This is a genomic window from Balneolaceae bacterium (genome assembly GCA_034521495.1).
GTDB lineage: Bacteria > Bacteroidota > Rhodothermia > Balneolales > Balneolaceae > Rhodohalobacter.
In genome coordinates, this window is sequence record JAXHMK010000010.1 from 576,713 (window position 1) to 692,055 (window position 115,343).

Consider the following 115,343-nt stretch of genomic DNA (forward strand, 5'->3'; position numbering starts at 1 on the left):
ACAGGAGACAACCGGCCGGTACAAAAGCCTTTCTGTTTATCGTCTTACAGGTTGGAAAGCATGGGGAAGTACTATCTTTTGCACCATTCCCGTATTGGTGGGATTTTTATTTCCTACGTTGATTCTTACCGATATGATGATTGCCAATTTCGATGTAGCTGTCGATTCAAGATTCCTCGAATTTAGCTTTAATACGGTTTTGGTTGCTCTCATTGCCGGATTTGTAGCACTGGCCGTTGCTTTAGTTATGGCTTACGGCGCACGTCTCAACCCGAATCTACTCACAAGAACAGCTACACGTATCGGTTCTATGGGATATGCCATACCCGGTTCTGTCATTGCTGTCGGTATTCTTATTCCGTTTGGATGGGTTGATAATACTCTCGATAGCTGGATGCGTGATACATTTGGCCTTTCTACGGGCCTTTTGCTGAGCGGAACGATCTTTGCCCTGATCTTCGCTTACGTCGTTCGGTTTCTCGCTGTTGCTTACAATACAGTTGAGGCGAGTCTTGGAAAGATTACCCCAAGTATGGATGAAGCTGCGGAGGGAATGGGGTACGGATTCGGAAAAATTCTCCGGAAAATTCACATGCCTATCATGTCAGGCAGCTTATTTGCGGCTATCATGTTGGTAATTGTTGATGTCATTAAAGAACTGCCTGCCACAATTATCGTCCGTCCGTTTAATTTTGATACACTTGCTGTGCAGGTATACAGATTGGCATCAGATGAAAGGCTCGCCGAATCTTCCGGTGCAGCACTGGCAATTATTTTAGTCGGGCTGGTACCCGTATTTATCCTGAGCCGCTCGATTGCGAAGACCCGGAAATCAGAAGAGAAAGAGTAGTCGTAGAATTCACCGTATGAGTAAAATTGCTTTAACTGGCTAACTGCTAAGTCCACTCATCCAATTAATTAAGATAGACATGGTATTTTTGGAGCCATTAATCGATTTTAAAATAGCAATAACATCTTTGCCATAACTTAACTTCTTACAGGCAATAAAAATACCATGTCTTGGGACTGGGATAGAGACACTGCTGAGACATGGTATTTTTTCGAATACCTAATAAGTTTTGTTGTTGCACAAATTATTGTATTAACAGCACATATTTTGCAAGCACGAAAAATACCATGTCTTATATGGATTAATTACTGCCAGCCGGCTCTGTCCATTACCCGTATAGCTATTGGGTTGTTGTTGCCATATGCAGCTACATTTATTCCATCGGTATCAAACTCTCCAAATTGATCGAGCACATCTGGTAGTTCCATCCCTTCTAAAACCGGAAATTCGTTATTTGCAATTGCATAGTATTGCTGTGCTTCTTCTGTAGCCAGGTATTCGATAAATCGAATAGCATTTGTTTCGTTAGGTGAATTTGCAGCCAGTCCTGCACCGCTAATATTCACGTGAGCACCGCCATGTTCTTCAGGAGGGAAATAGATTGCCACTTTTGAGGCCACCTCCTGGTCTTCTTCAGTATCAGATTGCATCAAACGAGCCAGGTAGTAGTGATTTGCTATTGCTACATCACAAATCCCTGCCGCCGCTGCACGTATTTGATCGGTATCTCCGCCCTGGGGAGATCGGGCAAAATTGTTTACAAAATTGGTCGCCCACTCTTCCGTGGCTTCTTCACCATGCCGTTCAATCAGAGAGGCTACAAGTGATTGATTATAGATATTATTGGATGATCGAATACAAATGCGTCCTTCCCACTGTTCATCTGCAAGTTCCCAATATCCTTCAAGATCTGCGGTATCAACAGCTTCTGTATTGTAAACAATACCTCTTACACGATTCGAAAGACCTACCCAGTACCCCTCAGGGTCTCGCATTTCTGAATCGATATTCTCACTCAAATAGTCTGATTCGAACGGTTGAAGTACACCCGCATCTTTCGCTCGCCATAAACGGCCGGCATCAACTGTAATTACAACATCAGCAGGGCTGTTAATGCCCTCGTTATTTATACGTTCGATAAGTTCGTCACTTGAACCTTCAATTAAGTTTACTTCAATACCGGTTTGTTCGGTAAAGTTATCATATAAATGCTGATCTGTGTCGTAATGTCTTGCTGAGTAGATGTTTACAACTTCACTTTCCGAGCAGGAAACCAGGAAAAAGAATCCTAAAAAGATGGTTAAAATAGTTTTGTTAGCCATAGTCTGTTTTTGTACTGAATTAATTTGGATTAATTCTAAATAATATAAGACTTACCCATTCCTTATTGCAAGCTTGAATTACATCCATATTAAATATCCAGGTAGTTTTCCAGATAGCTGTATTTTGGAGTGAGTTTACCGAGGTGAACAACCACTGCATTTTTAATCGGTGCAGGAAGAGACAGATCTTCGAATGAAACAGAAAAATCGGTCTCAGCCATTTTTTTGATATAAGGTTTTAAAGCTTCACTAAAGTGGATGGACGCTTCTCTGGGAAGTTCGCTCGGAAGAATATCCACGGCCATCACCGCCAGGCCGCTGCCTTCAAAACCCATTTCGTAACTGTCCTCAAGAGGATCATAAACAAAAACCGGATCTTCTATAGCCGTAGCCGTTTCCGTGCATTCCACCGAACCGTTAATATCGCAGGTAATGTCTCCTATTACTGCTAAATTCAGTATTCCCTCCCGATCCATTTTTGATAGCCACTCTTTTGTAATAAGCCTTGGATAGTTTTCATCCCAATAAATTCCATTTACAAGTACATTTATATTTGGCAAATAGTCTTCAATTGCTGAACTGTAGAGATCTGGAAAATTGATGTAATGCTGAAGATCAAACGGACGATCTTTCTCCGGTACCATATAGTCTTCAACCAATAAATTCACTTTTATGATCTCCTGGTTCCGGTCATAATCGCCATCTTTCAGCTCATCTGCTGATATATAGGGACCCGGGAGAAGGTCCAGAATTTCCATCGCCCCATTTGAAACATTGCCATCACCGGTTACTGCAATTACCAGTGGTTTCATCTCTTCAGGCAGTCCATGAACGTTTATCTTTTCAGCAACATCCTTAATACTTGTTCTGGCTTCATCGAGCGAGTCATATTGATATGTTTGTTTTAAGTTGGCAAGCGGTGAGTGGACCCCGCGTTCTTTGTAGCGCTGCCCCGTTGCCCATAGCGTGTTGATCATACCGGCAAGGCCCGCATAGCGGCCAAAAAAGATCAGTCGTTGTCCATCCTGATCTTCAATTTTTTCATAGTCGATAAGGGTAGCTCCACTGTTGATGATATTTCTAAGCATCGGCATGTTGTAGGGCTGGCCTTTAATCACATGAGAGAAAAATAGATAGGCTTTGTTCTTCTCGAAGTAATCCTCAGGCATCTCCTTCACACCAAATATCAGATCAGCTTCCGTTAAATTTTCTCTGATTTCCGCTCCCGCTTCTTTGTATTCCTGATCAGAAAATACCCGTTTCTCTGACTGCTCAACAGAAATTGAGATACCCCTGCTAATCAGTTCGCTAACATGCTCCGGGATAATTGGAGTTCTGCGTTCAAATTTATACTTGTTCTCGTGTCTGATTCCAATATGGTTCATAGATATTACAATTTGGTTTTATGATTCAGTGGATCTGTCATGTTACTTTCAAAATCCATTTCCATCAGCCACTCCCCTACTTTCATTTTCAGTGTCATATTGTACAATACAAAAGCCAGCAGCGGCGCAAATTTAAATGCTATCAGCAGCAGATTATCGTTCGGGAAAAACAGAAGAGGTACAGATGAGAACCCCATCAGAATTAAAAACCCGTATATCCAACCCTTCTTATCATATTTATACAAAACTATCATCATATAGAGCGAGAATGGAATGGCAATCATAATTAAGAGGATGGACATCAGCCAGACAAGATTCATATAAAAAAAGAAGACAATACTAAATATCAACACACCATAACCTATCCTTTCGCTGCTTAATAGGTCATATAGTTGTGAAAGTGTTAGATATTCCCTTCCAATCATAGTAAAAGATTTAACTAAGCATTGATTACTCTTCTCTGCTCATCCGGAATCATCTCTTCAATAGTGCTTAAAAGATACGAGTGTATCTCAGCGTTACCGGTCACAATTCGCTGACCAAACGCCCATCGGTCCCCTCCATTCCAATCGGTTATAACACCGCCTGCTTCTTTAATGATGAGAGCTGCAGCTGCAAGATCCCAAATATGAAGTGAATATTCATAAAATCCATCGAATCGGCCGCAAGCCACACAACAAAGATCATATGCAGCAGAACCTGGCCGGCGTATTCCCTGAAGTTCTTCCATCAGCTTTCGGAATAGTTTTAAATAGGGATCAACCAGCGAAAGATCATTATAAGGAAACCCTGTGCCTACAAATGCTTTTTTGTGATTGCTCTTTGTGGAAACATGAATCTTCTCCCCATTCAGCCAGGCTCCTTTTCCGGCAATTGCTGTAAACTCTTCATCACGATTGACTTCAATCACAATTCCAACTTTTGGAGCCTTCTTTTCCCAGAGCGCAACAGATACACAGTAGATTGGAAAACCGTGTGCAAAGTTAGTGGTTCCGTCAATCGGATCTATGATCCATGTTCGTGAATCGCTTAAATGATCTTCCGCAGCGGATTCCTCGGCCAGAATCTCATCATCGGGAAAATACTGTTTGATTATCTCGATGATCGCTTTTTCAGTAGCAATATCTGCATCTGTAATCAGATCATGAAATCCTTTTTGTTCAATATTAATCCCCTTTTCTTTATACGCCCTGATGGTACGAACACCCTCTCTTGCTGCCTGTTTTGCAACGTCAAGATCTGAAATCATATCTGCTATTTTATTGTATTAGATGATAAATGGATATGAAATATATCGTTGTTTTATCAAAACCTTAAAAATAAATAATCGAGGCTTTGCAGAAGCAATCATTTGTTTTCCACTTCACCGACGGTTCCTATCGAGTGGACAAAAGGTTAGAGTAGAAAAAGAAGATCCTTCCTCATCTCGTCAGAAAAAGCTGACGGAATTCATCAGATAGACATTGTTTCAAGTTCAGTCGATTGTAAAAAACTTCGTCAAAGATCGCCTGTTTACTTTTTTGACTCCCTTTCTATCTTGCTTTTCATATGATATTCAAAACTCTTCTTTGCCTCTACTTTTCCGCCTTTTATGAATTCGGGATCATCAAAAAGATCGTCAGCAGATGTTTTTTTGATGCGCGTAATCTCTTTTTGAAGTTTGCTCAGCATCCTCACCAACTTCTCTTTCTCCTCCGTTGAAGCCTGTCCGATAATACGGGATATCTCATCTTTCCTTCTTTCACAGTACGATAAACGCAACGGTTTCATGGCAGATTTTGCTGAAAGAATCGGGTTTCTGTCTTTTCGGTATTCGCTTCCCGTCCGTTTTGCAAATTTCTCACTGATGGAATGCCGGTCCACCACGATATCTCCCAACAAAGACGGGTACGGATTTTCCCGGTTCATATAATGCTCAACACTAATCTCCTCTTCATTTACGTGCCGCTCTATGATATCACTAAAGAATCCACGTATTTGCTCATCTTCAAAATGATCTTCCCCAATATTGTGCCCGATAAAACGCCGCATATTCTCCCCGAATTGAAGTAAAAGACGGATGATCTCCAACTCGTAATGGGCACGTTTTCTATTGCTTACTTCTTTTTGTTGATTGGGTGATTGACCCGATTGTTCATCCTGCACCGGCACGGAAGATTCTGTATCTCTTTGCCTGGAAAAGTCCTCCCTCCTCTTTTTAAATCGTCTCTGTTTTTTTCGTTCATTGAGAATCATATCAAGCTGCTGGAACAGTTCCCGGTCCGATCCTTTTCGATACATCTGTGTTTTTTGATGCAGGTGCTGAACGTAAACCTGCCGGTCCAGCTCCCCGGGAATTCGGGCTATACTATCCAATATCTGTTTGATGACGGAAGAGCGATCTCCGGGACTTTCCATCCGCCCGGCATTTTCCGCTTTGTGAATGGTGAATGTGATGAAATCTTCCGCGTTTTTCTTTTTGAAATCCAGGAAAGATTCTTTTCCATACTGCTTCACAAACGAATCGGGATCTTCGCCCTCAGGTAGTTCCATTAGGTTGACCTCCATCCCCTGCTCCAGTGCGATATTCATTCCGCGTTCCATCGCAGTTTGGCCGGCGGTATCCGCATCATAAATCATCACAATTCGGTTTCCGTACCGCTGAAGAATTTTGATCTGCCCGGCCGTTAGAGAAGTTCCGCTCGATGCCACCACATTTTTGATTCCTTTCTGATGCATCGTGATCACATCCGTGTACCCCTCAACCAGGATTACCTCCTCCTCTTTACGAATCTCGTTCTTCGCAAAATTGACGCCATACACCACTTCACTCTTGTTGTAAACAATCGTCTGCGAGGAGTTGATATACTTCGCTGTTTTCTTGTTCTCATTCAGAATTCGCCCGGCAAAGGCGATCAGTTTGCCCGATGGATTAAAGATCGGAAACATCAATCGGTCACGAAATGAATCAAAATAACCGTCGTCTCGATTGCTGGGTTTGATCAGATCGGCTTCCAGCAAATATTCCTCTTTGATCCCCTCTTCTTGAGCCTCTTTCAACAGTGCAGATCCGCTTGGCGAAAATCCCAGCCCAAAATTCTTCCAGATTTTTGTGGGATAACCGCGGCTTTCGAGATAGGATCGCGCTTTTTCTGCCTCAGGAGATTCAAGCAACTGGCGATGATAAAACAATCCGGCAAACTTCAGAGCATGCAGAACACCTTCCCGCTTTTTGGTCGCTTCGCTATCCTCATCGGAGTGGTCATCGGGGATATCAATTCCATATCGTTCGGCAAGTGTTCGGAGTGATTCCGGAAATCCGATTCCCTCCATCTCCATCACAAAGTTAAAGACGTCACCACTTTCACCGCATCCAAAACATTTGTAGATCCCAAGACGAGGTGTTACATGAAATGAAGGCGTATTCTCATCATGAAACGGACAAAGCCCTACAAATCCGCTGCCCGATTTCTTGAGCTTCACATAATCGCCGACCACATCCACGATGTCCGCCGCCGCACGAATTTCCTCTTTTTTATCGTCTGTTATCATAGGGAAATGATAGGGAAAAATGGAGCGTTGATAAAGTACTTTGCCTCATTTTCATTCAAAAGCTTTTGTATGCGGAATGAGGAATGTGGTTTGCGGAGGGTGGAGTGTGGGGTGAGGAAAAACTCCCCATTCCCCAAACCGCATTCCGCACTCCACTCAGAAAAGGCAAGAAACTACGATCAACCATAAACACAGAAACGAGCCCTCACACTTTGGCAATGATTCCCAATGATGGTATATTCAAACCGAATCAATAAAACCAGAAAATAAACGAAATTAACCTGTTTCATGAGTGTATTAGTTGGTAATGAAACCCGCCTGATTGTACAAGGCTTTACCGGCAGCGAGGGAACGTTCCATGCCGGCCAGATGATTGAATACGGAACGAATGTAGTTGGCGGTGTAACGCCCGGAAAAGGCGGACAAACCCATCTCGAGAAACCCGTTTTTAACACCGTTTCCGAAGCTGTAACCCAAGAGGAAGCGAACACGTCTGTTATTTTTGTACCGCCTCCATTTGCGGGCGATGCCATTATCGAATCCGCGCTTGCCGGAATTAAAGTGATTATCTGTATTACGGAGGGAATTCCCGTGCAGGATATGGTGAAAGCGAAACAGGTTTGCAAGAATCACGGGGCCACATTGGTTGGGCCGAACTGCCCCGGCGTGATTACGCCCGGCGAGGCAAAAGTTGGCATTATGCCCGGCATGATTTTTACACCCGGAAATGTTGGGTTGATCTCACGTTCCGGAACGCTTACCTATGAAGCGGTAGACCAGTTGACCAAAGCCGGACTCGGACAAAGTACAGCAATCGGAATTGGCGGTGACCCTGTCATCGGAACCACCCACACCGATGCCGTAAAACTGTTCCAGGACGATCCCGATACCGAAGCGATTGTGCTGATTGGCGAGATTGGCGGATCTGCCGAGGAAGAAGCCGCAGCTTATATTAAAGAGAATGTGGACAAACCGGTTGTAGCCTTTATTGCCGGAAGCACCGCCCCTCCCGGGCGACGAATGGGCCACGCAGGCGCCATCATCTCCGGCGGAAAAGGAACAGCCGCAGATAAGAAACAAGCCCTGAAAGATGCCGGCGTAACCGTCTCCGAAAGCCCCGCCGAAATTGGCGTTACACTGAAAGAGTTATTGGGATAGAATTCCTGATTCGATTGAATTTCAAAAGCCATCCGGGTTTGTTCCTGGATGGCTTTTTTTGTTTGATATAAAATATTTGAATTGCTTAAAAAATGAGTCTTTCAACAATGTTCAATAAATATTTATCTGAATCACATATCTGAACATTTTAGCCTAAAATCCTTGATTTTCTGATCTAAAGCCAATCGTTGAGTTGTTTATCGAAAAGAAGTAAGTTCATCAAGAATATATTAGGCATATTAACTTTAATAAGAATGAAATAATGCCATGAAAATCCTTCTACAATCTAATGATAAAAAGTTTATAGACGATGTTAATTCAAGCTTAAAAGAAGACATGCTGACAGCAACTTGTTCAAGTATGTTGATTATCAAATTGAAAAATCTGAACAAAATAGTAATCATTTTTACGAGGGTGATCCCATATCTATATCAATGATTATTATCGCACTTGTAAGTGGAGGAGGGGCGTTGGCAGTTTCAGTAGGTAAGGATGGTTTCATCACTCGCCTAGCAAATGTACTTGATACATATATTAAGCGTGGTTTAGAAGTAACCGTTGAAAAACAAGATGGAGAAATAATTCACTTGAAGGGATCTGCTAAGCATGTTGAGTCTATTTTGAAAGATATATTCCTCAAGGAGAACGATCAATGCGAGAGGCAAGATGCTTCTCTGTTTATGAACAAGATCATTCGACGCTGAGCGCCGATTCCTCGCGATGTAAAAAGGATCTCATCAGAATCAGTGCAGTTCCTCAGTCTTGCCAAAGTGTGGATTTCAAGTATCAACAGTAGCTAATCCTGCTCATCATGAAGTAAAGGAAAAACTTTGGAATTCTCTTCATAGTTTGACTCGTAAAGACCATGCCCTAATTTACTTCTCTGGACGTGGACGACGCAATAACCAACGCCGTCTTCAGCTTTGCACTCGTGATACCTGATCCCGAAAAACTTGTTGTAACGTCTGCCTCATTTTAGTGAGTTGCTAAGCGTAATAAGAGAAATCGATATTGGATCCGTCTTATTTATTCTGGATTGCTGTTTCAGCGGTGCAGCAGGACGAACGATATTTTATAAAGGAAGGGCGAATATTCTTGAACAACATGAAGAAACTATCAGTTCAGGTCGCGGACTTTCGGTTTTGTGTTCTTCAGATGCTCCTGTCTGAAATTGCAGCCGCCTCTCCAGACATGGAGATGAGCATTTTTTCATCTTGTTTCTTGAAAGCATGTCAAAAATTAGAAAGTGAACGTAGTGGCTGGATTACAGCTGCTAATATATATGAAGAACTGAAAGGAGAAATAACTACACATAAACCACAATTATTAGGTGAAAATCCACTCTTTCCAATACTCAAGGGCAATAATGGTCTTGAAAGTAAAATCTGCCCAAAAAGTGAAGCCACGTATAAAAATTTATGATGGTAATTACCCTCTTTTTTACAGTTTACTTGTAATGCCTAAATTTCGAGCGTGGCTCATTCTGCTAGGAAAACAAGTCCCACCTAAGACTGCTGAAAAAGTTACTAATGGGGTATACGCATTATATAATCCTGATGAAGCATATAAGTCAAAAATCGATGCTGCCAGAGAAGATATACTATCATCAAATAGTATTCTAAATTCAAACAGCGAGATATACTTAATAGCAACCTCGTATTACTGTACCCTATTGCTATTGATACTGGCAACATACAAGCGTTTTTGTGGAACTGATCGAAAATACATATTAAAAAATTGCTTGAATATTCAATCTGGCCATTTTCTGATGATTGAAGGTGAACACCTTCCACTATTAGCTATTGATGACGAGACGCAAAATTTGTTCATCTATGCTCAACCAAGACTATACTGAAAGAGGCATTTGGTGTTCTCGACAACTACCTCCTACGAATACGCGTAAAGAAACTTTTGATTGTCAAAGAAGATACTTTTGTGAGGAATTCAAAATATGTTGTCCGCTAGAAAAGTTTAGCAATAGATTGTTAAACTCTGCTGCGTCTGGTTCAAATAAAGAGGAAGCCCATATAGCTTTTGTTACTGATACTGATATACATGAACATTTTCGAGGTATCAATTTTTACCGAACGAAGTGAACTTCCTACAATGAGTGAAAGCCTTCAAAGATGCACGTCTCCAAAAACAAAGAAAAGATTTAGGAGATGGCGGCCCGTATGTACCTATTGCATGGACGAAAAATATATTGTTGTCAGAGCACAATTTCGAGAACATATCGAGTACCTTGTAAAAAGTGCAATTCGGAAGAAAATAAATCGTGGATGGCATTCCTTGATATAGAAGATAATATCCCATAATTGTGATTATGCCTAACCAGCGCTTCAAGGGTGACACAGCCTCGCCGTTGGTTTTGGTTCTCGCCCAGTCAATGGTCAAACTGGTAGACTTTCAATAATTTTTTACGCTAAACTCTGTGCACCTTAAGCGCAAGGCCGTTATAGCACAAGAAATCAGACTTCCCAATTGGCTTTCAAATCTTATTAAATTAACTTTAAAAACGAAATGGTAGATTTCAGAAAAAGACAACTGGGAAAAAACAAGAAGAGAATAAAATTGATCCATTTGAAATATATGATTCATTAGATAGGAGAAGTGTTACAGGGCCATTAAGACCTATACAAGAAACTATTTTGAGAGAATGGCATGAAGAAAAAAGGGATGTAGACGATTTAGTTATTAAACTTCACACTGGTTCAGGAAAAACACTTATTGGATTATTAATACTCCAATCTCAATTAAATAAAAATTCAAAACCATGTTACTTTTATGTTTTGCCCCAACATTTATTCAACTAATCGAGTCTGTTTAGAAGCAATAAATTTTGGCATTCCTTATTGCATAATCGGTGAGGATAAATGAACTCCGAAATGATTTTATTGAGGGTAAAATAAAAAAATCCTTACCACTTATACCGACAAAAGTTATTCAATGGTAAGACGAAATTTGGATTAGATAATAATTATGTCGCATGCGATAGTATTATTTTAGATGACTCTCATGCGTGTATTGATGCTATAAGAAGTGCGTTTACCATAACTATAAATCGAGATCATTTCATTATTTGAAAAATTTCGCCAATTATTTGAGGATGACTTAAAGAGCATAGGACAAGGAGCATATTTGGAAATAATAGACGGAGAGTACGAATCTCAACTCCCAGCGCCTTATTGGAGCTTTCAAGATAAAAAAGATGAAGTGCTTCAATTACTGTCCAAATATAAAGAAGAAAGAGAAATCCTATTTACTTGGCCTCTAATTGAAGATTCATTGCATAATCGACAATTACATATCTGAGGATATCAACTTGAAACTTCTCCATATCATTTGCCAATTGAAAGGTTTGGTACTTTTCATCATGCAAATCATAGAGTTTTAATGTCAGCTACAACACAAGATGATTCATTCTTCATTAAAGGATTGGCATTCTCAAAAAATTCTGTACTCAATCCACTTGAAGATCCTAAACGATTATGGTCAGGTGAAAAAATGCTACTCATACCTTCTTTAATTAGTGAAGAGCTTGATAGAAACTTAATTATCACAAAATTGGCTAAAGAAAATGAAAATTTGAAATTTGGCAGAGTAGCAATTACACCCAGTTTTCCATTATCCTCACAGTATGAAGCACTTGGAATGCCGCTAAGCCCGGTGATATTTTTGAAAAATTACAACATTTAACACAAGGGAATTAGAAACACTCTGTTTTGGTTAGATATATGAACTGGCTAGATTTACCAGATGAAAATTGTCGAATTTTAATAATTGATGAAAACCTTATTTAAATTCACTATTGAGACAAATATGAAGAAAGTTGTCGTTTAAAAATAGCGACATGATTACATTGAACTGCTCAAAGTTGAACAAGGTTTAGGAAGAAGTGTTAGAGGGGAAAATATTACTGTGGCGACTTTAATTGATGATCTAATTCGATTTATAAGGAGTTCAAAAACAAATAAATACTTTTCTGATCAAACAAAAAAGCAAATTGATATAGGTTTAGAGATTGCTGAATTAGCAACTGATGACTTGGATGAGGAAGATCCTTTAAAATGATAAGCTCTTTTATTAAACCAAGCCATTATTAAAAGAGATTCAGGATGGAAAGCATTTTATAGTGAAAAAATGAATGAGCTAAAACCTTCTACGAAAGATTATAATATTTATGACATACTTGAAAAAGAAAGAATAGCAGAGGAATATTTATATGTCAGAAATTCAGAAAAATCTGCGGAATTGTTTCAAGATATTGTCTATAAAGAATGTACAAAAGCCATGAAAAGGATGGGGATTTACAACAGATGGCAAGAGCAACTATACTCCAAGTAAATCTGATTCAAATAGTATTTTTTTAAAAAGCGCTTTTGAAAGAAATCATCAATTGCTAAAACCAAAGGAAGGAGTCAGCTACAAAAAAGTTGAATTCATTGATCAAAATAGAATTCTAAATATTAAAAAATGGATTCAACAATTCGAATCATACTCTGATTTAATGATTGCAGTAAATGGTTTATTTGCAGATTTAAGTTTTGGCATGCCTGCTGAGAAATTTGAATCCGCGCTTAAAGAACTTGGAATGGCTCTTGGTTTAATCAGTGAAATACCCTACAAGAAAAAGAAAACAGGACCTGATAACCTTTGTGTGGTACAAATAATAGATATATAATTTTTGAATGTAAAGTGAGGTGGATTCGAAGATAACCAGATTTTAAATCAGAAGCCGCTCAAATGGAATACTCATGCTGCATGGTTTAAGGATATCTACGGCAATGTTTCTGTAACGCGAATTTTAGTCATACCAACCAAAGAATTATCAGCTCTCGCAAATTTTACACATGAAGTTGTAATCATGAGAAAAAATAAACTTCGATCGCTCCAGTCAAATGTCACTTCTTTGAATAATTCAAGAAATATGAATTAAAGAATCAGCGAAAAAGAAATCGATACGAAGTTTGCATTACATCATTTACAAATGAAGGATCTTGAAGAAAGATATACAGAACCATACTACAAAAAAAGGTAGAAGAAACATCTGTGAGTTTGTGCTATAACCGCCAGACCGTTATAGCTACTTTTGAAATTCTAAATATATTTAACAAAAATTTTTACTATAAAACTTGAAGAAATGGGAATTGGGAAAACAGCAAAAGAAGAACATCTTAACTCTCAGCCGCAGCCGCAGAAAAATATGATGAGATCTATGAAGCTTCAAATTTTGCGACTTGGTAGTTACATGAAGTATGAATTAGATGTCTTAAAAAAATATTCCAATGAACTGAAAATAAATAGTATCGCTTTAGATTTAGGTTGTGGAACGGGTCGCGATAGCTTTTTTCTTTCTAAACATTTCGAGCAGGTGTATGGGTACGAATTTTCTCTGATGATTTTAAATGCTAATAAAAATAAAATCAAACATAATGTTGGAAATGTTTCTTTTAGAGGTATTAGATATAGAGGATCGAGAGCTACCTTGGAAAAAAAGTTCTATACCATTCATTAATACAGCATTTGGAATGGGTAGCTTTATAGAACATATTGAACAGTTATTTAGAGAAATTAGACGGGTATTAATACCCGGAGGTATAACTGTGCTATCTTTTTATAATTCTGATGCTCTAGTAAACCAACTAAATTTAGAATGGAAGCCTGCATTAGCAGCAAGAGTTGTCTAGAATGAAGTATTGTTTAGAAGTTGAATTTGAAGATAAAAAGTTTAGAATAGCAGCGAAGGCATATACCCCAACAGAAGCAAAAAAAGGTTAGTCAAAGTTTTGGAGAACATAACCTTTTAGAAATAACTACATTTCCAACTTTGTCAGCTCTTTTTCCTCAAAGTTTGTTTAATAATGAAAAGGCTAGAGAGTTATGTACTAATGTTGATAAGCTTTTATCCACTAACTTAGATGTTGCTGCTGGACCTTATATTGTTGCAGTATGTAAAAAAGGTGGAAAAACTAAGATTAACAATAAGCTAAAAGGATATGCAAATGTATTGTCTTTATTAAATAAACATAACATAAATACCACAACCAGAATAAAAGAACATAAGCCGGTAAAGACAATGGCAGATGTTAAAGAAGTTTTAGATGTAGATGTAAGTTCAATGGTAAAATCTGTATTGGTTATGACAAAAAACAATTCCAACAAAAGCGATTTAAGTCATTTATATGAAAAATTATTTTTAATAGGCGTGCCTGCTAACAGAAAAGTAGATTTTGGAAGGGTCTCTACAATTTTAGATGTTTCTCGGAATAAACTTAAAATGGCAAATCAAATACAAGTTGAGGAAATAACAGGATTTCAAGTTGGAAGTATACCTCCATTTGAGATTCACCTAAGAAATGTACCCCGTCTACTTCTTGATACATCCTTTTTAGAATTAAATGAGATATGGTGTGGAACTGGTAAATCGACAGATAATCACTAAGATTAACCCTTGAAGAATTGAAAGCATTAAGTAATCCTACTTTTAATGAGGTTTCTAAACCCGGTGAGTAATGGTGAAAGTCATTAAAGATAGTTTTGAATATATACAAATAATAACTTCTCAAGATATTAAAACTGGTGAAGTTTATTGTCTTAACTTTTTACCTAGCGCCCTATTTCCAAAGGATACTATAAACTACTTTTACCACAAAAAAGATTATATAGATCAGCATAATAAAGCTTCGGAAAGATTGTGGACTCATGGTAAAAAGCAAATAAAAAAAATTGAGCAAGATGAAATTACAATTGGGGTAGAACTAAAATCTTTACAAACGTTTATTTCTAAAGGTATTGTTCATGAAGCATCTCCCAATTTTGAAGTTTCACTTTCAATACGTATTGAGGCAATTGATCAAATAATTAATAACATTAAAAATTTTTTCTTTATACCAGAACCTATTCCTTACACCTTTAGTATTAGTCCGCCCGAGATACAATTATTTCGGATGTAGCCAAGAGACACTGCTTCACAACTTATACAAGGAATTCAAATAATTGATGACCAAGCTTATAAAGATTTTGAAATGGAATTTGAGCGACTAAAGAATATTAGTAATAGCAAAATTAATAAAAAAGAACTAGTTGATAAATTAAATGATGCAAAAACAAAATTATCAAGTGGTTTTAAGGCTGTATTGGAAATCATATAGGTAAACAGTGCTATAATTACGGTTTCAATCGCTGACGTACTTGACCGCTGTTTGCCAGTTTCAGAATTCGGGGTCTTGTAGAAATTCAAAGATTTTTAAAACCATTACCAGATTATAAGGCCAAGCCGGTTAAACCGTAGACCGCTGGATCCCTCCCTCTCCTGCTTTTCAGAATTCTTAACTCAATGAATTGCTTTCAACCACGTTTTTATTCAAGTTAAGTTATAATTACTAATAAACGACATAACGAGGAAAAGACCTTACTTGAAGAGCTTTCTCAGCTCAATAAAAGCGAAAAGTTGATTTTGGTTGAAGCTTTGTGGGATTCAATTGCTTCAGACCCATCGGAAGTCGAAGTTCCTGAGCATCACAAAGCAATTATTGAAGAACGGCTTAAAACGCTTGAGCAGGATAAACAATCGGGATCAAGCTGGGAAGAAGTCCGTCAAAAATATTTATAAACCACTGTGCCAGTATCATTAATACTTACCGAAAAGGCACAAGAAGATTTGGATGATGCCTTCCAATGGTATGAAGAACAAGAGCCGGGATTAGGCAAAGAGTTCATTCGATGTATAGATGCTAAAATTGCAGAACTAAACCGTCATCCACTTCATCATCAGGTTGTTCAAAGCGACCGGGTTCGACGTGCACTTGTCAACAGATTTCCCTTTTCTATTTATTTTGTAAATGAAGATGAGCTGATCACCTTTTTTGCTATTCTTCATCAAAGAAAAAGTCCTGAGTTTTGGAAGTCGAAAATATAGCCCTGGAAATTTAACAAGCGTTTCTCCCAAGGAGTCCTTTGGACAACCGGATTTTGCCGCTCACAGTTGGCAATAAAAATTTTCAGTTTTGCGGTCAGAGTCTTGCTTTTTGACACACTTCAGTCGCTGAAAGTGGCAAAAGCGGCTTGATCGCCAAACCGTTAACCGATAATGTTTCAAGGAATTAGCTATGACGAATTACATAAGAAAAAAAGGTACTCGTGAATCTTTAGAGGTAACTGCAGGTCAGGGAACGACCATGCAGGTTCTCATCAGTTCCGAAGAAGCACCGAACTTCGCTTGTAGAAAATTTGTGATGGCTCCTCATGGAGGAATGCCAAAACACACAAATCTTGTAGAACATGAGCAATATGTCCTCAGAGGTTCTGCCACCGTAGAGATAGGAGATGATGTATATGAAGTGTCTGAGGGTGATTCTGTTTATATCCCAAGTCAGGTCCCGCACTCATATAAAGCCGGAAACGATGGTTTTGAGTTTATTTGCGTTGTTCCAAACAAAGAAGATAAAATTGAAATCGTGGAATAGATATCTAAGCGTTTCAGAAATTGCAGGCCTCGATGTTGCTTTACTGACCAAACACGAAGTATAAACTGGTTTTTATCGGAGCTAACTCAGGAATTGTACAGGGAAAACCCGAGTATGAACCAGTGGTTTTGATATTTGACATGAGACCTCAGACTTCTTTACGAACTATAACTCCCCTCTATTTGGTTGTGGGAGGAAATGAGTTTATCCAACCACAGGTGTGTCTAAGGGTTCAAGTCTAAAGTTTAAGGTCAATTCAAACCTGAAACATTGAACTTTAAACTGAAGTTCGCTTCGGGTTGACTTAATTATCTTATCTCTTTCCAAATCACTTTCTTATATTATTTGGTGAATGAAATAACTATTTTTTTATGGCAAATGTAGAGGAAATCAAAAAAAAAGTCCGCCCCGTATTGAAAAAGTATGGAATTCAAAAAGCGGGCATATTTGGATCTGTCGCTCGTGGAGATGCGAATGCAAAGGATATAGATTTGCTTGTAAAGATTGATCAAAAAATTAGCTTATTGGATTTTATTGGAATCCAGCAAGAGTTAGAAGACGAGCTTGATATGAACGTAGATCTTGTTGAGTATGATTCACTAAAGCCTGCCCTTAAAGAGGATATTCTTAAAGATGAAGTGCCGGTTCTATGAGCAAACGCAAACCGGACGTTTATCTGCAAGATATTTTAGAAAGTATCGGCCAAATTGAAGAATATCTCGATGATATAACAGAAAACGAATTTTATCAAAATTCAGAAAAACAAGATGCTGTCTTACGACGCCTTGAAATTATTGGCGAAGCAGTCAAACACATTTCTGATGACATTCGTGATAAACATGATAAGGTCCCTTGGCGAAAAATAGCCGGAATGAGAGACATTATTATCCACGAATATTTTGGGGTTACCCTGAGCATGATTTGGGTCGTTGCCCGGCGAGATCTTCCGCGTCTAAAATCAAAAATTCAAGATATCATCAATAATCAAAACACGAACTCGTGATCTCTAAAACATATCTGCCACTCCTCGCTCTCTCCCTCCTATTGTGTATCTCGTGTACAACCACTACTGAACAACAAGAAACCGTTTTCACGTTAGAAGGCAAACTGCATAATGCCGACCAGGAGACAATCCGTCTATTCCAGGCCACGGGCCTGAACGCAAATGAGTTTGATGTTGTGGATACGCTGTCCGTACATGCAGACAGTACGTTTTCAGCATCCTACAGCCTTGAGCCCCATTTTTACCAGTTACGAATTAACGATTCTCTGGATGTACCGATTGTTGCGGATTCCAGTCAGAATATCGCGATTACAGTTTCTTCTGTTGGGGAGTACGACGTAACCGGCTCGCCAGACACGGAACTTTTTGAGGAGTATGAGGAATATCGAACGAATATTTTGGAAGAGATCGTCTATCCGATTAGAGGTCAGTTAAACGATTTGCGGGACCAGAACAACCCGGATGATGCCCAGCGAATTGAGGAACTTGGGGCACAAGTTTTACGAGCGGAAGCCACCTATCGCGATACGCTGATCCATGCGGTGCGGGAGATGGGAACATCGATCGCCATCTACCCAACCATGGTCCGCTGGAACGGCGATAAACATATCGACTACTATGAAGAGCTGGCGGCAGATTTCTCAGAAGAGCATGAAGGTCTTGAAGTGGCAGAACTGGTATCGGAGAAAGTCAGGATATTGAAACAGGTGTCCATCGGAGGTAAAGTCTCTGAGATTACGGCTCCGAATCCCGAAGGCGTAGAGAAGTCGCTTTATAATAATCTCGGTACCTACACCCTTATCGACTTTTTTGGAAGCTGGTGCGGCCCCTGCCGATCCGAAAGCGATCATTTGAACAGAATGTACAATCAGTACAATGATCAAGGCTTTGAGATCTTTGGATTTGGCGTGGAGTTTGACAGACAAAGCTGGCTCCGTGCGCTTGACCAGGATAACCGGACCTGGACCAACGTTTCTACTGTCAGTGGCTATGAGGGTGAAATTACGAAAGAATATGCCATCACCTCCCTCCCAAAAAACTTCCTCGTGGATGAGAATGGAATCATCATTGCAAAAGATCTTCACGGCGAGGAACTGGAAGAGAAACTGGCTGAGTTGTTTTCGGAAATCTGAAACTACAACCAGTGTGATGATTAACCCAGATGTGAATCCCTGTCCCCATGTCATAATCCCGCCGAGATCGTTTTTTCTCTTATCCAGAAGTGCTAAGATGTAGATGACAATCGCCGGAATAGCGAAAAGATTGGTCATGGTAGCATGCTGGCCAATGTTTTCACCATGCCATCCCATCAATCGCTCGAATACCATCCATAAAAGAGTAATAATTGTAAAATTCAGCCCCCATTTAATCTCCGTTGTATAATTATTCATAAGCTCCCGCCATTTGTGAAAGTTTTACAGAAAATGTAGTACAGGCGAAGAAATAATCCTATAGAAAAGTCTAAACGGTGTTGGATGGAGTATTACAGCAGAGAAAAAGGCACAAGCGGGACGCTTGCGCCATCACATAAAGGAATACTAAAGAAAAAATCGGTTTAAAGTTTAAAGACCAAAATTTAAGGTTAACCTTAAACCTTAAACTTTAGACACTGAATGGCACCGTAACCAGTAAAAGGCTGATTCACCAATCATCAACTTCCAAAGTACAACCAAAGCTTAGATGCTGTACCCATCCGGTATCACCTCTCCTTTCTGGATGATCACGATACCGTCAACAACGGAGTGTTTTTCATATTCGCCATCTTCGAGATGATTTCCACCGGTGATTTTTACATCGTTACCGATTCTTACATTTTTATCGATGATAGCGCGGCTGATAAAACACCTCTGGCCAATTCCCATTAACGGCCGGTTATCGGATTGATAATCCATATCTTCCCGGGTGGCAAATGTGTCATTCCCCATCACAATGGAGTTCTCAATCGTTGTTCCTTTACCAATACGTGCCCGAATACCAATAACTGAGTTTTCAATTCGGCTGGCTTCAATAATACATCCTTCGGCAATTAATACTCGCTCAAGATTTGTACCTGTCAATTTTGATGCAGGCAGGTAACGAGCGCGGGTATAGATAACCTGGTCGTTATCATATAAATTAAATTCAGGGAGTGTTTTTGCAAGATCCAGGTTAGCCTCAAAAAAGGAACTAATTGTACCAATATCTGTCCAGTATCCGTCAAATGAGTAGCTGGATACTTTACTGCCCTCTTCAATAGCTTTTGGAATAATCTCTTTTCCAAAATCAGTGGCATCCGGATTTTCATCAAACAGGCGAAGCATGATATCTTTACTAAATACATAAATTCCCATTGATGCCAGGTACACCCTGCCCTGTTGCTGCATCTCCGGGGATGTTTCTGATGACCATTGGCTAAGTTCATCAGATGAGGGTTTCTCCACAAAGCTTTCAATCAGTCCCTCTTCATTGGTTTTCATAATACCAAAACCGGTCGCTTCATCAGCAGTAACGGGTAATGTGGCAATCGTTACATCAGAATTCTCCTCCTCATGAACATTCAGCAATTTACGATAGTCCATTTGATAAAGCTGGTCACCAGATAACACCAGAACCTGGTCATAATCATAATTGGACAAGTGATGCAACGACTGTCGAACAGCATCTGCCGTACCCTGGAACCAATTCGTACTTTTCGGAGTCTGCTCGGCGGCCAAAATATCTACAAATCCGTGCGAAAAAAGGTCAAAATTGTAGGTATTCTTAATATGCCTGTTCAGTGAAGCAGAATTAAACTGTGTGAGAACATATATCTTTCGAATCCATGAGTTCAGGCAGTTAGAGATGGGAATATCCACCAGCCGGTATTTTCCGGCAATAGGAACCGCCGGTTTACTTCTGTGGCGAGTTAACGGATCCAGGCGCGTACCTCTGCCGCCCCCTAAAATAATTGCAATTGTTTTGTCTTCCATGCTCATAATTCTACGATTTCATTGATTGATACATTGAGATATAATTTTCAGCAGCTTTCGTCCAGGAAAAATCCAGGTTCATCACATATCTTCTTTTGTTAGCAAATAACCGTTTTTTTGAAAATAAATCCACTGCTCTTTCAACAGCTTCAACAGCTTCTTGTAATTTAAAGTCCTCAAACACAAATCCATAACCATCCTCTTCATTTACATCTTTCACTGTATCTGCAAGTCCGCCGGTTTTTCGAACAACCGGAATGGTGCCATACCTCATACTATAAAGCTGATTGAGACCACAGGGTTCCACTCGCGATGGCATCAGTAAAAAATCACTGCCAGCATAAATCAGGTGAGCCAATCCTTCGTTGTATTCCAAACGGGAATCGAAATAGCCGGTATATTTATTTTCAAGATTTTCAAATATAGAGTGTAGATGGGGCTCTCCTGTGCCAAGCACAATAAAGTTAGCTTCCACTCCATTTTCATGGCTCTTTTCTATAATGTCAGGCAGCAGATCGGCCCCTTTTTCACGTACTAATCTTCCAATAAATGAAAAAAGTGGATTTTCGGGATTCAGGTTAAACTCTTCGCACAGTTTCTCTTTATTTTTTGATTTGCCCACTTTGTAATTTCTAAGAGAGTAGTGTTCCTCGAGATACGTATCTGTTGAGGGATCCCAAACTTCCGTATCTATCCCGTTCAGAATACCAAGAGTTTTAGCACTTTCCGCTTTTAGCAGATATTCCAGGCCGTGGCAAAATTCCTGTAGCTCATCCATATAACCCTCTGATACTGTGGATACCTTCCAGGCTGTTTTGATTCCGGCAGCTAATGAATTTAGCTTGTCATCCCAATCAAGCAAGCCAATTTTAAAGTGATCAAAATCAGGAAGGAGCTGAGCATTTTCTATACTGTACTGCCCCTGGTATTCTCCGTTATGAATGGTAAGCACGGTTGGCACCCCTTTTAAATCTTCATAGCGATAACTCTGGGTCATCATAAAAGGAATCAGTGCGGAATGGTGATCGTGGCAATGGACAATATCCGGTACTTCTTCCTGGCGGTTGATCCAGTCTAATGCTGCAATTTGAAAACTAAAAAAACGCTCTTTTTCATCCCAGTAAGCATGACCCGACCACGGATCCAAATACACTCCGGGACGATCAAAACGGCCGGGAATGTCAATCAGAAAAAGATCAAATCCTAAATCTGGTTGTATTAGTTTGCTGATTCTGTATGAAAACGTCGCCTTTCCAAAAGGTGCCCGGTCTTCATATAACAACTCTGTTTCGGCATCTTCCATCCAGGCATTGTAGTAGTGAGGCATAATAACCGATGCATGATGCCCGGCCTGGTTTAAATATTTTGGGAGTGCTCCAACTACATCCCCTAAGCCACCGGCTTTTGCCACCGGGTAACACTCGGCAGAAATGTGAATGATATTCATATATGTTTATAAATCTTAAGGTAACAGCACAACTGTATTTTCTACTCAGAAGAAATAAAAAGATCGAACCACCTGCAACGATGTTTATTATTTGATAACATAAAATGCATAAATCTTTTGAATTTTTTTAGTGCCAAAGCAAAATTGCCAACATATAATCGTCATCATAATTTTTTTTGCAGTTCGATCTTCAAAGAGGAGGACTTACCCCATTTTTATGAATTAACCTTGTTGCACCTGCTTTGTTCTTTTGTCTTGATACAAAAGAACGAAAAATCAAGGCTGTGAATACTTGGCGGCGGACACGAGTTCACCGTGGAATCCTTTCAATGGTCCATATCGCTCAAAAACTTTAAAATTCGCTACTCACCGGTATGAAAGGATTCTTCTCACGGTTCAATCGTTGTCCTTTTACCCGCCAACTATTCAAGGCCAACCTATACCAATTAAGTTTCCACTTATAAAATTATACAAACTATTAATATTATTTTATTTATAGATTATGAAGTATGAATTTTAGGGTAACTCCACTCAAAGAGCAGTTAATTGTGTTGCAAGTATCCTCACGGAAGCTCAATCCGTGCGTTTTACTTACTTCATTTATATCAGAAAGAAATTTCTCATCTCAATACCCTTTTAATAAATGCAGAATCTTACTATTGTAACTCCCTCATTGATCAAGATTCAGAATCATTACCTAAAAACACTCAAATAATAAGATGGCTACGATAGAGGTAGATAATTTATGTAAAACATTCGGCAAAACGGTTGCTGTGGATCATGTTTCATTTGAAGCTCATGAAGGGCGAATTTTTGGCCTTTTGGGACCAAATGGGGCGGGAAAAACCACAACGATTCGAATGATCAACTACATTATTCCGCAAGATTCAGGTGGTATTATCATCAAGGGATTAAAAGTGAGTCCAAAGACACAGAAACTGATTGGTTATATGCCTGAAGAGCGCGGACTTTATAAAAAAATGAAAGTTGGTGAGCAGTTGATGTACCTGGCTCAACTGAAAGGATTGGATGCCTCCACCGCTAAAAAAAAGATACGCTATTGGCTGGAACGGTTTGATGCAAGCGACTGGCATTCCAAGGTGGTGGGCGAGCTTTCTAAGGGAATGAGCCAAAAGATTCAGTTCATCGCAACGATTGTCCACGATCCGGAAATTTATATTTTTGATGAACCTTTCAGCGGCCTCGATCCCATCAACAGCGAACTGCTCAAAGAGATTATTATTGAACTCAGAGAAAAGGGAAAAACGATTCTCTTTTCCACCCACCGGATGGAACAGGTGGAACAGATGTGCGATGATATCTGTCTGTTTAACAACGGAAAAGTGGTCATGACCGGTAATCTGAGAAAAATCAAAAAAGAGTTTGGAAAAAACACCGTTTTGCTGGAATTCCAGGGGGATAGCACCTTCCTGGATGAATTGGATGATGTACGAATCAACAACCGATCTACCAATTTTGCCGAAATTCGAATCCTGAATGGCTCAAGTCATCAGGAAATATTGAGAAAAGCGATGGAGCGTGCTGAGATCCATAAATTTCAACTCGTAGAACCTTCACTCAATGAAATTTTTATCTCTACAGTAGGCGAAGACAACATCAAAAATAAAGAGGCATTACAAGCATGAGTTGGCGACAAGTTTATTTAGTACTTCGGCGTGAGTATATAACCCGCATTAAAAGCAAAGGATTTATTGCAGCAACCATCTTAGTCCCCGTTGGATTTGTAGCTTTGTTCGGGATTGGCATCCTCATTTCTGTCTGGGATAGTGATCTCTCCTTTGAGATCGGTGTGATTGACCAAACAGAGATCCTGGCTCCGTCACTTGTGGAGATGAACCCCGAACGATACACTAATTATTCAAGCCTGCCTGAAGATTCATTGCGAACACTCGTTCAACAGGAGCAAATTACCGGGTATATGATTCTCGACGAGGAGCATATAACTACAGACAAACCTCTCGACTTGATTTACAGCGGAAGTGGCGGTATTCAATTGTTAAACTCCATTCAGTCCGACATGCGCGAGGTGATTCGCGAGGAACGACTCAAAAGAGCTGACGTTTCAGAGGATATTCAAGATATTTTTGAAACCAGTGTTTCTTTAAATTCCCGGCGATTAACAGCCGAAGGTGAAGAGGAAGAAGACGACACGGCATTTTTTACAGTTGTGGGTATGGCGATGGGTTTTATCATCTTCTTTGCCATTTTTGGATATGGCGGTTATATCATGCGTGGGGTCATTGAAGAGAAAACCAACCGTATTGTGGAAGTGATTACCTCTTCTGTAAAACCGATTGAACTGCTGTCCGGCAAGATGGCTGGTGTAGGCGCGCTTGCTATTACCCAATTTGGAATTTGGCTTATAGCACTGTTTGGATTAACGAGTATCGCAGGCCCGATTGCAGCTACTATGATGAGCGATCAATCTGCGCAAATGGAACAAGCAATGGGTGCGGCTGAACAAGCTGAAATACCCGCTTTTATGGATATTCCAACCATCGAAACATCGTTAATTGTTTACTTTATCCTGTTCTTCCTGTTGGGATATCTTCTCTATAGCTCGCTTTTTGCTGCCATTGGATCAGCTGCCGATTCCGAAACCGATACACAGCAGTTGATGATGCCGGTGACGATCCCGATTATGCTGGCCTACTTTATCATGTTTCATGCCTGGAGAAGCCCGGATAGCACATTATCTGTTTTAAGTTCCCTTTTCCCATTCTTCTCTCCTATTGTGATGATTACCCGGATTGCCATTACGGAAGTCCCGTTTTGGCAGATTGGATTAGCAATGCTGTTGATGGTCCTTACGTTTATCGGAACGATGTGGCTCAGTGCCAAGATCTATAAAGTGGGTATCCTCAGCTATGGCGGAACGGCCAGTTTTAAGGATATTGCGAAGTGGATCAGGCAATGATGCAGGATTTATGATACAGGTTCCAGAAATCTCAAATCTCAAATCTCAAATCTCAAATCTCAAATCTCAAATAAGCTGTAGATTTTTACCTGTCCAAAATCCAATCAAATCACTGATAATCCTGCAGCACTCTTCTCACTCTTTCATCATACTCTTCCATTAAGAATTGTTCTGCGAGATCGTCTCTTGATCCTGCATTCACAAACTCAAGGGCTGAGGCGGCTATATACCGAATTCCGGGATGTATATCTGAAAGAAGATCAGGTAATCTCTCCTCCCAGTTTGCAGATGATCTGTCGTATTCCAAAACAAGATCAAGAGCTTCTTTTCGAACTTCATACGGAAACTGTTCAGCGGTAAATGTTGAGGCCATCTCAACTGCAGACTCTGTTTCACCCTTTTCTGCCAATAACTGAAGTATAGAAGGTACTTGATCCAAAACCGGTTCACGAGATATTAGATTTCCAGCAATAGTATTAAAACGGCCGGCATCTGTTACTTCTGCAAGAGAGCGAATTGCTGCTCCTTGAATTTTAGGACTGCCCGGTTGAAGAATAATATTCTGAAGACGACTGATGATCTGCTCATTGCCCGGGAAATCAGCCAGTGCTTCTACAGCAGCTAAACGAACCGCAGAATGTCGTTGAGAGGAAGAATAATCCAGGAATCGCTGATCCATCCCAGACGCACCGGATGTTAATACGGATAAAGATCGAACAATTTCTGCATAAACTTGTGGATTAGATTCAACCCGAAGTATATCATCCAGAGCCAGCTGAAGATCTGGGTTGTCGGTATAATTAGCGAGTCCTTTTGCTGCTTCAACCCGTTGTTCTGGATCGGTATCGTTACGCAATTGATTAATCCAGAACATGAACGGTTTTTCAACATTCAAATAGATATCATCCCGATTTTCAATACTCAATTTTAAATTTTCAATCCCCGGTGAAACACTTATAACTGAACTTTCTGTTTCTCCAGTAAAGGTAACCTCATGTTGATCTGACCCTCGAAATGTGATCTCTTCCACTGAAACCGTTACCAACTCATCAATCATTTGATTGACTGCTTCGAAATTGATCTGAACGGTATTATCCGTCTCGTTCCATTCCACTTCAGCCGTGTATTTAACAGTGTCTTTCTCCTCAATCTCAAATTCTCCAAGCTCAAATCCATTAAAAAACGGCTGACCTGATTCATTATATATTATTTCAGATAATTCCTTCCAGCCCAATATATTGCGCCCATTTTCTAAAATATTATTCAAAGATGTCTGGAGGGATGCTTTGAATCTCGGTAGCTCGTTTGAAGAGAAAAAATACTCCCATCTTGAATAGTTATGAAGTGAAAACACATCATAAGGGGACTGGTCATCCATCTCCACATTGAGTTCAAATTCAAATAACTGATTTGCAAGGACTGCATGAGCGGAATGAATGGCATCGGCATCACTCCACTGCTCTTCTCGAATTTGTGTACCAATCCACTGACTCAGTACACCTCTCTGAATTTGTTGGATCATATCTCCATGATCTCTGTACACAAATACAATACCAGCGGCATACGATTTTGTCTCCCAAAAGTCGTTATCTAAAACAACAATAGTCAGATCCCGATATGGATATGATGCGTTTATCTTATTCCTTACAGCTTGAATGGTAGTTGCAGCCAGTTCCTCAAAATTGGTTTCTGAAGATAGATCTGATTCAGAATAAACCCTCACCTGTATTGGGCCTTGGCTGCCTTCTTGACGAGCTCTGTTTACAGATGTTGATGATTGTTCCGATATCTCACCAAGCACCCATCCCAAAGATGTGGCAGGAATAGGAGTATCAGATCTATAGGTTGTCCGTTCCTCTTCTACACTTACAACCTCTGACTCTGCTCTTTGGCCATTTGCCACCAAAGTTTGTCCTGATGGATGTGTGACACGCAACTCCGTTGTAAATTGAACTCTTGGATGGTCAATCACCGGAAGCCAGTGCCGGGTAGATTTAGGAAGTTGAGAAGTCCAGGTTGTTCGGTTTACGTTTCTCAGAACCCCAAACCTGGGATTTGCCTTATACTGAATCCTGATATTCAAAACCGATTCCTCTGCAAAAACCTCATTGAGATAGATAACAAGGCTATCATTCAGTGCTGTAAATTCTCTTTCAGTGTCATTCACTGAAACACCCAGAATATTCAGCCGGCTCGCATCAAAAACCAGTGTATCGGGATCATCAATATTTACTGTCGCACGATAGAGCAGATCTCCCTCAATGGCACCAAACTCATCAATATGAATATCGGCGTTTAGGTGCTGCAGTGTAATATCCATTTTCGGATATTTTTGATAATCCCAATTTTGTGAGTGAGCGAGATTTGACACCCCCATGACAAAGAGAAATGTAAAAAGCAGTATTCGTTTATTCATATCAGGACAGTTCATCAAAAAATGGAATAATTTGTTTTGCTAACGTTTTATTGGTTGAAATAGCATTTCCGGTTTCAATCGTTTTTTGGCCGAATACATCTGTAAAAGAACCGCCAGCTTCAGTTATTACGGGTAATAAAGCGGCCGCATCCCAGATACTTAAAATCGGGTCGATCATGATATCAGCACGCCCTGCAGCAACCATCATATGCCCGTAGGCATCTCCCCAGGTACGATGGATCCTGGTGGAGCTCAATAAAGATTCAAGAGGTTTTTGAAATCCATGTTCCTTGTAGGTCGTAACATCCGTACTCAAAAATGTGGCTTTTGAGAGATCTTTACACTCTCTAACCTCTATCTCAGAACCATTCAAAGTAGATCCCAAACCCGTTGCTGCAGATGCCATCTCATCCAACGCCGGTGCGTAAATCACTCCAACTTCAGGCTTACCTTTTACCAAAATACCAATAAGCGTTGTGTAGAAGGGAATACCGTGAATGAACGACTGTGTTCCGTCAATAGGGTCCAGCACCCACACCACATCGGCATCTTCATTTTCTGTACCAAACTCCTCCCCGATAATGCCATGATCCGGGTAATGGCTATTGATCAATTCACGAATCACTTTTTCGGCGTTACGGTCGGCATTGGTTACCGGGGTATCGTCAGATTTGAATTCAAGGTCGAACGATTTTTTAAAGTAGTTGAGTGTTGATTTACCACCAGCTTCGGCAAATTCAACCGCAGCATCTTGTAATTCTTTTAGTGATATTTTCATATGGGATTAACCCTTCAGATGTTTATTTTTCTGACTTTTTGAATACAATTGAAAGTACTAAAAATCTTATTTCCAGAATTTTAAAGATACGATTTCCATGACCGAATTACAGATTATCAAGCATATTTCCTCAACACTTTCTCTTTCCGAGAAGCAGGTAAAAACTACAGCTAACTTAATTGATGAGGGATCTACCATTCCATTTTTAGCCAGATACAGAAAAGAGGCTACCGGTGGATTGGATGAAGAACAACTCCGCTCCGTCCGCGATATGCTTGAATTTCACCGAACACTCGAGGATCGTAAGAAAACGGTTTTGAAAGCTATAAAAGATCAGGACAAACTCACGCCTGAACTTGAGGAAAAAATCAAAGCGTGCAAAGAACTTCAGACACTCGAAGATCTTTACCTGCCATATAAGAAGAAGCGAAAAACCAAAGGCGATATGGCGAAGGAGAAAGGCCTTGAGCCGTTGGCTGAGCTCGTTTGGAATCAGGAAATTGAGAATGGTAATCCGCTTGAATATGCTCGTGAGTACATCAGTGAAGAAAATGAGATTCCGGATGCAGATACTGCTTTAACAACTTCACTGGATATTGTTGCCGAATGGATCAACGAATCGGTGGATGTACGTGATACACTTCGTGCAATTATGAGAAAACATGGAGTGATCACATCAAAGAAAAATCCGGCTGTTAAAGAGCGGACCAATTTTGAGGATTACTATGAATTCAACAATCGTGTGCAGTACATCAAACCGCATCAGACACTGGCGCTAAATCGCGGTGAGCGCGAAAACGTGCTTTTTGTAAATGTGGAGTTGAACACCGATCGGACACTGGATAACCTTGATGATGTGGTGATTAAAAATGATCTCTCCATTTTTACTCCCTATTTGCAGGATGCTGTTGAAGATGCCTACAAACGGCTTTTGTTTCCATCACTTGAACGGGAACTTCGAAATGAACTTACCGACAAAGCCGACGAACACGCCATTCAGACCTTCGCCACCAATCTCAAAAATCTGTTGATGCAGCCACCACTAAAGGACCAGGTAGTAATGGGAATTGACCCGGCCTACCGAACCGGTTGTAAAGTGGCCATTGTGAATGAAACAGGTCAGTATTTGGAGGGCTCAACGATCTATCCAACTCCTCCGCAGGAAAAAATCGAAGAGAGTGCAGGGGTTATAAACCGGTACATCAACAAGCATAACGTAACACTTATAGCTATCGGAAATGGCACAGGCAGCCGGGAAACTGAAAAATTTATCGCCGATTTGATTCAAGAGCGTAAAGAGAAAAATCCGGATGAGGAATTGAACTACCTGATCATCAGCGAGGCGGGAGCTTCGGTTTATTCCGCTTCAAAAATTGCCAGGGAAGAATTTCCAGAACTGGATGCCGCACAGCGCGGTAATATTTCGATTGCACGACGGGTTCAGGATCCGCTGGCAGAGTTGGTAAAAATTGATCCGAAATCTATTGGAGTTGGATTGTATCAACATGACATCAACCAAACCGCACTCTCCAAAAAACTGGATGATGTGGTGGAAAGCTGTGTGAATGATGTGGGTGTGAATTTGAATACAGCAAGTTCGGAGCTTCTTACACACATTTCCGGATTGAGCAGAAATGTGGCCAAAAACATTGTTACGTATCGAGAGAAAAAAGGCCGTATTGGGAATCGGGAAGAGATTAAATCCATTTCCGGTGTCGGGGACTTTCGATTTCAGCAGTCAGCCGGGTTCCTAAGAATTCCTGAAGGCAAACACCCGCTTGATAATACCGCCATCCATCCCGAAAGCTATGAAGCCACTGAAAAGCTCTGTAACCTGTTTGGAATTAACATAGATAATCTCTCGAAAGAGAAGAAGAAAATTGAATCGGCCTTATCAGGTATCAACAAAAAACAAGTGGCAGAACAGGTTGGAGTTGGCATTCCTACTCTTGAACTCATCATCGAAAATCTCCAAAAACCGGGACGTGATCCTCGCGAATCTCTGCCAAAACCGTTGCTGCGGTCGGATATCCTGAAAATGGAAGACCTCTCCCCCGGCATGAAACTGGAAGGTACGGTTCGAAATGTAGTAGACTTCGGCGCATTCGTAGATATCGGCGTAAAACAAGATGGACTCCTTCACATCTCAAAAATGGCAAAAGAGAAGCGCGTGGATGATCCCCATGATGTCGTTGCGGTTGGAGATATCATTAATGTAGAGATTACCAATATTGATCTGGAGCGCGGTCGGATTGGCTTGGCTTTGGTGTGAGCCGTTTAGTCATCGTCTCTTAGTCATCGAATGACATTATGTGCTTAAAGTTTGGAAAGTTTCAATAAAACTCATCCGATGACTGCTTAGGAAATCGAATCGGAAACAGGTTTTTTTTTGAATGGAATTTTTGAAAAGGAAAGATCCTCCAAATCTATCTTTTTACTTGCATTATCAATATCGATTCCAACAATATTTCCTTCGCCATCATAATCAATTATAATACCTTCTGATACTTCCTCGCTTGTTACGCTGGTTTTTGATGATAGATCGATATAAAGTGAATCTGTTTGGGGGTAGTAGTTAAATTTCATGGCGTGAACCTCCTGTCAGGAAATGCATTATGAATGGTTACTTTATCTTCCAAGGTAATAACGCGTAAATATCTATTGTTAAGGTCTTCAATTCTTTTCCAAAAACGAAATCGATTATCCTCCTGTTTCTCAACTTTCTCAGGATTTTCAATCGCTTCAATACACCAATTCTTTTTGATATAAGGTCTTTTTCTGATTACTTCGTTCTCAAAATATTTTGTGTATTTGTAATCTGTCATTGATTTAAACCAAACTTCTCTCAAATATATTCCCAGATATTCTAAAAAATAGATTTATTCATTGCAATAAAAATCATATAAAACTTCCATAAGATATTTCCCTAAAGTCTTTTATTTTATAGGCTTAAAATCATTTTAAACTTGAAATCGAAGTAACAACTTGTCACAGAATCAAAATAAAATCGACAAAGCCATCTCATCCATTTCGTTCAAAGTCGATGAAAAGCATCTGCATTCTCTCAAAGACCAACTCATTCTCATCAAAACCGGCGGCAACGCATTAAAAGATGAGGAGACAAAAAACGAAATTGTCTCTCAGATCTCCATTCTCAGTCAGCTTGGCGCAAAGGTAGTCGTGGTGCACGGCGGTGGAATTGAAATCAAACAACTTTTGGATGATGTTGGTATGGTATCGGAATTCGTTGGAGGGCATCGAAAAACGGATGCCAAAGCGATGGGCTATGTAGAGATGGCTCTCAGCGGAATGGTGAACAAAGAACTGGTTGGACTGCTGAATGCCAGAGATGTTCGGGCGGTCGGAATTTCCGGACGCGATGCATCGATGGTCCGTGCCAAAAAACGATTCCATATTGTTGAAACAGACGGAGTCGAAGAAAAACATGATTTGGGCTTTGTTGGCGATGTGGATAAAATCGACACAAAATTGATAAAAACCCTGGTTGATGCGGATTATATCCCGGTCCTCTCCCCTGTGTCATCCGGCGAAAACGGTGAGAGTTATAACATCAATGCAGATATGTTTGCTGGTCATATGGCAGGCGCATTGAATGCAGAGAAATTTATGGCACTCACGAATATCGATGGATTACTGGAAGATATTGACGATCCCGATTCGATCATCTCTGAGCTTACCCCTTCCGAAGCTCGAAACCTATTTGGCTCAGTCATACAAGGTGGGATGATTCCAAAAATTGAAGCCAGCCTCATTGCATTGGAGGAAGGAGTAGATTCATCGCACATAATTAACGGTACGAAAAAGGAACATTTATTACGTATCTTATTGACTGATGAAAGACTTGGAACTGAGATCAAAAACTAAGATTTTCAAAACCTTAATTAGTCCTCGGATGAGTGGTTGCTGAGACATTGTATTTTTCTTTCTGTTATAAGATTTCTTGAAGTAAATAACATTCGATTTCCGCCGTGATCCAATAATCACAAGAAAAAATACAATGTCTTAGGCCTAATGACTTCCAAAAGAAACTATCAAACAAATTCAATTTTTATAACATCATGCCCACAAATATAACCGGAAAAGTTTTTAAAACGGTAAAAAGCATTTTCGGAAAGGAACCAGCTCAAAAAAAAGCAGAAAAGTATCATTTTGATCTCTATGGGCGCTATCCCATTGCATTGGTTAAGGGAAAAGGTTCAAAAGTTTGGGATGATGAACGCAATGAATATATCGATGCACTTGCCGGTATAGCCGTAAATAGCCTGGGGCATTCTCATCCAAAGATTGTAAAAGCAATTCAGAAACAGGCTGAAAAACTGATTCACGTTTCAAACTTCTATTATAACGGTCCGCAGAGCGATCTCGCTGAAATGCTGGTAAAGCTTTCGGGTTTGGATAAAGCGTTCTTCTGCAACAGTGGAGCTGAAGCGGTTGAAGGTTCCATCAAACTTGCCAGGCGGTACTCATACAAAAAAGGCAAGACCGGGACGATTATCAGTATGAAAAACTCCTTCCATGGGCGAACCCTTGGAACTATTGCGATGGGCAAAGAGAAATACCAGGAAGGTTATAGCCCCATCCCTCCCGGGTTTAAACATATCCATGTGAATGATGTTGAGGAACTTGAGAATTCAGTGGATGAAGAAACGGTTGCAATCATTATTGAACCGATACAGGGAGAGGGTGGAATTGTTGAGGCAACACCTGAATATCTAAAAACTGCCCGGAAACTTTGTAATCAATATGAAATACCTTTGATTTTTGATGAGGTTCAGTGCGGTATTGCGCGAACAGGAAAAATGTTTGCTCACGAGCATTATGGCATCAAACCAGATATTATGCCATTGGCTAAAGCACTTGGTTCCGGTTTCCCAATTGGAGCAGTTGTAGCGAAAGAAGAATTTGCCAATGCGTTTGATCACGGCAGCCACGGTACTACATTTGGAGGAAATCCGCTCGCTTGTGCCGCAGCCGTTGAAACACTGAAAGTAATTCTCGATGAAGATATTTGCGAAAAAGCCAGGGTTCGGGGAGATTATCTCAGAACACGCCTTGCTGATCACGCAAGTCATTGGAATGCTATAAGAGACGTTCGCGGCAAAGGGTTGATGGTTGGCGTAGAGTTGGCTTTTGAAGGCGGTGATGTTGTCAAGGAGATGCTCAAAAGAGGTGTCCTCTCCAATTGCGCCTCCGGAGATGTCATTCGGCTGGTGCCTCCGCTTATCATCACTAAAGAAGAGCTGGACACAGTTGTAGATGTACTCGTAGAATCGATTAAAGAAGTAGAAAAAAAGAATGCCAAAGTATAAAGTAGGAATTGTCGGAGCGACCGGTTATACCGGTTCTGAGTTAGTAAGACTCCTCGTACAGCACCCGGATGTAACCCTGGATTTTGTAACCAGTGAGAGCTATACCGGAAGTAAAATCACGGAAATTCATCCTCATCTTCAGGACCTCGTTGATATAACTTTGATTTCGATCGATGATGTTGCTGAGTATGAACCCGATCTTGTTTTCCTGGCACTTCCTCATGGCGTGTCGATGAATTTTGTAAAAGATCATGGTTTGGATGAATTTATCATTATTGACCTTTCCGGTGATTTTCGATTTTCATCACAAAGTGTTTATGAGGAGTGGTATAAAAAAGATCATATATCTGCAGAATATATGGAGCAATCTGTATATGGACTTCCTGAACTGTTTCGTGACAAAATACGGAATGCCCGTCTTGTTGCTAACCCGGGATGTTATCCCACTTCTGCGATATTAGCTCTTGCGCCTCTGATTAAGCATGGATATATCAATCCCTCCTCCATAGTTGTAGACTCAAAATCGGGTGTAACCGGGGCAGGAGCAAAACCCAAAGAAGGTTTACATTTTCCAGATGTGTTTGGAAATTTTTCAGCCTATTCGTTGGTAAACCACCGGCACACTCCCGAAATTGAAAATACACTTCTGGATTACAGCGGATACTCAACTGAAGTTCTATTTACTCCTCATCTGTTGCCCATTGACCGCGGAATTTTAACCACCACCTACAGCACGCCAAAAAAGGAAGTAAATACGGAATTGGTAGAAGAGCTTTTTCATTCCGTATATGAGAAGGAACATTTTGTGAGAGTTTTCGACTCTCCACCCTCTTTAAAAAATATTCGTGGATCCAACTATTGCGATATCCATGCCGCGTATGATGAGCGTACACATAAAATCATTACAATTTCCACCATAGATAATCTTGTAAAAGGTGCGGCCGGTCAAGCTGTACAGAATATGAATATTGTTTTTGGGCTGATCGAATCAACGGGATTGAAACATATACCACTAAACCCATAAAGCTATTTGATCCTTATTTCTGCAATAAAGCTGCGGATAAAATTTTTTGATGAAATTAAATGGATTTTTTTCTTATCATAGAACAAGCTAATGCGAAACAATCCATTCAACATATTATCAACTGCCAATGGTTCGGGAATTCAACTCCTCAACCCTTTTCCACCGGTACGTATAGCTCCTCCCGGCAGGCGGGTCTGAACACTTCTCATGTAGAGAAGGCATGCACTGCCCTCTCTTCACTTCGCTTACCAATCAATCGCTTTCTCAAAATAATTTTCATACAATAGAACTATGTTAAATAATCTTACACACGTACGCGGAATTACCTGCTGGGGAGCCCACATGGGGATCAAATCGAAACGAAGAGATATCGCTCTGATCTATTCAAAAGTACCGGCATCAGCTGCAGCTGTATTCACCCGAAATGTAGTAGCTGCAGAACCGATTAAACTGAGTCGGCAGCATATCAAAGATGGGATGGCACAGGCTTTTATCATAAACTCCGGTAACGCGAACGCATGCACCGGAAAAGAGGGCTGGAAAGGTGCTGTTGCAATGGCCGAAAGTACCGCCAAAGAATTGAAAATCTCAAAAGAAGCTGTTCTCGTGGCTTCCACCGGTTTAATTGGCGAACCCTTCCCTACCGAAAAAGTGGTGAAGGGTATCAAAGAATGTGTGAAAAAATTGTCAGACCGTGTGATTGCCGGATCTCTCACTGCCAATGCTATTCTTACAACAGATACATTTGCAAAAGAGGGATTTACCTCTTTTTCCGTGGATGGCAAAGAGATCAACATGGCCGGAATTGCCAAAGGCAGCGGAATGATTCATCCCGATATGGGGACTATGCTTGGCTTTATTGTATGTGATATTGCCATTAGCTCTGAACTTCTGGATGAGGCACTCCGTACCGCCGTTGATAAATCCTTCAATATGATTACGGTGGATGGAGATACATCCACAAATGACATGGTTTCGATCATGTGTAATGGCGAGGCTGGAAACGAAAAGATCACTGAAAAAGATGCGAACTACGATCTGTTTCTTGCCAACCTGGAACAACTTTGTACTCACCTTGCTAAACTGATTATTTCAGACGGCGAAGGTTCTACAAAACTGATTGAATATCACACCGAAGGAGCTAAAACCGAGAAAGAAGCCCGCCAAGTCGTGCGCACGGTCTCCAACTCCAATCTTGTGAAAACAGCCATCTTTGGATCCGACCCCAACTGGGGACGAATCATTGCTGCAGCCGGCAGATCAGGTGTAGATTTCGATCCTGAAAAAGTGGATCTGTATATCGGTGCCGAGATTAACAAAATGGAACAGGTTGTAAAAGAGGGACAACCGATTGACGGAGTTCGAAAAAAACTCAAAAAGGTGATGAACGAATCGACCATAATTATCATGATCGACCTGAACCAGGGTGATGCAAAAGCCACCGGCTGGGGATCTGACTTCTCGTACGAGTATGTGAGAATTAATGCGGAATATACGACGTAATTGAATCTCGCCTGGCGATTGTTTTTTCGGCGAATCCTCCAGGTAGTAGGTAATGAGGGGAACAAGCAGGACGCTTGCGCCATTCATGCAAAGATACGCACGAGCGTCTCGCTCGTGCTATCAATATCGCCCGCTGATAGTTTTTAATGGCGGCGATGTTTCTGGCCCTGCCACCAGATTCTCGGCTGCCGGGGGAGTGGTTTTTTTCATGCCGAATCCGACTCTTTTTATCCAGAAATTCTGCAGCAAAAAAAAGCAACAATTCAAAACCCGATCTACATCAATCATATTGTTTTGACTGAATGGGTTTGGGTGTTAACTCGATCATATAAGATTGGAAAAACACAGATCGTCAGAGAACTTGAAATTTTACTCGACAGTAAAGAGATCGAACTTGAAGATAAAGAAACTCTGAGAGTTGCCGTTAACGAATTTGCTCAATCTAATGCCGATTTTTCTGATTGCCTCATCAGTGCTAAAAATCAAAACTCATCTAAAGATCCGACTTTTACCTTCGACAAAGAAGCATCCAAATTAACAGGAATGCAATTATTGGAATAGCGCCCAGACTGAAATTTTTAAAGTACACTTGCTGGTTCAAGTTTTATACTTGGCCCGATAATCAGCAAACGAACGGCAAACACGCACAAGTTTCAAACTTGCGCGAGTGGGTATACGACATAAAGTAGAACGGGTCGCTGACCCGTTTAAAACTAGCTTTAGTTTCTGGGGCACAAGCGGGACGCTTGCGCCATTCATGCAAAGATAGCGCGAGCGTCTCGCTCGTGCTACCAATATCGCCCGCTGATAGTTTTTAAGAGCGGCGAAACTTTTGGCTCTGCTACCAGATTCGGCGAGCCTTTTTTACGAATACTCTTCAACGGCTTTCAATACTTTTTTCAGATCTTCATCATCCACCTGGAAGTGGAATGTTGCCCGGATTGTTTTTGGCCCGAATGGTACGAGGCCAATTCCAGAATTGGAAAATTTTTCAAGGGCATCTTTTGCAGTTCCGTCTACAACATCAAACAGAACGATATTTGTATCTACGGTTGAGAGATCGATTTTAAACGCAGAATTATTTGAAATAACCTGTGCAAACTCCTTGGCTCGTTTGTGGTCATCATCCAAAAGAGGCCAGTGATTCTCAACGGCAAAATCAGCAGCCTCTGCTAACAGACCAATCTGCCGCATCCCTCCTCCCCACATTTTCCGTAATCGTCGCGCTTTTTTGATACGCTTTGTACTCGAAAGCATCATCGAACCGACCGGAGCTCCCAACCCTTTGCTAAAACAGATTGAAATGGTATCTGCAATTGTACCAAAAAATTTCGGCTCTATCCCCGAAGCAGTCATTGCATTCCATATTCTTGCACCATCAAGATGAACGAACAGATCATGCTTATCAGCACTTGTACGAATGTCTGTTAACTCTTCTTCTGTATAATAAGCGCCTCCGCCTTTGTTTGTCGTGTTTTCAATTGCAACGACTTTGGTGTGAGGATCCCAATCATTTTTGGGTCGTATTGCTGCTTCAATCAACTCGGGTCTGAGTTTTCCGCGATTGCCTTTTAACGGTCGTAATTGAATGGAAGAAAGATGAGCTGCAGCCCCGGATTCGTAATTAAATACATGACCCGTTTCATCAATAATCACTTCGTCTCCCGGTTCTGTAAGCACATGAAGACAGAGCTGATTACTCATTGTACCGCTCGGTACAAATAACCCTGCTCCCATTCCAAAGAGATCGGCCATTTTTTGTTGAAATTTGTTGACCGTAGGATCTGCTTCAAACACATCATCCCCAACCTCAGCCTGGGTCATCGCTTCCAGCATTTCGGGAGTCGGGCGTGTTATGGTATCACTTCGTAAATCTATCATTCTTTTGGAATTTTGTGTTCTGAATTTCTTCTCCTCTTGAGAGGGGAAAGCCTGAATGCGTTTAGCATGAAGGCGCGGAGTGTGTTAGCGTGATTTCAATGTTACAGTGAACACACCCCTGATGGTTTCGCTCATCGCTCAACCACCTGTCCCCTCTCAAGATGGGAGTTTCAATCTTAATCATGCTTAAAAAATCCTTCGCCTGTTTTATCTCCAAGCTTACCGGCATCTACCATTTTCACCAACAGTGGACACGGACGATATTTCGGGTCTTTAAATCCATCATACAACACATTTAAAATATCCAGGCATACATCCAATCCAATAAAATCGGCCAGCCTCAGTGGACCCATCGGGTGTGCCATGCCAAGTTTCATAACCTGGTCAATATCTTCAGGTCCGGCAACACCTTCATGCACACAAAAAATAGCTTCGTTGATCATCGGCATGAGTACACGGTTCGACACAAACCCCGGTGAATCCTCAGCTGAAACGGGAGCTTTACCAAGCTTTGCAGCCAGATCCATTACGGATTGAGTAGTATCTTCACTGGTCTCCAATCCATTTATCACTTCTACCAACTTCATTACCGGTACGGGATTAAAAAAATGCATGCCGATAAATTTATCCGGTCGTTTGGTTTCTGCCGCCAATTTTGTAATAGAAATAGATGATGTATTTGAAGCCAATATTGCATGTTTTGGAGCATTTTCATCAACCTTCTGAAATACCTTTTTTTTGAGTTCAAACTGTTCCGGAATTGCTTCCACCACGAGATCGGCTTTCAAAACACCTTCAACCGTATTAAGTGTTGAATGTATTCCCTGAAGGGTGGTTTTTTTATCATCATTAGAAATTTTCTGTTTGGAAAGCATTCTATCCAGATTTTTCTCAATGGTATTCAACGCTTTATCAAGAAATTTCTGCTGGGTATCAATCAGTGTAACGTCAAATCCATTCATTGCAAATACCTGGGCAATACCATTTCCCATCGTTCCACCGCCTATTACTGATACATTTTTAACGTCACTCATCTCAGCTCCAATTTTTCAAATGTTTATCATACCTTTCGGTTGTGAGAGTATGTATTTTGTGATGAATTTTCAATTTTACACGTAAGTTATTTTTTAGAAAGAAAATCGTTCATGAGATTCATTTTAAAACTGCTGATTTTTTTAGGAATTCTATTTGTCGGGATCGCAGTTCTTTCCGTTTACTGGACGTTCTACTCTCCGTTACCTGATTATACCTCCAATGTACAACTTGACGGACTTGAACAACAAGCCGAAGTCCACTGGGATACCTATGCTGTTCCATATATTTATGCTGAGAGTGAGGACGATCTTTATTACACAATTGGATACCTGCATGCACAGGAGCGGTTATGGCAGATGACTCTCTCTCAAATAGCTGCTGAGGGACGATTTGCTGAATTTCTCGGAGAAGACCTTGTTGAGTATGATATCCATCAGCGAACACTTGGGTTTTGGGAAACCGCAAAACGTATTGAGGCCGAAGCTCCCGATTCTCTAATCCATTTCCTGGAACGGTATTCCGCCGGTGTAAATGAGTTCGTACGCCAAAATAAAGAAAATTTACCCGTTGAATTTACCCTGCTTGATGTTAAACCGATTGAATGGACCCCTACCCACTCTATTGCTCTTTCCCGATTGATGGCGTGGGATCAAAATATCCATTGGTGGAGTGAATTGACATATGCATATCTCGCTGAGCAGATGGATTCATACAATTTTCAGCAACTTATCCCGGTGTATGATGACCGGTATCCAACCACTCTCTCTGAGGCAGAATCTGCCGAATTAGCCTCAGCCACCATGCCTTTTTTAGAAACGGAGATGGAATTTCGGGGACTTCTACAAAAGAAGGGGACTCAATTTGGAAGTAATGCCTGGGCTGTAAATGGAACAAAAACAAATTCGGGCTTGCCCATTCTTGCAGGAGATCCACACATGGGGCTCAGTATTCCGGGGTTTTGGTATGAAGTGTCTTATCATACACCAAACCACCAAATTTCGGGAGCTACTATTCCCGGTTCTCCTTTTGTTGTACTGGGACAAAATTTAAACCTGGCGTGGTCTATGACAAATATTATGTCTGACGACACCGATTTTTTCTCTGAACAGATCAACCCTAATAACTCTAACCAATATGTGGTTGACAGTGTCACCGATTCGGTAACTTCTTACCAGGAGTTCAGCAAACGAACAGAAATCATTACTGTTAAAGACGCCGACGATGAATTGCATGTTGTTCGGAGTACAAATCACGGTCCTGTTATTTCTGATATTCACCCCGATTCAACCCTGGGAGATAAAATAATCAGTTTAAACTGGATGGGGCATGAAGTCAGCCAGGAACTCTGGGCTGTTTACAAAATGAATCACGCTGAATCTATGGCACAGTTTCAAGATGCCGTTGAGATGTTTGATACACCCGGAATGAACTTTATTTATGCGGATATTGAAAATAATATTGCAATTTTTACAGGTGCTAATTTACCTGTCCGCGATTACAATCCGTTGATGTTCAGGCGAGGCTGGGACCCCTCCTATGATTGGCAATCAACGATCCCATTTGATGAGCTTCCTCATAAAATTAATCCGGAGGAGGGATTTGTGGCTCATGCCAACAATAAGATGCATACTGACAGCTATCCCTATTACATCTCTACATTCTGGGAACCACCGTCAAGAATACTGAGAATTAATCAGTTCCTGGAGTCAAGTGACAGTCTGACTATAAAATCTATGGAATCAATGCAATATGATGTGTATTCAGAACAGGCTCGGGAGATTACCGAAATGATCCTCCCGATTTTGCGAAGCGGTGAAAATGCTGATGACCTGGAAACAGCTCTCTCCTACCTGGAAAATTGGAATTTTGAATATACTGCCTCTTCAACTGCTGCTTCAATTTTTGATCTATTTTTTATCAACTTATCCAGGAATATTTTAGTGGATGATATAGGAGAAGAGATGTTTGAAAATCTGGCCCGTCTCGAACATCTGCCGGTCATGATAATTTCAGAGATGCTGCGCAATAACAGTATATTTTTTGATGATCGAAATACAACTCAAACGGAGGCTCTTGAAAAGATTGTACAGGAAAGTATGGCACAAACCCTACAGCAATTAAATGAGGAATTTGGCTCCGAGCCGTTTGAATGGCGTTGGGAAAATGTACTGGATTTTACACTACGGCCACCTCTGCTTGGAGAAGCAAGCCAAAGACCCGATGCACCTGCGATTCTAAAAATGATAGTCGACAATCTATTCAGTAAAGGTCCCTACACCGTTCGGGGAAATTCTATGTCAATCAATAAAGCTCAATATAGATGGGAATTCCCATTTAAAATGCATTTGGGACCCTCCATCCGAAGAATCATCGATTTTTCTTCACCCGGCAGATCGCAAACTGTTTTACCTACGGGGCAATCCGGTAATCCGCTGTCTGCTAATTATGGAGATCAAACCAATCTCTGGCTCGAGGGCCGCTACCGATTTATCTATCAAGATAGTACCTTCTTTAATGAAAACAGCTATCAAACCATGACGCTAACGCCGAATTAAAACACACTTAGATCAGATTCACAACATGAAACCCCTATTCAATATTTTTCCAATGATGTCGAAATATCGCTCACTTTTCTTACTACTTGTGATTTTATCTGCTTTTGCCATCTATACTATTAATGCTCAGATCACAAGCTCAGCGGTTATTACAGAAGATCAGACTCTTCAATCGCAATCGTCAGAATCGGTCATTGATATTGAATCTCTGTTATCTGAAATGTCTCTTGATGAGAAAATTGGACAACTGTTTATGGTTCGGGCGTACGGTCAATTTTCTAACAATCGTGATTTGGATTACCTTCGGTTAAAAGAGCTGATAACGGATTATCATGTGGGGGGAGTCGTTTTTTTCCAGGGTGATGTGTACGGCCAGGCAGTCAGAAATAATGAGTTACAGCAGCTTGCTACGTACCCATTATGGATTGCACAGGATATGGAATTTGGTGCCGCCATGCGTATTGATGGTACAACCCGGTTCACGCCGGCAATGGGTGTAGCTGCTACCGGTAATCCCTACAATGCATTTCTAAAGGGAAAAATTACAGCTATTGAGGCAAAAGCCGTTGGTGTTCACCAGGTCTATGCTCCGGTTCTGGATGTAAATAATAATCCAAATAACCCGGTGATTAATGTACGCTCTTACTCTGCTGACCCACAGATGGTGGCCCAATATGGTGAGGAATTTATGAAAGGTGTACAGAGTGAAGGGCTGATCTCAACGGGGAAACACTTTCCCGGCCACGGCGACACTGAAACAGACTCTCACCTTGCTCTTCCTACAATCACACACAATTATGCAAGACTTGATTCTGTGGAGCTTGTTCCCTTTCGTCAATCCATCAACAACGGAATGCAGAGTGTAATGAGTGCACACATCTCATTCCCGAATATCAGTGAGAATGAGGGGCTGCCGGGAACACTGGATCCCTCCATCTTGAACAAAATTCTTATAGATAGTCTCTCTTTTAATGGATTGATTGTAACCGATGGATTGGAGATGCAGGGAATCTCAGCTCATTACTCTCCAGGCGAAGCTGTGATTCGAGCGTTACAGGCAGGTGCCGATCAAATGCTGGTGAGCACCGATGAAAAAGCAGCCATCAACGAGATCAAAAAAGCTGTTGAATCCGGTAAATTATCTGAAGAACGAATTGACTACTCTGTCCGTAAAATCCTTCAGTTGAAAGCTGAAAACGGTGTATTTACTGATCGTACTGTAGATATAGAATCACTCAATTACAAGATAAATACTCCCCAGTTTAAAAATGCAGCTGATCGAATCGCCAGAGAATCGGTCACTGTTTTGAAAAACAATGATATCCTTCCGGTTCGGCAGATTGATTACCCAAATGTGTTGGTTGTTGGCATCTCGGATGGAGAAGAACATTCATCGGCAGGCACATTAACTCGCGAAATCAGAAAATATCACGAGAACATTCAATATCACTCACTTGACTCAAGAACAAGTTCGGAGGAAGTTCAGGAATTAATGAAGGATGCTGAACAAGCCGACCTGATTATTCTCGGGTCATTTATCCGGGTTCGATCTTACCAGGCGTTGCAAATGCCGGAAGAGTATAATCGTATTCTCCATCAACTCTCCGGATTCAACAAACCTGAAATTTTACTCTCCTTCGGAAATCCATATATCGTAGAGAATTTTCCTGAGTCTGATGTCCATTTAATGGCATGGTCCGCTGCAAGTGATCAGGTTCGTGAAACAGTTCCATCTATCTTTGGAGGAGCCGATATACAGGGAAAATTTCCGGGTGTAGTTCCCGGCATGTACCAAATTGGCGATGGAATTGAAATACCACAATCTGTCGTTCGATATGACGATCCAATTGCTGTTAATATGTCTGTCGATTCACTGATGCAGGTAGATAAAATTATGCAAAGTGCTATTAACGATTCTGTTTTCCCGGGAGGTGTTGTAGGTGTGATGCGGAACGGTGCGCTCGTCTGGCAGCAAGAGTATGGTTATCATGATTACTCCAAGACCAAAGCGGTTCGGGAAAATGGTGTTTACGACATGGCTTCCATCACTAAAATTATGGCTACAACAACCGCCATGATGAAATTGGTAGATGAAGGAAAAGTTTCTTTGGACGATCCCATTTCGAAATTTATTCCTGAATTTAATGAAGGCAAGAAAAAAGAGATCACTATCCGGCAATTTCTGTTACACACATCGGGGTTGCCGGCTTATCGAATTTATGTTGATGAGTTACGAACACGCAGAGAAATTATTGAGGCTGTCCGAAATGAGCCTCTAATCAACGAACCCGGTGAGGAGTATGTGTACAGTGATTTAGGTTTTATTTTGCTCGCTGAAATTGTTGAAGTGGTATCCGGGAAACGGCTCGATCAATATGTGCATGATGAATTCTATAACCCGATGGGCATGACATCGACTACATTTAATCCTGAAAATATTGGGTATACACTCACAAATAGAATTCCACCCACAGAGATCGACACGGTGTACAATCGTGGGCTTGTTCATAAAAAAGTGCACGATGAACGCGCATATTTTATGGATGGTGTTTCGGGCCACGCCGGGTTATTCTCGTCCGTACAGGATATCGCTAAATACTTCTTTATGCTTCTGAATGACGGGTATTATGGAGGTCACCAGTATCTCTCTCCAGAAATTATCGAATTATTTACAAGTCATCAGTCGCCCATTAACCAGCGCGGACTGGGATTTGACCGAAAAAGCGAGGGCTTCAGTACAGCCGGAACGCTGACAAGTGAAAATAGTTTTGGACATACAGGATTCACCGGAACAAGTTTTTGGGTTGATCCGGACAGGAACATTGCAATTGTAATTCTTACAAATCGAACGTATCCCAACCGAAGTTATGGCAGCAAGATCAGCCAAATTCGCGCACAGGTTGCGGATGCCGTTATGAAAAGTATCAACTATTGAAAGATTTTAAATTCGATATATCATTAAGGAGTTATACTCCCTATTCAAAGAATCAGGAACATTGTTTTATCCAGGGAAAATCCGGAATGATCTATCCGGGTGTACGGATTGATAATATTTCATTTCCCCTCACGATACCCGCTATCCAGGCGGCAGTTTGTAGTTGCCTTGGCAACGGAGACAAACCTGTGGGAATTATCAATAATAACCGTGATCAGGACATCTCAGAGTTTTGGGTCCGTGTATTCAAACTCAAGAAACTTGACAAAATTCCGGAACATTCAACTCTGTATGATCCATTGGTTGAAGAGGTGGATCATGTAACCCACTTTTTAAAAGATTTATGTGATATGAGTGTTTCGGAATATTCAGGATTTCCTGTTACGGCCTTGTTGAAGACAGAATCTGGATTCATTCCCGGGGTTAATATTGAATTTGAAGAATGGAGCTTAGGGCTCTGTGCGGAACGGGTTGCTCTCTCAAGAGCTATTGCGGCCGGATATGAAGACTTTCATGAAATGCATATTTACGCTCCAAAAAGTGAGTTTATAAGTCCTTGTGGTGCCTGCCGCCAAGTACTTTTCGAATTAATGCCCGATCAGTTCGTTGAGCTTCATCATGATGAAGAATCAAAATCCAGACATTTAGTATCCCACCTTTTACCAAACGGTTTTACAACAAATTCACTATAGAAATATTACAGAAATGGATTTTTTAGCAGTTCTCGATTACGATCATCTCGACAATGGCGTCTTTTTAACTTCGTTCGCAAAATCACTTGCTAAGAAAAATAGTCGTGGCCTTATTATTCACGGGGACAGCGAACACACAGAACGCATTATACAAACGGGTGTAATGAGAAATGAAGCCAAAATTCGAGCAATTAAAGAGTTAAATCACAGATTAGTTGCTCTTTTTGCAGATGAAGGAGTTTCAACCATAGCGTTGAACGGATTCCAAAAACAACTTTTGACTTATGATGGCTCAACAGTAGAAATCGATAAAAATCAGATAGACAAACTTCCCGAGCATCCAATGGTTTTAATCTCAAATCTTGCAATAGATACGCGTACTGGCCGGCATGCAACTATTCCCCTTACAGAAATGGCAACAGCGCTCTCCGATACATTTAAGATTGATGAGATAACGATTTTTAGCATGGATGAATCATCTGATTTTATCAAGCAGGATTTTCCGGATAAATTAAACATTAGTAATGCTGATAAATCATTTATAGAAAAGCATATACCGGAAAAGCTGAGAAATTTGTCCACAACTGTACAGGTAAAAACTGGATCCAGCTTTTAATTTATTTTTTGAATGAAGTACTCTTTTCACAAAAAATTGCAATTAATGAAAAATAACGCCCTTTTTATTTGCCAGTTAAACTCTTCTTCAATAGTTTGTGTTAATTCACGTACGTTAAAACATAAACTAACCCAAAGGTGTTACTTATGAGTAGAAAAGAAGAACTAAATCAATTAATTACCGACTTAGAGGAAGATATTGATAAGTTTTACGAAAAAGGAAATAAAGCCGCCGGAACAAGAGCCAGAAAGAAATTACAAGAGATTAAGAAAAAATCTCAGGAAATCCGTTTGGAAATTCAGGACATGAAAAATTCTGGTAAAGTATAACTTCCATCCAAGATTTTATTTAATAGCCGCTGATTTCAGCGGCTATTTTTTTGGAGAAAATATTTCTCAAATTTTCCTTGACATCTGAATTCAGAAGGTCTTATATTTGGTACTTCTGATGAAACAATAAAACAGTTTCAAAGAAAAAATTCTTCGGTAGCTCAGTAGCAGAGCAACCGGCTGTTATCCCGACAGTGGTCGGGACGTAGGTTCGAATTCGAGCTTACATTTTTACACAATTTATTGTTATTCCTCGGTAGCTCAGTGGCAGAGCAATCGGCTGTTAACCGATCGGTCGTAGGTTCGAATCCTACCCGGGGAGCCAAATTATAGGTCTTAAATGCTCAAATGTGTTTAAGACCTTTTTTATTTTTATGGACTATTTCCTTTACATCCTTCAATCAGAAATTAAAGAAACTTACTACATCGGTAGTTCTGATAACCCGCAACGAAGACTTCCCTATCACAACGCGGAAAGTAAAGGATATACACAACGATACCGTCCATGGAAATTGGTCTATACTCATCCTTTTGATACCAAACAAAAAGCCCTTAAAGCCGAACAGATTGTAAAAAAATGGAAGAGTAAGAAGATGATTCGATTGTTAATAGACGGGAAAATCAGTATTCATGATTATTTGGAGTAGCCCAGAGCAATCGGCTGTTACCCCGACAGCTGTCGTGGTGTAGATTCGATACCCGCGGATTCTTCATAATCTATTTATAATCAACAGGTTATATGGGGTTTGTTATTTTAAGAGGAGAAGTCAATGACACACTTTTCCTACTCTATTTGGAGAGGCCTTCATTCATTCTATCAATACATTCAAAATTCTCCGTCATATCTTCCATAACCTAAATTCATCGATAGTTTTTAATTTATAAGGATTGTTAGACTTCATTTTTATCAACAAATAGTCAATCTTTGAATTAACGAAACTATCCTGCCCCTACTTTCTGTTTAAATAGCTGATAGACAATTATTTAACAGCAATATTCAACTATTAAGCAACATATTTTGAGCGACAATCATCAGAAAAAGCCAGTAAAAAATCAGTCATCTGATTCAGATCAACAAGAGGAATCAAAACCGGATAAAAAGAAAATAAAGGGGAAAAAACCGGGTAATTATTCTTCATGGATGAATGTTCTTTTATGGGTTCTCTTCTTTGCTTTCATATTCACATGGATTCAATCGCCGGGTGGCGGAATATTCTCACAGACGAGTGAAGTCAGTTACAGTGAATTTCGTGACCAACTTCAGGCAGGAAATGTAGAGAGTATACATGTTCAGGGAGAACAGATCCGTGGACAGCTGAAGGAATCCCAAATTTTGGAAACAACTCAGAATGATACCACAAAGTATGAATCGTTTATTACCTATTTGCCCTCTTTTGGGGATGACAGGTTATTTGAAATCCTTGAAGAGCAAAATGTAGCTGTCTCCTCAGAACCGGCCTCTGATTTTAGTTGGTGGACCGTTCTATTTTTCGTCCTTCCTGTTCTCATCTTTATATACCTTGGCTTTATGTTTTATCAGCGATTCAGAGCGCAGGGTCGCGGAATTTTTAACATTGGTAAAAGTAAAGCGAAACTTCAAGAACCAGATAAACAAGACACTACTTTTGACGATGTAGCTGGATTGGATAACACCAAAAAAGAGCTTGAAGAGGTCATTCAGTTTTTAAAAAATCCAAAACAATTTGAAGATATTGGAGCCAAACTACCCAAAGGCTTACTGATGGTTGGCCCACCCGGCACAGGTAAAACTCTGCTTGCAAGAGCGGTTGCCGGAGAGGCAGAAGTTCCTTTCTATTCAATCAGCGGCTCGGATTTCATGGAAATGTTTGTGGGTGTGGGTGCAAAACGAATTCGGGATATGTTTAAAAAAGCTAAAGAGAAATCACCAAGTATCATATTTATAGATGAGCTTGATTCGATTGGCCGACGCCGGGGTGCCGGGGTTGGTGGCGGACATGATGAACGTGAACAAACATTGAATCAGCTTCTTTCTGAATTGGATGGTTTTGAGCCTACCGAGAATGTTGTTGTAATGGCAGCAACAAACCGGCCGGATATTCTCGATAAAGCATTGTTGAGGCCTGGCCGATTCGACAGGCGAATTACAGTAGATATGCCAAATCAACAAGCCAGGGTAAAAATCCTTGAGATTCATGCTAAAAATAAACCCCTTGCAGATGATGTAGATCTGGAACGAATTGCAAAAAGTACCCCCGGATTTAGTGGTGCAGACCTCGAAAATCTATTGAATGAAGCTTCTCTCTACGCCGGCAGAGCTAAACGAAAAGAGATAAAAATGTCTGATATTGATAAGGCCAGAGATAAAGTAATGATGGGCCTTGAACGCGAAGGAGTTCAAATTGATGATGAGGAGAAGAAATTACTGGCTTATCACGAAGCAGGGCATGCTCTTGTAGCCGCCGTACTTCCCTACTCTGATCCAATTCATAAGGTTTCGATCATCCCCAGAGGAAAAGCGATGGGAGTCACACAACAGTTTCCTGAAAAAGAAAAATATATCTACAGAAGAGAGTACCTGCTCGACAGGCTTGCAGTTATCATGGGTGGCCGGGCCGCGGAAGAGCTGGTATTCCAGACATCCACCAGTGGTGCTCAAGACGATTTAAAGCAAGTTTCAAAACTTTCCAGGAGAATGGTCCTTCAATGGGGAATGAGTGATCGATTTCAGCATATCTCTTTAGGCAGTGATGAAGAAGAGGTTTTTCTTGGAAGAGATATGAGCCGGCAGCGTGAATACAGCGACTCAACAGCAAGAGAAGTTGACAAAGAGGTTCAAAAAATTACGAATGAAGCGTTTGAGCGTGCCATCAATACGCTCAAAGAAAATCGTAACATACTCGAACAAGTGGCCGAACTACTTCTTGAAAAAGAGGAGATTTCCGGTGAAGAGGTCGATAAATTACTCGACAACAATAAAAGTGAATCTGAGAATGAAAATAATAATTGATTCTGCTTCGACTGAAGAACTTTATGAGAGAAAGCTTTTACTTCGCCTGCCCTACGTAGCTTTAGCGAAGTTGCACCTTGTTTTTTGATGCATAATCCGGTTTAACTCCACAACCTGTTGTTTAAAACGGAGATACCATAAAAACCGGAGGCAATCAACAGTACGATTTGAAATCCAAAAGACATCGATAACATGACTGCCATTGGGGCTGCTACCACCGATGCAAACCCGTTGATACCCCAAGCCCACGGCACAAGCTCAGGCGATCGATTTTCCAGCACTCCAATTCCGGAAACAAACATCCAGCCTAACATAAATGTGAGTGGAAATAACAGTACTAATGTGACGATAAACCGTATCAGGAGAGAGTAATCCACAAAAACAGATAGGAACGGATCAAGAAATAAAAGGAAAAGAATCACGATTCCAATGATCGATAAACCTGATATACGAATCCGTGAAAGGGATTTCCAGGGTAACTTTTTTTGGATACTGCTGCCAATACCGGAAAATATCAATATCGCCGTCATTACCACTGCAACACTGTAGATGGGATCGCCCATAAAATTAGAGAACCGCTGTATAAATACCATTTCCAGGAACATAAAACCAAAGCCGATCGCACAAAAGAAAATGAATGCAGGAAGTTTATTTTCAAGTTTTGTTAACCGTTGCCTCAAAAAGAATAATGGAACTAAAATGAGAAGAAATGCTATCAACGTTACTTCAAAAAATGTAACGATAAGTACCACATATCCAAGTTCCAGTCGCTGAAACCATTGGTCACCATAAACCTCCATGATGCGATCTATCGACGACCATTTAAAAAAATCGTGAAAATAGGGTTGATTGTCGGAAGGCGGTCGCACATCATACATCCATGAGCTGTAAAAAGCTTCCTCTTGTCCTCCCAAAATCTGTTTAGCAGCGTGATGAAAGTAAGAGTAGTCCTCCCCTTCCGGTCCGCTGACTGTATTCATCTGTTTGAGTGTATCGGATTGAATACCCGGATAATGTTCAACATCCATCAATTGATTTTTACCGGCGTTCAGATATTGTTGTAACCTCTCATCATCAATGGGATCTTTTGTGAGAATTGTATTCATGGCCAGGTAGTTACGCGCCTGTAACAGATATCTCCCCGGGTTTTTAATTCCTGAGTTCTTCAACGCTTCATGAAATAGCCCAAACAGTTTGATGTTATCCCTCGGCGGCGACTGAATTCCCCTTGTGATGGTTACCATTCCTTCTTCCGTCAGATCTTCTAATGCATCTGAAATTCCTTCGGTCGTTAACAGAAAATTTTCATTTAGAGATTGAAGTCCATGAGTTCCCGTAGCCATCGACTCTCCGGTGACTAACTGAATGATATCATATTTTTCCTGATTTCGTTTCAGAAAGAGCCGGGGGTTTATGTCAACAATGTCTACCTCGGGTTGAAGGAAAACATGTCCGTTTAAGCCGGCCAATTCGTTTGTCATCAAATCTATGATCTGAGGATTATTCTGTACTACAGTGATCTTTTTTGCTCCAAATTGTTTCGCCAGCCAAATATTGTTTCCTGTTGTTTCCCCGAGTAAAAGTACCTTGGGATTTTTAACAAGCCGATAGGGAACAGACTGGGGAGTAGAAGTCATAATAGTTGTTTCTTCCAAACGATCTACCTTAAAAATTCCTCCGGATGATTCTCCATCGAGTAACAGAGACAACTGTGGAGGAGGTAATGCTGTTGATTGCAAACCTGAAAACAAGGTCTGATGAATCTTATCCGACTCATAGATATCAATTTGTGCTCGGGGACCAAATTGGGTTAAAATTTTTTGAGCATCTCCCTGCTCTCTCAGTTGCTCCATGTGATAGTACGTTTTGTACTGATCTACTTTAGTATCAGGCTGATAAAAAGTTGTGGCGATGCCAATTCCCACACTAAAAAGGATGGCAATGACACCCATCAACCATTTATTTTTAAAAAAGTGGTCCCAATCTGATAATACGTGAGATATAACTGCTAATGAGGCAACAATCGTAATTTTTACCGGCAACTGATACGCCGGAAACTGGAACATAAACCAGAGCGCAAGTAGTGCCCCCACTCCACTTCCAAATAGGTTAAATCCATAAATAATTGGTGCGTTCTCCTTGAAATAACTGAGATAAAAGCCTACAACAACAGCCCCCAGGAAAAAAGGAATAAAAATGAACAGGTTATACAACAGCAACCACCCCTGTTGTTTACTGCTGTAGAGTACATACTGAATGTCTATGGGAATAGATTCTGCTGCCAGGTACGAAGAAGGAATACTTAGCAGAAAAAGTATGATGAAAAAGAGAGACCAATCAGAGAAATTTTTGGCCATTCTTTCATATACAAATGTCAAAAATGTTCCGCTGACTCCAAAACCGAGCAAAGCCGTGCTGATTACCAAATATGTAAAATGGTAATAACTGCTTACAGAGAGTGCCCGCATCAACAGAAGCTGTAGTGCTATCAATACAATTGACACCAAAAAGATCGTCAGCAGATGAAATCCAGTCGTCTTTTTAGTCATCTCAATAATATCCCTATTAAAGTGATTCAAGAATCATATCTTGAATTTTAGGCCTAAACCAACTTTAGTTCTGCGCTTCTCCGGTCATCGGCACAAACCGGACAGCCATGAGGCTTTCGGTTTTAATCTCCCCTGACTCTGATTTTGTAACTTTCATCAACGTTTGTGTTTGATAGGGACTGCCAACCGGTATTACAATTGTACCATTGGCTTTCAGCTGTTGCACTAAAGGAGATGGCACATGGCCGGCGGCTGCAGTTACAATAATCGCATCAAAAGGAGCATATTCTTCCCAGCCATAATAGCCATCTGCATTTTTTACCTCAATATTCGTATAGCCCAACTCATTCAGATCTTGTCTTGCACGATTGCCAAGTGCTTCAATAATCTCAATCGAATAAACATTTGGGGTGATATGAGACAGTACTGCTGCCTGGTATCCACTTCCCGTACCGATTTCTAATACTTTATCGCCATGATTCAAATCCAGGATTTGAGACATAAATGCCACAATATATGGCTGCGATATTGTTTGTCCATGGCCAATTGGAAGCGGACTGTCATTGTATGCACGGCCCCGGTTTTGCTCAGGAACTAAAAGATGCCGCGGTACCTCTCGCATCGCTTGTAATACCCTTTCATCAGAAATATCTCTGGGTGTTAACTGATTCTCCACCATTTCATTTCGGTCATCCTGACGCTCAGAAAAGGATGGAGGCGTCCAGCTATCAGACTGTGAAAAAAGTATTTCCGGAGCAGTAAAAAATAATAGAAGAATTAAAATATACCTGGTATTCATAACTCTCGATTTATTTTATGATTATAAATTATGCAATTAATATCTCTCAACTGTAATGATCTACCTCGGGGCAGAGCCCATGAGGTATCAACTTATAATCCAAATTTTTTTAACAATATATGCTCTTATTATGAAGTGTCCCCCTTCAAAGGGGGCAATGGGGGATGATCATTTATGCTTCAGAACCAACATAAGATCAATTAAAGACTCAGGTAGTCATCCCCCAGCTCACTCCGTTCGCTTCCCCCTTCAAAAGGGGGACTTTTATCTTTTTCCGACCCAGAGGCCCGGGAAATTAAACCTCTTAGGATTAAATAAACAGACCTCAGGTTAAATTTGTTTATTTGATTTTCAATTCTAATTATCGTTTAAAAAGTCGATATATAGTGATTATCGTTATATAGGACTATATTTTTGGGTACTTAAACGGTTCACAAAAGTCTCAGCGTATTCATCAGGAAATGAATCATTACCAGAAGGCTTTGTAAAACCGTGATTATCAGTCAATCTGAACTCGATTCAGATTCTCCATTCGTCTTTATAGCCAGTATCTGGAGATCCTGAATCCCCCGGAGGGATCCCGAGGAAAGTTCAGGATGACGGTCAGAGTTTTGCAAAGCCTTCTACCAGGTTTTGTAAAACATTCTTCAATAAAAATATAATAACATCAGGGATTTTCAGTGATCGTTTAATTGAGCAAAACAAAAAAAGCCCTGGCAAATCTTATTTACCAGGGCTTTAAAGCATCCGTTAATATTATTTATGAACAAGCAGAATTCACAAAGTTTGTGTAGCATCTTCGTTCTTCCCCTTCTTCATCAAGCCAGCCGGAATCTGTTTCTTCATTCCAATAGACTTCTACGGTAGGTTCTCCTGCCTGTGCATAAACAAGATTGTTTTCAACACCTGTTTTTACATAATTCACAGATGCAGCCACCTGACCTTCTTGAAATAGATCCAGGTTAAGCTCATATTCATTTTCAGCTTCAATATCCCAGGTGTAGGTGTATGCAGGACTACCGGGATTTTCAGGATTGTATCCATTCCACTCACCGGTTGATTGGTCATTCGCTGTAAAACCATCCAGGAATAAGAAATCTTCTACCACCTGTTCGTCTAATTCTCCGTCATATATCACTTGCCAGTTTGTTCGATCTCCTGACTGAGAAGCAATGACTGAGATCGTTGCATCAATACCAAATTGCGGAAAATCATCAGCGAAATTAATATTCCAAACGCAATCTCCACCATCTGCCTCTGGCTCAATATTAAGGCCTGGAGCTACAGTCAAAAAGTTGGCAATTAATGCTGCATTTCCGCCAAATGACAAAAGGCTGCTTCCTGATAAAGCAATACTCTTTACTTGTTGATATACAAAATGTTCTTCGTCATTGGGTATGTCTTGATTATTAAAGTACTCAACGGCTATTGTAGCAGGTGCTAATTCCGAGGGTAAAGCAAGTGAATTGCAAGTATCGACTTCATCTTCAGAAGAGCTCGTATTGTCGCTACAACCTGTTACTCCTATTACTAACCACAACGCTAAGAAGGTTGTTAGCAGGATATTGTATCTATTTTTCATTGTTTTTTAATTTTGTTTTGAGGTTTAACTATAACGTGTGAATTTTATAATCTGCAAACAAATTATTTTTGAATTTATTCCTTGACTAATACTGGCACAATTAGAAAATGGTTAGCACTAATTTTGGTACCTGTTTAGCGACCTGACAGCGTGGACCGATGCTTTTCCGGGGCTCCTGTCAGCGTCGAAGGGAATTGCCGTTCTGCCGTTCGTTCGGAACGCTGACAGATCCGGTTGGTGCTGACAGGTTGTTTGATTCGACCCGTTAAACAGGTACTTTAATTGATTAAAATTTGCCAATTTAATTCTATTGTTACGTTCAAATTTCATGTAGTGCCGCTAAAATTTTTCGCGTTTATCTTTCAACTCTCTGTATAACATCTCTCTTGCTCGAAATATATGGGCTTTAACGGTTCCAAGCGGCAAATCCAGTTGATCTGCAATTTCCTGGTAACTCAACTCCTGTAGATGCCTCATCTCTATGACTCTTCGATATTTTTCAGGCAGGTTGTTAATAGCATTGTGAATAATCTCTTTTCTTTCTTTACGAATGATGCTTCGGTCCGTCTCCGCATCATCGCTGATCTGGATCTCCATCTCACCTTCCCTGGTTTTCACAGGGTCGTTAATAGATGTTGTTTTCAGTTTTTTCTTCCGAAGATAATCAATAGTGTGATTCGTAGTAATTCTGTAAAGCCAGGTTGAAAAAGCATAATCCGTATTGTACGAGTTCAGGTTCTTGAACGCTTTCATAAAAGCTTCCTGAACAAGATCTTCAACCTGTTCATGATTTCGTACCATTTTAAGAACATGGAAATAAAGAGGCTTCTGGTATTTATCCATCAATTCTTTGTAGGCATCCTGATCTCCTTCAATAGCTCGTTTAACAAATTTATCATCCTCCAGGCTGCTGGAAGACGCATTTTCTCTGACAGTATCTTTATCTGCAGATTTTTCAGAACTGCTCATTTAATCACTAATTTTTTAGTACCGTTTGACCCTGTACTATTCAGGACTTTGAAATTCATCGAATTTATTCCAATCCGCTCCAATATAATTTAAATAGAGACGCAATTCGCACTGAAAGTCCCGTTTTGCTCAGGATGCTTAAATAGTTGGCAAATTTTTAATACTAACCTAAAGGAAATATATAATGAAAGATCGAAAAAAATTTACTTAAACCTCAAAATATTGTAACCTTGTTTCTAAACCAAATTCATCTGAACAATGAAAAATCAAAAACTTCTTTTCTTATTGATTCTGTTGTCTCTTGGAATCGCATCCATCTGTTCAGCCCAAGAAACGGATCGAAACATCATGCTGGAAGCCGGAATTGGGTATGGTTCTCAAATTGAAACCCTTGGATTTAAAGGGGGTGCTGTTTATCAAATCAATGACCAGATCAGGGGCACTGTTGATGGTATTTACTATTTATCAGGTGAAGATTCCAATGGCCTTGAGTTCAACTGGCTGGAATTTAATGTAAACGGACATTATCTGTTTGTGAAGCAGCAGAACTCTAAATTTTACCTGTTAAGTGGTTTAAATTTCGCCACACTATTCTCTGATCATTCAAATATTCGATTACCCGGTGGAGATGCAACGGATACTGTTTATGTTGGTTTAAATATCGGAACCGGTGCAGAATTCTCATTAGGTTCGGTAAATGCTTTTCTTGAAGGTAAATATGCGCTCAGTTCAGCCCATCAATTGGTACTGACCACTGGATTGAGAATACCATTGTGATTTTACATTAAATAGTTAAATTAAAGCTGAAAATCCCAAATAGTTTTTTAAATAATTCACTGAAAAGTTAACTTGTCATCACAAAACAAACTGACTTGTGTCTGCTGCTTTCAATAATTTAGCTTCGTGCAAAAATTATCAAAGAGAATGACACATTTTATATTTGTATTTCGCATATTCACATAAATTGCAGAGTTTGTATCTCAAAACATTTTAAATAACAACTAATCTCAAACAAAAAAACATTAGATAAAATGAAAAAACTACTCACAGTCGGTATTTTAGTAATTGGGTTGGTATTCTTATCAAACACCAATCTACATGCACAGTCTTTTCAGAAAGGTGACTTCGTAATCGATGCAGGAATAGGGTTAGGAAATACATATTCATACGGCGGTATTGGAACTGGATTAGGTCTTGGCATACCTTTTGGTGCCGGTGCTGAGTATGGTATTGTTGATCTTGAAACTGGGTCAATTGGTGTTGGCGGAAGTGTTGGTTATTCCGCTGGAGATGTAATTGACATATTATATATTGGTGCTAAAGGCAGTTACCATTTTAATGAGCTGTTAGAGCTTGAAGATGAAAAAATTGATCTATACGGTGGCGTAACTCTTCTTTATAGAAATATTAGTTGGGATTATGATGGTTTTGGATTCAGCGTACCCGGAGATTCTGGAATAGTTCCTGGCTTTCATATTGGTGGCAGATATTATTTTGCAGACAATATTGGCGGCTATGCAGAATTAGGAAATAACTGGGCTTGGTTAAATCTTGGTGTTGTTTTTAAACTATAAAACCAGTTGAATTTTATTAAACCCTGACCCAGCTAAACTGAGTCAGGGTTTTTAATTTTGTATGAGACAATCAACATGTATAATTCGCATGGTAAAATATAAACTGAAATCAATAAACGGACTTATGAAATCAAAAATTATAGTACTCGCCGGGATCATGTCAATGATGATGAGTTTATTCATTGCATGTGGTGGTAACGACTCAAATCCTCTTGGAGGATGTAACGGTCTTAGTTATGCTGAGGCTTTTCAAGGTGACAAGTATCAAGATCTTGTAGATGCTTCAACTAATTTCAGTGAACAGCAAACTCTTCAAAGTTGTGAAGTTTATAAAAGTGAACTTCAAGAATGGTTCAATCTTTTAGCGGGTTTAAGTTCGAACTGTATTGCTGTACCCGAACAGCAATATCAAGAATCACTGGCTGAAGCTCAAGAAGATATTGATGAGATCGATTGTTCTCAGTACGAAGAAAATTGACAATATCATCATTTTTTTCACATTAAGTAATTTTATGGTCCCTGAACTGTATGAATTGATACGTTTCAGGGATATTTTTTATTGGATTTACTTATCAAGATCCCATGCCGTATTCCACCCGTTGAAGTGATAATTGAGTCTTTTCCACACCAATCCATCGCCTCCCTGAGAATTAGAATTCCAGCCAGTACAACCTCTCCCCTGCCTTTTAAAAATCGAGGATATTTTTCCTCCGTTTCCTGCCAGGTTTTATTTGAAAATTCATCAATAAATCGTTCAACCGAAGATCTCTTCAGATGATATCCATTCAGTCTATCTACTTTGTAATCCTTTAAATCCAAATCAATTGCAGCAATAGCAGTAACGGTTCCGGCCACGCCAATCAGATCGAACTCCCCGTCAGGTTTGTTTTGATCTTTCAATAGACGTCGAATTTCAAATACTGCTTTTAAAATTTGTTCCTGATTTGGCGGATTATTATCAAAAAAACGCTCCGTGAACCGAACACTCCCCATATTCATAGAAACCGCATTCTTTAATTCCAATCCATTACCGAACGCCAATTCCGTACTACCGCCGCCAATATCCAGAATAAGATTTGATTTATTCGTTCGATCTGTCAATACAGATAAAGCTCCCTTGTAGGTTATTTCAGCTTCTTCTGATCCGCTTAAAATTTGAATACTCCAACCTGTTTTTTGCTTGACCAACTTTTGAAATTCCATGCGGTTGGATGCATCACGAACGGCACTTGTTGCCGTAACGATAGTATTATCGGCAATATCCGGATAGTTGTCTTCTAAGAAAGTTTTGAACTCAAGGAGATAATCTAAGACTCGTTGAATACTCTTCGGGTGCAGATTTTTTTCCTTATCAACCCCTTTTCCCAGCCTGGGTATACGTTGTTTTTCTACCAGTGGAAAAATATTTCCTTTTTCTATTTCAGCAACTAATAACAACACTGTATTGGTACCAATATCAATGGAGGCTGAGATCATTTTTGTAGTTTTCGAATTTGAATTAAAATCCACTCCTCTTCTCGTTCCAAATCCGTTATTTCAACGGATAATTCTGAAAGTGCATCGCGCATTGAATCCTCATCTGTGTGAAGGAGTCCGGACAAGCAAATAATCCCTCCCTTTTTTGTGTGATTAACGAGAGATGAAATCATATCGAGCAGTACATTTCGATTGATGTTCGCAAGGATCAAATCAAAAACTTCATGTTCATCAACAGTCTCAATACCGCCAAAGCGAATTTCTACTGACTGATCCACATTGTTTAGCAGTATATTTTCGAATGCATTATCACGGCTCCATGAATCTATATCAAATCCAACGGCTTTTTGGGCCCCCATCTTGATCGCTGCGATTGCAAGAATACCGGTTCCTGTACCGGCATCAAGAACAGTTTTTCCTTTTAAATTCAACTTTTGAATTTGTTGAAGCATCAAGCGGGTGGTAGTATGATAACCCGTACCGAATGACATCTTTGGGTCGATCTCCAGAACTGTTTCATCATCTCCCGGCCTTTCGGTTGACCACGTTGGCTTTACCAGGAATTTACCGATTCGCTGTGGCTGAATAGTCTGTTCCCAGGTTTCATTCCAGTTTTGCTCGGGTATATCCTCGAACTCCATGAATGAATCTCCTGAGTAGGCGGTAATCAGTTGTTCAAGATATTCACGGTTTGAGTCGTTAAATCGCTTTTTTTCGATATAAGCAACCAGTTTATCATCGAACTGTTCAAATCCGTAGAAATCGAGATCCATCAGTTCTGCGATGAATAATTCATGCAGATCCGGGTTCAATTCAAATTCTACTTTCAGGTAATTCATTGTGGAATTCGGTTATAAATCAGTTCAAGTAAAACATCCCCAACAGCCTGGAGAACTTCTTTGTCGATGATATCAATATCGTCATTTTGCGTGTGCCAATAAGATGGAAACTCAACCTCGCCTGATGGAGATATCTTGTGATGAATAATATTGATCATCGGGATACCTGTAAGGCGTTCAACAATATAGTGATCGTCTGCCACTCTGCTGCCGACTTGATCTAAAAATAGATCTTCGTAACCAAATTCCTGACCAATCGCCCAAACTTCATTCACCAGGTTTGGCGCAAATTCCATGGAATATCCCTCTTTGGGGAATTGAGCATTTTGTCCGCCCACCATATCCAAAAGAATTCCAAATCGAGGACTGTATCCCGAAACGGGCGGGTTATTCCCCCAGTGCCTTGAACCGAGAAAGTAGTTCGCCAGATCTGAAGTTTCGCCATAATCTTCGCCATCAAACAGAATAATATCCACGCCAATTGGCGGCTCATTCTGGGCAAAAACGTGAGCCAGTTCCATCAAGACGGCAACGCCGCTTGCCCCATCATCTGCCCCGGGAACCGGACGTGTTTTACTGAGCGAATCGGCCTCTTCCTCTGAACGGGGTCTTGAATCCCAGTGTGCAGCCAACAAAATTCGGTCTTGCTTTTCCGTTCCAAACGAAGCGAGAATATTGTATAACTGTAGTGAATCACCATAAACTTCAGTCTCAAAAGATTGAACAAATACAGATTGCTGACCTGCCGTTTCCAAAAAATGATTCCTGAGATATTGAACCGCTTTTCGATGAGCATCTGAATTTGGAACTCTTGGGCCAAATTCCAACTGTTCTTCGATGTATTGGTAGGCTTGATCAGAAGAGAACTCAGGAACCGCTCTTCCCTGTTCCTGGAATTCAAGACCTGGTTCGGAAGTACATCCGATTAAAATCAGAAATGCGACTATCACCAAATATTTAAAATTCATGTAGAATCAGGAATATGTAGAAATGAAATGGATGCTTCTTCGGCTGTAAAATGTTTTTTTCCACAAAGTGATGCCTTTGGCGCGCCTGCCGAATCCTTACTCGCTCCAGTTTGCCCCGCAAGGGATCTCTTCGAGGCAACTTGTGCGAAATATTTTAAGGTACAAGTTACAAACTTGCACCAGTTCTGAGCCAAGGGTAGAGTTTGTTGCCAGAGAATTCGCCAGCCGAAAAAACCAATCGGCAGGCGATACCTTTTTTATTCCGGCCGGGCAACAATTCTTGCCGATGATTGATGAACCGGGAAAACAATCGTATCCATAATATTTACATGCGGAGGACGATTGGCAACAAAGTGAATTATTTCAGCAATATCCCGACCGGTTAATGGCGTCATATCTTTATAGACTTTTTGTGCTTGTTCTTCATCACCATGGAATCGAACTTCACTGAATTCAGTATCAACAAGTCCGGGTGAAACGGCGCTCACACGAATATTAGTCCCCGTTAAATCCATTTTGGCTGCTTCAGTGATCGCTTTTACAGCATGTTTAGTACCGCAGTATACCGATCCTCCGGGGTACGCTTCGTGCCCCGCTATAGATCCAATGTTAATGATATGCCCCTTATCCCGCTCTTTCATACGTTCTGAGACAAATCGGGTCATCGACAGAAGTCCTTTTACATTCGTATCGATCATGGCGTCCCAGTCGTCGAAATCCGCTTCATCAATCGAGTCTTTTCCAGAGGCCAGCCCGGCATTATTCAATAAAATGTCGATAGGATGGTCAATTGCATCCACACATGCTTTGCAGGCATCCCGGTCACGCACATCAAAAGAGAATATCTCTACCTCAATATCGTGCTGTGACTGAAGATTTTTTTGAATTGATTTTAATCTCTCCTCGCGTCTGCCGGTAATGATCAGGTTTGTACCGGATTCAGCGAACAGTTCAGCCGAGGCTTTTCCAATTCCGGATGTGGCTCCGGTAATCAAAATCCATTTGTCTTTGAGGCGGTTCATAAACCTTAGGTTTGAAGAGACTCAAATTGTTTGGCTGCTCTCAAAATATCCACTTCACGGAAGGTGTTGCCCATAAATTGTACACCATACGGAAGACCGTTAGAGTGAGTACCCGCCGGAACGCTGATACCACAAATCCCTGCAAGGTTAGCTGATATGGTATAAACATCATTCAGATACATCTGGAGCGGATCATCCTGGTTTTCACCCAGTTTAAAAGCAGTTGTTGGAGCGGTCGGAGAAACGATCACATCAACTTTATTGAATGCATCCAGAAAATCCTGTTTGATTAACCGGCGTACTTTTTGAGCCTTTCCGTAATAAGCATCGTAATAACCGGCACTGAGAACATAAGTTCCCAAGATAATTCGTCGTTTTACTTCAGTTCCAAATCCTTCTGTCCTGGATTTTTTATAAAGACGAATTAATGGAGAATCTATATCAGCTGCATTCAAAACAGAAGATGATTCAGCCGCTTTTTTCAACTCTTTTCGTTCCCTTGCAAGCTCTTCTTCAATTTTATCGAAATCAGCTCGGTGGCCATATCGAATACCGTCATAACGGGCCAGGTTGCTGGATGCCTCGGCAGTTGCTAAAATATAGTAAGTAGCAATGCCATACTTCATATGCGGAAGAGTAACAGGCACCAGTTCTGCACCATTATTTTCCAGATCACTGAGTTTGGCCTCAATTCCCTCGCGGATCTCATCATCAAGACCATCACCAAAATATTCTTTGGGAACACCAATTTTCAACTTGCCTGATGATTCCTCAATCGCTTTGGAATAATTTTCTACCGGTTTATCTGATGAGGAGTTATCCATCGGATCGTCACCCGCCAAATGTTCCAACATTATAGCAGCGTTGGTAACATTTCTGGCAAACGGCCCTATGCAATCGAATGAGGAGGCATAAGCAACAAGTCCATATCTTGACACACGGCTGTAAGTTGGCTTCAGCCCAACCACACCACAGTACGAAGCAGGTTGACGTATCGAACCGCCGGTATCTGAGCCTAAAGAAGTATCACACATGTTTGCAGCTACCGCAGCAGCACTGCCACCGCTGGAACCTCCGACTACATAGTCTGTATTTGCCGGATTCTTCGATGGGCCATAGATGGAATTCTCTGTCGATGAACCCATCGCAAATTCATCCATATTGGTCCGCCCGATCAGAATAGCGTCTTCCTTTTTTAGCTTTTTGATGGCCGTTGCATCATATACACTTTCAAAGTTGTGCAGAATGTGGCTGGCACAAGTAACCTTCTTGCCTTTTTCGCAGATTACATCCTTCACGCCCACTACCATTCCGGCCAATTTTCCGGCCGTTCCGGCATTTATCTTTTTTTGAACGTCAGACGCTTGTTTCCGAACATCTTCATCATCAACGAAAACAAAGGCGTTTACCTCAGAATTAGATTCCTTAATGGTTTCCAGATATTCATCACAAATATCGGTAACCTTTCGTTTACCTGATTGTAGTTGCTCTTGAACGGAGAGCAGATTTTTCATCGAAAAATATTATTTTTTTTCTGCTTTTTCTGTTTCTTGTTCTTCGTATTTGGTGGATTTGGAGACATCATCCTTACCTTTGTCGATCTCTTTTTTGATATCGTCAGAGGCTTTTCGGAATTCGTTGATTCCCTGACCAATACCACGTGCTAGTTCAGGAATACGCTTTGCACCAAAAAGAAGTAAGATCACAAGAACAATGATCACCATTTCAAAACCGCCTGGCATACTCATACAATAATCCTTATTTATTTGAATTGTTATTAAATGACATGCGTTAAGATAAAAAATATTTACCAACCGTATACAGATGTGAGAGAAAAAATGTTATAACTTTATTCGGAAATTATTTGCATTTCTTCTCCACAACTGTTTTATAGATATTCGAAAGATATTTATAACAACAGACTAAGACTAAAATATTTATTATGATTTGGACAGTAGAATTAGCTGCAGCACTTGACGAAGCACCTTTTCCAGCAACGAGAGAAGAGTTAATTGAATGGGCTGAAAGGAACGGACTTCCTAAGCAGGCTATTAATAATCTCTATGAACTCGATGAAATTGAAGAAGGTGAAGAAACTATTTATGAAGATATCGAAGATATCTGGCCCGATTACATTCGTAAAGAAGATTTCTTTCATGGTGAAGAAGACGAAGGTTTTGACTACGATGATGTTTAATTCCGGGGTTTCTGTATTCAATTTCCTGCATTTCTAAACGTTCATGTGGAGAAAGAACTATTTACACTTTATTAATCTGATTGTGTGAGAACTTACATACCGCTCTTTCTTTGCCTGCCATTGCTCATGCTGTTGCCGTTTTCGGCAGCTTCACAAAATAATGGACAGCAGAATCAATCCACTACTGATGATCAGGAAAACCAGGTCGTGCGCATTGTTCGGTTTACAGGAAACAATCATGTATCCAATACCGCACTGCAAACACTTGTAAGAACCCGCAATAACAGGGAATTTTTAGGAATACCAAGGTTTACTCCCTGGTATTATATTCATCAGCTATTTGGCGTGGGTGAAGCTCCCGCCCTGTTAGACAGAGAAGTTGTAGGAAATGACATCAATCGAATAGAGGTTTATTACGAAAATCTTGGTTTTTTTGATGTGAGCGTCGATACAACAATCGTTGAATACAGGGAGAACCGGTATGAAGTTTCTTTTATTATCGATGAAGGACCGGGATCTGATATTCGTAATGTCTCCTATACAGGTTTACCCGATTTCCGGAACGAAGAGATCTCGAATCAATTCTATGAGCAGAGCACATTTGCCGAGAAACGGTTGAATGATTCTACCTTTGTCTACAAAGAGCCTTATCGTGCACAGCTGCTTCGGGTAGAACAAACCCGGATTATCGAATTTTTAAAAAACCACGGGTACGCCTCTTCCCAGCGAGATTCTGTTAGGGCGTTGGTAAAAGAAGATGAGCAGGATCCGCAACAGCTTGATGTTTTGTTTACCATCAGGCCGGGTGATCTGTACAGATTTGGCAATGTTCACATCAATCTGTCCGGACCAGACGAGCAAGATCAGTTTGATGATTCCACAACAGTTCAGGGACCACCCTACACAACCAACGGGTTTACCATCTCTATGAAAAAACAAAATTCTGCTCAATCCAAATTCAGTGTATTGACAGAGCAGATACGATTTACTCCGGGAGACAGGTTTGATCAATCCGCATATCTTCAATCCATAAATTCTTTCCAAAACCTGGGAAATATAATTATCGATCGCTTCGGGTTGAGTGAAGACAGCTCCCTCCCCGATTATTCAAAAAATGATATACCCGTCTATTTCGATCTTCAAACACTCCCCCGGCACTCTCTGCGAATGGAATTTTTTGGAATGAGACGTTATGGATTTGGAACAGGTGTGGGAGCAAATTACAGTAATAATAATCTTTTTGGCCGATCAGAGAATTTGACGCTTGGAATCAATACAAATTTTGAGTTTGTAACTTCAAATACACTCAATGAAATTGCTCCGCGGGACAGCCTTGGCAGACGAAATACTACCGGGGCTGAAATATTTGAGAATTATGAAATACGAGCAGAATATTCCGTACCCAGGCTCAATTTCCCCTTCGGTTTCATGACTGACTACCCATTCATCGAAAGTGCAAGGACCCGATATTCACTGACCTACAGTCAATCCAATCAGCTTTATTTTGATATTAATTCAGATGTTCGTTTTAACCTGAGATATGAATTCAGGCATTCATCGCGTTTAACCAGCTACCTTGATCTGCTTGAACTGGACATTGTGGATACAACCCCCTCCTCGCAATTTCGTCAAAACCTTATAAACGAATTTGGCCAGGGCTCTTTCGAACTTCTCAGAATTCAACAAGATTTTGAGCCTCAATTTTCGTCTGTTATCAGGTACACACTTCGAAACCAAAATACTGACCTAATCCAGCGAGATTATGGATATTTTAGTGAATACTCCGTTGCACTCGCCGGTAATATACCTTACTCTATTGACCGGTTTTTGGTAACACCGGGAACCATTGAGGGATCACTCCCTTCCCCATTTGGAATTTCGTCTAATGCCCTCTCCTACAGCCGTTATATAAAACTTACGGCCGATTATCGGCGATATGTACCGCTTTCACCCAATACGGTCTTTGCTTTCAGAGGATTTGCAGGGATTGCCCAGCCTTATGGGGGCAGTGAATCAATTCCTCTCAACCGTCGGTTTTTTGCAGGGGGCAGTAATGATATTCGAGGCTGGAATCCTTTTCGGCTGGGACCCGGCGGCATCAGTCCTGATGAGGTTACCATTCCCGGTGGTGAAATTAAACTGGCTCTCTTTAAAGAGTTCAGACATGTTATTTTAAGTAATGTTTTGGGTGCAAATTGGCTTGTTGCCTGGCATACAGATGCAGGTAATGTATGGTATGGGCCTGAAAACACATTCAGAAGTGAAGAAAATGTAGAACTGCTGAATGACGGAAAATTTTTCTTAGATTCCTTTTATAAACAGGTTGCTGTCGGTTCCGGATTTGGCATTCGGTTCGATTGGGAATATCTCGTTGCACGCTTTGATTTTACATTCAGAATTCACGATTTAGAAGAAGGCTGGTTTAACAATCGCACTGCTTATTTTAGTTTTGGAATCGGCCACTCATTTTAAAATTATACCGGTATGTTTAATAAAAATAACTTTAAAAAAATCCGGAACCAGGGAAGTATTGTATTTAAGTCACAACTGCTTCAAGACTTAAATCCATTTGAACGGTATGAACTTCTGCAGCTTTGCCATCGCAGAAAGTTTAATGAAGGCGAATACGTCTATCACCAAAACGATCCGGGTGCAGGAGTATACTTTATTGAAAAAGGGTCAGTTAGACTGGTTGTTTCTAAATCTGTTGATGATGATGAAAGTGAAAAATTTACAGTTGATTTATCAGCCCCATCTGAACTTGGTATTATGTCCATAGGCTACGAAATACCGCGAATGGCAACCGCTCAATGCCTGACAGACAGCATCTTGCTCGGTTTTTTTAAACCCGATTTTGAAACCTTAAAAAAGAGAAATCCGGAATCAGCTGTAAAATTCCTGGAAGCTGTTACCAATCAAACCATGAAACGTTTTGAACGAAGTATGCATCAGCTCAAAAAAAGCACTGATTTGGAAACTGCTTTTTCAATTATGTTCCGGGAATACCAGGAATCTGAATAAAAAGAATTATTAGAATGGCATTAAAGAAGGGGCAGGTTGTTGATTTAACCATCGAATCGACAGCATTTAAAGGTAAAGGAATTGCTAAACACGACGGAATAGCCGTATTTGTGCCCGGAACAGCACCGGGTGACCTGGTTAAGGCCCGAATCGTCAAAAGAAAAAAGAGTTACAGGGAGGCAAAAGTACTTGAAATTAAAAAGCCCTCTCCTGTTCGCGTTAAACCTGTTTGCGGGCACGCCGATACATGTGGCGGATGCACCTGGCAGCACATTCCCTACAAAAAACAACTTGAATACAAAGAACAGCACGTTCGTGATCATATTGAGCGAATCGCAGAATTAGACCCCGGCATTGTTGAAACAATTATTGGATGTGATGATGCCCTGTATTATCGCAACAAAATGGAGTATAGTTTTGGAACACGGAGGTGGCTGACAGATGAGGAGATCCGGGCAGACAAATTTATTGATGATTCCGGTTTTTCAGCAGGATTACATGCACCGGGCCGATATGATAAAATTCTCAATCTCAAGGAGTGCCATCTTCAGCATCCAATCTCTTACAAACTCCTGGATTTTGTTCGGTCATACTGTAAAGAAAACAACATCCCCGCATTTGATACACACAAAAAAACCGGATTCATGCGGCATCTTGTGATCCGATCATCTCATCATACAGACGATTTGATGGTGAATCTTGTGACGTTTAAAGATGAACCGGAGATCCTCAATCCGCTGTGTCATGCCCTGCTGAAAAATTTTCCGGAGATCACCACAATCATCAATAACATTAATGATCAGCCAAACCCAACGGCTGTGGGCCGGTATGAAAAAGTACTCCACGGGCCGGGCTACATTGTGGATAAAATTGGTGAACATACATTTAAAATTGACGCAAATGCATTTTTCCAAACCAATACAGCACAGGCAGAAAAACTCTATTCGGTGGCAAAAGATTTTGCAGATTTAAAACCCGGCATAAAACTCTTTGATCTCTATTGCGGCGTCGGAACCCTTACACTTTTTATGGCAGATAATGTTGATAAAGCTGTGGGAATTGAGTTGGTAGAGGTGGCTATAGAAAATGCAAAACAGAACGCTTTAGAAAATTCTGTAGATAATGTGGAATTTGTACTGGGCGACATGAAAGACACGTTCAACGAGCTATTCCTCGAAAATCATGGACGGCCTGAATGCATTATCACAGATCCGCCCCGTTCCGGTATGCACCCCGATGTGGTTCAGCAACTTTCCGATTTGGCTGTGAACACACTTGTGTATGTGAGCTGTAATCCATCCACAATGGCCCGGGATTTGAAAGAGCTAAAAAATGTGTACAACATCGAACGAGTACAGCCGGTAGATATGTTTCCACAAACATATCACATAGAAGCCGTTGCCAAATTGACGAAGAAATAAGTCTTAGTAAAAAATCTCCCATTCAGGGGAGACATGATTTTTCAAATGTTCTTGAAAAATCAAGAGGGGTGTTTACGTTAATCTGTTTCTGATTACTCATACTTTTACTCGTTCCGAAGGTCCTCCTTCGGAACGCTACTCACGGAAGCTCTGCTTCCATTCTTTGAAATCCTAATGAAATTTGAAACGATTCCCTATAATCTGAAGCCGGAGCTTCTAAACTGCCATTCCGAAGCCGGAGCTTCGGAATGAGTAAATATCTGAAAAACGAATATGCCCAAAAAAGCAACCATAATCGGTGCCGGTATCGGTGGATTGGCCGCAGCATCCCTCCTGGCCAAAAAGGGATATGATGTGACTGTATTTGAAAGAAACTCCACACCGGGCGGAAAGATGCAACAGGTTGAAGTAAATGGATATCGATTTGATACGGGCCCGAGTCTATTAACAATGCCCTTCATCCTCGAAAAACTCTTTAAATCGTGCGATGAAAATCTGGACGACTATCTGAAATTCACCGAACTGGAACCTCTTTGCAGGTATTTCTATCGAGATGGAACTGTATTCGACAATTTTTCTAATGCGGATAGAACCATCCAGCAAATAAAAAACTTTGCTCCTGAAGATGCAGATTCATATCAAGAATTTCTGAATTATTCTGAAAATTTATATCAAAAAACGGCGGATGCGTTTCTTTTTAATCCTCTCTATGATCTGAATGATCTCAAAAACCTGAATTTCAAAGACTTTCTCGGAATTGATGCATTTTCAACCGTCTCAAAAAAAGTTAATGAATATTTCTCTTCATCATACCTCAGAAAATTTTTCAAACGGTTTACAACCTATAACGGCTCCTCCCCTTTTAAGGCTCCTGCTACCCTCAATGTTATTCCCCATGTAGAACTGAATCAGGGCGGATATTATGTGGATGGCGGATTGTACAAAATTGCAGAGTCACTGCATCAGTTAGCGAAGAAAATGGGTGCTGATTTTCGCTTTAATTCTTCCGTAAAGAGAATCAATATTGCAGGTAAATCGGTTCGGTCAGTTGAGTTACAGGACGGATCAATTCACAAAACAGATCTTCTATTTTCAAACGCCGATGCTACTGAAACCATTTTAAATTTACTACCGGACGACAGCATCTCACGCCGGCGAAAAGCAAAACAAAAAGCGATTGAACCTTCATGTTCAGGATTTGTTCTTCTCCTTGGGTGTAATAAACAATGGGATCAACTAAAGCATCATAACATCTTCTTTTCTGATGATTATGAGAAGGAGTTTGAGGATATTTTTGAAAATAAAAAGATGCCTGAAGATCCGACAATCTACATCGCAAATACCTCTTATTCTGATTCCGGTCATGCCCCTGAGGGTAGTTCAAACTTATTTATTCTTATTAATTCACCGTATGTAGATGGTCAGAATTGGGAAACAATCAAAAAGAATTACAGCTCTTTTTTGATTCGCGAATTGGAAGAGAGAGGGTTAATCGGCTTAGAGGATTCGATTAAAGTGGAGAAAGTGATCACTCCGAAGGATTTCTATGAAAAGTTTCTTTCAAATAAAGGCAGTATTTACGGAACATCATCAAACAATCGAATGGCGGCATTTCTTCGCCCACGGAATAAGGAAAGATCATTGAAAAACCTGTTTATGATTGGCGGAAGTACACATCCCGGAGGTGGAATTCCATTGGTGATTCAATCTGCCTTTAACGCTGTTGAATTGCTTTTACGTGAGGTATAACAAGAAACTTGAACGCAAAGAAGCAGACAACTCATCGAATGAATTTGACCAACTCGATAAACGGACTTCACGGGATGACCCCAAGGAACATTGAAAAAAATCTTACAGAAGCACTTTTATTCATGATGCAATGTATTTATTTAACTCTATATAGTCACTCCTTAAGGACCATTATAAGTTATTGATAAACATTAGTTTAAGAAGGATATATTGTTAAAAAAGCGTATCTTGTTTTGCAAGAAAACCTGCATTTTCCTTCAAAAACCTTGCAATTTATGATAGGAACTCTCCCTTGCCAAAACCAACGCGATGTCTTTCTGCCGCTACTGGCAGACTTCATTGATATGGATCACGATCTGGTGAGACTGGCCCACAAAATAGACTGGAATCTTTTTGAGACTGAGTTCGCCTGCTTGTATTCCGATACCGGTGCCCCGGCCGAGCCGATCCGGCAGATGGTGGGATTTTTGATCTTAAAACGACTCTACAATCTTGGTGACGAAACCCTGGCAGCCGCCTGGGTGATGAATCCCTACATGCAGTATTTCTGCGGGCAGGCTCATTTCCAGCACACCTTCCCCTGTGATCCGAGTGATTTGGTTCACTTTCGGGGGCGGATAGGCACCGAAGGGCTGGAACTGATTTTTGCCCATTCGGTTCAGCTTCACGGCAACCCCGCCCGGTGTACTATCGCCACCTCCGATACGACCGTACAGGAAAACAACACCACCTTTCCCACCGACGCCAAACTGGCCAAAAAAGTGATAGACCAGTGCAATCGCATTGTCAACCGTGAAGGGCTGCCCCAACGCCAGTCCTACGTGCGGGTGAGCAAGCAGTTGGTGCGGGAGGCCTACTTTGGCCATCATCCCCGGCGGGCCAAAAAGGCCAAAAAAGCCCGCCGGAAGCTGCGAACCATTGCAGGGCGATTGCTTCGGGAGCTGGAGCGGAACCTGCCCGAGGGGTGCCAGCAGGACTATCAGGAGTTTATGGAGGTGGGCTGGCAGGCGATTACCCAACAGCGCGCCGATAAAGACAAGATTTACAGCCTGCATAAACCCTTCACCGCGTGTATCGCCAAGGGCAAGGCTCACAAGAAATATGAATTTGGCAACAAAGTAGGGATCATCGTCCACCCGACTCGCCGACTCGTATTGTCGGTGGCGGCCTACGAAGGCAATCCGAACGATTCGAAAACCATTGCCCCGCTGCTGGAGACCATGGACCGGCTGGAGTTGGAAAAACCTGTTGAGGTCATTTTTGACCGGGGAGGCCGAGGGGCGAAGATCATCGATCCGGTCATCGTCACCACCCCGGACCCGCCGGGTAAATCAACCGATGAGAACCATAAACGGCGGATGCGACGCAGATTTCGTAAGCGAGCCGGGATTGAACCGATTATCGGACACCTGAAAAGTGATCATCGTATGGGACAGAACTATCTGCATGGCTCCGATTCACCCTATAAGAATGCTCTGCTGGCAGCGGCGGGGTGGAATTTGAAAAAATGGATGGAGCAGAGCCGTAAAAAAATAAAAAAAGCCTTGTTTCGGTGGGGCTTTCAGTGGCTTTTTACAACCTCAATCTCCCTGAATCCAAGTTCTTAAGGATCGACTATATATAAACCACTTACACACATAGGTTAAAAAATCGAAAAACAGTTTGGTTTGTTGCAAGGCAGAGAATATATTATAATGCTTTGGTATCCAAGTAGGTGCTAATTGGATTCGATCTCAAAGTAATGGTGAGTTGGAATAGTTAAGACAACTTGTAAACATAATTTGTAACCAAGCTAAAAGTAGTGATTACGTTATGGTTCGTTAATCTGAATATAATTTAGGTTCTCCACCAAAAAAAGATATCAATTCAAGGCAACCTGCAGCCAATTATAATGTGAAATCATATCCAGCTGGATTTTTTGCATTTTCTTCTCGAACAGAAGACAAGAAAGCAGGTCGAACTGAGTATAGATTATAATTTGCAACTGAAGATTTCCGCTTTTTTCAACTTAGATGCGGGGGAATTGACGATGAGTTTCTAAACAATTTTATAGCAAAGGTTAGTCCTTTCGGGGGGTTAGCTAGGATGCAACTTATAATCTTGAAGAAGATAATTATTGACCATTCCCACAATCCCAACTTGATATAAGAAATGAGTAATTTGATTTTTAGCTATTTTACGATTCGCCCTCATCCCCAACCACAATTATTTTTAAACAAATCACAGAAACCAACTATGAAAAAGACTTTCTTCATCGCTTCATACCAGATAATTTTTGTAGCCTCACTTTTATTTTTCTTTACAGGAATAGATTTCGTTCACGCCCAGTCATCCCAGGTTGAATCCGTTCAATTCCATATCCCTGAATCCCATCAAGTCGGCGGCTTCGCTCTCGGTACCCAATCCTATACATTCAATCGTTATTCCGCTTTTGAAGCGATTGAAATGACGTCGAAAGCCGGCGGTCGTGTGATTGAATTGTATCGACAGAAAGTATGGCCGGATGCGGATGATGAAACAAGACTTGTTCCCGGTGTTTCGGATGATGTGATTGAAGCAGTGAAAACAAAACTGGCCGAGCACGATATTCTTGCCGTGAACTATGGTAATATTCCGCTTCCAAATGATGAGGAGGAGCTGAGAAATGTATTTGATTTTGCACAAAAACTGGGGGTCAAAGCGATCACATCCGAACCTTCAGAAGAGGCGATGGACCTGATCGAAGAGATGGTGAAGGAGTACGGAATCGCCGTAGCGGTTCATAATCACCCGCCCCGGCCGGATCGTCCGGACTACAGACACTGGGATCCGGATTTTGTATTGAGTTTGGTTGAAGGGAGAGACCCGAGGGTGGGCGTTTGCGCAGATATCGGACACTATGTTCGCTCTGATATTGATCCGGTTGAGACACTCAAAATGCTGGAAGGGCGAATCATCAGTCTGCACTTTACCGATGTAGATCAGTGGGGAGCAGAAGGGGAAGACACTGTTGCAGGAACCGGTGTCATTGACTTGCCAGCTGTATTGAGCGAATTGAAACGCCAGAATTTTGGCGGAAATATCTCCATTGAGTACGAAAATAACTGGAATGAAAACATCACCGATGTAGCCCAATTTATTGGCTTTGTAAGAGGATGGGCTCAAACAACAAACAACAATTAGACGCTCTAACTCAAAATCCAGCTTCCTAAAATAACATGTAATGCATATTCTGTATATATAGCTTCCCTAAAAAGGCGCTAAAATAATTTATAAACTTAAATTAGATGCAAAAAATATGAACAAATTGGATAAGTTAGAACGTCGCTCATTTTTAAAAAAGCTTGGATTAACAACTACAGGCTTTTTTAGCACGCCTTTCTTAATAGGTAGTTTTAAAAAGAATAGGAATTATAAAACACTTGATCCTGGTCAAAAAGATAAAAGTACGTACTCCCAGAATGATCAAATTCAGTTAGCCTTAATAGGTGCCGGTAAAATGGGACAGGGTAATACCCAAGTGGCTCTTGAGCATAGTGGTGTAAAGCTTGCAGCTGTGTGTGATCTTTATGAAAGTCGCTTAAATAGATGCCAAGAGCTTTTTGGAAATGATATCGATACGACTATGGATTACAGGGAGGTATTGGATCGTGATGATGTAGATGCGGTTATCATAGCAACTCCTGACCATTGGCATAATACAATTGCTATAGATGCATTAAATAGTGATAAGGCAATTTATTTAGAAAAGCCTATGGTGCAACATATAGAAGAAGGCTATGGGATAATTGAGGCTGCTGAAGGAGGGCCACCCGTGATTGTAGGCAGTACCTCCACAAGTGATATTGTGTATCGTAAGGCTCGTGATTTATACAAAAATGGAGAAATAGGTGAGTTAAATTTAGTTGAATCTTATTATGATCGTTACTCTGCGATGGGAGCATGGCAATATTCCATACCACCAAGTGCCTCTACTGATAATGTTGCCTGGGATACTTTTTTAAAGGATCTTCCCGATAGGCCTTTTGATCCCAAGCGTTTTTTTAGATGGAGAAATTACCAGGATTATGGAACTGGAGTGGCAGGAGATCTTTTTGTGCATTTATTTTCTGGTATTCATTTGGTTACTGGGTCTAATGGGCCAAATCGAATCATGTCGACAGGCGGCTTGAGATTCTGGGATGATGGAAGAAATGTTCCAGATATTATGACGGGTATGTACGATTATCCTGAAACAGATAGCCATCCGGCCTTTAATCTAACTCTAAGAGTAAATTTTGCGGATGGGTCAGGTGGTGGACGCTTGATACGTTTTGTTGGTTCTGAAGGTGAAATTATAATAGATGGTGATGAAGTAACATTGCGGAAAGCTAAATTACCTGAAGCTCCTGGAATGAGTATTAATGAATTTGGGAAAGAAGTACGTGAGGAATACCGTGAATTTTATAATAACAAATATGGTAATATACGCCCCTCTTCGGTTGAAGCTGATCCAATAACCTATCGATCCCCCGATGGCTATAGTTCACGTTATGATCATTTCAAAAACTTCTTTGGGGCTATTCGAAATGATTCTGATATACTACAAGATGCCACTTTTGGACTTCGTGCGGCTGCACCGGCATTAGCAAGTAATTTAAGCTATTTTCAGAATGAAATTATTGAATGGGATCCTGATGAAATGAGACTTTTATAAACTACAATTGCTTATTTCCCAAAACATCTATAATGTTAATGTAAATTGAAATTATTAATGGATAAACTAAAATTGAAAGCTAATTTTAATAAAAAAAGAATTAATGTAATGACAATACTAAAAAAAATATGTACAATAGCATTGGTTTTTGGTTTTATTACCTCTATTGCCTTTGCCCAACCCGAGACCCCAGTAAGTCAATGGAGTGATAAAACTATCTTATTGGTTGGAGCTCATCCGGATGACGACTCTCGTTCTTATGGAACTTTATCAATGCTACAGGAAAATGGCAATGAGGTATATGTACTACTGTTGACAACAGGAAATGTAGGAACCAAGGATCCGGATATGAGTCGCTTTCGACTTGCAGAGATTAGAAATGGTGAAGAAATTCGAGCCCTAAATGAGATTGGGATACCTGAAGAAAATTATATAAATCTTGGTTACAATGACGGAATGCTTGAATTTGCTGACCGTGAGGAAGTTGTCCGTCGTCTTGTTAAATGGTACAGGGAAATTAAACCAGATGTTCTTTTTGCTTTTGACCCCGGCTATGGATATCAGAAATGGTTTAAGTCAGATCACCGCACGGCCTCCTATTTGGCTGTAGATGCAGCGCGAGCGGCGGAATGGCGATTAATATTTCCAGGACAGATTACACAAGATGGACTGGAAGCTCATTTAATCGAAGAGTACATGTTTTATAGAGGAGTTGAGAAAGATAAAAATACTTGGGTAGATATCTCTGGTGAACATGCTGATCGTAAATTTAATGCCGTGTCGATGCATGTTAGTCAATTTAGTTCAGCTTGGGATGATTATAATGGTATGGATTTGGAGGCGAAAGACTTGGAACCGGAGGCTCGTGATGCTTTTTTAGAAAATATGCGTAACCGTGTCTATGAGAATACAAAAGATGGTAATGTGGTTGAAGGATTTCGATACTACAAAGGAGTTCCTGATGGAATAGGTCACCGAGATTAACATTAGTTAAAACAACCCAACTGAGAAGTTTTTTACAATTCCTCAAGATAGTTATTTACTAAATCTTGAGGGCTTGTATCAATAAGTAATTCTACTGTTTTTTTTTAAATTTTATATTGGCTGTCTATGAAAAGAAAAGAATTCATAAAATTAGGATCTTCGGCACTTGCTTTTACAAGTACTTTTGGTTTATTAGCAACTTATAATCCAAATGTAAAAGAAAAAGATTTGTTTTTTAAAATATCGCTTGCTGAATGGAGTCTACATAACAACTTATTTGACGGAAAAATTGACAATCTTGATTTTCCGGCAATAGCTAAAAATAAATTTGATATTAATGCAGTAGAATATGTAAATCAATTTTTTAAAGACAAGGCAAAAGATACCGATTACCTGGATGAGCTTAACAGTCGGTGTAATGACTTAGGAGTTGAACAGGTGCTGATTATGGTTGATGGTGAAGGTGGATTGGCTGTGAATAATGATTCAGAAAGAACAAGGGCTATTGAAAATCATTATAAATGGGTTGAAGCTGCAGAGTATCTGGGTTGTCATTCTATAAGGGTTAATACTCGTGGAGATGGTACCCGATCTGAACAAAAAAAAGCAGCAATTGATGGTTTAGGTCGTCTGGCTACTTTTGCCAAAGACTATAATATAAATGTGATTGTAGAAAATCACGGAGGCTATTCATCAGATGGGGAGTGGTTAACAGATGTAATGCAGCAGGTTGATATGGAAAATTGTGGTACTCTTCCTGATTTTGGAAATTTTACCATATCAGAAGGAAATGAATATAATCGATATAAAGGTGTAGAACAAATGATGCCTTATGCTAAAGGGGTTAGCGCTAAGGCTATGAGCTTTGATGAAGAAGGAAATGAGAAAACAATTGATTATGAAAGAATGCTGAAAATTGTTAAAGAAGCAGGGTATGTCGGATATATTGGAATTGAATATTCAGGAGAGATAAGCGAATTTGAGGGTATTCATCTAACTAAAAGGTTATTAGAAAAAGTAGGCCAAGAAATTTCTAGCTAATGCTAATGTCACTATCAATTAACTTTATCACTGCTGTAATTGAAGCACGATAACCTTTTTTTGTTTCTTATATCCTTCGTTCGATCCATGACCTTGTAGTTTTCAAGAACCTCGAAAGGAACAATTGACTCCAGCGTTCATTTATTTTCGTATGTCAATGTACCGTTTCCACAATTCTCCAATAGCTCAAAATAAAAACTAGCGAACAATAACTGTACTTTAGACTAAATCGAAAATTTGATCAACTTTTTACTATTCAACAAGCCTACGTGCATCGTTCCGTGAGATAATAATATCTAATGATTGAATAAGTCATATTAAGCGCGTTCCGAAAATGCTTTTCCATCGGAATGAAGTTGAAATATGAGTTTTCGACACTCGTTCCGATCAAAAGAGTTCGAAATTGCGCCAACCAACTGACGATTGATTCTTAAGTCATTTAGATCGAATTCACGTTAATCATAATCAGGATTTTTAAATTAATTCATGGTTCCCAAATAGCAACGCCAACTCGAGAATCTGCAGTGCCATAATACAAGAACCATTTTTCATCAAAATAAACTAACCCTTCAAGAAAGGTAGTTCCATCTACATATTGTCCTGTTTTTTCGTAAGGCAGTTCAGGTTTTATAAATGGTTCATCGGTTCTTTTTAAAAGTTTCATAGGATCTTCTTTATCATACAATGCCTGCCCACCAGAATATAACTCGATCGCCTAAGTTAGGGTTTCCTGTTTCTTGATTATTACCGGCATTGTAAAATACCATTATTCCATCTTCAGTAAGAACAGGGGGCGGTCCGGCCTCAACTAACCAGGAATCAAAATAACCTTCCCTGGGACTTAAAACACTCATTAAAACCCCATTTTGATCTTCAACGGGAGTCCAATTAATTAAATCTGTGGATGTTGCGATCCAAATTTGAGGGACACCAAAATACATCCAGTATTTACCATTAACTTTTGTTGCTATCATTTTTCCATCCTTTAACCTTGAAAGAATTGCCCCCGATTTACTTTCCATATTCAAATATTTACCATTATAAGCATTTTCAAAGACTGGTCCATGTTTCGTCCATTCTTTTAAATCTTTTGATGTGGCAACTGCCAACCTTGGAGTATCATGGTCCCACTGTGTATATGTTAAGATAAAATCTCCATCCTTAGTTTCTACAATACGTGGATCTTCACACCCGCCTGGCCATTCATACTTTTTTTGATTGTCCTCTTTGGGATATAAAATTGGCTCTGATTGTCTTACATAGTTCATTCCATCTTCAGATACTGCTAATCCAATTCTGGATGTATGACCTCCTATGACCATTTCCCCAGTTTTATCTTCTGCCCTGTACAGAACATTGATTTTATCATCATAAACAATTGCGGCAGGGTTAAACGTAGCCATAGACTCCCATTTGACATCTCTATTTCTTAATGGACAATAAAAAGTAGTACTGCTATCAGGCGTAATAATAGGATTAATATTGGCTGGTTTTATAAATGGTCCCCAAGTCCATGATTGATTTTGACATAAAGCGTTATCTGATATCAAAAAAACTAAGAGCATAAATAACATATGATAACTATTTCTCATTTCTCTTAATCATATCGTTTCCATTTTATTAATTGCGGTGTAATTAAACTGAATATTTCAATTAATGACCATTATAAACTGATCAAAACTATCATAAATCTTAATTAACATTATTAGAGGGCTTTGAAATACCGGTATATTTCGACTTCGCTCCGCTGCGCTCAATAGGACGTCAGTTTGAGCGCAATGAGAAGGTACGACGAATGAAGTCGAAAACAAATGGTTGGTTCTGCAAAGCCCTCTATTAACAACTCTATAAAAAAACTCAAAAAGTAAGATAAATCAGAATTGATATAAAAAAGGCCTGCCATATAATGACAGGCCTTTGACCAGTATTATTAAGTTATGTATGAAAGGATTAGTATGCTGGATCCTGTGTCAATGCATCTTGAATATCAAGCTGGCTTTGTGGTAGTGGCCAATAGTCATCTCTATCAGAATCATAACTCGCCCCCTGCATAAAAGTTCTAAACTCACTATCCTCAGCTATGTAATTATTTAGCACTTCATCAGCTATACCCCAGCGTCTAAGTTGGAAAAACCGCTGACCTTCAGTCGCAAATTCAAGCCTATGCTCAAGTCGAACTGCTTTTCGAGCTTCTTCCTGCGAAGTAAACGCAGGATAAGGCTCAATATGATAGTTTGCCGCAGGTTGATTCCAATCGATATCTTCTTCCGCTGGTTGAGAGTCTAATGTATAGTCAGTAACACGTCCCATAACATAGTTACTGTTTTTAGCTCTTGTTCGGATTTGATTAACGAGTTGTCTCGCTTCTTCAAGTTCACCATCTTCTACATGGATTTCTGCTCTCCATAACAATACATGGGCATAACGAATTGCGCGGAAGTTACGCGGACTATCGAATCCACCACCTGCTGAATTACCACTAAATTCAGCCAGATAGAAGAATTTTTTAGTCATGTAAGGTCCACCATTACTTTGGGCTCGAATCCAATCATGCGCCTAGCATGGATACCATGCCCCATATAATCAACTCCTCGGCGGGCTAATTGTATAATCCACTCGTGGGATCAAGTAACATGATCAGTCGGTACAAATTCTTCGGCACTTCCCAAGCCCATATCATTGGCTAATGGATCGCGATCTTCTACGTCCAATACAGGCAGGCCGTTTTCAGTTGTTTGGAATGCTTCAAATAAATTTTGAGAAGGTTGATAAAATCCCCAACCAACACCGGCCGGACCTGCTTGATGTGCTGCTGGTCCACCTAGTAAAAGGTGATTTTCAACACCATTCTTGCGCAGTGGCTTGTATCTCAAAAATAGACTCGGCATTGTTTTCGGTATCCTGTCTGAAATTATCATCATAATTACCAACTAATTGAAAAGCTCCACTGTTAATAATTGCATCAAGTATTGGTTGTGCCTCATTTAACTCATTCTGAAACATATGAGCCTTAGCTTTTGCCGCCATTGCTGCATACATATCAGCTCTTCCAACATCACCATTTGGAGGTTCAGGACCTAAATTGTCGATTGCAAATTGAAAATCTGCCTCGATATCATCCCAACCCTCAGAATCATTAGGGACTTCACTGGGTGCTATATCTCCTAATTCAGCTGCAGTTTTGATATAAGGAATATTTTCAAAAACAATTGTTGCTTTAAAGTGATACCAAGCTCGCAGAAATTTAGCCTCAGCTTCAATCTCGGTTGCTCGGCTTTCAGACATGGCTGCTTCACTTTCTTGCAGGTTTGCGAGTATAGTTAATACTTCATTTGCTCGCGCGACTCCATTATATGTGTCTTCCCATCTTTGATCCATATACGCATTTGATGGATTCGACTCATACCTTTCTACATCATTAAAGGGGGATTGATCTCCAAATGTTGTTCCTTTGTAGGTATTATCAGAAGTTGCTGAACCCCAGACATAATCTACAGCCATTTCACCTCCAAATGTCGCATTTCCATTTAGCATATCGTATGCACCAATCAATAGTGATTCAACTGCCAGTGGGAGTTGTCATTACGGTTCCTGAAGCCTGTCCAGGCGGTTCGTTCATCAAAAAGTTATCGTCGCAGGATGGCAAAAATGTAATTGCTCCAATTATTATGATAACTATGAATAAATTAAATAATTTTGTGTATTTCATAATTTAGTTTTTAAAATTGTTAATAATGATTTTTTGAGCCGGTTAGTTATAAAGATACATCTACTCCAAACATAAGTCGTCTGCTTGAAGGCCATGCACCTCTGTCAATGCCCCTATTTGCTCCGTCAGTATTAACTTCTGGATCTAAACCAGAATATCCCGTTATAGTAAAGAGATTTGTTCCCTGTACATATAATCGAATATTTCTCACATTCTGCATGTTTAACACATTGTTCAGATCGTAACCTAAGCGTAACTGTTCCATTCGCAAATACGATGCATCTTCAACGAAATAAGTGGAAGGTAACTGACTATTACTGTCATTTCCTTCTATTTTTGGCATCTTTGCATTTTCATTATTATCCAAGTGCGGACTTCCCCACGAATTATAAAGCCTTCTTGTACTCCTATTCCCTTGAAATTGATTAAAATCAATCCAACGTCTTACATAGTTAACCATATCATTTCCATAACTGGCATATAAGAGTGTAGAAGCTGAAAATCCTTTATAGTCAAAGGAAAGCGTTAAGCCTGCTGTGAAATCGGGGTGTGGATCTCCTATATAGGTTCTGTCATCAGCATTAATGACTCCGTCACCGTTCACATCTCGATATTTAAATCGACCTTCTTCATTATATCCTCCAAATGCTTCTGGATGGCTATCCGCTTCTGCCTGGGTCTGAAAAATGCCATCAACAACATACCCGTAAAATTCAGGAAATTGAGTTCCTGTTTCAGCCTGGGTATAGAAATTTTCACGAAATGAAGATTCCCGAAGTACTTCTTCAGCCTGAGAAGAAAGTTGATTTATTTCGTTTTTATATCGGGATATATTAAAGCTGAAACCATACTGTAATTCATCACTCGTTGCAGTATTGGTATAGCCCACTTCAAAATCTATACCATTATTTTCCATCTCACCAACATTAATAGAAGGTGCAGAAGCTTGTCCCAAAATGTATGGTATCTGTTGCGGAAAGAGCATGTCTTCCGTGACTCTATTCCAAAAATCAACACTAAATTCCCAGTTCTCAAAAATAATTGCATCGAGACCTACGTTAGTGGTTGTTGTAATTTCCCATGCTACATTTGGGTTACCTAAACTTGCTTGATAAAAGCCTGCGCTACCTGCCCCTGTATTACCCCCGCTTATTGGATAAAAGGAGTTGTCTTGGGCTGATCCATACGTTGTAAAGGAATTATAATTACCAATTCGGTCATTACCTACTTGACCGTATCCAACACGGAGCATTAAGTTATCCAACCAATTGTCTGTAGACGACATAAAGTCTTCATTCGTTACTCGCCAAGCAAGAGACGCTGCTGGAAATACCCCATATCGGTTTTCTTCACCAAATCGAGATGATCCATCTCGCCTGACAACTGCTTCTAACAGATATTTATTATTGTAGGTATAACTAACTCGTCCGAATGTGGAGAACAGATTCCATTGACTGAAACTTCCATCGTTTTGTTGACTTTGTGCACCAGAACCAAGTTGCATGTAATCAGGATCCCGCGAGAAGAAATCTATACGAGAAGCATTTCTACAGCGATAATTATTTTGAATTGCTTCAACTCCCGCCAGCACTGTAACATCGTGTACACCCGCAAACGTATTCGTATATTCGGCGGTATTCGGTCCAGTTCCATTGCCTGCTGAAGTTAGCAGCTTCAGTAAGTCCATCAAATTGGTCCCGTTCAGCGTGTGCAACCTGAACATAAGTATAGTCTTTTATATCGTTGCCGCTGTAATTAAACCCTACATTTGTTCTTAAACGAATGTTTTCTGTAACATCGGCATTGGCAAAAACGCTACCTGAAAGATCTATACCATTTGTTTGATCATACTGATTGAAGTCAAGAGACCACAGACCATTTGTGCCGTTTCCTGTGTTTGAAGCTCTTGTTCCGCCATATGCACCCATAATATCATAAATTGGAACAATGGGCTGCATTCGGTATACATCAGATATAACAGTTGCTTCATTATTATTTGACTGATCTCCGTAATCTTCACTGTAGGTTAAACCTGCGTTTTCACCAATTGTTAACCAATCGTTAACGTCTACAGTTACATTTGAACGTAAATTATACCTGTCGTACCCGGTAAATTTAAGAGCTCCCTCCTCTTGCAGATACCCAAACTGGAAGAAATAAGTGGCATTTTCACTACCACCGTTCAAGCCGATATTATAATTCTGATAAACAGCATCTCGTGGAAACTGCGTCCATCCAGTCTGTGCCTTCCTTGTTTGCCCTCATGATAATGAAAGTGTCATCTCCATCCTGATGAGGCATTTGTCGGTCATATCAGACTCTCATCTACTGAACCTGTTACACCTGTCGGTAATATGTAATCAGGAATTACCGGTTGCATCACCATTACCATATTGAGGATGCGAGGGAGTGATGCCATCATTTCTATCACGCAACCATAACATTTCACCATATTCTTGGGTATTCAGCAGGTTATATTTGCTAGTAAATGAACTAACACCTCTTCTCACTTTTACGTTAACCTGAAGCGGCTGATTTTGCCGGCCACTTTTTGTAGTTACGAGAACAACACCATTTGCAGCTCGTGCACCATAAATCGCTTGAGAGGCGGCATCCTTCAAAATAGAAATAGATTCAATATCCTCAGGAATTACTGTAGCTCCTGGAACACCATCTACAACCCAAAGAGGCTCATTATCGTTAATCGTTCCTAATCCCCGAATACGTATGCTGGCTCCTTCTCCCGGAGTACCGGACTCTACTGCCTGAACACCAGAAGTGGTACCCTGCAAGGCCGAGGAAGCATCTGTAACACTGATATTCTCCAAATCTTGAGAACTTACAGATGAAATTGACCCTGTTACTTCTCCGGCAGCCTGCGTTGCATAGCCAACAGCTACAATTTCATCTAATTGATTGACTCCCTGCTCCAATGCAACGTTTATTTCTTGGCGTCCATTAACCTCAACGGTTTGCGTGGCATAGCCAATAAATGAAAAGGATAAAACTCCATCAGATGGTACGGTAATTGTGTAATTACCATCAATGTTTGTAGAAGTTCCTCTATTCGTCCCTTCCACAGCAATATTCACACCGGGTAGTGTCTCATCTGTAGTAGCATCTACAACAGTTCCACTAACTTCGATTTGTTGTGCTGTTGCTGTTATAGTATTAAAGAAGAAAAATACTATAAAAAAGAAGACAGACACTGCAGTCCATTTGTTCAAAGTATTGTTTAGCTCCATATTAATATGAGTTAATTGTTATGATTATGATTTTGTTCTTAAAAGTTGACAAATGGATTAAGTTCAATCCATTCGGCATTTGAACTGTAGACAAAAAAGTACTTTTAAACCAAAGAGTCAATAAAATTGAAAATTAAATTCGAAACATTTTTGTTATTGATAAGTCTTGGTTCAAAAATCATTTTTGAAAAGCGAATATATAAGAGAAGTATACCAACATTATTATCGAAAGAGGTAATTGTTAAGGGTCTTATTTCTATTAGAATGTTATAAAATCTTTATAACATTTTGCTATAAATAGTTAGGTTAGCGAGTATTATAAATAATCAAAAAATTATGTTGCCTTCAGTTTCTTGTACATTTAAAGTAGATGAATCCTAAATCAGTCCAGAAGAATTCCCAGAGGCCGTGGATGGAGTACTTCGGGAAAGACTATCGCTTGTTCCATTTCTAAACGCCAAGATGAAATTTATACTGAGATTGTCTCTAATGCCTGAAAAACACTTCAACGCGTCATAGGTGGAAAGTAGAACCTGCCAGCTGATCCAGATCCATAGCGACATATAAGGTGGTTATGATGGAGTGGTAGATGTTGGAATTAACAAGAATCACCGAGTCCAGGATGGCCACGAGGAATTTGCAAATTCATCCAGTCAGATTAATGGAATTGCACCCCGTATAATCCGTTTGTTTCATCAGACACTATATTTGTCAGTACTTATTTAATCAGAAGACTTTCTCAAAAAGATAGGAGTGTCATTATTTATTCCGATAATAATCAATTGATAGTTTTTGCCAACTCTTACACTTTTAATTTCTCGTATTTCCCCCCTCACCTTTAAACTAATAGGTTTTGGTTCTAAATTTTTCTCTGACTTACCTTCTAAATACCAGCCATAACTTGCATCATAACGTCCCCCATAGACCGGACGAACTTTATGTAAATTTCCTCCGGCTATTATATCTAAGTTTTCACCTCTATTTAAATTAGGAGTATAAAAAGAGAATATTGGAGCCGACTGCATCTCAACAGGCAACGGATCCGTCTTAAATAAACCATTACCCTGATTCTCAAAGTAAACAGATGCCAGGCTGGTAACCTTACGTTGTGGTACTTTCTCTAATTGTCTCCTACCAAATATGTCAATCAATGATTTATTAGCATAGGATTCATATGTAGGAAACCGATTTCGGAGAACGGCAATATTTTGAACTAACTGGTATAATGGTACAACTGGGTATACAATAGTGTCTTTAGTATAGCCAATGATAGGATCGGTATTGCCCAACCCTGTAAAATTAGCTGCATACATTATTAGAGGTTTTTCTTCAGATACCTGGAAAGGAGTGTTAAGACCAATATTGCCTGCTAATATGTCAACATCACCATCAGAATCCATATCGGACAAATGAAGAGTCTGCCATAAACCGGAAGGAGATATAAAGGACTCATCTTTTACAAATTTACCATTAATATTTTTAAAAACTGTTACAGGCATCCAATCTCCTGCTACAACAAGATCTAAGCGACCGTCACCAGTGATATCTGCTTTTTTTGCGTCGCTAACCATTCCGACATTTTTTAAACTTGAGCCAACCGAATCCGTCACATTTTCAAATGTTCCATCTCCATTATTTTTAAGAAAATAATGGATTGGATCTTCTCCATAACTTCTTGGAACTGAGCGACTACCAATGAATAAATCATCATTCCCGTCATCATTAAAATCGATTGGTAAAACTACGGACCCGTTGCTTGTGAAGTTGGGCAGAGAACCAATATCATATGTAAAATCTCCATTACCATCATTAATATATAATCGATCAGATAGGAATTCATCATTCTGACTGCTCCTCTCATTTACTCCACTTACAACATAAAGATCTAAATAGTCATCACCATTTGCATCGAAAAATTCAGCGTCAGTATCTTCAGAATAAGCATGTTTATTGAAAATGTTTATTTCCTGCTTTATGAATTTTTCATCATTTCGCTGTAAATAAATGGAGCCACTTTGTTCAGCAGCTCCCCCAAAAAATATATCCTCTAGTCCATCCCCATTAATATCAGCAACTGCTATGGCAGGTCCTAATTCTGATAACTGGTAAGGCATAAATGGTTGCAAGCTGAAAGCATCATAAGTGTCTTCTTGATGACGATAAACTGGCAATAAGGGGCTTGAAACTTCTTTGAACGGAGATGAGTAAGACTCTTTTTCTATTTCTTCCTCTTTTTCTACTTGATCTTCTGTAATGGTAAGTAGCTGGTTAGTAGAAATATTTTTGTATAAGGTTTTTTTCCCGGTAGGCCAATTAATTTTCAGACTATCGATTTTCTCAACTTCGCCCAAACCGAAGAACAGGCGTGAATCAACTGAAGATTGAAACCCACGGGTTGGATACAACTCTAAGGCTTGGTAACCATTATCTGTATAAACAATAGCTTTGCTGCCAATGCCTTTTGAATTCTTTCCGCTTCCCTCAAGCTTCAATGTTAGATAACTTGTGCTATCTTGTTCAATTGTCATATTCTGGTAAAGAGAAGCAACTGAATTTACGTTATTTATGACTAAATCCAGATCACCGTCATTATCTAAATCTCCATATGCTGCACCATTTGAATAAGTAGGTGTAGTAAATCCCCATTTTTCCGTCTGATTCGAAAATTGAATTGAACCTTTATTTCGATAAGCAAAGTTAGGAATTTTAAGTTGAGGCATACTATCTATCACTGATATATTTTCGTCTGTTATGCCCATATTCAGTGAACGCTGTATTGAGCTTTGTCTAACCATGGTAAGGTAATCCATATTGTTAGGTCGTCGGTAGATTCCATTCGTAACAAAGAAATCCTTTAACCCATCATTGTCCATATCAAAAAGCAAACCTGACCAACTCCAGTCTGTGGCATGAACACCGGCCATTTGAGCAATTTCTGCCAACATGGGAATAGAGCTACTATCTTGACCAATATTTAATTGTAGGGTATTCCTTATAAGCTGTGGGTGATAACCATATTCTCGTTGAAGAGAATATAGCTCATAAGGTTCGCTGCTTATAGATGTTTTAAGTCTTTTTTCAGTATATGGCAGCATATCTACTACAGCAATATCAGGCTTGAGATCGTTATTTATATCTGCTATATCACTGCCCATGGAAGCACGACTGGTGTGCCCTGCACTTATTTGCAACACATCATTAAACGTACCATTTTTTTCATTTAGATATAGATAATCATGTTCATGAAAATCATTCGTTACATAAATATCAGGATAATGATCTCCATTTATATCACTAACCGATACATTTAATCCGTATCCCAACTGTGTGCTATGAATTCCTGCTTCTTTGGTGACATCCACAAATTTTCCATCATCATTACGATACAAGCGATCACCCCCTTTAGGACTATGAATATTCTGCTGATCGCGGGGTTGAAACGAATCTTGATTATGTATTGAATGGTTTACCAAAAACATATCAAGGTCACCATCTCTATCCATATCAAAAAATGTTGCTTGCTTTGAATACCCACTGAAAGCAAGTCCATATTCTTCCGCTCGTTCTATAAAAGTATAATCCCCGTTGTTTATAAATAGTTGATTACGTCCACTTTTATTTAGGTAATCAACATTGCATATATATATGTCAAGCCATCCGTCTCCATTAATATCAACCATTGTTGTGCCTGTTGTCCAATCTCCGGATCCTCCGACTCCGGCTTGGTCTGTAATATCTCTAAATTTAAAATCCCCTTCATTCAAATACAGACGGTTCTTTCCCATATTAGCTGTTAAATAAATATCGGGCAAACCATCTCCATTTATATCTCCTATTGACACTCCACCTCCATCATAAAAATAAAGATAGTTAATGATATTAAAATCCGGCGTCTGTTCTATATGATTAAAGAAAGTAATTTTGCTTTGATCAGAATGGATCTTTTTGAACCGTGGTTCTTGTTGTTGATGGTAACAAGAGAATAATAATACTAGAAATCCAACTATAATTAGTAGTAACAAATAAAATTTTGAATTCATAATAACTTAAAATATTAATCTTCTACCTTATCCAAATTTATAACTTCCACATCCTGAATTTTTCCCGAGTCAATCGCAAAACGTACAATCGTTCTGTATACCTGGAAACCCTGTTTACCTGCTGCACCGGGATTCATATAGAGCATTTTGTTGAGCGAATGATCTCTTGCTATTTTTAAGATATGCGAGTGGCCGCAAATAAAAAGATCCGGGGTATTATTTTCAATCTCCCGGCGGATGGGAATACAGTAGCGGCCCGGGATTCCACCAATATGAGTCATCCAAACATCCACCCCATCGCAATCAAATCGTTGGTGGAGCGGATATTTAGTTCGAATATCATTCCCGTCAATATTGCCGTACACCCCAATAACCGGTGCAATCTCTTCCAGCGCCTTTGAAATTTTAAGATTTCCAAAATCACCGGCGTGCCATATTTCATCCCGATCCGAAAAAAATTCACTAATTTGGGGGTCGAGATAATTATGTGTATCTGCTATAAGTCCTATCTTTCTCATGCTATGGTATATAATATCTATAGGATATGATAGGAATCATGAGGAAGCTTGCAAAACATTTCAAAAAAATTTTCAAATTATTTTTACACCGTGAAACATTCAGTCAGCATTATTATTGTAACCTGGAATGCATTGAATCATCTTCGGAAATTTCTGCCATCTGTTGCGGCAACAAACTATACCAATTTTGAGATAATTATCGCTAATAATGCCTCTGATGATGGAACTGTAAACTGGGTTGAAGAGAATTATCCGGATTGTAAAGTGATTACATTCGACCGGAATTATGGCTACGCAGCGGGAAACAACCGGGCTGTAAAATATGCATCGGGAGAAATACTCATTTTCCTCAATAATGATGTCCAAACAGATCCCAACTGGCTCATTGGTTTAAACAATGTGTTTCAAGATCCTTCTGTCGGTATCGCTCAGCCAAAATTACGGTCAGCACAAAACAAGGACTATTTTGAGTATGCCGGTGCTGCCGGTGGTTTTATCGACTGGATGGGATATACATTTTGCAAGGGAAGATTAATGAATCATGTTGAAAAAGATGCAGGACAATATGATACCTCCGGTGATATCTTTTGGGCGTCGGGAGCGGCTTTTGCCATTCGAAAAGAACTGTTTCAAAAAAGCGGGGGATTTGATGAAGATTTTGAATTCCATATGGAAGAGATTGACCTCTGTTGGCGCTGTTTAAAACGTGGTGAAAAAATCAGGTATGTACCCGGCAGTGTAGTTTATCATCTTGGAGGAGGCTCATTAGCTCATGGATCACCAAGAAAAGTTTTCTACAACTACAGGAATAATCTCCTGATGCTGCTGAAGAACCTGGATCGATTCGTTATACCAAAACTTTTATTTCGTTTAATTTTGGATGGCATCTCCGGTATTCGAACTCTATTCAAAGGAAATCCAGCCGAGACATGGGCTATTATCAGAGCTCATTTTTCTTTTTACAGGATGATTCCAGAGACATTGAAAAAGAGAAAAGCTTTAAAACACTCTTCAACATCAAAAACACCAGAATCGTTAGTGATGCATCATTTACTGATTGTCGAATATTTTTTAAAGGGAAAGCAGACATTTGATGAGTTGGATTTTACTCCTGATGAGTAGAAATGAAGTTTGGCTCGCTGAACCGAAACAGAAAAATGACTGAGATATGTTATAATATTTTACTTGTTCCGAAGGTCTCCTTCGTATCTGTTTAGCGATTGAAAAGTGACCTTGAAGCGTCTGGAGCCTGCCTGCGCTAAAGCTTCGGTAGACAGGCAGAGCGTAAGTCCTTCAAGCGTCACGTTTTCAGTAATACGACCGAACGCTTCAAGGAGCTTCATTCCATTACGCACGCTTGAAGGTTCTTCTACCGTTGAATAGAGAACCTTGTAGAGTATGGAATTCCGATATGCGATTGGAGATATTCGATCTCAGATATACGATTTGAACCTCTTCTTCTAAATCTGCGATCGAATATCGCATATCTCCAATCTGAGATCAAAAAAATTCTGTTTTCAGCCGCTAAACAGATACGAAAGCGGTCAGACGGGTATCTTTATAGCTGGCGCATCAAACACTGGCACAAGTCTTCGTACGTGTTTAACGATTTGTGGAACGGTAGACCGCCGTCTACACATGTAGGGAAGGGAGGTTGCAAGAAAATCAGAGACAAGAGAAAGAGGTCTCTATTACCGTCTGCTTTAGCTGACGAAAATATAAGAGCAAGGATTACGTTGGCTTTAGCCAAGTTTGGCTTCACTCGGATTCTTCACCAAGAGATGTGGCTAAAGCCACTCGATTTCTGACCGTTCGCTTGCCCGTCAGCTAAAGCAGACGGTAATAGATATTGAAACAAATAATGAACTACCTCGGGGCAGAGCCCACGAGGTATCAACTTATAATCCAAATTTTTTTAACAATCTATGCACTTATTGTGAAGTGTCCCCCTTCGAAGGGGGCAATGGGGGATGATCATTTATGCTTCAGAACCAAGACTTTGTCAATTCAAAACTCAGATAGTCATCCCCCAGCTCACTCTGTTCGCTTCCCCCTTCGAAGGGGGAATTTAGTCTTTTTCCGACCCAGAGGGTCGGGGAATTAAACCACTTTAGATTAAAAACCTGTTAATCTGACTTAAGCTAAAAGTCGCTCTGACTTATTGTGGACGATCACTTTTTTAAACGCTAAACAAGTACCGAAGGTCTCCTTCGGAACACTGCGTCTGGAAGCTCTGCTTCTGATAAAATGTCTGAGCCTGGCTCTACGAAGCTTTAGCGTAGTTGATGACGAATCGTATGAGCTCAATACCAGAGCTTCGGATTGGCATTCCGCCCCGAATGGATGGCCATGCCAAAGGAGGACCTTCGGAACGAGTAAAAGAATGGGTAAACTCTCATTTTGATTGGTAGAAAAAAATGTGTCCAAACGATTGGAATCATCGGAGTACACGTTTGTGCCCATAATTATGGGCACGTGAGCACGAGCGAGACGCTCGCGCCATAAGACTCGTATTACTTTAAGAGATTTCGGCTGACGATTGTCCCGTAGGGTTCTCTTTGAGGCAACTTGGAAGTGTCACATCCCGAGGCTTCGGACCACTATTCAGCGAACTCTGGAAGGACCTATCGGACTCTTCCAGGTTCTCAGTTAATTCTTCATAAATCCATGTGAAACATACTCTAACGCCATATAAAGTGCCGAGTGCCAGTATTCCCAGTCGTGACCGCCATCACGAACTCTGAACTGCAGCGGAATTCCCTTCTGCCTCATCTCCTCCACGAAAGCGATGTTGGCATCAAACAGGAAATCGTCATCACCACAATCCACAAACCATCGAATCGATTTCAACTCTTCGACCGTTTCTTCATCTGCATTTGCTACAAAATTTACGGCACTCTCTTCACGAACGGTTCGGTTGAGTTCCCGGAATTTTGGATCATCCTGGTTGAGCCCCTCCCCTTCTCCGAGGGTCATCAGAGCACTCATCGCATAAACCGTTGAAAATTTATCTGGATATTTCTGACCATAGACAGTTGCACCACCGCCTCCCATCGAAAGTCCTGCAATTGCGGTGTTTTCTTTCCCGGTTTTCACCCGGTAATTCTCTTCGATATAGGGCATGAACTCATTAAAGAAATAATCTTCGTACGGCCATCCCTCCATGTTAAAATATCCGTCCCATTCAGTTCCGCCATCCGGCATTACGATGATCATTTCAACGGCCTTGTCTCCGTCAATCAAGCGGTTGGCTACATCCTGTACGTGTCCGCGCTCTACCCAATCTTTGTGATCTCCAAAAACGCCATGCAGCAAATACAATACTGGATAGGTTCTGTTTTCATCAACCGTATAGCTTTTTGGCAGATAGACGGAGTACCCCCGCTCCACGCCAAGGACTTCGCTTGTCATTGATTCAATTTTGGCCTCACCCTGTGGTGGTGCTTCCGGCATTTGGGCCGTTGCTGATTGAGTAAGAGCTACCAGTATTGCTGATAAAACGATTTTCTTAAATTTCATTTGTTAATTCAGTGGGTTAATTAAAGTTGGTTTTGAATTTTATCTATTCCTAATTCATCCTTTCCATGTAGATTCTGTTAAGCAACTCAAGACGCTCTTTCATCGGAACTGTTGACACATGGATATTATCGCCAAAATAGATGGTTTGATAATCTCCGGATTCTGCTTGTGGCCACTCTGGTAAACCTTCGCCATTGGGATCGCCATCCTCTGCAAAACTTGCCCAATATGATGACATCGTTTCAGCCAGCTTGTAATCTATCTCTTCCCACGGGCGATCACTGGTATGAAGCGTGTTATAAGCGTAGGGAACTTCACCGGTATGAAAAGCACCAAAATCCTGCTGTTGATCTGTATATGGCAGATCTCGAGTGAAGTGATAGAGATAGACGGGAGAATCACCGGTTTGATTTTGCATTTGTGCCCATTTCCAGTTTTGCAACCCAAAGGTATTCAACATGCTAAGATCTTTTTGAGATCTCTGAGCTTCAGAGTCCGTTCCGGCAGGAAACAGGTCCAGAACTTCATCTGCATATTCTCCAAACTGGTCTTTTATATTCTGCCGAAATTGCCCGGTGGTAGGCGGCGGACCAAATGAGAAGCCTTCATCTTCATTCCAACCGGTCAGCAGTGGTACATCATTGTAATTTCCTTCAACAAAAAGTGTATAAATTGATTTGGGAATCACATATCCATCAATGATTGGAGAGCCAAACTGTCCTTGTGCGCTCAAAATTGAATCAGCCGGTAATTCTCGCAGTTCAGAAATTCCAGAAACTCCGAGTAATGAGTCAGCCTCCTGCCCTCTCTCTTCAGCACTGCTCAATGAATTGTCCATCGTCAAGCGTGCTGCAGGCAACAAGGCCGCACCGCTTTCTGCGATGGCTCCGTGGAAGAGTCCGCTGGCCAACGGCGAGGCTACCAAATAATTCACACTAAATGATCCGGCCGATTGTCCCGCAATCGTCACCCGATTTGGATCTCCTCCAAAATTGGAAATATTGTTTTGCACCCACTTTAACGCTGCAATCTGATCCATCAACCCATAATTTCCCGAAGCATCGTTGGGAGACTCCTCTGTCAACTCAGGATGTGCCAGGAATCCAAACATCCCTACACGATAATTAATGGTTACAAACACCACATCTTTTTCGGCCATCTTTTCGCCATTGTAGATTGGAACCGAACCCGCACCACTGCTAAATCCACCTCCATGGATAAACACAATTACAGGTCGATTGGCATCAGCTGCCCCTTCTTTTGTCCAGATATTTAAATTCAGGCAATCCTCACTCATATTTCCCGCAGGGGCAATGAACTCTTGGGTCCACATTGAGAATGGAACCGGATCATCCTGCATACAGATGGGGCCAAAATTGCCAGCATCTAATGTATCCTCCCATTCATCAGCGGGCTGAGGAGCTTTCCATCGTAAATCATCAATCGGAGCTTTTGCATATGGAATTCCTTTGTATGAATAGATGGCGGATTCTGAATCATAAGTACCTTCAACTGTACCTTTATCAGTGTCGACAAGAGTCTCAATATTTTTTGTAGGTTCACATGCTTGAAATAAGAACAGAAAGAGGATCAGGTATCGAAAATAATTCATAACCGATTTACTAAAGATTGGTCAACCTGTATATATTATTGTTACAGTATTAAACAATAGTAAATATTTAAAATCCAGATAACAAAAATAATTGTAGAATTTTGATTAAAGTGGTTTAATTTTATAAATCTTTACATTCATCGATGTTTAAATAACCCGGCTGTCACGCTGAATCATTTACTTAAAAATACCGACTGGCAATCCATCCTCAGAAAATGGTGGGCTACTATTATTCTGATACCGTTCATGCTGTACCAGATTCACCAGGCTTATTGGACACTCAACTTCAATATTTTTTTCAGCATCACCTATTCATTTCCCTTTCCTGTAAATATTGAGAAGTTTCTGGTAAGCAATTTTTTATTGATTGTACACGAGGCCGGTCACACATTCTTCAGTATTTTCGGATCACGTATTTTTACTATTCTCGGAGGGTCTCTGAATGAAATTCTACTTCCTCTGTTGATTGTCATTTTCACCCTCATCAATCGATACATACAAGGCTCACAATTTTCTCTCTATCTTTTCGGAACAGCCTGGTTTAGTGTGGCTTTTTATGCGGCCGACGGAGCGCAGCGACAATTACCTCTCATTGGAAATCTTGGGAAAGAATCACACGATTGGCATAATCTTCTGAGACATTATAATCTGCTGGAATATGATGGCTCAGTTGCTCTCACATTTATGATAATCGGGATCATACTATATGTAGCCGCACTTTCAGTTCCAATTTGGCTAAAAAGTTATGAAACGGCAGATCTCGATCTGAACTTATAGTTGACCCGGATTATGCACCAAGAAATTTGGTTGTACACAAGGCGAAGAGGAAATGGTGACGGAAGGGTACCTGAGTACCCTGAGTATAGCATTTCAACTTCAACGCAGTGCACGGGCAAATTTCGTAGCCATTTACCACAACACTCAAAATTGAGCTACCATCATTTTCCCATACAAAAAAAACATCAGTAACTTAACTTCTATTTTATACTTTTTCGTGAATGATTCGGGTTAAATTAACAGTTGGTGAACGGACATATAGCGATGGGAGTTACGTCACTACATTTATGAATTACTAATCAAAGTATCAGTGCCTGATCAGAAGAATTTCGATATAATTATTGCAGGAGCAGGAGCTGCAGGACTAAGTTTGCTTTGGCGAATTCTTGATTCTTCCTTGCTAAATAATCGGGAAATTTTACTTATCGATCAGTCATTAGAACCCGCCAACGATAAAACATGGTGTTTTTGGGAGGATCTTACCTTACCTGATGAAGAACTGATCCATCATGCCTGGGATCGACTATTTATAAGAATAGACGGCCAAAATTATGAAGAGAGACTCAAAAAATACCAGTACAAATGTCTAAGAAGTGAAGATTTTTGTGGATATATATTGGAGATGGCTAAGAATAGCAGTCAGGTCACTTTTTTAGAGGCCGATGTGAAAGGCTTTACAAGTGATGGTAACTGCGGACAGGTATATACATCCAAAGGGGATTATAATTCTCAGAAAATTTTTCAAAGCGTTTTAAAACCTTCAGGATTTAATAATCTAAAAGTTGATATCTCCTTAATTCAACATTTCCTGGGATGGGAAATAACTTGTAAGCAAGAGATGTTCGATCCCAAAACTCCAATTTTTATGGATTTTGAGGTTCCTCAAATGAATGGGATTTCATTTATCTACCTGTTACCATTCTCAAAACGAAAAGCCCTTGTGGAGTACACCATTTTCTCAGAAGAATTAATCCCAAAAGATCAATACAGAAAACAAATCAGAGAATATTTAAGATCGAACTATAATTTACAAGCTGATGATTTTTCTTATTCACGTGAAGAGTTTGGGGGTATCCCGATGGAAGATCGAAGATACCCTTCTACATATTGCGACTATGTATGGAATATTGGCACTGTTGGCGGATTTGCCAAACCCTCAACCGGTTATATGTTCAGCAGAATTCAAAAACGCAGTTCAGAAATCGTAAAAGCTCTGGAAACAGGAGATAAGATACCTGAGGATCGAGCTTCATCCTATCGATTTAGAGTCTATGACGAGATGATGCTCTATCTACTCGCTTATGAAAAAAATAATGCATTGGAAGTATTTAAGTGTTTGTTTCAAAAAAACAAATTCGATCAAGTGCTTCAATTTTTGTCGGAGGAATCTACATTTGCTCTTGAACTATCTATCTTTTCCAAGATGCCCTATATACCATTTTTTAGATCGATCTATAAAATGAAACACCGCATTTTTTCGGGTGTTTAGTTTTTTCTGTTAAGTAAATCTCACAATATAAAATTGTAGAATTTTACACGTTTAAATTTTAATATTATCGAAATTTTGATTTAAGTTATGAGCTGTTTATTGACTATGAATCAATCTGCTCTTTCTATTTTATCCTTTGAAAGGATATGAAGGTTTCGAACCGTGGTTATTGGTCAATCTGAACTCGATTCAGATTCTCCATTCATCTTTACAGCCAGTATCTGGAGATCCCGAATCAAGTTCAGGATGACGGTCAGAGTTTTGCAAAGCCTTCTATGAATCGAACTAATTAAATTTGTAATTTTAATTAAGTTACTTGACTCAAATTTATTAAATCATTTTATTAATGAGTTCAAGTACATAAAGCTTTTTTGGGTCTTATACATTTGGGGTAAAAATGAATAATTGGGTAAAATTATCCTTATCGCTGGGTTTGTTATCTCTCATCTTCATTGGGAGTTGCAATGAAACCGGAAGTTCCGGTCAGGTAAAACTGCATCCGGGCGACAATTTCCAACAGGCAAATGATAATTTTCCTGCAGGAACTGTATTTGTAGTTACTTCCGGTATTCATGAAGGACAACGAATTCATAATCCAAAAAATGGCAATGTATGGTTGGGAGAACAAGGCGCGGTATTAGATGGTCAAGACAAGATTAAAGCAGCGTTCACCGGGAAAGCTGTTAATGTTAAGATCCAGGGAATTGAAATTCGCAACTATACTGATAATGGCATCTATTTTGACGCTGGCGAGAAAGTTCAATTTAAACGACTACGCATCACTGATACCGGCTCGGGAACCGGAGAACTAAATGGTGCTATTCGGCTCAATGATGTGTCAGATATTACCGTCTCTCATAGTCATTTTGAGAGAGTATCGTCCGGTATTTTGCCAACCGATTGCGAAGGGCCGGTATTGATAGATTGGAATACCGGAATTAACGTTGGCAGAAATTTCGTACAGCTGGGTAAATGCACAGGAGCAAATATCCGCATTGAATATAATACCATGGAAAGACGTGGAGACTACCTCAGACCTGGTGCCCAGGATGTTGAAGACTGGATATCAGTTTACAGATCAAGGGGTACAGAAAACAGTCCCATCCAAATAAAATATAATCGGGCAAGAGGGCACGGACATTCTAAATATGGCTCGTTCATCATGCTGGGTGATGCTGGCGGACGGCACCAGGTTGCTGAAGGAAACGTTGGCGTGACTCCGGGACAGGTTGGAATTGGAATTGCCGGCGGCGAAGATATTAAAGTGAATAATAATCTTCTATACAGTGATGAATGGAAAGACAGCAATATAGCTCTTTACTCTGCAGATTACAGTGAACCGGAACCCTGTGATGATCATGTTATCACTAATAATCGTACACTTTGGTATCACAGAACCGGGGTTCAAAATAACCTCTGGACTGATAAGCGCTGCGATCCGGTTGTTGAGAATAATTTATATCCTGATTACAGTCTAAACCATAGTATTTGGGAGTCTTCTAAAGCCGCACGACCAAACTAAATGATAGGCACTAATTAAGAACCTATTCCCTCAAAAAGGCTGTCCAATCTTCCATCAATATTCTCTCCAAAAATTTCGAAGGGAACCTTGTGGTTCACCACCTCTTTCACATTACTCGCCTCAATCACTTCCTGGTAGGTTTCATAACAGTCGAGTGCTTTTCTGAACTTATGCATATCCTCTTCAGAACACTTTTCAATAAACTTAATCTCTTCATCATCGGAAACTTCAAGCCTGAATTTCCCATCAAGATCCACCTCTCCCATTCGTGTAAATAGTGCCAGTCTTTTGGGATACTTCTCTCCCTCCTCTTTCATCTTACAGAAAACTCGTTTCACTACGGCATGCGTCACTAAATGATCGTGAAAACCACTCACTCCGTGTACGGCATACGTGACAAGAACATCTGGTTCAATTTTACTGATATGTGTTTCAATATGATCTTCAATCTCAATTGGATTTAGATTTTTCAATTCCCCATCCGGCAGATCAAGAACTTCCATACCCGTTAAACCAAGTACATCTTGCACACACAACATCTCCTCATAGCGAATTTGTCCCATCTTTTTCTTATCCACTCCCAGTTTGAAGCGTTGTTTGGTGGCTTCACCCTTGGTAAGAGTTAATAAATACACTTCATGGCCCTGGCGGAGTTGAGCAGATATGGCCGGTGCAGGACCAAAGGATTCATCATCCGGATGGGGGAAAATATATAAGACTTTCATTTTTGTGTGTGTTTCAAAGATTAAAAATAGCGATACCTACATATTATAATTCGTTATTCAATAAAATCGATTCATAAAAAAACCCACCACCCCGAAACATCGGGAACGGCGGGTTTTTATTTTCGTCTAAATCAAGACTTCATTTCCGTCAAACTCCTGACGGTAACGTAACGGTCAAATGATCAGGAGCACCCTGTTGTAGAGCCGCAGGTCATGCATTTTAAACATGTGCCGTTTCGGATCATTGTCATGCTCCCGCACTCAGAGCAAGAGTCGCCTGTGTAACCCAATTGTTTTGCCCTGTCGTAATCAGATTCAGCATCATCTTCTTGTTGATACTGCTCTTTCTGAATGACGTTGGCACCTTCATTTACCGTTTTTGTTTTATTTTTTGTTTGAGACTTTTTTGCAACTTCATCAGCAAGCTCCTCCTCTTCGGACGGCCGAAGTTTTCTTTTTAAAATATCTTCAGGAGCAACATGAGCCAGATCTTCTCGTCCAAGATAGGTAACTGCAAGTTCCCTGAAGATGTAGTCGATAACGGATGTTGTCATCTTCACATGAGGGCTGCCATTAACCATTCCGCTTGGCTCGAACTTGGTGAATGTAAATGCATCCACAAACTCTTCGAGAGGAACACCGTGCTGCAAGCCAAGTGAAATGGCAATTGCAAAGCAGTTGGTCAAACTTCTGAAAGCAGCACCTTCACGATGCATATCAATGAAGATTTCTCCAAGTTGGCCATTTTCATATTCACCGGTTCGCAGGTAAACACTCTGTCCGCCTATTTTCACTTTCTGTGTATAACCGTTTCTTCTGAATGGAAGCCGCTTACGCCGTGCCACATACTTGTGAATAATTTTTTCAGCGGTTTGAACCACTTTATCTTGCGCTGAAGCTGTATCTTCATCTTCATCCTCGAGCTCTTCAATTACATCATTCATAGAGTTCAAAGGCTGACTCAGCTTCGAGCCATCGCGATAAAGCGCATTGGCTTTCAGCATTTTTTCCCAAGACTGCATATAGGCATCTTTGAAATCCTCAACCGTAGCTTCATTTGGCAAGTTAATGGTCTTTGAAATTGCGCCGGAGATGAATGGCTGTGCTGCCGCCATCATATTAATGTGACCTTCAGCCGAAATAAAACGTTTCCCAATTCTTCCGCACTTATTCGCGCAATCAAATACAGGATAATCTTTTTCCTTCAGATGAGGAGCCCCTTCAATCGTCATCGTTCCACAAACATAATCGTTGGCATCCTGAATCTGATCTTTTGAAAATCCGAGATATCGAAGCATATCAAAATTATGATCAGAGAGTTGATCCTCCGAAAGGCCAAGCACATCTTTACAGAAATCCTCACCCAGTGTCCAGTGGTTAAAGGCAAATTTGATGTCAAAACTTCCGGGCAGAGCTTCTTCAATTGCTTCCAGTTTTTCGTCCGTAAATCCTTTCTCTTTAAGAGTTTCAGGATTGATATGCGGACAACCTTCAAGTGCACCCGAACCCTTGGCATAATTAATGATATCATCAATCTCATTCTTCTTATAACCAAGATTCTTGAGAGCAAGAGGCACACTTTGATTAATGATCTTGAAGTATCCACCACCGGCCAGTTTCTTAAATTTCACCAGGGCAAAATCAGGCTCAATTCCGGTAGTGTCGCAATCCATCACCAATCCAATGGTTCCGGTTGGAGCAATAACTGTAACCTGTGCATTTCGATATCCGTTCTTTTCTCCCAATTCCACGGCTGCATCGGCATTTTTACGGGCAGCGTTCAAGAGATATGCCGGGCAATGATCTTCACTGATTCCCATTGGTGTAATGGTTAGCCCTTCATACGCCTCATCGTCGGCATCATAAGCAGCTCGTTTGTGATTTCTGAGTACCCGCAGCATATGCTCTTTATTTCTTTCGTATCCTTCAAAAGGTCCAAGCTCGCCGGCCAGTTCGGCACTTGTTTCGTATGCTTTCATGTGCATCATACAAGTAAGTGCGCCGGCAATTGCACATCCCTTTTCACTGTCATAAGGAACACCCTGTACCATCAACGCTGCACCAATATTTGCAAAGCCAAGGCCCAGTGTTCGGAATACGTAGGAAAGTTCTGCTATCTCTTTGGATGGGAACTGCGCCATCAATACAGCTATTTCAAGTACAACCGTCCAGAGTCTTGAAGCGTGACGAATAGATTCAACATCAAATTCGCTGCAATCTTCATCTTTAAAATATTTCATCAAATTCAATGATGCGAGATTACAGGCCGTATTATCGAGGAACATATACTCCGAACAGGGATTACTCGCATTAATCGGACCATCTTCCGGGCAGGTGTGCCACTCGTTAATTGTATCGTGATACTGCGCACCGGGATCGGCGCAAGACCAAGCCGCATAACTTATCTGATCCCACAAATCCCGGGCATCCAGTGTTTTCATCGGCTCAGGTTCTCTGCCCTCTTTTTTTGCATTCTTTCGTTCAACTCTGCCATAAAGGTTCCACTCTTTGTCATCTACAACAGCGTTCATAAAGCTATTGGGCACACGAACGGAGTTGTTAGAATTTTGTCCGCTCACCGTAGCATAAGCTTCCGAATTCCAGTCGGTATCATAGGTATCAAATTCAATATCAGTGAAACCCTGTCCGGCTAATTGGATCACGCGCTCAATATAATTCAGTGGCACCTGATCGCGTTTTGCCTGTTTAATCGCCTTGCCGAGATCTTCATTTTTAATGGGGTCACGACTCACAGCACCATTGTATGTTTTCCCATCAATTTCTACAGGCTCATTGCAAAGGTTGATAATTTTTTTGAGATGCTTTTGCGTGATTTTTGAACCTGCCACAATTGCTGCAACTTTCTGCTCTTCACGAACTTTCCAGGTGATGTACTCTTCAATATCGGGATGATCGAGATCGAGCGTAACCATTTTTGCTGCCCGCCGTGTCGTACCACCAGATTTTATCGCACCAGCTGCACGATCTCCAATTTTCAGGAAACTCATCAAACCGGATGATTTTCCCCCGCCACTCAAAGGCTCATTTTCACCTCGGATTTTTGAAAAATTACTTCCTGTTCCTGAACCATATTTAAAAAGTCTTGCTTCACGGACCCAGAGATCCATAATTCCACCTTCATTCACAAGATCGTCATCTATACTTTGAATGAAGCATGCATGAGGTTGCGGATGTGAATAGGCATCTTCTGATTTTTTAAGCTCACCGGTTTTGCCATCTACATAGTAGTGTCCCTGCGCGGGGCCGTTAATTCCATATGCCCAGTGGAGTCCCGTGTTAAACCATTGGGGACTGTTTGGCGCTGCCATCTGGTTGGCGAGCATATATCGAAGTTCATCGTAAAATATTTTAGCTTCCTCTTCAGAATCGAAGTAATCGTGTTTCCATCCCCAGTAAGTCCAGCAACCTGCTAATCGATGAAAAACCTGTTTACTATCAATTTCATGGCTATACCGTTCATCTTTGTCAATTTTTTCCAGTGCTTTCTCATCGGCAACGGATCGCTGCAACCAAGCTGGCACCCCTTTCTCTTTTACTTTTTTCGTTTTTGCAGGTACACCGGCTTTTCGAAAATATTTTTGAGCGATAATATCTGTGGAGACTTGTGACCAGGATGATGGAACCACTACATTTTCCATCTGAAAAATAACCGAACCGTCGGGATTCTTTATCTCTGATTTTCTTTTCTCAAACTTGATCTCTTCGTACGGTGAACTCCATTTTTCATTCGTATAAAAACGCTTGAATTTCATATCTGTATTCTCCTCTTTTGTCTGGTATTATCGTGAGAGCTGTAAAATTTTTTATGTCGACGATTTTCGCTTTATAGCAGTAAATCGTACCAACCAATATATTTGTGAGAGCAAGACACAGCAAGAAAAAAATCAAATACTTTTCCACAAATTCGGGAAGTTATCCACATTTGCTTATCTCAATGTGTTAAATACAAAAATTGATTCGTGATTATACCCTGTAAAAAAACACTTTTCATGATCAAAAAATTAGAAATAAAGTTTTATGATTCGATAGATTTATAAAATGTGGATAAAAACCAACCATATCTCTTTGAAAAGACGGATTATTAAAATTATCAACACAACTAAAAGTTATCCACATTAGATCGAATAAATTAATAATTATTAATATTATACTATTTAAGTAATATCATTTAATATTTTTTAATACACTTTTAATTTACTTTTTAAGTATTTTTTATCTGTTTTTTTAATATTTATGTAACTTATATAAATATATTATTTAGTATATTTTTTGTTATATAATAACCATCCGAAGGCATCTCGAGAGGGCTTTGCATTACTGCCCGTCTGCACGCTGTATGTGCGGGCTAGGATGACACCATCAGCCGGTAAAACAACCGACAGATGGGTATTTAAGCCTCCTGAAGGCTATGCAAACTCTGACCGTCATCCTGAACTTTCCCATCGGGATCCCTCCGCGGGATTCAGGATCTCCAGATACTGGCTATAAAGACGAATGGAGAATCTGAATCGAGTTCAGATTGACCAATAACCACGGTTTTGCAAAGCCTTCTTAAAACACAATCCCAGTCTGAATGCTGACTTTTCGGTCAGACAAGTTAATGCACAAAGAGATAGCCCCTCAGTCTGTAAATCCAACCGTCTGATGGATTTATCAATAGCCTCTAACAAAAAATGAAGTTCAACAATCATAATTTAGAATGATTGTCTTTGGTTTGATGCCTCATAAAATTGTTTGTAGGTAATCGACTATATAAAATTTGATTTACCTAAATGTTACTTTCTTGTGATTCATATTTACTATCCTAAACCGATCCTTTTATACACAAACTTTTTGATTCATTATGGATATAAACATGAGATATATACTCACAGTAATAGTTCTTCTTTTTGTATTTGTCGGGAATGGTTTTGCACAACCTGTCAACTTAAATCCTGATAGTATAGATAGCTTTGTTATGGACCCAGCTACCTTTAATGAAGAAGATAACAGCAACTCAGTTTGGGAACTGGCACCCTTCGGCAGAAAAGACCCGACAATCTACAGATCAGCAAAAAAGGAGAATGGTGATCCAATTATCGAAGCGAGTTCCAAACAATCAATATCAAGTGTAAAGGTTGAATTGAATGCAAATCCAGAAATTTTTCCGATTATTGAATGGGAATGGATGGTTCAGTCGGTTCTTGAATCAGGTGACGTAACTGAAAAAGATGGTGATGATTATGCAGCCCGAATTTATATTACATTTGACTACCCGGTTTCTGATCTTGGTTTTGGCGACAGGATCAAATATAGATTTTATACCACATTTACCTCGTTTGATGTGCCCACTCGTGCCCTGAATTATGTATGGGCAAACAAAGCAAAAGTTGGATCAATTCATTCAAACCCCTACACGGATTGGGTTCAGGTTGTAGCTGTTCAGTCCGGCAACGAGAAAGCGGGAACCTGGCAATCAGAAAAAAGAAATATTCTTGAAGATTATAGAGCTGCATTTGGAGAGGAACCACCCGCCATCACCGGAATACAGATCATGACTGATTCAGACAACACAGGTGAGTCAGCAGAAGCAGCCTATGGAAAAATTATTCTTAAAAAGAGATCATCTTCATCTGGTATGAATGATTAGTTCAAATCTCGTAAGTTTTGGTATGAAACAATTACCAATAGAAATATAATGCCAAAACATACGTACAGTTATACGGTTCCATTTAAAGTCCGATCATACGAAGTTGATCATCACCAGGAAGCAAATATCTCATCTATTTGCAACTATTTTCAAGAGGCCGCCGGGCTACATGCAAGGGAATTGAAGTTTGATATATCAGACCTTCAAAAGAAGGGACTTACCTGGATTTTGTATAAACTCCAGGTAAAAGTTTACACATTTCCTAAACGATGGGAGTCGTTACGTGTAACTACCTGGCCCTCTACCGGTGATGGATTGCGCGCCTACCGAGACTACGAACTATATAACGAAGAGGATAAAGTTCTGGCTGTTGGATTGAGCCAATGGATGGTAGTAGACATCCATAAAAAAAGACCTGTTAAAATGCCTGATGAACTGATGAGCAGCCGTTTTAAAACGGATAATCATGTATTGGAACTGAATAAAAATAATCTAATGTCAGTAACAGATAAGGATGCTGAGTTTATATCAACCGCAGGTCTAAATGATCTTGATATGAACAAACATGTAAATAATGTACGTTACATCGACTGGATGACCGGCTACAATTTCACAGAATGTAAATCAAAAAAATGTAACGAAATCATCATCCAATATTCTGCTGAAACAAAGGTGGGAGATAAAATATATCTCGCCAGAAATTTCAACCCTGACAGTAAAGATGAGATTGATTATACGCTGTTTAAGAATACAGAGAAACGCATTATCGCAAATGCAAAAACGTTTTGGTCGTAGCCTTACCTTTTATCAATAACTTCTGGTTCGTCACTCCTGTCTTTTCGAAAGTCTGACGGATGTCCCTCCATTTCATTAAACTCCTTAAAAGTATAAATTAATCCGATTAAGAAGAGTACGACAACAAAGATACCGGATGAAAAAATAAACGGCGCATCCATTAGCGGCCTCCATATTTAATAATTTTAAAATATGCACCAAATCCGAGAATTGACGGAACCCAAATGGCTACAAATAATCCGGCTTGCTGGTCTAAAGTAAACCACAACACAATAGACAATATCATGGAAATTAAAGCCGCTGTCAGAATAAAATAGTCTGATTTTTTCAGCATCTATATATAAGTTTTAATTTTTTAGTATTACATATAAAAGGAACATCAGCAGAAGATAGTTCCTGACATTGCTAACTCTTTTTTACTTATCCCAATCTGGCGCAAATGATGGATTAACAAGTCGTTTTGACTTATCGAGTTCATCAATTTGTTGAAAGTGTTCGTCAGAAAGTTCAAAATCAAAAATATCCAAATTCTCTTCGAGGTGTTCTTTGGATGATGCTTTTGGAATAGTTACCACATTTTCCTGCTCAATAAGCCATCTTAATGAAACCTGTGCGGCAGACTTGCCATATTCTTTGCCAATAGAAATTAACTCTTCGTTTTGCATCACTTCTCCCTGGGCAAGAGGGCTGTATGCTGTAATCAAAAAATCATGATCATAGGAATAGTCGAGCAGATCGAACTGGGCTAAAAAGGGATGAAATTCTACCTGGTTCGTCAGAATTGGAATTCGGAGATCTTCAACCACTTCTCTGGTCAAACCCATTGGAAAGTTACAAACTCCCACATTTAGGGCTTTCCCCTGATCACGAAGAGTCAGCAGCGCTTCAAATGTCTGAAATAGAGAAAATTGACTATTCGGCCAATGAATCAAAAGAAGGTCGACATATGGTGTGCGTAACTGGCGTAAACTGTCTTCTACAGACTGTAGAACATCATCGTGTTCAAGATTAGTATGCCAAACTTTTGTAGTTAAGAAAACATCTTCCCGGTCAACCGACGAAGAATAGATAGCATCTCCCACCTCTTTCTCATTTTTATACATTTGGGCGGTATCAACGTGTCTGTATCCCATTGCAAGAGCTTCGGTAAGCGTTTGCTTACACTCTCTGCCATATAGCCTGTAGGTTCCAATTCCTATCTCCGGAATCTTAACTCCCTGAACTGTTTTATACTGCATGAATAATTGTTACTGCGTAAATATGTTTATTTAAGATTAGTTTGGTATATCTGTTCGATTGATATCTTACTTTATCAATGTAATTTTTCGTGTAAAAATTCGACTACCTGTTTCGAGCTGAACAATGTAGATTCCACTGGGTTTATCTGAAGCGTCCCAAAGTAATGAATATTCACCCTGCTGTACAACATCGTCTAATAACAATGCCACTTGCTGACCAACAATGTTATAAACACCAACCCGGACACTCCGTTCCTCCGGTACATAAAAATTTATATTGGTCGAGGGATTAAAAGGATTCGGATAGTTTGGCCTGAGCTCGACACTATTTGGTACCTCTGCATCCTCCGAAACATCAGAGAACGATTCATAAGGCTTCACATTAACAACAAACCGAGTACGTTCAGACGGGTTTACAGAGGAAAGTTTTAGCGATTCCACAATTTCCTGTGATTCTTCATCCACTGAATTAGTGTACCTGAACCGATACTCGTTCTCTTCCTTAAGATTTACAACCGTTCCATTATACGTATCTTCAAGAGTAATCACCCATTCATCAGGGAGATCATCACTCAGATTCCAGCGTAGTATTGCACCTCCGGCATCATCGGATACCTCATGGCCCAATCCAAGCTCGTACTCTTTATCAATCTGCTGCGGCAAATGGGTAAAAGAATTAAAACTCTCATCAGAAAGTGTTGAGGTTAAATATAGATGGTGTGGACGTTTCCCACCCTGGTTTAAAACCGACGCCCCCTGGAGTGATAATTTTGGAAGATCGTAGCGATTTTCTTCATATTGAGTCGGACTATCGAAAAATCCAATCATTACTACATCAGAAAGATTAGAATTCAGTTGTTCTTCGGGAAGAATTCCAAACTCAATAAACTGATCTGGCAATGGACTCTGAACCTGATTGTCGGATGCCTCAAGAAGATTAGCAATACTTTCATGAACCAACACAGGTGTCCAATAATCTGTTTGAACCTGTTCTGTGAGTTTTAAATTAAATTTTTTGTTTTGAGAGTTCCAGACCTGGGTAACAGGAAATGCCTGCAGGTATCTTTGCTTTCCACGCTGAGTTGACCCCCTGCCCTCCAGACCGACCGGAATGGATAAAAACTGTGAATTTTTTGTTAATTGAGTTGAAATATCCGGTCTTGTATTCTGTTGAGCTTCAACTTCTGCAAAGAGCGTAACAGGTTCGTTATCTGTTTTGCGAATTAAAACAGGTACATGAGGTTCAATTGATGTGACTTCAATTTGTGTTCCATCCAAACTGAAAAATTCAAGTGACCTGTTACGGTTTAACCGCTGTACAGGAGTGCCAGGGAACGACAATAGATAAACACCCCTTTGCTCCACTGTTTTTTTAAACATTGGACTTGTACTTCCCTGAATACCCGGCGATCCATACAAATCCTGAAAATAGGATGTTTGTGCAGCTGTAAAATCTTGCATGCTCGAATACCCATCAAAAGCTTGTGATACCCGGGCCAGTTCTACAGCAACACCTGGTTCTGTAGGCTCATAAGTTGCAGAGGCAATTAAATTTCCCTCACGCTCCAGTTCTACTCGCCCACCGTTTGATGGTACAATGGTGCCCGAGTAAAAATAGCTGTTGCCAATGTTCTCCAGGCTTGAAATGTCAACATTAGAAATCACTGTAAAATCATATGGTTCAACAAAAACATCTTGCTGAATCACTCTCGATCCGTCTTTAGTTACCAGTTCAACTCCTTTTAACGAGATAGAAGATTCTCCGGGATTATAAATTTCCACATATTCAAATTCAGATCCGTTAACAGTTGATGCAGGTAAAATTTCAGTAATAATCAGATCCCCTCTGCTTAAAGAATTTTGTTCAATTCTTTTAGGAAATATTTCCATTCTCTGGAGTGCCATAGGTATACGTTCATCAACCGTTTCTTCCTCGTCAATAATCCACATAAAATGGATCGTATCAGACGGACGCAGAAAAACATCATTCACATTAAGGTGCAGAGAAAATGAACTCCATGTATCTTCTGCAGATCTAAGTGATGATTCTTCTATCATTCCACTGGGCAAACTACTCCAATTTCCATTATTTACTTTATACATCAACTTAAAATCATGGGCATTTCCATTTTCATAGAAATTGTACATGAAATCAAAAACCATTATAAAATTACCAAAACCGTACTCGCTATTATTTTCAAAAGATGCAGCAAAAAATGTTTGATAGGGAGAGTTCTTAAGATGAATCCTTCCGGGTGCAGTTCCGTAAATCCCGCCCGATACATAGTAATTTTCTTGTTCACCTGCATCCTGATAAGAGTGCCACTGTTCCTTTTGCAGTGCAAATTCAGATGAAAAAATGGATTCGATTTCAGACAGTCCGACAGTTATTGAAGATTCAGTTCGTTCTGATGATCCTTGTGAAAATCGAACCTCAAGAGGAGAGTCATTTTCGAGTGAAATTTGTGCCTTAGATACAGTAAAACCACCCCACATAAAAAATATGGAAACAGTCAATAAAACTGTTAAGAAGAAGGCCTGTAACGATTGTTTCATAGGCAGTTTAACTACTAATAATATTAGTACCCTCTAAAGTTAGAATTTATTCTATTATTTTCTACTATTTAAAGCTGTTTTTTCGAGTTTAGCTACTTTTTTTCTGCTTTTTTCGGTAATCAGGTCCAAATTAGGATTATTTTTTTTGATAATTGCCTTATAAACGTACAGTGCCTCCATCCTATTTTCGAGTTTTTCCAAAATTTCTGCTTTTTTGTACAAAAAGATTACGTTATCGGGCAAGTTTTTTGTGAGCCTGTTTGCATAGTGAAGTGCATCGTTTAATCTCCCCTCTTTTTCATACAGATACATCAACATCATTTTTGCGTCGTTGCTGATGTAAGTGTCACTTTCTGCAGCCAATTTGAGTTCATGAAATCCATCTTCTATCTCAGCATTCAATCCAAAAATATTTGTTGCCCACTTCATTCCGCTTGGCACACTTCCAACCATATAGTAGAACATTCCTTTTCCTATTCGGGCATCCGGCCGGTTGGAATCAATGGAAAGAAGCTGTCGGGTAAAATTGAATCCCTTAAGTCCGCTTTGCAGTGCAATTCTATGTTCACCCTGCCCTGCCGCAACTAAACCACGGTATCCGTATAAGCCACTCAACATCAATACCATCGTGGTATCAGAGGATGTTTGTTCCAGTTTTTGATGGCTCAGTTCAACTGCTTTCTCTGATTTTTCCAAAAATTCGTTAGCTAAATTCTCGGACTGATCAACAAAAAAATACTTCATAAACGGCATCATACTTTCAAAAAAATATGGAGTTGGGTCGTCGGGATACCGCTTTTTAATTTGTTCAAAGATACGGTTTGCCCGGTTCCAATCTGTTTGATAAAAGGCCTCAATCCCAGAGCTTAAATGTTCTTCATACCAACTCTTCTCAGGCAGATCTGGCTCTTTTGAATTGTCTATAAATGGAGCATGAAACAGGAGCAGAAGCAACGCAATGTTCATATTCAATTCAGTCTATTATTTTCTTTCATAACATTTTATCTAAATGAACTTTTATCAAAAAAGTTTCATGCATCATCATCAAAATGCAATGCCCCCAACTTGCCTTCCGTATATGCAACGGCAACAGAAACAGCTGCATCACCTGTAACATTTACAGCTGTTCTAAGCATATCAAGAATTCTGTCAACTCCCAGGATTAACGCAATCCCTTCCAGTGGAACTTGTATAGTCTGTAAAACAATTACCAGCATAATGATTCCGGCACCGGGAACTCCGGCAGCTCCGATTGAAGCAAGAGTTGCTGTTAAAACAATTGTTAATTGCTGTGCAAACGAGAGATCTAACCCGAGTGCCTGCGCAATGAATACCGCTGCAACCGCTTGATAAAGACTTGTGCCATCCATGTTGATGGTGGCACCCACCGGCAGTACAAAACTTGAGACTTCATCCTCAACTCCTAAATTATTCTCAACCCGTTCCATTGTAACCGGAAGTGTAGCCACACTCGAACTGGTACTAAACCCGAGTAGTACAGCGGGTTGAATGGCCCGGAAAAAATCTCTGAGCTTCATTTTGCTGAAAATCTTGAACAAACTTGAGTAAACAACGAGAACATGGACCAATAGCCCTATCACTACGGCAATGCAGTACCAGCCAAGTGCTTTTAATAAAATCAATGCCTGCCCGAGATCATCTCCCGCAAGATCAATGATAACGACCGCCATCAAAGCAAAGACTCCATAGGGGGCAAGTTTCATGATGATATCTACAATCTTAATAATCACATCATTCAATGCCTCGAAAACATTTATGAGAACCTGTGATTTTTGAAGCGGTATTTGAACAATTCCAATTCCGAGAAGAACAGCCACAAATACAATTTGTAACATATTGCTATTGTCAGATGCGGCTGCAAAGAAATTTTCAGGTACAATATCGACAATGAATTGCAACGGACTTTGCTCTAAAAGCTGTTGAGCAGTGTCTCCCCTTTCTTCAACTCCTGCCCCATAACTTTCCATTAAAGATGTCCTGGTTTCTTCAGGCAGGGTTTTTCCGGGCTGAATAATATTCACAGAAGCGAGACCAATGGTAATGGCAAAAACCGTTGTAATCATATAAATTCCTATTGTCTTCCCTCCCATTCTGGATAGCTTTGTCATATCATTCAAGCTTGTAACACCTACTACCAGTGAAGCCAATACCAACGGTACAGCAATGAGTTTTAACAGGGTGATAAAAATATCACCAAATGGGCGTATATAATTACTTGTAAATTCATTGAAGCCAGCTACACTGGAAAGCAATCCCCAAATAAGCCCTAAAATGAGTCCAATTATAATCTGCCAGTGAAGCTTTCTATACCATTTCATAGAATAAAGAATTGAGTAATTAAATAAACAGCCAGACCGCTAATGCCGGTAGATGCCCAGTTGATGAAGCTATTTGTAAATGTATTCGTGGTATCACTAAAATCTTCAGGTGCTGTAATATCTATTTTTTTATCAAGAAGTATTGCCCCAAGAGTAGAATCAATCAGTAATCCGGCCACGCCTCCAAAAAATATAACTGCAAAACATTTAACGGGTGATAAAATTTCAAGCTGAAAGCTGAAAAGTGCAATTATCAGTGCACCCAGAATTCCGGCAATTGTTCCTTTCAGGCTGATCCCTCCTTCCGTTCCCGCCTGTACTTTTTCAAACGTTGTAATTTTTCGTGTAACCCCGGGATTTCGAGTCCCAACTTCCGTTGCCCATGTATCGGCCGTGGCAGCAGCCAAAACTGCAAAAGCGGCAATTAAAGAGGCAAACGAATGTAAGGCGAACCAAAGAGTACAGAATACAGCCACCCAAAATCCATTGGCCCAAACCTGGTATCCGTCCCGTCGCCTGTCTTCCGAAATCCGGACAGAGTTGTTAGTTTTATCAGCTTTCCGCCCGTTCATGATTGTCAGTAAGCTGCTTACTCCAAAAAAGAATGCAACCGCAAACGCCAGTGTCCACCCGCCGAATCCAAGAACTATTGTTCCCAGAATTATTACAGCTTTTGTCGCTTCAAGCGTTATCCAGTTTGTTAAAAACGTTACATAGGCAACAAATACAGAAACTGCCAAACCGATTAGAATCAGTACATGATCTCCCATTCTTCCTTCAAGGATAAACATGTAGATGAGAGTTAAACCGAATAAGTAGTTTATAAGCCGGTACAAAATTTATGAGACCCTGTTCGTGGTTGACGGATCGTTTTCTGTTTTGTGATCTTTCTTGAGGATTGCATATAACACAATGGCATACCCGGCAACAATAATTACAGGTGATATGTAAAGAGACACAACCCCCTGCACTTCGTTTTCAATTCTCATTGCAGTAAATCCGATTACCAGAAAAAGTAATCCTAAACCCATCAGTTTGTAGTTTATTGGAGTAAAAAGAAGCGGTTTTTGATTGTCTTTTTTTCTTTTTTTTGCAGACATGTATGCTTATTAAACGGTTCTGTTTTGTAGGTTCGATTGATTAAGTTATCTAATTATATTCAACTGAAAAAAAAGTTCTGAACGAAGTATACAAAATATGAAAGTTATTTTGGCATCTGCCAGTCCCCGGCGGGCAAATCTTCTATCTCAAATAGGTATCCATTTTGAGATCGATCCCTCTTCGATAAATGAAACATTCTCAGAAGATCTACCTCCCTTCCAAGTAGTTCAGGAACTTGCCCGACAGAAAGCTGAGGATGTTGCCAAAAGGCATCCAGAAAAATTTCTTATTGCCGCTGATACCATTGTTTGCCTTGATGATGAAATCCTTGGAAAACCAACCGATGGAACCCAGGCAGCAAAATTTCTGCAGCGGCTGAGCGGGAGAAATCATGATGTATTCAGCGGCGTTTATGCCGGACTTACTAACGCATCGGGCGAATTCAGTTCTGTAATCTCTTTTTTTGAAAGAACAAAAGTAACGTTTGCTTCGTTAACCGAATTAGAAATTAAACAATATATCAACTATGAAAAACCCTTTGACAAGGCCGGTTCATATGGTATTCAGGATGATCTCGGTTCTCTGTTTGTAAAAAAAATTGATGGCGATTACTATAATGTTGTCGGATTTCCACTGCATCGATTCTATGATACACTAAAAAAAGAGATGCCTGATATTTACAATCAACTGTTCTTCCAAACTTCATGAATACCAAAGCACTTTATCTGCTATTTATATTTTTCCTGTTGATACCTCTCTCTGTGATAGGACAGACAGACGACTATCAAACAGCTAACCGTCTTATACAACAGCAGCAGTACGAGGAAGCTCTGCCCATTATCCAATCTCTTTATGAACAGAATCCGCGTTCATTTGTCTACTTCGACCGTTACACACGCTGTTTAATTAACTTAAAACAATTTGATAAAGCAGAAGAGATTGCACGAAGCCAGGTACGGGAAAGCCGTTTTAGGTTACAGGCGTCTACGAAGTTGGCGGAAATTTTACATCTGAAAGGTGAGCGGGAACAAGCTTTAGAGACGTGGAATCAAATTATTGAACGGAATACCGGAAATCAGCAAGCATATTACGCCACCGGGAATTCAATGACCAGCCGGCAGGAATATGATGCAGCAATTGAGATGTACAAACAAGCCCGCGAGGAACTCAATGACAACTCTCTTTTTTTGAATGAACTGGCAAATACCTATCTGCAGGCGGGAAGATTTGAAGAATCTGTAGAAGAGTATTTTCGGTTGATTGTGCAATCACCTGACCAGATGAGTATTGTACAGCAGCGCTTTTTGAGAATGAGAGATGATAACCTCTATGAGATCGCTGCATTTGAACTGGAAGATCAGCTCCTGCAACTGGATACAAATCATCAATCCTATTCTCCTCTATACCAACTACTGATATGGCTTCTACTTGAAACCGATGAACATCAGCGAGCTTTTGTATTTGCTCGCCGGTATGAAAATAATACCGAGTATACTATCTACTCTTTGTTTTCACTTGGCAATCAGTTGTTATCAGCTCGAAACTATGACCTTGCTACACAGGCATATGAATATTACACCGACTCTTCAGAATCTTCTGTACAGTTCAGGGCGATGGAAAATTTGGCAGCAGCTTATCACGAATGGGGACAATATCTAAAGCAAAATAACATCCAAACATCTGCCCGGCAGGACGAAAAATTTGTAAAATCGTATGAGATCAATCAACAACTTCTGGAAGCTGCACCTAACTACCAAAACGCTTCAGAAATCTATTCGAATCTGATTGACCTCTCTGTAGATTTTTATAAAGATGTTGAAAAAGCGGAAAGATGGTACAATCAGATGCAGCGGAGAATTGCCGCCGGTGAAAATCCTTACTTGTACTATGCTGAAGGAAGAATTGCCCTGTTCAATAAAGATTTTGTAACCACAAGACAAGCGTTAACACGAGCTGATAAACAATCGGATGAATCTGAACTATCCGAAAAAACACGATATTATCTGAGCCTGTCTGATTTCTTCGCCGGAGATTTTGAATTTGCTGAAATCCAATTGAAAACCCTTGAACGACGAAATACTTCTTACTACGCAAACGATGCGATCAAATTGAGAATGTGGATTAAAAATGGCTTACGGGCTGATTCAACCGGAAGTTTGCTCGAAACTATTGGAAATTCACTTTACTCTATTCACACCGGCAATTATAATAATGCCATTCAAAAACTTGAACCCATACTTGCTCAAGCAAACCATTCATTTTCAGATGACCTGATTCTGGAACTATCAGCCGAGCTTCCAGATCAATATAATCGGTTGAAACTTCAACTGATAAGTCGCGCGATCCAGTCTCAGCCATACAGCCCTTTAAAAGAACGGCTTTTGTGGGACCAAGCAACACTTGTTGAATACTATATGAATAATATTGACCTTCCTCCTCCACCACCGACTAACACAGAAACATATTCGTTCCTTAACTCTGACTTTAACTTTGAGTTTACACAACAAAATCTTGTTGATCTCTATGAAGAGCTTCTTATTGAATTCCCTAATGGATTCTATGCGCCATTTGTAAGGGAAAAACTGGATAATTTAGAAACAACGTCCACCTGAATCATGATCTGTAAACGTTTTTTGAAATTTCTTTTAATCACTTTTGTGAGCCTCAGCGTGGCTGATCTAAGCAATGCTCAACGAGTTCTAATCCCAATGGATGGCTCGCAGACCAATCACCTGAAAGCGTATGGTGTAATATTCAATCATATCGATGCAGGTGAATCCGGAATGTGGTTACTGAACTTTCGCGGCGGCAGTTTTTTAACAACGCAATCAAATGATATTGTTCGAAAAAGCCGTCTGAAAAATGTACATGTAGAAACCATTTCAGAGTCTGAAGCAGCTTCCATTATATCGGATGTGGAGCAACCGAATGTTAATATGGCGGCCATTAACCTTGAGAAATCACCAAAAATAGCTGTATACACTCCACCAGATGCCCTGCCGTGGGATGATGCGGTAACTCTGGCTCTTGATTACGCAGAAATTCCCTACGATAAGGTTTATGATACTGAAGTGTTAAGCGGTGCCCTGGAAGAATATGACTGGCTGCATCTTCATCACGAAGATTTTACGGGCCAACATGGAAAATTTTGGGCAATCTATCGTTCCCAACCGTGGTATATTGCAAGTGTACGCGAGCAGGAAAAGTTAGCACGGGAGTTAGGTTTTGGAAAAGTAAGCCAGTTAAAGTTAGAGGTCGTTCATCAAATCCGGGATTTTGTAATGCAAGGCGGTTTTATGTTTGCGATGTGTTCTGCAACAGATACTTTTGATATGGCACTGGCCAGCGAAAATCTTGATCCACTTCCCACCCCGATGGATGGTGATCCTATTGATCCGAATGTGAATGAAAAACTTAATTTCGAAAACACTTTTGCATTCGAAAATTTTGAGATGATTACCGATCCTTACGTTTATGAACATTCTGATATTGATATTGAAGTGGACTTAAACAGAATCAGTGAAAGCCTTGACTACTTTACTCTGTTTGATTTTTCAGCCAAATGGGATCCCGTACCCACCATGCTTACACAAAATCATGTTAGCAGTCTTCGCGGGTTTTATGGACAGGCTACTGCATTCCAGAAAGACAAAGTTAAGAGCAGTGTGGTAATCTTAGCTGAATCGCCCGGACGAAACCAGGTAAAATACATTCATGGGAATATTGGGCGAGGCACGTTTACATTTTACGCCGGTCATGATCCTGAAGATTACACACACCGAGTTGGTGATCCTCCCACCGATCTCAGCCTCCATACAAACAGTCCCGGTTATCGCCTGATTTTAAACAATATTCTATTCCCGGCTGCAGAGAAAAAGAAAAAACAAACGTAGTTTTGTGATCAGTTGACAGTAGGCAGTAGGCAGTAGGCAGTAGGCAAGATGAATCACTCGATTTTAATTTTCTCGGTATATGTATATTAGGTTCAAAAAAATCAATGAATCTGGTATCTATTTCAGATTTTAAATTTTTACATTCAAATCGACTTAAAACAGAAATTGTCAACTGTTTACTGCTAACTGACCACTGAAATGAAGCCATCCGATAAGTTTGAAGATTTTGTTGAACTGGTATCCATCCTGCGCAAAGAGTGTCCCTGGGATCGAAAACAGACCCATCATTCCATAAAAGACAATCTGATTGAAGAAGCATACGAAGCCGTTGAAACGATTGACGAAGAGAACTATGATGAACTCTCAAAAGAGCTCGGTGATCTTCTTCTCCATGTGGTTTTTCACAGCAAGATGGCCTCAGAAACAGATTCATTTACAATTGATGATGTAATCTACAGAATATCAGAAAAGCTAATCCGGCGACATCCCCATGTATTTGATGATGTTGAAGTAGATGATGATAAAGATGTGGCTTCAAACTGGGAGTCTATCAAACTGAAAGAAGGAAAAGAATCAGTGTTAGATGGTGTACCTAAGCATCTGCCTGGACTGATACGAG

Annotated in this window: 99 protein-coding genes and 1 tRNA gene (2 of these 100 running past the window's edge); 56 read left to right on the forward strand and 44 right to left on the reverse strand. The window is 40.2% G+C overall.

Features of this window, described 5'->3' with window-relative positions:
- Positions 1-850, forward strand: the end of a protein-coding gene (locus U5K72_11385; GenBank protein ID MDZ7719408.1) for an iron ABC transporter permease. The gene continues 857 nt to the left of window position 1, outside the view; the window shows 850 of its 1,707 coding nt (coding positions 858-1,707); its start codon lies beyond the left edge, outside the window; its stop codon occupies positions 848-850.
- Between the two features lie 305 nt (positions 851-1,155).
- On the opposite strand, the gene U5K72_11390 is transcribed toward U5K72_11385, so the two are convergent.
- From U5K72_11390 to dnaG, 5 genes are all read right to left on the reverse strand, one after another.
- Positions 1,156-2,172 (reverse strand): Fe(3+) ABC transporter substrate-binding protein, encoded by a 1,017-nt coding sequence (locus tag U5K72_11390; GenBank protein ID MDZ7719409.1) that lies wholly within the window; start codon positions 2,170-2,172, stop codon positions 1,156-1,158.
- Positions 2,173-2,261: 89 nt separating this feature from the next.
- Positions 2,262-3,557 (reverse strand): bifunctional lysine ketoglutarate reductase /saccharopine dehydrogenase family protein, encoded by a 1,296-nt coding sequence (locus U5K72_11395; GenBank protein ID MDZ7719410.1) that lies wholly within the window; start codon positions 3,555-3,557, stop codon positions 2,262-2,264.
- A 5-nt stretch (positions 3,558-3,562) separates the two neighbouring features.
- Positions 3,563-3,982: a hypothetical protein gene (locus U5K72_11400; protein ID MDZ7719411.1), complete on the reverse strand. Its 420-nt coding sequence runs from the start codon at positions 3,980-3,982 to the stop codon at positions 3,563-3,565.
- A 14-nt stretch (positions 3,983-3,996) separates the two neighbouring features.
- Positions 3,997-4,806, reverse strand: coding sequence for an inositol monophosphatase family protein (locus U5K72_11405; GenBank protein MDZ7719412.1), 810 nt, complete (start codon positions 4,804-4,806; stop codon positions 3,997-3,999).
- Positions 4,807-5,069: 263 nt separating this feature from the next.
- Positions 5,070-7,088, reverse strand: a complete 2,019-nt coding sequence (dnaG, locus tag U5K72_11410) for a DNA primase (GenBank protein MDZ7719413.1) — start codon at positions 7,086-7,088, stop codon at positions 5,070-5,072.
- A 288-nt stretch (positions 7,089-7,376) separates the two neighbouring features.
- Here dnaG and sucD point away from each other — a divergent pair, with 288 nt between their 5' ends.
- The 16 genes from sucD to U5K72_11490 all read left to right on the forward strand — a co-directional run bounded on the left by sucD (position 7,377) and on the right by U5K72_11490 (position 18,847).
- On the forward strand, positions 7,377-8,246 hold the full coding sequence (gene sucD / locus U5K72_11415) for a succinate--CoA ligase subunit alpha (GenBank protein MDZ7719414.1): 870 nt from the start codon (positions 7,377-7,379) through the stop codon (positions 8,244-8,246).
- A 350-nt stretch (positions 8,247-8,596) separates the two neighbouring features.
- The gene (locus tag U5K72_11420) at positions 8,597-8,950 is read left to right on the forward strand and encodes a hypothetical protein (protein ID MDZ7719415.1); all 354 of its coding nucleotides are present in this window, start codon (positions 8,597-8,599) and stop codon (positions 8,948-8,950) included.
- Between the two features lie 307 nt (positions 8,951-9,257).
- Positions 9,258-9,668, forward strand: coding sequence for a hypothetical protein (locus U5K72_11425; protein ID MDZ7719416.1), 411 nt, complete (start codon positions 9,258-9,260; stop codon positions 9,666-9,668).
- Between the two features lie 1,971 nt (positions 9,669-11,639).
- Positions 11,640-11,942 carry a hypothetical protein gene (locus U5K72_11430; protein MDZ7719417.1) on the forward strand — a complete coding sequence of 101 codons (303 nt, stop codon included), beginning with the start codon at positions 11,640-11,642 and terminating at the stop codon, positions 11,940-11,942.
- A gap of 222 nt (positions 11,943-12,164) precedes the next feature.
- On the forward strand, positions 12,165-12,317 hold the full coding sequence (locus U5K72_11435; protein ID MDZ7719418.1) for a hypothetical protein: 153 nt from the start codon (positions 12,165-12,167) through the stop codon (positions 12,315-12,317).
- Positions 12,318-12,386: 69 nt separating this feature from the next.
- The gene (locus tag U5K72_11440; GenBank protein ID MDZ7719419.1) at positions 12,387-12,590 is read left to right on the forward strand and encodes a hypothetical protein; all 204 of its coding nucleotides are present in this window, start codon (positions 12,387-12,389) and stop codon (positions 12,588-12,590) included.
- Positions 12,591-12,642: 52 nt separating this feature from the next.
- Positions 12,643-12,927, forward strand: coding sequence for a hypothetical protein (locus U5K72_11445; protein ID MDZ7719420.1), 285 nt, complete (start codon positions 12,643-12,645; stop codon positions 12,925-12,927).
- A gap of 459 nt (positions 12,928-13,386) precedes the next feature.
- A complete protein-coding gene (locus tag U5K72_11450; protein MDZ7719421.1) occupies positions 13,387-13,761 on the forward strand; it encodes a class I SAM-dependent methyltransferase in 375 nt (124 codons plus the stop codon).
- 312 nt (positions 13,762-14,073) lie between these two features.
- Complete coding sequence (locus U5K72_11455; GenBank protein MDZ7719422.1) at positions 14,074-14,688, forward strand: YbaK/EbsC family protein; 615 nt, start codon at positions 14,074-14,076, stop codon at positions 14,686-14,688.
- 70 nt (positions 14,689-14,758) lie between these two features.
- Positions 14,759-15,199 carry a hypothetical protein gene (locus U5K72_11460; protein ID MDZ7719423.1) on the forward strand — a complete coding sequence of 147 codons (441 nt, stop codon included), beginning with the start codon at positions 14,759-14,761 and terminating at the stop codon, positions 15,197-15,199.
- 425 nt (positions 15,200-15,624) lie between these two features.
- On the forward strand, positions 15,625-15,858 hold the full coding sequence (locus U5K72_11465) for an addiction module protein (protein ID MDZ7719424.1): 234 nt from the start codon (positions 15,625-15,627) through the stop codon (positions 15,856-15,858).
- A 6-nt stretch (positions 15,859-15,864) separates the two neighbouring features.
- Positions 15,865-16,164 carry a type II toxin-antitoxin system RelE/ParE family toxin gene (locus U5K72_11470; GenBank protein MDZ7719425.1) on the forward strand — a complete coding sequence of 100 codons (300 nt, stop codon included), beginning with the start codon at positions 15,865-15,867 and terminating at the stop codon, positions 16,162-16,164.
- Between the two features lie 190 nt (positions 16,165-16,354).
- The gene (locus tag U5K72_11475) at positions 16,355-16,711 is read left to right on the forward strand and encodes a cupin domain-containing protein (protein MDZ7719426.1); all 357 of its coding nucleotides are present in this window, start codon (positions 16,355-16,357) and stop codon (positions 16,709-16,711) included.
- Between the two features lie 371 nt (positions 16,712-17,082).
- A complete protein-coding gene (locus U5K72_11480) occupies positions 17,083-17,364 on the forward strand; it encodes a nucleotidyltransferase family protein (GenBank protein ID MDZ7719427.1) in 282 nt (93 codons plus the stop codon).
- Positions 17,361-17,714 (forward strand): DUF86 domain-containing protein, encoded by a 354-nt coding sequence (locus U5K72_11485; GenBank protein MDZ7719428.1) that lies wholly within the window; start codon positions 17,361-17,363, stop codon positions 17,712-17,714. The genes U5K72_11480 and U5K72_11485 overlap by 4 nt, the downstream gene beginning before the upstream one ends.
- Positions 17,711-18,847: a TlpA disulfide reductase family protein gene (locus tag U5K72_11490; protein ID MDZ7719429.1), complete on the forward strand. Its 1,137-nt coding sequence runs from the start codon at positions 17,711-17,713 to the stop codon at positions 18,845-18,847. Before U5K72_11485 ends, U5K72_11490 begins: the two co-directional genes overlap by 4 nt.
- A gap of 543 nt (positions 18,848-19,390) precedes the next feature.
- On the opposite strand, the gene U5K72_11495 is transcribed toward U5K72_11490, so the two are convergent.
- Positions 19,391-20,662, reverse strand: a complete 1,272-nt coding sequence (locus tag U5K72_11495) for a glucose-1-phosphate adenylyltransferase (protein MDZ7719430.1) — start codon at positions 20,660-20,662, stop codon at positions 19,391-19,393.
- A gap of 10 nt (positions 20,663-20,672) precedes the next feature.
- Complete coding sequence (locus tag U5K72_11500) at positions 20,673-22,109, reverse strand: glycogen synthase (protein ID MDZ7719431.1); 1,437 nt, start codon at positions 22,107-22,109, stop codon at positions 20,673-20,675.
- A gap of 719 nt (positions 22,110-22,828) precedes the next feature.
- On the opposite strand from U5K72_11500, the gene U5K72_11505 reads away from it, so the two are divergent.
- Positions 22,829-23,755, forward strand: coding sequence for an ATP-binding cassette domain-containing protein (locus tag U5K72_11505; GenBank protein ID MDZ7719432.1), 927 nt, complete (start codon positions 22,829-22,831; stop codon positions 23,753-23,755).
- Positions 23,752-25,047 carry an ABC transporter permease gene (locus U5K72_11510; GenBank protein MDZ7719433.1) on the forward strand — a complete coding sequence of 432 codons (1,296 nt, stop codon included), beginning with the start codon at positions 23,752-23,754 and terminating at the stop codon, positions 25,045-25,047. Before U5K72_11505 ends, U5K72_11510 begins: the two co-directional genes overlap by 4 nt.
- A gap of 109 nt (positions 25,048-25,156) precedes the next feature.
- Here U5K72_11510 and U5K72_11515 read toward each other — a convergent pair whose 3' ends face one another.
- Both U5K72_11515 and hisN read right to left on the reverse strand, forming a co-directional pair.
- Complete coding sequence (locus tag U5K72_11515) at positions 25,157-27,463, reverse strand: hypothetical protein (protein MDZ7719434.1); 2,307 nt, start codon at positions 27,461-27,463, stop codon at positions 25,157-25,159.
- A gap of 1 nt (position 27,464) precedes the next feature.
- Positions 27,465-28,241 (reverse strand): histidinol-phosphatase, encoded by a 777-nt coding sequence (gene hisN, locus U5K72_11520; protein ID MDZ7719435.1) that lies wholly within the window; start codon positions 28,239-28,241, stop codon positions 27,465-27,467.
- A 97-nt stretch (positions 28,242-28,338) separates the two neighbouring features.
- Here hisN and U5K72_11525 point away from each other — a divergent pair, with 97 nt between their 5' ends.
- On the forward strand, positions 28,339-30,513 hold the full coding sequence (locus tag U5K72_11525) for a Tex family protein (GenBank protein MDZ7719436.1): 2,175 nt from the start codon (positions 28,339-28,341) through the stop codon (positions 30,511-30,513).
- 86 nt (positions 30,514-30,599) lie between these two features.
- Here the strand turns inward: U5K72_11525 and U5K72_11530 are convergent, their stop codons facing one another.
- Positions 30,600-30,827 carry a DUF2283 domain-containing protein gene (locus tag U5K72_11530; protein ID MDZ7719437.1) on the reverse strand — a complete coding sequence of 76 codons (228 nt, stop codon included), beginning with the start codon at positions 30,825-30,827 and terminating at the stop codon, positions 30,600-30,602.
- Positions 30,824-31,066, reverse strand: a complete 243-nt coding sequence (locus U5K72_11535) for a hypothetical protein (GenBank protein ID MDZ7719438.1) — start codon at positions 31,064-31,066, stop codon at positions 30,824-30,826. The genes U5K72_11530 and U5K72_11535 overlap by 4 nt, the downstream gene beginning before the upstream one ends.
- Positions 31,067-31,226: 160 nt before the next feature.
- Here U5K72_11535 and argB point away from each other — a divergent pair, with 160 nt between their 5' ends.
- The 5 genes from argB to U5K72_11560 all read left to right on the forward strand — a co-directional run bounded on the left by argB (position 31,227) and on the right by U5K72_11560 (position 36,659).
- On the forward strand, positions 31,227-32,126 hold the full coding sequence (gene argB / locus U5K72_11540) for an acetylglutamate kinase (GenBank protein MDZ7719439.1): 900 nt from the start codon (positions 31,227-31,229) through the stop codon (positions 32,124-32,126).
- A 194-nt stretch (positions 32,127-32,320) separates the two neighbouring features.
- A complete protein-coding gene (locus U5K72_11545) occupies positions 32,321-33,571 on the forward strand; it encodes an aspartate aminotransferase family protein (GenBank protein ID MDZ7719440.1) in 1,251 nt (416 codons plus the stop codon).
- Positions 33,558-34,595: an N-acetyl-gamma-glutamyl-phosphate reductase gene (gene argC, locus U5K72_11550; GenBank protein ID MDZ7719441.1), complete on the forward strand. Its 1,038-nt coding sequence runs from the start codon at positions 33,558-33,560 to the stop codon at positions 34,593-34,595. The genes U5K72_11545 and argC overlap by 14 nt, the downstream gene beginning before the upstream one ends.
- A 291-nt stretch (positions 34,596-34,886) precedes the next feature.
- Positions 34,887-36,098, forward strand: a complete 1,212-nt coding sequence (gene argJ, locus U5K72_11555; GenBank protein MDZ7719442.1) for a bifunctional glutamate N-acetyltransferase/amino-acid acetyltransferase ArgJ — start codon at positions 34,887-34,889, stop codon at positions 36,096-36,098.
- Between the two features lie 261 nt (positions 36,099-36,359).
- The gene (locus tag U5K72_11560) at positions 36,360-36,659 is read left to right on the forward strand and encodes a PIN domain-containing protein (GenBank protein MDZ7719443.1); all 300 of its coding nucleotides are present in this window, start codon (positions 36,360-36,362) and stop codon (positions 36,657-36,659) included.
- A 303-nt stretch (positions 36,660-36,962) separates the two neighbouring features.
- On the opposite strand, the gene U5K72_11565 is transcribed toward U5K72_11560, so the two are convergent.
- Positions 36,963-37,979 (reverse strand): GntG family PLP-dependent aldolase, encoded by a 1,017-nt coding sequence (locus tag U5K72_11565; protein MDZ7719444.1) that lies wholly within the window; start codon positions 37,977-37,979, stop codon positions 36,963-36,965.
- Positions 37,980-38,155: 176 nt separating this feature from the next.
- The gene (locus U5K72_11570; GenBank protein ID MDZ7719445.1) at positions 38,156-39,013 is read right to left on the reverse strand and encodes a 3-hydroxybutyryl-CoA dehydrogenase; all 858 of its coding nucleotides are present in this window, start codon (positions 39,011-39,013) and stop codon (positions 38,156-38,158) included.
- Positions 39,014-39,124: 111 nt separating this feature from the next.
- On the opposite strand from U5K72_11570, the gene U5K72_11575 reads away from it, so the two are divergent.
- The 8 genes from U5K72_11575 (at position 39,125) to ftsH (ending at position 49,130) form a co-directional block, all read left to right on the forward strand.
- Positions 39,125-41,569: a penicillin acylase family protein gene (locus tag U5K72_11575; protein ID MDZ7719446.1), complete on the forward strand. Its 2,445-nt coding sequence runs from the start codon at positions 39,125-39,127 to the stop codon at positions 41,567-41,569.
- Between the two features lie 25 nt (positions 41,570-41,594).
- Entirely contained in the window at positions 41,595-44,504 is a 2,910-nt protein-coding gene (locus U5K72_11580) for a glycoside hydrolase family 3 N-terminal domain-containing protein (GenBank protein ID MDZ7719447.1), read from the forward strand.
- Positions 44,501-45,196, forward strand: coding sequence for a cytidine deaminase (locus U5K72_11585; GenBank protein ID MDZ7719448.1), 696 nt, complete (start codon positions 44,501-44,503; stop codon positions 45,194-45,196). Before U5K72_11580 ends, U5K72_11585 begins: the two co-directional genes overlap by 4 nt.
- A 13-nt stretch (positions 45,197-45,209) precedes the next feature.
- A complete protein-coding gene (locus U5K72_11590) occupies positions 45,210-45,812 on the forward strand; it encodes a hypothetical protein (GenBank protein MDZ7719449.1) in 603 nt (200 codons plus the stop codon).
- 146 nt (positions 45,813-45,958) lie between these two features.
- A complete protein-coding gene (locus tag U5K72_11595) occupies positions 45,959-46,141 on the forward strand; it encodes a histone H1 (GenBank protein MDZ7719450.1) in 183 nt (60 codons plus the stop codon).
- Positions 46,142-46,391: 250 nt separating this feature from the next.
- A tRNA-Asn gene (locus U5K72_11600) sits at positions 46,392-46,466 on the forward strand.
- 49 nt (positions 46,467-46,515) lie between these two features.
- Positions 46,516-46,788, forward strand: coding sequence for a GIY-YIG nuclease family protein (locus U5K72_11605; GenBank protein MDZ7719451.1), 273 nt, complete (start codon positions 46,516-46,518; stop codon positions 46,786-46,788).
- A 371-nt stretch (positions 46,789-47,159) separates the two neighbouring features.
- Positions 47,160-49,130, forward strand: a complete 1,971-nt coding sequence (ftsH, locus tag U5K72_11610) for an ATP-dependent zinc metalloprotease FtsH (protein ID MDZ7719452.1) — start codon at positions 47,160-47,162, stop codon at positions 49,128-49,130.
- A 101-nt stretch (positions 49,131-49,231) separates the two neighbouring features.
- Here the strand turns inward: ftsH and U5K72_11615 are convergent, their stop codons facing one another.
- The 4 genes from U5K72_11615 to U5K72_11630 form a co-directional block, all read right to left on the reverse strand.
- Positions 49,232-51,679, reverse strand: coding sequence for a hypothetical protein (locus U5K72_11615; GenBank protein MDZ7719453.1), 2,448 nt, complete (start codon positions 51,677-51,679; stop codon positions 49,232-49,234).
- Positions 51,680-51,743: 64 nt separating this feature from the next.
- A complete protein-coding gene (locus U5K72_11620) occupies positions 51,744-52,478 on the reverse strand; it encodes a protein-L-isoaspartate(D-aspartate) O-methyltransferase (protein ID MDZ7719454.1) in 735 nt (244 codons plus the stop codon).
- A 760-nt stretch (positions 52,479-53,238) separates the two neighbouring features.
- Entirely contained in the window at positions 53,239-54,060 is an 822-nt protein-coding gene (locus tag U5K72_11625) for a hypothetical protein (GenBank protein ID MDZ7719455.1), read from the reverse strand.
- Between the two features lie 339 nt (positions 54,061-54,399).
- The gene (locus U5K72_11630; GenBank protein MDZ7719456.1) at positions 54,400-55,029 is read right to left on the reverse strand and encodes a sigma-70 family RNA polymerase sigma factor; all 630 of its coding nucleotides are present in this window, start codon (positions 55,027-55,029) and stop codon (positions 54,400-54,402) included.
- Between the two features lie 258 nt (positions 55,030-55,287).
- Here U5K72_11630 and U5K72_11635 point away from each other — a divergent pair, with 258 nt between their 5' ends.
- From U5K72_11635 to U5K72_11645, 3 genes are all read left to right on the forward strand, one after another.
- On the forward strand, positions 55,288-55,806 hold the full coding sequence (locus tag U5K72_11635) for a hypothetical protein (protein MDZ7719457.1): 519 nt from the start codon (positions 55,288-55,290) through the stop codon (positions 55,804-55,806).
- Between the two features lie 254 nt (positions 55,807-56,060).
- Positions 56,061-56,603: a hypothetical protein gene (locus U5K72_11640; GenBank protein ID MDZ7719458.1), complete on the forward strand. Its 543-nt coding sequence runs from the start codon at positions 56,061-56,063 to the stop codon at positions 56,601-56,603.
- Positions 56,604-56,727: 124 nt separating this feature from the next.
- Entirely contained in the window at positions 56,728-57,081 is a 354-nt protein-coding gene (locus tag U5K72_11645; GenBank protein MDZ7719459.1) for a hypothetical protein, read from the forward strand.
- A gap of 65 nt (positions 57,082-57,146) precedes the next feature.
- Here the strand turns inward: U5K72_11645 and U5K72_11650 are convergent, their stop codons facing one another.
- The 6 genes from U5K72_11650 to U5K72_11675 all read right to left on the reverse strand — a co-directional run bounded on the left by U5K72_11650 (position 57,147) and on the right by U5K72_11675 (position 62,650).
- Positions 57,147-58,079, reverse strand: coding sequence for a Ppx/GppA phosphatase family protein (locus U5K72_11650; protein ID MDZ7719460.1), 933 nt, complete (start codon positions 58,077-58,079; stop codon positions 57,147-57,149).
- Complete coding sequence (gene prmA / locus U5K72_11655) at positions 58,076-58,918, reverse strand: 50S ribosomal protein L11 methyltransferase (protein MDZ7719461.1); 843 nt, start codon at positions 58,916-58,918, stop codon at positions 58,076-58,078. Before prmA ends, U5K72_11650 begins: the two co-directional genes overlap by 4 nt.
- Positions 58,915-59,886, reverse strand: coding sequence for a M28 family peptidase (locus U5K72_11660; GenBank protein ID MDZ7719462.1), 972 nt, complete (start codon positions 59,884-59,886; stop codon positions 58,915-58,917). The genes prmA and U5K72_11660 overlap by 4 nt, the downstream gene beginning before the upstream one ends.
- Before the next feature lie 257 nt (positions 59,887-60,143).
- Positions 60,144-60,908, reverse strand: coding sequence for an SDR family NAD(P)-dependent oxidoreductase (locus tag U5K72_11665; GenBank protein ID MDZ7719463.1), 765 nt, complete (start codon positions 60,906-60,908; stop codon positions 60,144-60,146).
- Positions 60,909-60,913: 5 nt separating this feature from the next.
- Positions 60,914-62,422, reverse strand: a complete 1,509-nt coding sequence (locus U5K72_11670; protein ID MDZ7719464.1) for an amidase family protein — start codon at positions 62,420-62,422, stop codon at positions 60,914-60,916.
- Between the two features lie 9 nt (positions 62,423-62,431).
- Positions 62,432-62,650, reverse strand: coding sequence for a twin-arginine translocase TatA/TatE family subunit (locus tag U5K72_11675; GenBank protein ID MDZ7719465.1), 219 nt, complete (start codon positions 62,648-62,650; stop codon positions 62,432-62,434).
- A 200-nt stretch (positions 62,651-62,850) separates the two neighbouring features.
- Between U5K72_11675 and U5K72_11680 the strand changes: the two genes are divergently transcribed.
- The 10 genes from U5K72_11680 to U5K72_11725 all read left to right on the forward strand — a co-directional run bounded on the left by U5K72_11680 (position 62,851) and on the right by U5K72_11725 (position 75,996).
- Positions 62,851-63,105 carry a DUF2795 domain-containing protein gene (locus U5K72_11680; GenBank protein MDZ7719466.1) on the forward strand — a complete coding sequence of 85 codons (255 nt, stop codon included), beginning with the start codon at positions 62,851-62,853 and terminating at the stop codon, positions 63,103-63,105.
- 84 nt (positions 63,106-63,189) lie between these two features.
- Positions 63,190-65,577, forward strand: a complete 2,388-nt coding sequence (locus tag U5K72_11685; protein ID MDZ7719467.1) for a BamA/TamA family outer membrane protein — start codon at positions 63,190-63,192, stop codon at positions 65,575-65,577.
- A gap of 12 nt (positions 65,578-65,589) precedes the next feature.
- Positions 65,590-66,126, forward strand: coding sequence for a cyclic nucleotide-binding domain-containing protein (locus U5K72_11690; GenBank protein MDZ7719468.1), 537 nt, complete (start codon positions 65,590-65,592; stop codon positions 66,124-66,126).
- Positions 66,127-66,140: 14 nt separating this feature from the next.
- Positions 66,141-67,547, forward strand: a complete 1,407-nt coding sequence (gene rlmD / locus U5K72_11695; protein ID MDZ7719469.1) for a 23S rRNA (uracil(1939)-C(5))-methyltransferase RlmD — start codon at positions 66,141-66,143, stop codon at positions 67,545-67,547.
- A gap of 273 nt (positions 67,548-67,820) precedes the next feature.
- A complete protein-coding gene (gene crtI, locus U5K72_11700) occupies positions 67,821-69,296 on the forward strand; it encodes a phytoene desaturase family protein (protein MDZ7719470.1) in 1,476 nt (491 codons plus the stop codon).
- A 233-nt stretch (positions 69,297-69,529) separates the two neighbouring features.
- The gene (locus tag U5K72_11705; GenBank protein MDZ7719471.1) at positions 69,530-70,903 is read left to right on the forward strand and encodes an IS5 family transposase; all 1,374 of its coding nucleotides are present in this window, start codon (positions 69,530-69,532) and stop codon (positions 70,901-70,903) included.
- A gap of 628 nt (positions 70,904-71,531) precedes the next feature.
- Positions 71,532-72,458 (forward strand): sugar phosphate isomerase/epimerase, encoded by a 927-nt coding sequence (locus U5K72_11710; GenBank protein MDZ7719472.1) that lies wholly within the window; start codon positions 71,532-71,534, stop codon positions 72,456-72,458.
- A 124-nt stretch (positions 72,459-72,582) separates the two neighbouring features.
- Positions 72,583-73,971, forward strand: coding sequence for a Gfo/Idh/MocA family oxidoreductase (locus tag U5K72_11715; GenBank protein MDZ7719473.1), 1,389 nt, complete (start codon positions 72,583-72,585; stop codon positions 73,969-73,971).
- Between the two features lie 57 nt (positions 73,972-74,028).
- Complete coding sequence (locus U5K72_11720) at positions 74,029-74,955, forward strand: PIG-L deacetylase family protein (GenBank protein ID MDZ7719474.1); 927 nt, start codon at positions 74,029-74,031, stop codon at positions 74,953-74,955.
- A gap of 126 nt (positions 74,956-75,081) precedes the next feature.
- Positions 75,082-75,996, forward strand: coding sequence for a sugar phosphate isomerase/epimerase family protein (locus U5K72_11725; GenBank protein ID MDZ7719475.1), 915 nt, complete (start codon positions 75,082-75,084; stop codon positions 75,994-75,996).
- A gap of 484 nt (positions 75,997-76,480) precedes the next feature.
- On the opposite strand, the gene U5K72_11730 is transcribed toward U5K72_11725, so the two are convergent.
- From U5K72_11730 to U5K72_11775, 10 genes are all read right to left on the reverse strand, one after another.
- A complete protein-coding gene (locus U5K72_11730) occupies positions 76,481-76,660 on the reverse strand; it encodes a hypothetical protein (protein MDZ7719476.1) in 180 nt (59 codons plus the stop codon).
- A 13-nt stretch (positions 76,661-76,673) separates the two neighbouring features.
- The gene (locus U5K72_11735; protein ID MDZ7719477.1) at positions 76,674-77,399 is read right to left on the reverse strand and encodes a glycoside hydrolase family 130 protein; all 726 of its coding nucleotides are present in this window, start codon (positions 77,397-77,399) and stop codon (positions 76,674-76,676) included.
- Between the two features lie 547 nt (positions 77,400-77,946).
- Positions 77,947-78,540: a RagB/SusD family nutrient uptake outer membrane protein gene (locus tag U5K72_11740; protein MDZ7719478.1), complete on the reverse strand. Its 594-nt coding sequence runs from the start codon at positions 78,538-78,540 to the stop codon at positions 77,947-77,949.
- Between the two features lie 80 nt (positions 78,541-78,620).
- Positions 78,621-78,869 (reverse strand): hypothetical protein, encoded by a 249-nt coding sequence (locus U5K72_11745; GenBank protein ID MDZ7719479.1) that lies wholly within the window; start codon positions 78,867-78,869, stop codon positions 78,621-78,623.
- Positions 78,835-79,548, reverse strand: a complete 714-nt coding sequence (locus tag U5K72_11750) for a RagB/SusD family nutrient uptake outer membrane protein (protein ID MDZ7719480.1) — start codon at positions 79,546-79,548, stop codon at positions 78,835-78,837. Before U5K72_11750 ends, U5K72_11745 begins: the two co-directional genes overlap by 35 nt.
- 203 nt (positions 79,549-79,751) lie before the next feature.
- Complete coding sequence (locus U5K72_11755; protein ID MDZ7719481.1) at positions 79,752-81,392, reverse strand: SusC/RagA family TonB-linked outer membrane protein; 1,641 nt, start codon at positions 81,390-81,392, stop codon at positions 79,752-79,754.
- Positions 81,280-81,891 carry a hypothetical protein gene (locus tag U5K72_11760; GenBank protein ID MDZ7719482.1) on the reverse strand — a complete coding sequence of 204 codons (612 nt, stop codon included), beginning with the start codon at positions 81,889-81,891 and terminating at the stop codon, positions 81,280-81,282. The genes U5K72_11755 and U5K72_11760 overlap by 113 nt, the downstream gene beginning before the upstream one ends.
- Before the next feature lie 174 nt (positions 81,892-82,065).
- Entirely contained in the window at positions 82,066-82,950 is an 885-nt protein-coding gene (locus U5K72_11765; protein ID MDZ7719483.1) for a carboxypeptidase-like regulatory domain-containing protein, read from the reverse strand.
- Positions 82,951-83,672: 722 nt separating this feature from the next.
- Entirely contained in the window at positions 83,673-86,990 is a 3,318-nt protein-coding gene (locus U5K72_11770; GenBank protein MDZ7719484.1) for a VCBS repeat-containing protein, read from the reverse strand.
- A gap of 14 nt (positions 86,991-87,004) precedes the next feature.
- The gene (locus U5K72_11775) at positions 87,005-87,508 is read right to left on the reverse strand and encodes a metallophosphoesterase family protein (GenBank protein ID MDZ7719485.1); all 504 of its coding nucleotides are present in this window, start codon (positions 87,506-87,508) and stop codon (positions 87,005-87,007) included.
- Between the two features lie 90 nt (positions 87,509-87,598).
- Here U5K72_11775 and U5K72_11780 point away from each other — a divergent pair, with 90 nt between their 5' ends.
- Positions 87,599-88,630 (forward strand): glycosyltransferase family 2 protein, encoded by a 1,032-nt coding sequence (locus U5K72_11780; GenBank protein MDZ7719486.1) that lies wholly within the window; start codon positions 87,599-87,601, stop codon positions 88,628-88,630.
- 1,527 nt (positions 88,631-90,157) lie between these two features.
- Here the strand turns inward: U5K72_11780 and U5K72_11785 are convergent.
- Together U5K72_11785 and U5K72_11790 are read right to left on the reverse strand one after the other, a co-directional pair.
- Positions 90,158-91,027: an alpha/beta hydrolase family protein gene (locus tag U5K72_11785; protein MDZ7719487.1), complete on the reverse strand. Its 870-nt coding sequence runs from the start codon at positions 91,025-91,027 to the stop codon at positions 90,158-90,160.
- Positions 91,028-91,076: 49 nt separating this feature from the next.
- The gene (locus tag U5K72_11790) at positions 91,077-92,639 is read right to left on the reverse strand and encodes a carboxylesterase family protein (protein ID MDZ7719488.1); all 1,563 of its coding nucleotides are present in this window, start codon (positions 92,637-92,639) and stop codon (positions 91,077-91,079) included.
- Positions 92,640-92,885: 246 nt separating this feature from the next.
- On the opposite strand from U5K72_11790, the gene U5K72_11795 reads away from it, so the two are divergent.
- The 3 genes from U5K72_11795 (at position 92,886) to U5K72_11805 (ending at position 96,427) form a co-directional block, all read left to right on the forward strand.
- Positions 92,886-93,416, forward strand: a complete 531-nt coding sequence (locus U5K72_11795; protein ID MDZ7719489.1) for a hypothetical protein — start codon at positions 92,886-92,888, stop codon at positions 93,414-93,416.
- Between the two features lie 310 nt (positions 93,417-93,726).
- Positions 93,727-94,905 (forward strand): lycopene cyclase family protein, encoded by a 1,179-nt coding sequence (locus tag U5K72_11800; protein MDZ7719490.1) that lies wholly within the window; start codon positions 93,727-93,729, stop codon positions 94,903-94,905.
- Positions 94,906-95,302: 397 nt separating this feature from the next.
- Positions 95,303-96,427, forward strand: a complete 1,125-nt coding sequence (locus U5K72_11805; protein MDZ7719491.1) for a hypothetical protein — start codon at positions 95,303-95,305, stop codon at positions 96,425-96,427.
- Between the two features lie 14 nt (positions 96,428-96,441).
- Here the strand turns inward: U5K72_11805 and U5K72_11810 are convergent, their stop codons facing one another.
- On the reverse strand, positions 96,442-97,152 hold the full coding sequence (locus U5K72_11810; GenBank protein MDZ7719492.1) for a PIG-L family deacetylase: 711 nt from the start codon (positions 97,150-97,152) through the stop codon (positions 96,442-96,444).
- A gap of 182 nt (positions 97,153-97,334) precedes the next feature.
- A complete protein-coding gene (locus U5K72_11815; protein MDZ7719493.1) occupies positions 97,335-100,925 on the reverse strand; it encodes a vitamin B12-dependent ribonucleotide reductase in 3,591 nt (1,196 codons plus the stop codon).
- Between the two features lie 1,091 nt (positions 100,926-102,016).
- Here U5K72_11815 and U5K72_11820 point away from each other — a divergent pair.
- Both U5K72_11820 and U5K72_11825 read left to right on the forward strand, forming a co-directional pair.
- Positions 102,017-102,802, forward strand: a complete 786-nt coding sequence (locus tag U5K72_11820) for a DUF3047 domain-containing protein (GenBank protein MDZ7719494.1) — start codon at positions 102,017-102,019, stop codon at positions 102,800-102,802.
- A gap of 48 nt (positions 102,803-102,850) precedes the next feature.
- A complete protein-coding gene (locus U5K72_11825; GenBank protein ID MDZ7719495.1) occupies positions 102,851-103,597 on the forward strand; it encodes a thioesterase in 747 nt (248 codons plus the stop codon).
- 160 nt (positions 103,598-103,757) lie between these two features.
- Here the strand turns inward: U5K72_11825 and U5K72_11830 are convergent, their stop codons facing one another.
- The 7 genes from U5K72_11830 to U5K72_11860 all read right to left on the reverse strand — a co-directional run bounded on the left by U5K72_11830 (position 103,758) and on the right by U5K72_11860 (position 110,830).
- Positions 103,758-103,931 (reverse strand): hypothetical protein, encoded by a 174-nt coding sequence (locus tag U5K72_11830; GenBank protein ID MDZ7719496.1) that lies wholly within the window; start codon positions 103,929-103,931, stop codon positions 103,758-103,760.
- Between the two features lie 82 nt (positions 103,932-104,013).
- Positions 104,014-104,835: an aldo/keto reductase gene (locus U5K72_11835; GenBank protein ID MDZ7719497.1), complete on the reverse strand. Its 822-nt coding sequence runs from the start codon at positions 104,833-104,835 to the stop codon at positions 104,014-104,016.
- A gap of 66 nt (positions 104,836-104,901) precedes the next feature.
- Complete coding sequence (locus U5K72_11840) at positions 104,902-107,391, reverse strand: T9SS type A sorting domain-containing protein (protein ID MDZ7719498.1); 2,490 nt, start codon at positions 107,389-107,391, stop codon at positions 104,902-104,904.
- Between the two features lie 54 nt (positions 107,392-107,445).
- Positions 107,446-108,357, reverse strand: coding sequence for a tetratricopeptide repeat protein (locus U5K72_11845; protein MDZ7719499.1), 912 nt, complete (start codon positions 108,355-108,357; stop codon positions 107,446-107,448).
- 65 nt (positions 108,358-108,422) lie between these two features.
- A complete protein-coding gene (locus tag U5K72_11850) occupies positions 108,423-109,730 on the reverse strand; it encodes a dicarboxylate/amino acid:cation symporter (GenBank protein ID MDZ7719500.1) in 1,308 nt (435 codons plus the stop codon).
- The gene (locus U5K72_11855; protein ID MDZ7719501.1) at positions 109,727-110,521 is read right to left on the reverse strand and encodes a DUF92 domain-containing protein; all 795 of its coding nucleotides are present in this window, start codon (positions 110,519-110,521) and stop codon (positions 109,727-109,729) included. The genes U5K72_11850 and U5K72_11855 overlap by 4 nt, the downstream gene beginning before the upstream one ends.
- Positions 110,522-110,569: 48 nt before the next feature.
- Positions 110,570-110,830 carry a hypothetical protein gene (locus U5K72_11860; GenBank protein MDZ7719502.1) on the reverse strand — a complete coding sequence of 87 codons (261 nt, stop codon included), beginning with the start codon at positions 110,828-110,830 and terminating at the stop codon, positions 110,570-110,572.
- A 97-nt stretch (positions 110,831-110,927) separates the two neighbouring features.
- Here U5K72_11860 and U5K72_11865 point away from each other — a divergent pair, with 97 nt between their 5' ends.
- From U5K72_11865 to mazG, 4 genes are all read left to right on the forward strand, one after another.
- A complete protein-coding gene (locus tag U5K72_11865) occupies positions 110,928-111,539 on the forward strand; it encodes a Maf family protein (protein MDZ7719503.1) in 612 nt (203 codons plus the stop codon).
- Entirely contained in the window at positions 111,536-113,443 is a 1,908-nt protein-coding gene (locus U5K72_11870; protein MDZ7719504.1) for a tetratricopeptide repeat protein, read from the forward strand. Before U5K72_11865 ends, U5K72_11870 begins: the two co-directional genes overlap by 4 nt.
- A gap of 3 nt (positions 113,444-113,446) precedes the next feature.
- Complete coding sequence (locus U5K72_11875; GenBank protein ID MDZ7719505.1) at positions 113,447-114,724, forward strand: asparagine synthetase B; 1,278 nt, start codon at positions 113,447-113,449, stop codon at positions 114,722-114,724.
- A gap of 198 nt (positions 114,725-114,922) precedes the next feature.
- Positions 114,923-115,343: the 5' portion of a nucleoside triphosphate pyrophosphohydrolase gene (gene mazG / locus U5K72_11880; GenBank protein ID MDZ7719506.1), read on the forward strand. It continues 344 nt past the right edge of the window; the window shows 421 of its 765 coding nt (coding positions 1-421); the start codon lies at positions 114,923-114,925; the stop codon falls past the right edge of the window.

Bases quoted from the DNA above. Each gene is read 5' to 3' on its own strand.
- U5K72_11755 (MDZ7719481.1), bottom strand. From the start codon at position 81,392: ATGGACTTACTGAAGCTGCTAACTTCAGCAGGCAATGGAACTGGACCG.
- U5K72_11835 (MDZ7719497.1), bottom strand. From the start codon at position 104,835: ATGCAGTATAAAACAGTTCAGGGAGTTAAGATTCCGGAGATAGGAATT.
- U5K72_11495 (MDZ7719430.1), bottom strand. From the start codon at position 20,662: ATGGAAGACAAAACAATTGCAATTATTTTAGGGGGCGGCAGAGGTACG.
- U5K72_11845 (MDZ7719499.1), bottom strand. From the start codon at position 108,357: ATGAACATTGCGTTGCTTCTGCTCCTGTTTCATGCTCCATTTATAGAC.
- U5K72_11795 (MDZ7719489.1), top strand. From the start codon at position 92,886: ATGCTGTACCAGATTCACCAGGCTTATTGGACACTCAACTTCAATATT.
- U5K72_11485 (MDZ7719428.1), top strand. From the start codon at position 17,361: ATGAGCAAACGCAAACCGGACGTTTATCTGCAAGATATTTTAGAAAGT.
- U5K72_11770 (MDZ7719484.1), bottom strand. From the start codon at position 86,990: ATGAATTCAAAATTTTATTTGTTACTACTAATTATAGTTGGATTTCTA.
- U5K72_11440 (MDZ7719419.1), top strand. From the start codon at position 12,387: ATGAATGAGCTAAAACCTTCTACGAAAGATTATAATATTTATGACATA.
- argJ (MDZ7719442.1), top strand. From the start codon at position 34,887: ATGTTAAATAATCTTACACACGTACGCGGAATTACCTGCTGGGGAGCC.
- U5K72_11640 (MDZ7719458.1), top strand. From the start codon at position 56,061: ATGAAAAAACTACTCACAGTCGGTATTTTAGTAATTGGGTTGGTATTC.
- U5K72_11475 (MDZ7719426.1), top strand. From the start codon at position 16,355: ATGACGAATTACATAAGAAAAAAAGGTACTCGTGAATCTTTAGAGGTA.
- U5K72_11590 (MDZ7719449.1), top strand. From the start codon at position 45,210: ATGGATTTTTTAGCAGTTCTCGATTACGATCATCTCGACAATGGCGTC.
- U5K72_11390 (MDZ7719409.1), bottom strand. From the start codon at position 2,172: ATGGCTAACAAAACTATTTTAACCATCTTTTTAGGATTCTTTTTCCTG.
- U5K72_11505 (MDZ7719432.1), top strand. From the start codon at position 22,829: ATGGCTACGATAGAGGTAGATAATTTATGTAAAACATTCGGCAAAACG.
- U5K72_11595 (MDZ7719450.1), top strand. From the start codon at position 45,959: ATGAGTAGAAAAGAAGAACTAAATCAATTAATTACCGACTTAGAGGAA.
- U5K72_11405 (MDZ7719412.1), bottom strand. From the start codon at position 4,806: ATGATTTCAGATCTTGACGTTGCAAAACAGGCAGCAAGAGAGGGTGTT.
- U5K72_11765 (MDZ7719483.1), bottom strand. From the start codon at position 82,950: ATGGAGCTAAACAATACTTTGAACAAATGGACTGCAGTGTCTGTCTTC.
- U5K72_11855 (MDZ7719501.1), bottom strand. From the start codon at position 110,521: ATGTTTATCCTTGAAGGAAGAATGGGAGATCATGTACTGATTCTAATC.
- U5K72_11790 (MDZ7719488.1), bottom strand. From the start codon at position 92,639: ATGAATTATTTTCGATACCTGATCCTCTTTCTGTTCTTATTTCAAGCA.
- U5K72_11825 (MDZ7719495.1), top strand. From the start codon at position 102,851: ATGCCAAAACATACGTACAGTTATACGGTTCCATTTAAAGTCCGATCA.
- U5K72_11730 (MDZ7719476.1), bottom strand. From the start codon at position 76,660: ATGAAACTTTTAAAAAGAACCGATGAACCATTTATAAAACCTGAACTG.
- U5K72_11865 (MDZ7719503.1), top strand. From the start codon at position 110,928: ATGAAAGTTATTTTGGCATCTGCCAGTCCCCGGCGGGCAAATCTTCTA.
- U5K72_11820 (MDZ7719494.1), top strand. From the start codon at position 102,017: ATGGATATAAACATGAGATATATACTCACAGTAATAGTTCTTCTTTTT.
- U5K72_11665 (MDZ7719463.1), bottom strand. From the start codon at position 60,908: ATGAACCGCCTCAAAGACAAATGGATTTTGATTACCGGAGCCACATCC.
- dnaG (MDZ7719413.1), bottom strand. From the start codon at position 7,088: ATGATAACAGACGATAAAAAAGAGGAAATTCGTGCGGCGGCGGACATC.
- U5K72_11660 (MDZ7719462.1), bottom strand. From the start codon at position 59,886: ATGAATTTTAAATATTTGGTGATAGTCGCATTTCTGATTTTAATCGGA.
- U5K72_11480 (MDZ7719427.1), top strand. From the start codon at position 17,083: ATGGCAAATGTAGAGGAAATCAAAAAAAAAGTCCGCCCCGTATTGAAA.
- U5K72_11450 (MDZ7719421.1), top strand. From the start codon at position 13,387: ATGGGAATTGGGAAAACAGCAAAAGAAGAACATCTTAACTCTCAGCCG.
- U5K72_11510 (MDZ7719433.1), top strand. From the start codon at position 23,752: ATGAGTTGGCGACAAGTTTATTTAGTACTTCGGCGTGAGTATATAACC.
- sucD (MDZ7719414.1), top strand. From the start codon at position 7,377: ATGAGTGTATTAGTTGGTAATGAAACCCGCCTGATTGTACAAGGCTTT.
- U5K72_11840 (MDZ7719498.1), bottom strand. From the start codon at position 107,391: ATGAAACAATCGTTACAGGCCTTCTTCTTAACAGTTTTATTGACTGTT.
- hisN (MDZ7719435.1), bottom strand. From the start codon at position 28,241: ATGAAAATATCACTAAAAGAATTACAAGATGCTGCGGTTGAATTTGCC.
- U5K72_11430 (MDZ7719417.1), top strand. From the start codon at position 11,640: ATGTCAGCTACAACACAAGATGATTCATTCTTCATTAAAGGATTGGCA.
- U5K72_11725 (MDZ7719475.1), top strand. From the start codon at position 75,082: ATGAAAAGAAAAGAATTCATAAAATTAGGATCTTCGGCACTTGCTTTT.
- U5K72_11575 (MDZ7719446.1), top strand. From the start codon at position 39,125: ATGAGATTCATTTTAAAACTGCTGATTTTTTTAGGAATTCTATTTGTC.
- U5K72_11570 (MDZ7719445.1), bottom strand. From the start codon at position 39,013: ATGAGTGACGTTAAAAATGTATCAGTAATAGGCGGTGGAACGATGGGA.
- U5K72_11620 (MDZ7719454.1), bottom strand. From the start codon at position 52,478: ATGAATACCAGGTATATTTTAATTCTTCTATTATTTTTTACTGCTCCG.
- U5K72_11690 (MDZ7719468.1), top strand. From the start codon at position 65,590: ATGTTTAATAAAAATAACTTTAAAAAAATCCGGAACCAGGGAAGTATT.
- U5K72_11615 (MDZ7719453.1), bottom strand. From the start codon at position 51,679: ATGACTAAAAAGACGACTGGATTTCATCTGCTGACGATCTTTTTGGTG.
- U5K72_11530 (MDZ7719437.1), bottom strand. From the start codon at position 30,827: ATGAAATTTAACTACTACCCCCAAACAGATTCACTTTATATCGATCTA.
- U5K72_11875 (MDZ7719505.1), top strand. From the start codon at position 113,447: ATGATCTGTAAACGTTTTTTGAAATTTCTTTTAATCACTTTTGTGAGC.
- U5K72_11545 (MDZ7719440.1), top strand. From the start codon at position 32,321: ATGCCCACAAATATAACCGGAAAAGTTTTTAAAACGGTAAAAAGCATT.
- U5K72_11805 (MDZ7719491.1), top strand. From the start codon at position 95,303: ATGAATAATTGGGTAAAATTATCCTTATCGCTGGGTTTGTTATCTCTC.
- U5K72_11720 (MDZ7719474.1), top strand. From the start codon at position 74,029: ATGGATAAACTAAAATTGAAAGCTAATTTTAATAAAAAAAGAATTAAT.
- U5K72_11625 (MDZ7719455.1), bottom strand. From the start codon at position 54,060: ATGAAAAATAGATACAATATCCTGCTAACAACCTTCTTAGCGTTGTGG.
- U5K72_11810 (MDZ7719492.1), bottom strand. From the start codon at position 97,152: ATGAAAGTCTTATATATTTTCCCCCATCCGGATGATGAATCCTTTGGT.
- U5K72_11785 (MDZ7719487.1), bottom strand. From the start codon at position 91,027: ATGAAATTTAAGAAAATCGTTTTATCAGCAATACTGGTAGCTCTTACT.
- U5K72_11815 (MDZ7719493.1), bottom strand. From the start codon at position 100,925: ATGAAATTCAAGCGTTTTTATACGAATGAAAAATGGAGTTCACCGTAC.
- U5K72_11500 (MDZ7719431.1), bottom strand. From the start codon at position 22,109: ATGAATATCATTCACATTTCTGCCGAGTGTTACCCGGTGGCAAAAGCC.
- U5K72_11735 (MDZ7719477.1), bottom strand. From the start codon at position 77,399: ATGGCTACGTTTAACCCTGCCGCAATTGTTTATGATGATAAAATCAAT.
- U5K72_11605 (MDZ7719451.1), top strand. From the start codon at position 46,516: ATGGACTATTTCCTTTACATCCTTCAATCAGAAATTAAAGAAACTTAC.
- U5K72_11565 (MDZ7719444.1), bottom strand. From the start codon at position 37,979: ATGATAGATTTACGAAGTGATACCATAACACGCCCGACTCCCGAAATG.
- U5K72_11525 (MDZ7719436.1), top strand. From the start codon at position 28,339: ATGACCGAATTACAGATTATCAAGCATATTTCCTCAACACTTTCTCTT.
- U5K72_11670 (MDZ7719464.1), bottom strand. From the start codon at position 62,422: ATGAAAAATCTGCTCTCCGTTCAAGAGCAACTACAATCAGGTAAACGA.
- U5K72_11400 (MDZ7719411.1), bottom strand. From the start codon at position 3,982: ATGATTGGAAGGGAATATCTAACACTTTCACAACTATATGACCTATTA.
- U5K72_11650 (MDZ7719460.1), bottom strand. From the start codon at position 58,079: ATGATCTCAGCCTCCATTGATATTGGTACCAATACAGTGTTGTTATTA.
- argC (MDZ7719441.1), top strand. From the start codon at position 33,558: ATGCCAAAGTATAAAGTAGGAATTGTCGGAGCGACCGGTTATACCGGT.
- crtI (MDZ7719470.1), top strand. From the start codon at position 67,821: ATGCCCAAAAAAGCAACCATAATCGGTGCCGGTATCGGTGGATTGGCC.
- U5K72_11635 (MDZ7719457.1), top strand. From the start codon at position 55,288: ATGAAAAATCAAAAACTTCTTTTCTTATTGATTCTGTTGTCTCTTGGA.
- U5K72_11850 (MDZ7719500.1), bottom strand. From the start codon at position 109,730: ATGAAATGGTATAGAAAGCTTCACTGGCAGATTATAATTGGACTCATT.
- U5K72_11775 (MDZ7719485.1), bottom strand. From the start codon at position 87,508: ATGAGAAAGATAGGACTTATAGCAGATACACATAATTATCTCGACCCC.
- U5K72_11630 (MDZ7719456.1), bottom strand. From the start codon at position 55,029: ATGAGCAGTTCTGAAAAATCTGCAGATAAAGATACTGTCAGAGAAAAT.
- U5K72_11860 (MDZ7719502.1), bottom strand. From the start codon at position 110,830: ATGTCTGCAAAAAAAAGAAAAAAAGACAATCAAAAACCGCTTCTTTTT.
- U5K72_11535 (MDZ7719438.1), bottom strand. From the start codon at position 31,066: ATGACAGATTACAAATACACAAAATATTTTGAGAACGAAGTAATCAGA.
- prmA (MDZ7719461.1), bottom strand. From the start codon at position 58,918: ATGAATTACCTGAAAGTAGAATTTGAATTGAACCCGGATCTGCATGAA.
- U5K72_11645 (MDZ7719459.1), top strand. From the start codon at position 56,728: ATGAAATCAAAAATTATAGTACTCGCCGGGATCATGTCAATGATGATG.
- U5K72_11830 (MDZ7719496.1), bottom strand. From the start codon at position 103,931: ATGCTGAAAAAATCAGACTATTTTATTCTGACAGCGGCTTTAATTTCC.
- U5K72_11515 (MDZ7719434.1), bottom strand. From the start codon at position 27,463: ATGAATAAACGAATACTGCTTTTTACATTTCTCTTTGTCATGGGGGTG.
- U5K72_11710 (MDZ7719472.1), top strand. From the start codon at position 71,532: ATGAAAAAGACTTTCTTCATCGCTTCATACCAGATAATTTTTGTAGCC.
- U5K72_11580 (MDZ7719447.1), top strand. From the start codon at position 41,595: ATGAAACCCCTATTCAATATTTTTCCAATGATGTCGAAATATCGCTCA.
- U5K72_11870 (MDZ7719504.1), top strand. From the start codon at position 111,536: ATGAATACCAAAGCACTTTATCTGCTATTTATATTTTTCCTGTTGATA.
- rlmD (MDZ7719469.1), top strand. From the start codon at position 66,141: ATGGCATTAAAGAAGGGGCAGGTTGTTGATTTAACCATCGAATCGACA.
- U5K72_11680 (MDZ7719466.1), top strand. From the start codon at position 62,851: ATGATTTGGACAGTAGAATTAGCTGCAGCACTTGACGAAGCACCTTTT.
- U5K72_11460 (MDZ7719423.1), top strand. From the start codon at position 14,759: ATGGTGAAAGTCATTAAAGATAGTTTTGAATATATACAAATAATAACT.
- U5K72_11395 (MDZ7719410.1), bottom strand. From the start codon at position 3,557: ATGAACCATATTGGAATCAGACACGAGAACAAGTATAAATTTGAACGC.
- U5K72_11675 (MDZ7719465.1), bottom strand. From the start codon at position 62,650: ATGCCAGGCGGTTTTGAAATGGTGATCATTGTTCTTGTGATCTTACTT.